The following is an 83,984-nucleotide window of genomic DNA, read 5'->3' as shown; positions in this document are numbered from 1 at the left end:
AGGTGCCTCCCTATCCCGATTAAATTCAGGGAGGAGTCGCAAACATGGAGAAAGTTGTCACCGGCCTGTTTTTGGTGTATGCAGCGTTCCAGCCATCGCTGCAAACACTGGCAATCATCGCAGGCCTGGTCAGCGTTGTGTCCTTCATCGCTATTGCGTGGTCTGTCGGCGGGTACAATGAGTCTGTCCGTAAGGTTGTTATCGCAGACATTGTTGCCATCGTCGCGCTCATTGGTGCAGGGATTATCCGTGTCGTCAGCCGCAACTTAATTTAACCAGTCAATCAAGTTCGTTCCGGCCTGCTGCCTCCACCGGACGCCCCTGTCGGGCCGCTGAATATTGGTGTTATGAGTGATTTTCTATGAATGTGACAAGGAAGCCTGTTCATATATTTTTTATCGAGCACTTGCTGTATTCGGTGTATCTGTTCATTTGGCTGGTGTTGGCGGTTTTTGTCATACCAAAGTTGTTGGTCCGTTACGCCAGTGTCGTGCCGCCAGAGGTCGCAATTTGGGTTTTGCCAGCGTTCACGATGATCCCAATAGTTGCAGTTCTATATTTTTGGTTTCCTTATAGTGCGGTTCGGCTTTGGGTCGCTGCTGGTAATCACAATGATGGGATCGGGCAGTATGCGTGGCGTGTGTATGCTGCTGCTATCTTCGTAGTGTTCGGTTTTCTCGGGGTGATGACGGTGTTTTCTGCCGGCGATTTTTTTGAGCTCTTCCAGGCGCCCCACACGGGCTAAGCAGTGGGCATTCAATCATACAAGCCGCTCAATGGTGACGCTGCAGGCGGCGAACATTAGCGGAGCGTTATGTGCGCAAGATGGAACTGGCAAGGCCCCACTTCAGTAGACACCTTCTATAAATAGGGTAGCCCCTGACACGAAGGTGCTCGATGAACCACGGAGGTATTGTATGGAAATCAAGTGCATTTCAGGTTTTGCGTCCATAACCAAAGACCCTGCGGCAAGTGCGTCTCTGTATGAGGATGCGCTGGGCCTGCCGCTGGAGAAGATGGACGACTACCGTTTCATGGATAAATTCCCCGGAGCGAATCATTTCGGAATATGGCCCCTTTCTATGGCAGCTAACTCCTGTTTTGGCCAGGAGGAATGGCCCGACCATATTCCTGAGCCTACGGCTACCATTGAATTTGAGTTGGCGGATGCAGCGGCTGTAGAGGCGGCAGTGCAAGAGATGAAGGAATGGGGACAGGAATTCGTTCATGAAACCCGCACTGAACCCTGGGGGCAGACAGTGGCACGGTTTATGAGCCCCGAGGGTGTGTTGGTTGGCCTGAGTTATGCGCCATGGCTTCATGAATAAGCGCCAGACTGTAGCGTCCACGCGGAAGGCTATTCCGCTGATGCTCCAACGCCAACCGGTTACGCCGGATAATTTAAATGGTAGGGAAACTCGCATGATCAATAAGGCAGTTCTAATTCTTTTATTTCTACTATCAGGATCAGCTCTCGCTGAAGGAAAACCACCTGAGCTTTGGTCATGGTTTAAAGATCTGAACAAATCCAAAGAGGCTTGTGAGATACAAAGCTCGTATGCCCTGCAAGTCCTGGGTCTGGAGAATCAGGTTGAGAATGAATATGGAATATACGGGAACGTAAAGTCGAACCGTGTTGTGGTTAAATGTATAGAAATATCGCCTAATCAAAGCAAGCTCATGGTTGCGGTTGCCGGCTACAACAGGGATTCGGTTGAGCTTGTGAGAAATAAAATTATTGATTCAATTCAGTAGGATATAGCCTTTTCAGGGCTAGACATCGCGACGCCTGTGGCATTGAGGCTTCGCCTTCAGTTCTAAAGACAGGGATCAGTCCATGAACCAGGAAGCTTTGATAAAAGTACGAGAAAACTGGTACTCAGCGTTTTTCTCGGGTGACGTTGAGCACCTTGCTCGGGTCCAGGCAGACGGTTTCACCGTCACTACCGAGCGAGGTGTCCAGTCCAAGAAATCCCAGATCGACGCGATCTCCTCAGCCAAGCGCAATGGAAACTGGTTTCCCCAAGGCGGACAAAAACACGATACGGAGTTAACCATCCAGGACTCTGATGGCGGCGCCATAGTCACTGGTCAGGGGTACACAACTTCTGGTCAATCCCAAGGGCCGGTAGTCGCGTTCTCCGAGACCTGGGAGTGGGATGGTGCTGCTTGGCGGGTTGTCAGTCTGAGCTACAGCGCAGCCAGGAACTAAAATCAACAAGGCAGGCCGCAGCGGCCCTTACTCTTCGGGCCTATGGCTGCGCACTCAGCATCGGCCCCGATTGAACGTTCTGGCCTTCCGTTGCCAGATCGACAACGCGGTTACGTCCCTGTTTTTTGGCGGCGTACAGCGCGTTGTCCGCACGGTGCAGCACGGCACTCCACTCGCGGTCACTGGAATCGTAGTGAGCCACTCCGAAACTGGCCGAGAGCGTTAAACAGACATCATCACCAATCGTGATCTGAGTGTCTGCCGTTTTGGCTCTGAGTTTCTCCGCCACCTCTAACCCCTGCTCGGTGTCTTTACCAGGCAACAACAGAACAAATTCTTCGCCCCCGAAACGCGCCACCACGTCATGCTTTCGTATGTGCTCTTTGAGCGTATTGGCAAAGCGCCTCAATACCTCATCGCCTACATGATGGCCGTACTGATCATTCACTCTCTTAAAGTGATCCAGGTCGCACATGATAATGGCGAAAGGTGCACCTGAACGCTGCGCTCGGCTGAACTCAATGTCACAACATTCGTCGAATGCCCGCCTGTTGTAGAGCCCCGTTAAAGGATCAATTCTGGCGATTTCGGAGAGTTCATCCTGCAATTCACCGGAAGCCATCCATATCGTGCAGAAGGACGATAAAATAACCAAAAACTCTCCCGCAACAATCGCCAATGCACTAAGCCACCCGGCGTTCATGAAATCTTCAGGCGGTACTTCGTAAAACGACCGAAAAAACCGGAAAATAAAGAATGCGCTCACCAGCAAAAACATGGCGATGAGCATTTTGCCGGCCATACGGTTATGGCTTTCGCGATGTCGTAAAAATCCGGTGGCACCAATCAGGCAGGCAGCTGCAAAAACAATAGAGAAGGCCTGAATGCGCAGGTTCACATCTGGAATATGAAAGGTATAAACGTACATTAAAGCCGCCAGCACCAGCACCAGTGCGGTGCTCAGCCAGCGTTCATGGCGCAGAGAGATACCGCGAAAACGAAACAGCCCTCTGTATATCAACACTACTCCTATAATGATTGCGGTATTGGCAAGCACTATGGAAGCAAAATCGTAAATAAAATGGCGCAGGCCAAGCAGCACACAGCCGCCGCCGATCAGAAAATATCCTGCGCCCATGGTTCGGATTCCGGAGAACTTGGTATGTTCTCTGGAATAAGCAAACATACCAAGACCGAACACCAGGCTGAACAGCATTAATGTCAGGCTCAGGGTGCGAAAATCAAGCTGAATAGCCATGGGCTTTCCTGTAAAAAATGGCAGCGGCGCCTGCGCTCCACTGAGGCCCATTGTAGCGGTTAAGCCTGCGCCATGCAGCCAGTTGGTGGTGCCTTTGCCGAAGCTTTGCATGCACGCGAACACCGGTTGTTACCTCGAATACTGAAGGGAGGGAATGCGATGACGGATTATGTTGGCTCTTGCCTGTGTGGCGCCGTGAAGTTCGAGGTGCACGGAGACTTCGACAGCTTTTACCTGTGTCATTGCCGGTATTGCCAGAAGGACACCGGGTCTGCCCATGCGGCAAACCTGTTCTCCCAGTCGGCCCGGCTGGTCTGGCTGGCGGGTGAGGAGGCGGTGGCCTCCTATACGCTCCCGGGCACCCGGCACCAGAAGTGCTTTTGCCGAACCTGTGGTTCGGCTGTGCCCAACACCCATATTCCAGGTTTTCTGGTAGTGCCCGCCGGGTGTCTGGACTCGGAGCTCTCCCGGGTGCCTACCGCGCATCTTTTCACGTCGAGCCGGGCAGCCTGGGATCACGCGCTGGGCGATGTGCCGGAGTTCTCCGGTTTGCCGAAGGCGACTTGACGTAGGCTATAGTGCTGAAGGACGGCGGATGATGATCACGGTTTTGCTGAAGGGGCTGGTGGTCTGGGGCGGTATTCTGGTGCTGGCCTGGCTGGTGCTCATTTCATCGAAGATCCGGACCAGTTCAGGATAAGCCGGAATACGTGCAGTCCAATTTCGTGCGCGGCTATACCCGTACGAATGTCCGGCTGGGCAAGCGGGATGCGGCTGGTTAATCCGACCAGCTCGCGTTGCGACTTTCTTCAGGCTGCCGTTGTTTTTCCAGCCAGTCGACGGTGTCTGTCAGCGATTGCGGGCGGCACAGGCAGAAGCCTTGCAACAGGTCCGCGCCCATGGCTTTCAGGCGGGCGGCGTCCTGGCCGCTCTCCACGCCTTCGGCCACTACCTGATAGCCCAGGGTGTGGCCCATGGTGATGGCGGTCTCGACAATCACCCGGGCGCTGTCACTGGCCTGGATGTCGTGTACCAGGGTACGGTCGAGCTTGAGTTCCGAGGCGGGGATTTGCTTCAGGTACGACAGTGAGGAATAGCCGGCTCCGAAATCGTCGATGGAGATGCGCAGGCCCAGGGCGGACAGTCTGCCCAGTGCCTCCAGCCCTTTCTCAGGGTCGTCCATGGCGGCCGTTTCGGTGAGTTCTACGGTGATATGGCCAGCGTCCAGACCATACCGGTTCAGACACTGGGCGAACTGTTCTTCCAGCCCGGCCGAGAGCAGATCCCGCGCCGACACATTGATGGCCATCCCCAGCCCGGGTTGAATCTGATGCAGTGCATGGAGATCGCTCAGGGCCTGGTCGATTACCCAGTGAGTCAGTTGGGTGATGACCCCGGTTTTCTCTGCCAGCGGAATGAAATCGATGGGCGGCACCCAGCCGCGCTCAGGGTGTTGCCAGCGGATAAGGGCTTCAAAGCCGATGATCTGACCGCTGCGGAGATCCATTTTGGGTTGATAGTGGAGTTCGGTGGTGCCGTTGGTCAGGGCTTCTTTTAGGTCCGACATCAGGGTAAGCCGGCGCTCATCGTAGATATCGTTGCTGCGTGAGTAAAAGCCGGTTTCAAAGGGGCCGTGGGGCGCCATTTCCATGCCGACATGGGCGTTGCGGATCAGTTCACTGGCTTTGTGGCCGTGCTCGGGATAACTGGCTGCGCCAAATCGTGGATGCGGCTCAATGGCCAGGTGGTCCAGCAGCACCGGTTCGGCCAGTTGTTTGAGTGCCTGGTCCAGGGGCTGGAAATCGTCGTCGGCCCGTTCCACATCTACCAGCACGCCAAAACTGTCGCCGGAGAGCTGGTATATGCGCTCTACGCGGCCCCGGCTATCCAGGCTGGTGTGTACCATCGGCAGTTCCTTGGCGAGCGTACACATTTGTTCGGCAATGGCTCTCAGCAGGCGCTCACTTCGTTCCAGGCCCAGGGTTCGGTTGATATCTTTCAGGCGGGTGATCCGGGCGACGCCCACCATGTAGCGGCGCTCCGGGTGGGCCCGAAGCTCTTCATCAATCATCCATTCAAAACGGTTACGGTTGGGCAGGCCGGTCACCGGGTCGTGGCTCATGACGTCGTTCAGGCGGTCCTGGGCTTCGCTGTGGGCTTTCTCCTGCCGCAGGCTGTCTGCCTGGGCCCGGATTTTCTGTTCCCGCTCCCGGTACAGTCGGTCGGCCAGGGCCAGCGTGAGAATGAACGCTTCCAGCCCGGAGCCAATCTGCATGGCGTATTCGGTAAAGAACGTTTCCGGAAACAGCCCCAGTGCGCGCCCGGAGGTGGCGAGCACCCCAATGGTTAATGGGGTCCAGGCAAGGGTAAAGAATATGCCGGCGCGTACGCCGGCGGCCCAGGCAATCGGGCCGGCGACCAGCAGCAGGGAAAAGAACACCAGCGCAGACACCGAAGCGAGCTGGATCCCGGTGTTGTAACTCATGAAAGGAACCGACACAAAATAGCTGATTTCAAACACCAGCATGGCAATGAGCGCATTCCGTAACCGGGGGCTGTGCTGTCGCACCTTCAGGAATTCCATGCAGAACAGAATGGAAAACATGGCCAGGAATGGCATGGACAACATCAGTACATGGGCATGCAGGTCGGGCGCGTTGGGATAAAGGTGCTGGAATGAAAACCCGCGGATGGACGCAAAAAACGCCAGGTAGCCGAAAATGGCGAGCGCATAGAACAGGTAGAGTTTTTCCCGGAGCGTCAGGAAGACCGCCAGGTTGATCAGAATGATGACGGACAGGCAGCCGTAGTAGAAAAAATGCAGCTTCTGTTCATCAGCGACCGACTCGAAAAACTCGTGTTCGCGCCAGATGGTCAGGGGCAGCACCATGGTCCCCTGGGTGGCCACCCGAATCATCAGCGTGGCGGTCCCACCAGGCTCCAGCGCAAAGCGCAACAGGTTGTTGGGGTGGTTTACATCCCTGGGGTAAAAGGGCCGGGTATCGCCGGTTTCCAGTGTCCGTGTGACGGTGCGGCCATCCAGCAGATAAAACCGGACATCGTCCAGCTGGGAGTAGCCGAGTTCTGCCACCAGGTTGAGCCGGGTGTCGGCCGCATTTTCGACAGGGATTCGGAGCCAGTATGCGGAGGAGGTAATGCCCAGGGTGGCTTTGCCATCCGGCTGGCGGCTCCAGCGGGCGTCTGGCAGTGCCAGCACGTCCTGGAGGGAGGCGGACGCATCAGGATCTTCCCAGTACTGGAACTGGCTGTCAATGGGTTGTTCGGCGCTGATGACAACGGTTGGCGAATTGGCATAGGCGGCTTGGCTGCACAGAACGAGCAGTGTAACCAGGACCGTGCGACATGCGTGTTGCAGGTTCACCAAAAGCCGACCTCGCTAGCCAACTCTGACATTGTTTATTGTTATGTCTACCCCGTCAGTCTAGCAATGCTGGGCCGCGAGGGAAGCCCACGTGCGGTTTTAATGTAGCAAAATGTGTCATATTGCTAAGTAATTGATGCGTCTTGCGGTTTTACTACTTCTTCCGGCTAAGCGCCTCCAGCATGCGGTTCACGGCTTCCAGGTGCTCCGGCTCATTGTGGCTCATGCCCTGGAAGCAGGCGCAGATATCCAGGAAATCCCGCAGTTCCGTGCGTTGGGCCATTTTCATCAGGCGCTTGGTCAGCCGGGTGGCCTTGGCGGGCTGCTGGGCGATACTGCGGGCAAGTGTCATGGCCGCGTCCATTAGCTGATCGGCAGGCACCACGTCCATCACGATACCAAGCTGTTTGGCTTCGTTGGCGTCGATCACGCGGCCGGTAAGCGTCAGCTCAAACGCTTTCTGGTAGCCGATCAGGCGTTGAAGGAACCAGGCCCCGCCGTCACCGGGAATGATGCCCAGGTTCAGGAAGGTTTCGCCAAACTTCGCGTTGTCTGCGGCCAGGCGAAGATCCGCCATGTTGGCCAGATCAAATCCTGCGCCGATGGCCTGGCCGTTCACCGCCGCAATCACCGGCACTTCCACGGCGTCCAGTGCCAGGGGGATGCGCTGGATGCCCTTTCGGTAGCGCTCGGCGCATTCCGCCGGGTCGCCTGCGAAGTCCCCGCCCCGTTCCGCCATATCGCGAATATTACCCCCGGCACTGAAGGCCGAGCCTGCACCGGTGATCACCAGCACGGATACCTCCTCGCAGCTGTTCACCCACTCGGCGGTGGCAACAATATCGTCGATCAGATGGGAGCCGGTGAGCGCGTTGCGCAGGTCGTGGCGGTTCATGGTGAGCGTGGCCACTCGGTTTTCCAGAGTCAGCAGGGCATCGGTGAGTTGGGGCAGGGTACTCATAGTGGCTCCTTGTTGTTCGCGGTTGTCCCGATTGTGTCCTGACTGGCCGGCGGTTACCAGCAACCTTTGGTGGAAGACGCATCCAGTGTAATGAGGTGATGTGGTGGTTTTCTGATCAAATTTGAAATCCCTGTCACGTTTCTGTAGCCTTTAATTTAATTGAACGTTCAATTAATAAAGATTGGATGGAAAGCCCATGCCGAAAGTCGGAATGAAAGACACCCGCCGCCAGCAACTGATCGACGCCACCATGGAGTCCATCGCTGAACTGGGGATGCAGAACACCACGATCGTGAGCATCAGCAAGCGGGCGGGAATGTCGTCCGGCATCATCAGCCACTATTTCGGGGGCAAGCAGGGGCTGATTGAGGCCGCCTTGCGCTACCTGCTGGACCAGTTAGGCAAGGAGCTGCGGGAGCGCATGGCGAAAACTGATCGCTCCCCGGCTCAGCGGCTGGACTGCATCATCGAGTCCAACTTTTCCGAGTTCCAGCGTTCGGCGCTGGCGGCGAAAACCTGGCTCAGCTTCTGGGCCCGCTCGATGCACGAGCCAGGGCTGAAGCGTTTGCAGCAGATCAACAACGCCCGGCTGTACAGCAACCTGCGTTATTCCTTCGCGCAAGTGCTGCCGCAGGCCGAGGCGACAGCCGCGGCCCGGCAAACGGCGGCGATGATCGACGGGTTCTGGTTGCGCAGCGCCCTGAGCCTGGACCCGGCCGAGAGCTTTGAAGCCGGCGAGCGGCTGTGCAAGCAGTTTGTCCACGAGACACTGGCCCGGGCTGGCGTCTGAGCCAATTTGAATTCCATGGCCCACAAGGCCTGAAGACACCGAACAGAGGTTACCAACGCGCTATGTCTGCATCTCTTCCTGTGGTTCAGAATTTTGTCCACGGCCGGTTTCTGGCCAACAGCACCGGCGAGACCTTCCCGGTGGTGAATCCGGCCACGGGCCAGGTGATCTATGAAGTGGAAGTGGCGGATGAGTCTGTGCAACAGGCCGCCATCGAGAGCGCCCGCGCCGGTTTTGCCCAGTGGGCCGCCACACCGGCCATTGAGCGCAGCCGTATTCTGCTGAAAGCGGTGGCCTTGCTCCGCGAGCGCAACGACGAGCTGGCGGCAGTGGAAGTGCGTGACACCGGTAAACCTTGGCAGGAAGCGGAAGCTGTGGATGTGGTGACCGGCGCCGATGCCATTGAGTTCTTTGCCGGCCTGGCGCCGTCCATCGAAGGTAACCAGCAGGATCTGGGTGGCGATTTCTACTACACCCGCCGGGAGCCGCTGGGCATCTGCGCCGGTATCGGCGCCTGGAACTATCCGATCCAGATCGCCTGCTGGAAGTCGGCCCCGGCCCTGGCCTGCGGCAACGCCATGATCTTCAAGCCATCCGAAGAAACCCCCATGGGCGCAGTGAAGCTGGCGGAAATCTTTATCGAAGCCGGTGTGCCGGCGGGCGTGTTCAACGTGGTGCAGGGCGCTGCCGAAGTGGGCCAGTGGCTGACCCATCACCCGGAGATTGCCAAGGTGTCGTTCACCGGCGAGGTGGGCACCGGCAAGAAGGTGATGGCCGCCGCCGCGTCGTCGCTGAAAGACGTGACCATGGAACTGGGTGGCAAGTCGCCGCTGATCATTTTCGACGACGCGGACCTGGAGAACGCCATCTCCGCCGCCATGGTGGGTAATTTCTACACCCAAGGCGAGATCTGCACCAACGGTACCCGGGTGTTTGTGCACGAGGACCTCTACCCGCGCTTTATCGAGCGCCTGCTGGAGCGCACACGCAAGAACATCAAGGCCGGTGACCCGATGAACCCGGACACCAACTTCGGCGCGCTGATCTCCAAAAAGCATCAGGAACTGGTGTTGGGTTACATCAGCAAAGGGCTGGCCGAAGGCGCCACGCTCAGCCACGGCGGACGGGCCTTTGAGCCGGAGGATTCTCCGGGCGGCTATTTCGTGGAACCGACCATTTTCACCGACTGCACCGACGACATGACCATCGTGAAGGAAGAGATCTTCGGGCCGGTGATGTCTGTGCTCACCTTCCGCGACGAAGACGAGGTGATTGCCCGTGCCAACAATACCGATACCGGACTTGCCGCGGGTGTGTTCACCAATGATATCCGCCGGGCACACCGGGTGATTCACCAGATCCAGGCCGGCATCTGCTGGATCAACAGCTACGGTGCCTCCCCGGCGGAAATGCCGGTGGGTGGCTACAAACTCTCCGGTATCGGTCGTGAGAACGGGCGCGAGACCATTGCGCACTACACCCGGATCAAGTCGGTGTATGTGGGCATGGAAGACATCGACGCCCCGTTTTAACCCTGCAGGCCACAGAGGAGAACGCGTATGAAAGAAAACCAATACGACTACATCATTGTGGGTGCGGGCTCAGCCGGTTGTGTGCTGGCTAACCGTCTGACCGAGGACAGTGAAAACCGGGTGCTGCTGCTGGAAACCGGTGGCAGTGACAAGAGCATCTTCATCCAGATGCCCACCGCGCTATCCATTCCCATGAACACCAAAAAGTACGCCTGGCAGTTCGAGACCGAGCCGGAGCCGTATCTGGACAATCGCCGCATGCATTGCCCCCGGGGCAAGGTGCTGGGTGGTTCGTCATCCATCAATGGCATGGTGTATGTCCGTGGCCATGCCCGGGATTTCGACGAGTGGCAGTCTGAAGGTGCCGACGGCTGGAACTACCGTAACGTGCTGCCCTATTTCAAGAAGGCGGAAACCTGGGCCTTCGGCGGCGATGCCTACCGGGGGAATTCCGGCCCCCTGGGTGTGAACAACGGCAATAACATGCGCAACCCGCTGTATACAGCGTTCATCCGGGCCGGCGTCGATGCCGGTTATCTGGAGACCGATGATTACAACGGTGCCCGCCAGGAAGGTTTTGGCGCCATGCACATGACCGTGAAGAACGGTCGCCGCTGGTCCACCGCCAACGCCTACCTTCGCCCGGCCATGGCGCGGCCGAATCTGACGGTGGTCACCCATGCCCTGGTGCATAAGGTCCTTCTGGAGGGCAAAACCGCCACCGGCGTGCGCTATGAGCAGGGCGGCCAGGTGCATGAGGCCAAAGCCGCCAAGGAAGTGATTCTGTCGGCCGGTTCTATTGGCTCGCCACATTTGTTGCAGCTTTCGGGTATTGGCAAGCGCGAAGTGCTGGAGCAGGCCGGTATTGAGGTGAAGCATGAGCTGCCGGGCGTGGGTGAGAACCTGCAGGATCACCTGGAGTTCTACTTCCAGTTCCGCTGCCAGAAGCCGGTCTCCCTGAATGGCAAACTGGACTGGTGGAACAAGCTCAAGATCGGGGTGCGCTGGATTCTGCGCAAGGATGGCCTGGGGGCCACCAACCATTTCGAGTCCTGTGGTTTTATCCGCTCCAAGGCCGGCGTTGAATGGCCGGACCTGCAATACCATTTCCTGCCGGCGGCCATGCGCTACGACGGCCGCGAAGCCTTTGATGGCGACGGTTTCCAGCTCCACATTGGTCATAACAAGCCGAAGAGCCGGGGTTTTGTGCATGTGCAGTCTGCCGACCCCAAACAGGCCCCGCGCATCCGTTTCAACTACCTGGAACACGAGGCCGACCGCGAAGGCTTCCGCGACTGCGTGCGCCTGACCCGGGAGATCATCAACCAGCCGGCCATGGACGAGTACCGCGGAGCAGAAATCCAGCCCGGTGTGGATGTGCAGAGCGATGAGCAGATCGATGCCTTCGTGCGCCAGGCGGTGGAGAGCGCTTATCACCCGTCCTGTTCCTGCAAGATGGGCACTGATGCGCTGGCGGTGGTAGACCCGGAAACCCGCGTGCGCGGTATCCAGAATCTGCGGGTGGTGGATTCGTCCATCTTCCCGACCATACCCAATGGCAACCTGAACGCGCCCACCATCATGGTGGCCGAGCGGGCAGCCGACCTTATCCGGGGCAGGGAGCCCCTGCAACCTTCGGACGCGCCGGTCTTCATGGATGACCAATGGCAGGCGCGCCAACGTCCGGGACAAGCGAAACGGTCGCTGGCCTAGCGACCGCAGTCCCGGCCCGGGTACGCAAGGTGCCCGGGTAGCAAGCCCTCAGGATTTCCCTATCAGCGCGACGGCATCCCGCCGTTTTCGGGCGACTGATAGGCAAGTCCTGGGTTTGTGTCCGATTCGAAAGAAGCAGCGCTTACAAAGTAGAGGAGGAACACCCATGCTGTGCACTACAATGACAAGGAACAACCGGAGGGAGATCGCATGACACTCTGGTTATCCACAGGCCTGATCTTTACCTTCGCCGCCATCGCCCTGATTCTGTATCGGTGGTGGAACATGCAGTGCATCGGCGTTACGCCGGTTCGCACGCTGACCTTCATTGCCATCCTGTTCACCTCCGGTCTGGATGTGGGGCTGATCATGTTCCCGCTTACCGAGTTCGGTGGTTACGGCAATGTCTCTGAAAACCCGGAATACGCCTTTGCCAACCCGCTGGCCATTGAGTTCGGGTTCTGGGCCTTCCTGATCTGGGGCTTCTATTTCCTGACCTGCTTCTACTTTGCCATCATTGAGCCGCGGGTGAAGTTCTTCGAGATTCCGATGGTGAAGCTGGTCAACAACGTGGTGATTATCGGCACCTGCGCGTTCACCGCTTACCTGCTGCTGGTGAATCTGCCCTGGTATCTGCCGCAACTGGGCGATGGTGAATCGGTGGTGCCGGCGTTCTACCTCATCGTGTTCCTGTCCATTGCGCTGGCTGTGTATTCCAGCTCCAAGGTCAAATACATCCGTATTCTGAGTGTTGGTTCCAGTGTGCTGTTCATTACCCTGATTGCGGGTATGTGGTTCCGGGCATTTGTTATGGGTAAAGGCTCGCCGGCAGATTTCTTTGGCACCGCCGGCATGCTCGGTGAGTACTTTGCCAACATCCATCACTTTGTCCTGCCCATCAACGACTACCACGAGTTTTATCTGTTCTGGTGGTTTGCCTGGAGCATCATGATTGGTCAGTTCACCGCGCGTTTCGTGAGTGGTATCAAAACCTGGCAGCTGCTGATTGCCATGCTGGTTGTGCCGTCCGTTGCCATTGGCGTGTGGTTCAGCGTGCTCTATTACTATCACGCGGAGGGGCTGAAGATTGCCGCCTTCACCAACATCGCCATGATCTCGGTGGGCGTGTTGATGGTCATCAACTCCCTGGATTCCCTGATCCGGCTCTACACCGATAACCTGAACCTCACGGCGCAACGCCTGGGGCGGGTGAATTATGTGCTCTTCAACCTGGTGGCCATGGTCGGGCTGACCATGTTGTTCAAGCTGGATTTCCTGCGGATTCAGTGGGTGGGTGCGCTGGTGATTGCACTCTACTTTGGTTGCTTTGGTTATATACTGCTCAGGAAACGTTCAGAGGTGGCTGCCATCCAAACGTCACCAAAAGAAAATATTCTGGACTTCCGCAAGATTGAACTTGCAGGTTAAGGCCCCATATCAATGGCAGGTGGCTGAAGGCCCGGAAGGCTTTTGGCCGCCATGTTTAGCCGAAGTTGATGGCTGTATATAGGCTATGCCTATGCTGAGATTGGAAATAATCAATTTTCACTCAGATGGTCAAACCCGTATCTTGTGCATCGTTTCCAAACCATCAGTTAAATGAACCGACAGGAGTTATTCTGAGATGGGTATCGTTAACAGCGAAATCAAACCGTTCAACGCCACCGCATTCAAGCAGGGCGAGTTCGTAGAAATTTCTGAAGCCGACGTTAAAGGCAAGTGGGCCATCTTCTTCTTCTACCCGGCCGACTTCACCTTCGTGTGTCCGACCGAGCTGGGCGACGTGGCTGACAAGTACGAAGAGCTGCAGAAGCTGGGCGTAGAAGTGTTCTCTGTATCTACTGATACTCACTTCACCCACAAAGCATGGCACGACACTTCCGAGACCATCGGCAAGATCAACTACTACATGGTTGGCGACCAGACTGGCACCATCACCAACAACTTCGGTGTTATGCGTGAAGGCCAGGGCCTGGCAGACCGCGCCACCTTCCTGATCGATCCGGACGGTATCATCCAGGCTGTTGAAATCACTGCCGAAGGCATCGGCCGTGACGCAGACGACCTGCTGCGCAAGGTTAAAGCTGCCCAGTACGTTCGCAACCATCCTGGCGAAGTTTGCCCGGCCAAGTGGAAAGAAGGCGAAGAAACTCTGGCTCCGTCTCTGGACCTGGTTGGCAAGATCTAAGTTTCCCCGATTCGGTGAAACTTACAGAAAGGCCCGCACTGCGGGCCTTTTTTGTATCTATCAATCGTTACGACTGAATTTTATAGGTATGGCCTATCAGAAGGTTTGGGTCAATCAATTTGAGCAACGAACCGTCTGGCCGTATCTTAATCATAACTTCAGATAACGATTCATTATTGAATTCAGAAACTTAGTTTCACGACATAAAGGGGAATACCAAACATGTTGGATGCCAATATCAAAGGACAGTTGAAGGCCTATATGGAAAAGCTGCAGCAGCCGATTGAGCTGGTGGCAGCCTATGACGACAGCAAGAAGTCCGAGGAGCTCAAGCAGCTGCTGGAAGAAATCGAGCCGATGTCCGAGAAGATCAGCCTGCGGACCGAGGAATCGACTGAGGTGCGTCGTCCGTCCTTCGCCATCAATCGTGTAGGCACCGACATTGGCGTTCGCTTTGCCGGTATTCCCATGGGCCACGAATTTACTTCGCTGGTGCTGGCCCTGCTGCAGGTGGGTGGCCATCCATCCAAGGCGTCTCAGGAAGTGATCCAGCAGGTTCAGGAGCTGGAAGGTGAGTTCGAGTTTGAAACCTACTTCTCGCTGTCCTGCCAGAACTGCCCGGACGTGGTTCAGGCGCTGAACCTGATGAGCGTGCTGAACCCGAACATCAAGCACACCTCCATTGACGGTGCCCTGTTCCAAGACGAAGTTGAGCAGCGTGAAGTGATGGCGGTACCCAGTGTTTACCTGAATGGCCAGCCCTGGGGCCAGGGCCGGATGACGCTGGAAGAGATTGCGGCCAGGCTGGACACCAACTCGGCTGAAAAAGAAGCTCGTAAGATCAACCAGAAAGATGCGTTTGACGTTCTGGTGATCGGTGGCGGCCCGGCAGGTTCTGCTGCTGCTATCTATGCCGCACGAAAGGGCATTTCGACCGGTATCGCGGCTGAGCGTTTTGGTGGCCAGGTGGCCGACACCATGGGCATCGAAAACCTGATTTCCGTGCCTTATACCGAAGGCCCGAAACTGGTGGCGGCCATGGAGCAGCACGTCAACGAATACGAAGTCGACATCATGAACATGCAGCGTGCCGAGAAGCTGATTCCGGCCGAGCAGACCGGAGGCCTGCACGAGGTACGCCTGGCCAACGGCGGCTCTCTGAAAGCTCGCACGGTGATTCTGTCCACCGGCGCCCGCTGGCGCCAGATGGGTGTGCCGGGTGAGGAAGAGTATCGCAACAAGGGCGTGGCCTACTGCCCGCACTGCGACGGCCCGCTGTTCAAAGGCAAGCGCGTGGCGGTGATTGGCGGTGGTAACTCCGGCGTGGAAGCGGCCATCGACCTGGCAGGTATTGTCGGCCACGTGACGCTGATCGAGTTTGGCGAGCAGATGCGTGCCGATGAAGTGCTGCAGAAGAAACTGCGTAGCCTGAACAACGTGAAGATCATTACTTCTGGCCAGACCACCGAAGTGGTAGGTACCGATGGGAAGGTCAGCGGCCTGAACTACACCGACCGTACCACCGGTGAGTCGCATCACGTTGAGCTGGAAGGTGTGTTTGTTCAGATCGGCCTGGTGCCGAACACCGAGTGGCTGAAAGGCGACATCGAACTGAGCCAGCACGGCGAGATCATCGTAAATGACCGTAACGAGACTTCGATCCCGGGTGTGTTCGCGGCAGGCGATGCCACCACCGTGCCCTACAAGCAGATCGTGATCTCTATGGGTGAAGGTTCCAAGGCTGCCCTGAGCGCCTTCGACTTCCTGATCCGTAACTCTGCTGAGTAAGTTGTTCACACAAGCCTGAATTCAGGCTGACCCCTGAAACCGGCGCCCACGGGAAGTGGGCTGCCGGTTTTTTTTATGGCTTCAGGAACGGTCCGAGATGTCCTGTTCCAGGCTGCCCGTCTTGGTTTGGGGCTGGCCATCCGCTTCAAACAGGTGGCCATAGGCCCGGCGAACGCCGTCAACGATGAAATCGAAGGGCACATCGTCGAACACGCCGTGATCGTTGATGTATTCCATATGCGCCTGGCCGTCTTCCGTGAATTCCTGGAAGACCGAGTCGTTCACCCCATCAAACGGCAGGGGCTCTACCTTCATCAGCTCGCATAACTGTCGGTTGAAGGCCGGTGTGGCTTTCACCCATCGACCATTGAGATACAGCTCGATAAAGCCGTGCATGCGGAAAATGTCGGAACGCAGCCATTCAATCAGCTTCGGGCTGGACAGGTGGTTACGTACATCCGCCAGGCCCAGCCGGCTGGGAATGCCGATGGAGCGGGCGGCGGCACCCAGCAGCACGGCTTTTGGGATGCAGTAGGTTTCGCCCGATTCCAGCGCGTAACTGGCCGAGAGCGTGTATGGCTCGGTTCTGAACACGTAGGGGTTGTACTGGATGCTGTCGCGCACCGCCAGATACAGCGCCTTGATCTGTGCCACCGGCTCGTCCGATACGCCGGCCAGGTGCTGCTGGACCCAGGCCTCGACGGCGGGATGGTCGAAGTCGAAGAAGGGGGTGGCTCTCAGGTAGTTTTCCATTCCGGGCATCCAGAGTTTGCGCATGGTTGGCTGATGATCTCCCGATTAGCAAGCTACAGGCAATGACATTTTCCACCAATCCGGGTGACCAGAGGCACCGGGTTCGATCATCTGGGCAGAGGTCGATGCGGATACCGTATTGTTCGTTATACTGACCGGCAAGATTTGCCGACGGCTAAGGAGCTGCATGGTTTTACGTGTTGTACTGATGATCAGCCTGTTTCTGGGCACCGTTGGTCGGGTGGCGCATGCGGATACGCTCCCAAACCCGAGTGCGTCGGACACGCTCCCGAATGTCGTGTTCCTGTCACCGGATACCTCCCGTTTCTGGCACATGGTTGCAGGATTCATGGAGCAGGTGGCTGCGGACCTGGAGGTTGAGTTTGACGTCCTGTTCGATGAGGAGCGGCATCGGCTCAGTTATCTGAAGCTGGTCCAGCAAGTTCTCAGTCGGGAGGAGAAACCCGATTACCTGATCATCATGTGGAAGGAGCAGGTAACTGCTCAGATCCTGGATTATGCGCGCCGGCAAAGCGTTAAGGTGTTCTCGTTTAACACTGCGGTGCCAGAGGCCGCGCGAGAGAAGGTGGGTTCCGCGCCCAGAGAAAAACTGGAGAACTGGATTGGCCATCTGGGGGTCGATAATGTCTCCGGTGGTCAACTACTGGCCAGGATGCTCGACCAGCGAGCACGGGTGCTCAACCTGGTCAGTTCTGATGAGCCGGTACCTGTGGTTGCACTGACTGGCACCCTGGATTCCTCTGCGGCTCGTGATCGCAGTCTCGGGCTGCTTGAGGCGACGGATGGGGCAGGCTCGGAACTGTTGCAGTCTGTTCGTGCCGACTGGAGCGAGCTGGAGGCGAGAGACAAGACATCGGTGCTGTTGCGGCGGTATCCGAATACGGCTGCAATCTGGAGCGCCAGCGATGGCATGGCGCTTGGCGCCATGGATGCTGCCAGGCGCGCGGGCTTACGTCCCGGCAATGACTTGGTAGTGGGTGGCATTGACTGGGAGCCGGAAGCGCTTGCGGCGATTCGCGCGGGCGATCTGTATGTCAGTCTTGGCCAGCATTTCATGGGTGGAGGGCTGGCGTTGTTGCTGGTGCACGACTATCACCGGGGATACGATTTTGCAGATAGCGGACAATCGGCCTCGATGCACTACCAGTTTCAGGCTGCGACTGCCGACAACGTGGACGACATCGCTCACATGCTTGCGCCGGAAAACTGGAAAGCTGTCGATTTCCGGGCTTTCAGTCGGGTGTTCAATTCACAGCTCCGCGAGGTGCCTGTAAGTGCCGAGCGATTAATGGACGGCTTTTCGGCGGCGTTGATGAAACAGGGCGGCAGATAGCGCACCGGAGGAAGGGGCTCCCTCCGGTCGGCCAGTATTACTCAGGGTTTTCCCTCAAAGCCCTGCATGACATTGACCGCATTTACGCCAATGGCGTCCACATCGTAGCCGCCTTCCATGGTAAACACGGTGGGCAAACCCAGCTGCGCCAGGCGCTGCCCCAGGCTGAGGTAGTCTTCCGACGCCAGCTTGAAGAACGAGATGGGGTCGTGCTCGAAGGTGTCCACGCCCAGCGCCACCACCAGGGCATCGGGCTTGAACACTTCAATGCGTTCGCAAGCGGTTTCCAGGCCCTGGCTCCAGGTGCTGTAGGGTGTGCCAGGCGGATAGACGATGTTCAGGTTGTAGCCTTCGCCGGTACCTTCTCCGAGCTCGTCTTCAAACCCGAGAAAGTGCGGGAACACCAGATCCGGGTCGCCGTGCAGGCTGATGGTGAGGACATCGGCCCGGTCATAGAAAATGGCCTGGGTGCCATTGCCGTGATGGAAATCCACATCCAGGATAGCAACCTTGCCGTAGCCCTGGTCCCGGAACGCCTGAGCCACGATAGCTGCGTTGTTGAAGAAGCAGTAGCCGCCGAACAGGTCGGCGTGGGCGTGGTGCCCGGGTGGTCGGCACAGGGCAAAGGCAGCGCGCTCACCATCGGCCACCAGTTTCTGGGCGGTCAGGGCCACGTTGGCGGAAGCGCGGGCGGCTTCCCAGGTGCCCTCCGAGATCGAGGTTTCGGCGGCAAAGCTGTAATAGCCCAGGCGGCCATCAATGTCCTTGGGAATCCGGTGGCGCATGCCCCGGCCTGCCCACACCGCGGGAATGGCTTCGCCGGGCTTGCCCGCAGCCAGCCAGTCCTGCCAGCAGGTCTCCAGAAAGGCCACGTAATCCGGTGTGTGCACGCGCTGGATCGGCGCCAGCCCGAATTCTTCCGGCTCCAGAATCTCGCCCAGGGCCTGGTCTTTCACCCGGGCCAGGATGGTCTCGGCCCTTGAAGGTTTTTCATGGGGTTCGATCAGCAGGCCGCCATCCAGTTCGGTGCGCACATGGCGCCGGCTGTGCAACGGGGAGAAGACGGTTTTCATAGGGCGCGAATCCTTGATATCAATGTGGGAGCACTCTGGCACAGGTTTGTGCATGGCTCAAACCCGGTAAGTGTGGCAGGCTGGGGTGCAGCATCGGGAGAGGGGATTACCGCTATGACAGAACTGGTTGCCGGGCTTACGCTCAGCCAGGGGCTGGGGCAGCTGTGTGGGTTGGTGGCCCTGGGGTTCTGTATTGCCGGTTTTGCCAACAAGAACGACGACCGCCTGCTGGTCCTGCTGATTTCGGCCAATGTGGCCTTCGCCCTGATGTTCGCGTTCTTTCAGAGCTGGACGGCGGCGGCCCTGACGGTACTGGTGATCCTGCGCATCGCCCTGGCGCGCCGGTACCAGGGCAACGGGTTGATCATGGCGGCTATGCTGGTGGTCAATCTGCTGGTGGCCTGGGCAACCTGGACGTCTGCTACCGATGTGTTTCCCCTCACCGCCGCCGTTCTCGGCACTGTGGGCATGTTCATGCTCCGGGGTATTCCCCTGCGTATTGTTCTGGGTCTGGCGGCGCTGGCCTGGATGCTCAATAACCTGGTGATCGGATCCGTCGGCGGTACCCTGGCTGAGGGTATGGTGCTGGTTACCAACATCATTACCATCATCCGCCTGTACCGGCTGCAGAAACAATATCCCGGGCTTGATCTGCAGGCGCCAAGGTCGGGAGAAGAGCGCGGGTAAGTTTGTCGTCGTCGCTGGCTTTGGCTATGGTCTAAGGGTGCCAACGGGCACCTCGTAACCGCCAATCAGGAGTGATGCATGGCAAACGACAGTTATCATGAGCCGGTAGGTGAACTGACAGACGACACCCGTGATATGCACCGGGCCGTCAGTTCGCTGATGGAAGAGTTTGAAGCCGTTGACTGGTACAACCAGCGGGTGGATGCCTGCAAGGATCCGGAACTCAAAGCGATTCTTGAACACAATCGCGACGAGGAGAAAGAACACGCGGCCATGGTGCTTGAGTGGATTCGGCGGAAGGACCCGACCATGGACAAGTACCTTCGGGAATTCCTGTTCAAAGAGGGGCCAATCGGTCACCACGACTGACTCAAACAGCCATATCCTGAGCGCAGATTGGCCAATTCCCGGAGCTGTCGGCCTGCGCTATCGTGATTCTCTACACGTGATTACAAGAAACGGATCGGATTCCGAGAGGGCAGGATATGGCTAAACAGCATTATGATGTATTGATCATTGGCGCCGGAGTATCCGGCATTGGCATGGCCTGTCACCTGAAACGGGAATGCCCCGGCAAGCGTTTCGCCATACTGGAGCGCCGCCAGTCCCTTGGTGGCACCTGGGATCTGTTCCGTTACCCGGGTATCCGCTCGGATTCCGACATGTTCACCTTTGGTTATAACTTCCGGCCCTGGACCGGCGGCAAGGTGCTGGCCGATGGCGCGTCGATCAAAAACTACGTGGCGGAAACCGCGAAAGAGAACGATGTCGAGCGCCACATTCGTTACGGCGTGGCCGTGAAGACTGCGGACTGGTCCAGCACCGACAAATGCTGGACTCTGACCGCTGAGAACGAGCAGACCGGCGATCAGGAAACCTACACCGCCAGCTTTTTGGTGGGCTGCACCGGTTACTACAATTATGACCAGGGCTACAAACCGGATTTCCCGGGCGAAGCGGACTTCAAAGGGCAGATCGTCCATCCCCAGCACTGGCCGGAGAATCTGGATTACTCGGGCAAGAAGGTGGTGGTGATTGGCAGCGGTGCCACGGCAATTACCCTGGTGCCCACTATGGCAGAGAAGGCCGCACACGTTACCATGCTGCAGCGTTCGCCTACCTATCTGATGCCGTTGCCGTCAACCGATAAAGTCACCCTGGCGCTGCAGAAAGTGCTGCCGGAAAAGACGGCCTACCGGTTAACCCGCGCCCGCAACATTTCGATTTCCCGGCTGCTCTATGAGCGTTCGCGCAAGAGCCCGAAAGCCATGCGCCGGCTCTTTCTGTCGGTGATCAAACGGCAGCTCAAAGGCAAGGCCGACATGCGTCACTTCAGCCCGGACTACAACCCCTGGGACCAGCGCCTGTGCGTGGTGAAAGATGGCGACCTGTTTGAGGCCATTAAAGCCGGCACCGCCTCCATCAAGACCGATCATATCGAACGCTTCACCAAAACCGGCATTCGCCTGAAGTCCGGTGAAGAGCTGGAAGCCGACATCATCATTCCGGCTACCGGCCTGGACATCCAGATGCTGGGCGGCATCACGCCCCGGGTGGATGGCCAGGAGGTGGCGCTCAAGGACAAGGTGATCTACAAGAATGTGATGGTGGAAGGCGTACCCAACGCGGGCATGATCTTTGGCTACACCAACATTTCCTGGACCCTGAAAGCCGATATTGCCAGTGAGTACCTGTGCCGGCTGATCAATCACATGGATCGTAACGGCCATCAGGTGGCCGTGGCACGAGATACCGAGAACAGTAAAGGAGACGATACCATTCTCGGTTCCCTCGACGCGGGTTACATCAAGCGGGCAGAAGACCGGTTGCCGCGTCAGGGCACCCACGGCCCGTGGAAAGCCTCCCAGAACTATCTGCAGGATGTGAAGATCCTGCGTTTCGATCCCATTGAAGACGGCTATCTTGAGTTTGATGGCCAACCCAGTCGCGCGAGCGAAGGCCGTTCATCTGGTTTCCTTCGCCCGCTTCGCTCGGCGCTTTTCGGGGCCTGACTCAGGCCCCGATCGTTACCGCTCCTCCGCCGACACCGAGACGTTGGCAGTAGTGTCGGCAGCTTGCTTCCAGGTACTCAGCGAACGGCGGTAATTGCACGTTCTGCTGCGCCAGAAACTGCTCTGTGCGGGAGGTGTCGAAACGGCAGGTCTGAATAAACGCCAGGGACTCCGGGGCCACCTTCAGCAGCCCGGGCAAGCCAGGTATGGCCAGCAGAGCTTTCATCACGCCGATAGGAAGATGCCTGCGGGGGCCCGGCTTGCCCAGGAGTTGCGCCGCAGCCTGTAACAGCCCCGCCAGGTTGGGCGTGTTCTGGTCCAGCGCCAACAGCGTATCGGGTACGTGAGTGGCCGTGCAGGCCGCTGCAATTAGTTGCGCCAGGCTATCCACCGGAATCAATGGCAACCAGTGCTCTTGCGACCCCGGAATCATGGCCAGTCGCCCGTGGTAGAGGTTGTCGAGCAAGCTGTACAGCGGTTGGGCCGGGTCCAGGTCCCCCGTTGATCCGTGGCCCGCCACCGTCGCTGGCTGTACTTCGACCGCATTCAGCCCGTGCCTTGCCACGAATTCCCGCAAGCGGAATGCGGATTCCAGTTTGCTGGCCTCATAGCCACCGGCTTGCCGGTACACCTGGCTCCAGTCGGTCTGCTCCGGGTGACTCAGTTGAATGCCCTGGCGTGACAGGTGTGCCTCGTTGGCGAGCATGAACCCTGTGATAAACACCAGCCGGCAGTCCAGGTGGCGGGCCAGTTCCGCCACCCGAAGACTGCCGGTAACGTTGGTGTGACGGGCCTCGTGCTCGGGCAGGTTCCAGGCGAACCGGGCGGCCAGATGCACGATGCATTCGATGCGGTCCGGTAAGGTGACCAGTCCCAGATCCGGCTTTTCCAGATCGCCTTCCAGTGCGGAAAACCGCTCCATGGCGACGCCCTGCTGTTCGAGAAAGCCGGTGAGCTGGGTCAGGCTGGACTTGGAGCGGGTCAGTGCCTTCACGTCATGCCCCTGCTGCAAAAGGGTGAGGCAAAGATATTTACCAATAAAACCGGTGGCGCCGGTGATCAGGATGGTCATGGTGCGTTCCTTGTTCATTGAGTCGAACGCAGCCTAAAGTATGGAGTATGCTCGAAGGTCAACAGGGAGAGTGCTTGGCATGAGGATATCGGAACTGGAACGGCGCACCGGGATAACCCGGGATACCCTGCGCTACTACGAAAAACAGGGTCTGATCCGGGAGGTGGGCCGCAGCGGAAACAACTATCGGGACTACCCGGAGCAGGCCGTCGCGCGTGTTGCGATGGTGCGGCAACTCAAGAGCCTGGGTTTTTCGCTGAACGAAATCCGTGAGTTGCTGGATGCGGTTCGCTCGGACCGGATTGATTGCCTGCAGGGTGCGGCGGTGATGGCCCGTAAGAGGACCCTGGTGGATGCCCGGATTCGTGAGCTGAAGGCCGTCAGTAAGTTGTTGAAGCAGGAGCAGGCCCGCCTGGAAGCCAGTGCCAGGGAGCACGGGCTGGTTTGATGGCCATCCTCATAATTGCTGATGGCGCGGTAAAAGTAGCTTCCTTAACATAGACGATCTATTCGGGTTCCTTTGATCTTTCCGGGAAACGGTCTTGCTGCCACTTCGCTCCGCGTTAGCCTACGTTGCCTTACTCTCTGCCATTCTGGCGAGCCTGCCGGGTATGACCTATCTGGGGGCTGCCGCCGCGGGTGCGACCGTCTTGCTGGGCTGGCAGGACATGCGCAACGTGCCCCGGGTGGTGTTTGTCGTGGCGCTGGTTATGCTGGTTTTTGCCCTGGGCTATGACCCGGAGCTGATTGAGACCGCATCCGGCAACATGACCCGGCTGGCCGGCCTGATGCTGGCGGTGATGTTGCTGTCGAATGTGCTGGCCCGCACCGAGGACCTGCAACAGATTTCCGTCAGTCTGTTTGGTGGTAAGCCGCTGGCCCGATACCTCAGCCTCGCGTTCGGCACTTCGCTGGTGTCTGTTCCCCTGAACTTTGGTTCGGTGGCGGTGGTGGGCAGCCTGGTGGGCGAGCGTATTCGTCGCAATGGCGATTCCGAATCTACCCGCAATGCCACCCGGGCTGTTTTGCGAGGGTTTGGTGTCGCCCCCATGTTTTCGCCCCTGTCCATTTCGGTGGTGCTGACCCTGACGCTGTTGCCGCAGGTGAGTCTGCTTTCGCTGTTGTTACTGGCGGTACCGTTTTCCGTGCTGATGGTGCTGGCGGGGCTGCACTGGCGAGAACCGGAACCGTTGCAAAGCACAGAACGGAGCGTTAACCGTGCCGGCGCGGGTAGTTGGTTGCGGTTTGGTGGGTTGATTCTGGCGATCTGCGTGGGGGTACTCTGGCTCAGCCACCGGTTCGGGTTGAGTTATGCCCATGCGGTGGCCTTGAGCTGTCTGGCAGCCGTGCTCTTGTACCGGATTCTGGGTTGGTTAAAGCGGGAAAATCCGCCCCTGGCCAGCATGGCCAATGTAAGCAATGAGCTGGCCATTGTTGGTGGTTCGGCGTTTATCGGGGCGGTGCTCAGTGGCGTGGTACTGGGCCAGATCAGCGGTCAGCCGGAATTACCGGTGTGGCTCTGGGCGCTGCTGGCGGCCGGTGTACCCTGGGTGTTTTTTTCTGCCGGACTGGCGGGTATGAACCCGATTATTATTGCTACCCTCATTGGCGGTATTCTGGGTTCGCTGTGGCCGGGCGCAGCTCAGCTCGGCCTGGCCATCGCCATGGTTACTGGCTGGGGTATTACCGCCTTCGGCACGCCCTTTGCGGCCAATGCTTTAATTATGGAACGGCTGACCGGATACCGGACAAGGGATGCCTCGTTTCGCTGGAGCCTGGCGTTGTCGCTGTCGGGTCTTTGCGCAGCCAGTCTTCTGAGCTTCAGTCTGACCCTGTGGCTGGCCTGAAGTAAGCCGGGTCGAAGCGCTCGAGGCTTCGGGCCAGGCTGGCGCGGGACAGTTCGCCCATATGGGTATCCACCAGGTGGCCCTCGGCGTTGTAGAACAGGGTGGTGGGCAAGCCGTGGCTGCCAACTACCCGGCCAAACCGGTTCTGCCTGTCGCTCAGTACGTGGCTCAGGTTCAGGTTCTGTGCCATCAGGAACTTGCGGATGGTTTCCGGATGTTCGCCCTGATTGGCGAACACAAAGTTCACGTTCGGGTAGCGTTGCTGGGCTTCTTCCAGCACCGGCATCTCGCGGATACATGGTGGGCACCAGGTGGCCCAGAGATTGACCACCGTGGGCTTGTCACCGGCCAGGCTGGCCAGGTCTACCGGGCGTTCGTTCAGATCGGTCAGGGCCACTTCCGGCAGGCCCTGGGTTTGCTGGTTGATCAGCGCAATAATGCCAGACATACCGCCCCAGATGATGAGGCCAGCCGCGACCGCTGAGCCCAGCGCCCGGCGTATGGCCGCCCGTTTCCACATCAGGTAACCGGTGAAGGCCAACGCAGCAATCAGGCCGGTCACCAGGTCGAACCCGCCGTCGCGGATGTCGATCATGCCCAGCCAGTCGCCCTGATACTCGCTGAAGTAGCGCACCACAAAACCGATGCGGGCACTGACCATGGCCACCAGAAAGATATCGGCCAGGGTACCGGCCACCGGCGTTTTCTCTTTCCGGCCGATCAGGGCGCCAACCACCAGGGCAACCACGAAGGCCAGAACGAGAAGCAGGTGTCCGATGGACAGGCTGAGGGGGCCGATGCCTACGCTGAGCATGGAATCTCCGGAAATCGGTGAGTTTTTAGTAGCATACGGCGGCTAATGACCGCCGGGCCCTGTCAGAGTTCCATTTATCACCCTGAAAATGAAGGCCGGCCAATAAAACCACCTATAGCTATTTGCCGGGTGCTCTGTTACCGTGCCTGCATCCTGCCTCTAGGGATTCCGCAGTTTCCGGCTTAAAGCCGCCTTGCGAACCATTTCATACGACCTGTCAGAGGACGTCACCCCGAACCCGGCGCGTGACCGTAGTCGTCTTTTATTCCATGACTTTCATGGCATCTGCCCGCATTCGCCGACGACGGTGTTCGTGGAGGCAGAATCAATCAAGAGTACATCGTATATGAGTTTTTCTTCTCTCGGTTTGTCCGAGCAGCTGGTCCGTGCCACCGCCGATCAGGGTTATGAAACCCCGTCTCCCATCCAGCAGCAGGCGATTCCCGCGGTGCTGTCTGGCAAAGACGTAATGGCCGCGGCCCAGACCGGCACGGGTAAAACCGCTGGTTTTACCCTGCCTTTGTTGCAGCGCCTGGCGGAAAACCCCCGCACTGGCAAAGGCCCCCGCGCCCTGATTCTCACTCCCACCCGTGAGCTGGCCGCCCAGGTACACGATAGCGTGAACCTTTACAGCAAATACGTACCCACCAAGGCCGCTGTGGTTTTTGGTGGTGTAAAGATCAACCCGCAGATGATGAAGCTGCGCAAGGGTCTGGACGTACTGGTGGCCACACCGGGCCGTTTGATGGACCTGTACCAGCAGAACGCGGTGCCCTTCAACGAAGTGGAAATTCTGGTGTTGGACGAAGCCGACCGCATGCTCGACATGGGCTTTATCCGCGACATTCGCAAGATCCTGGCGTTGCTGCCGGCCAAGCGCCAGAACCTGCTGTTCTCCGCCACCTTCTCCAACGAAATCCGCACCCTGGCCCAGGGCCTGCTGGATAACCCGGTGCAGGTGGAAGTGGCGGCCCGTAACACCACCGCCGAGAAAGTGAAGCAGTCCGTCTACCCGGTTGACCAGAGCCAGAAGACAGCCTTGCTGAGCAAGCTGGTGCGTGACAACGACTGGGATCAGGTACTGGTTTTCACCCGTACCAAGCACGGCGCCAACCGCCTGACCCAGAAGCTGGAGAAAGACGGTATCACGGCTGCCGCCATTCACGGCAATAAGTCCCAGGGTGCCCGTACCCGTGCCCTGGCGGATTTCAAAGCCGGTGAAGTGCGCGTACTGGTCGCCACCGACATTGCTGCCCGTGGCCTGGATATCAAACAGCTGCCGCAAGTGGTGAACTTTGAACTGCCGAACGTGCCGGAAGATTACGTGCACCGCATTGGTCGTACCGGCCGTGCCGGTGAAAGTGGCCATGCCCTGTCACTGGTCAGTGCTGACGAAGGCAAGCTGCTGGCGGGTATCGAGAAGCTGATCAAGAAGCAGCTTCCGCGCAAGGAAGTGGAAGGCTTCGAGCCGAAAAACAACCTGCCGCTGAAGCCCAAGGCCAAAGCAGACCCGAGCAAGGCGCGGAATCGTCGCCCTCAGGGTGGCAATGGTAAGAGCTTTGGCCCGAAGCCGACTGGTCGTAGCGGCGGTCGTGGCCGTGGTGGTCAGGGCGAAGGACAGGGCCGTGGCCAGGGGCAGGGTAGAAGTGGTCGCCCGGCTCAACGCCAGAGCGCCTGAAAACCGTTTCTCCTGACATAAAAAAGGCGGGGCCGAAGCCCCGCGCAGGAGAACGCACCATCCGGTAGCCGACAGACCGTGGGAGCTACCGGGAGTGCGGATCAGAACTTGTAGGTGAAACCTACCATGTAGACCATGGGGTCAATTTCGACTTCAGTTTCTACTTCAGCTGCTTTCACATCACCAGCGTAGGCGGTAATGGTTGCGTCGGTGTTGATGTCAGCCCACCAGATCGCGGCGTTCAGACCGAAGTTCTCGCTCAGCATATAGTCCATGCCCAGCTCCACAGCGACGCCAACACTGTCGTCGAGTTCGAGCTCAGAGCTGGACACCGCGCCCGCCAGAGCACCGCCAGACAGACTGCCCGCCACGGAGTTCAGAACCGTGTCCAGAGTGTCGTTGGTTTTTTCTTCGAAGAAAGTGGTGTAGTTCACACCCACGCCCGCGTACGGCTGGAACTTGGAGCTGCTGTGCATTGGGAAGTACTGCAGTGTCAGTGTTGGCGGCAGGTGCTTGGTTTCACCCAGCTTGCCGAAGCCAGACAGATCGCCTTTACCTTCAATGTTGTGCTTGAACGGGGTGGCACCCAGAACGCCAATACCCAGGTTGCTGGTGACCATGTAGGTCGCCCTAATGCCCAGCTGGGAGTTACCATCAACACCTACTTCTGTGCCATCCAGAGTGACGTTGGCACCGTCGATCGGGCCGACAAAACCAGTTACGTTCAGGGCATCGCTGGAATCATCCGGCGCGACATGAACCGCACCCGCACGCAGAACAAAATCACCCGCTTCAAAAGCCTGAGCTGCAGGAGCCACTGCCATTACGGCCGCAGCCAGAACACTGAGTTTAAAACCACGAGACATAGCCATCTCCTTATCCATGAAAGATCGATGGCTTAAATGTAATGACATCCGGACAGGCAATCTTGATTTAGCGCAAGAAATGGCGGAAGGCAGCGCGACTGGCCAATAAGTCTTGATTCAACTCAAGAAAAGGTGGGAATGCGGCTATTGCGGATGGTCAGCCCTGGGCTTCGTCGAGGGGCTTGTCTTCATCGCTGGGCACAAATACGTCCCGAATGGACAGGGGCTGACCCTGGGTATTCTGCACGGTGACCGGCTGTATTGGCTGGCCGCTATCGCGGTCCCTGAGGTCCAGGGGCTGGCCGTCCGGAGACGGGTTCCACTTGTCGCCCCACTGGCGCAGAGCCACCACCACCGGGAACAGATCCCGGCCTTTCTCGGTGAGCCGGTACTCAAATCGTGAGCCGTGCTCACCCACATCCACTTTGCGCAAGACTTCGTTGTCCACGAGCTTGGCCAGGCGGTCACACAGAATGTTCTTGGCAATCCCCAGTTGCTGCTGAAAATCCACAAACCGGCGGGTGCCGTACATGGCGTGCAGCACAATCAGCAGCGACCACCAGTCCCCCACTTCATTAAGGGCACGGGCGACGGAGCAGTTGGAATCATCAAAACGTTTTCTGGCCATGTAGGGGAGTGTACCGAATAGGGTTGCATTTTGAAACCGGATTGAATAGGGTTGCTTTACGAAACCAAATTGATGAGGTTGCACATCACATGAGTATGAATCTTGGTCCTTTGTTTGAGCCGTTTGAACTTCACAACCTCAAGCTGCGCAACCGCGTAGCCATGGCGCCGATGACCCGCAATTTCTCGCCTAAGGGTGTACCCGGTCAGGATGTGGTGGACTACTATCGCCGCCGCGCCGAGGCCGGTGTTGGCCTGATCATTACCGAAGGCACTGTCGTGAACCACGCGGCTGCCAACGGTTACCCGAACGTACCGGCCTTCTATGGCGACGAAGCCCTGGCGGGCTGGAAGAAAGTGGTGGATGCCGTGCACGAAGCCGGCGGCGCCATTTTCCCGCAACTGTGGCACGTGGGCGCGGTACGCAAGGAAGGTATCGAGCCGGATCCCTCTGTTCCCGGTTACAGCCCTTCAGGCCTGTTTGCGCCTGGCAAGCCCAACGGCAAGGCCATGACCAGAGAAGACATCCAGGACGTGATCAAAGCTTTCGGTGATGCCGCCCAGGATGCCAAGGCTCTGGGCTTCGACGGTGTGGAAATCCACGGCGCCCACGGCTATCTGCTGGATCAATTCCTGTGGGAAGGCACCAACCAGCGCGACGATGAGTACGGCGGCAGCCTGGAAAACCGCCTGCGCTTTGTGGTGGAAATCGTCGAGGAAGTGCGCCACCGCGTGGGCCCGGATTACCCGATCATGCTGCGCTTCTCTCAGTGGAAGCAGCAGGACTACGAAGCAAAACTGGTGAATAGCCCCGAGGAACTGGAGCGCTTCCTGAAGCCTCTGGCGGAGGCCGGTGTCGACATCTTCCACGCTTCCACCCGCCGCTTCTGGGAACCGGAGTTCGAAGGTTCCAATCTGAACCTGGCCGGCTGGACCCAGAAGATCACCGGTAAACCGACCATGTCGGTTGGCAGTGTGGGCCTGACCGAAGACTTCATCAGCGGCACCTTCGCCAGCAAGAAAGAGTCAGTCGAGCAGTCTGGCATCGATGAGCTGGTTGAGCGCATGAACAACGGTGAATTCGATCTGATCGCGGTTGGCCGTGCCCTGCTGCAAGACCCAGAGTGGCTGGTGAAAGTGAAAGAAGGCCGCCTGAACGAAGTGGAAGCCTTCGCCAGGAAGTCTCTGGCAAAACTCTACTGATCGATCCTACCCCTTTGATCGTGCCTGCCGCGCGCCCTCGGGCCCGCGGCTTTTTTGTGTCTGAAATCTGTCCGGTTCGTAATCGCAGCAATCGCCAGAAACGCTATGCTGTAGTCAGATTGTTGTTATTCACCAGACAAGGAGTTGGATATGGCTTTGATGCGGCATCTTAAACTGGCTGGGCTGGCTGCGGTATTGATCACCCTGGTGGGTTGCGCCAGCGTAGGCCGGGATTTTGCGACTCATAATGTCGACCAGATAACGATCGGTGAGACGACCCGCGCCGAGATACAGGAGATGTTCGGTGAGCCCTGGCGCACCGGTATTGAAGACGGCAAGCGCACCTGGACTTACGGCAAGTATCGCTGGTCCGCCTTTGGTGACGATGAAACCACGGATCTTGTGGTCCGTTTCAATAACGACGGCACGGTATCCTCTTACGTATACAACACCACCGAATAAAAGCGCCCGGGCGCCGGCATGACCTCAGTCAGCGGCCGGCGCCTGTTTCAGCGCCAGAATCTGCCCGGAATCCAGTTCCTCGATTAATGCCCCCCGGAACTGCCGGTTGATGAATCGCTCCGTTTCCACCTGAATCCGCTCCCGCTGCCCGGGCTTCTCGATATAGTCCATGGCCCGGAACAGGATGTAGCGGATGGTCATGTTGGAAATCTCCTGTACCACCACCTCATCGACACCGGGCACCAGCCCGCGTTCCAGAATATCCTCGGCCATTTCCCGGGCGCTGGCGTCCAGCTGTGCTTCGAGAGCCCGGCGTAACACGGGCGACGGGCCATGAAGTTCCCTGACCGCCACCGTGGTTGCCGCGGGGTTGGCCAGAAAGTAGTGGTACACAAAAGTGACGGTGTCGTGGGAGGCCTGTTCCGAGGAATCCGCCATCTGCCGCAACTGCCGCACGCCGGCTTTCATGTCCTCGGCGATATACCCCAGCACCTGCAAACCGAATTCGTCCAGATTGCGGAAGTGCCGGTAAAAGGTGTTCGGATTTAACCCCGCCTCCCGGGCCAGTTCCCGCAGGCCCAGGGAGGTCAGGCTGCGGCTTTGGGTAATCAGCCGTAGAGCAGCCTGGACCAGTTTCAGTTTTCCGCCGGCAAGTCGTTGCATCGAATCGTGTTTCCTTTGGGCGTTGGGCCAACAACCTGTCACTCAGGGCCATTCCTGTGCGAGTGGGTATACAGGTGTCTACTTTGACCGGTATACATGTGTCTACCGGTCATGATGACCACACCGACAACAACAGGCAAGGCCCTTCAGGCCACACAGGAGTGCAGCAATGAAACAAACCGCCAAGATCGCCATTATCGGCACCGGATTTTCCGGCCTGGGCATGGCCATCAAGTTGAAAGAGGCCGGTTTTGACGACTTTGTGATTCTGGAGCAGAGCGACAATGTCGGGGGCACCTGGCACGATAACCACTACCCGGGTTGCGCCTGCGATGTTCAATCTGCGCTGTATTCCTTCTCTTTTGAGCAGAATCCGAACTGGACCCGCATGTTTGCTCCCCAGCCGGAGATTCAGGCGTACCTGCGGCATTGCGCCGAGAAATACGGCCTGATGGATCACATTCGTTTCAATACCCACGTGGCTGGTGCCCGTTGGGATGGGGCCACCTCGGGCTGGGTTGTGGAAACCTGCAACAGTGCAAAACTCTGGGACTACATGGAAAAGAAAGGTTTGAAGCCCGGGGATGAACTGGATCGCAGCGACAAGGCCCTGCCGCCAATCCGCAAGCTGCGAAGCGAGATCCTGGTGTCCGGCATGGGCGGCCTGAGCACCCCCGCGTATCCGGAGATCAAGGGCATAGACACGTTCACGGGGACCAGTTTTCACTCCCAGAACTGGGACCATGACTACGATTTTCGTGGCAAGCGGGTCGCGGTTATCGGCACTGGTGCCTCAGCCATCCAGTTCGTGCCGGAAATTGCCAAAGAGGCCGCCCATCTGGACCTTTACCAGCGCACGCCGCCCTGGATCCTGCCCAAGCCTGACCGGGAAATCCGGCCACTGGAGCGGGCCATGTTCCGCAGGTTCCCGCAAACTCTGAATGCGTTCCGCCAGAGCATTTACTGGATGCTGGAAGCCCGGGTGCTAGGCTTCGTGGGTAACCCGCGCATTCTGAAAGTCGGTGAGTTGCAGGCCCGTCGACACATCCGCAACCAGATCAAGGACAAGGAACTGCGCAAGAAAGTGACGCCGGATTTCCACTTCGGCTGCAAGCGGGTGCTGATCTCCAACAACTACTACCCGGCCCTGGACCAGGAACACGTGGACGTACTGACAGACGGCGTTCGCGAAGTGAAAGGTAACACCATCATCGACAACAATGGCACCGAGCGCCCGGTGGATTGCATTGTCTATGGCACCGGCTTCAAGGCCCAGGAACCCATCCCCCGGGGCATGATCTTCGGCCGTGGTGGCCAGGATCTGCTCGACGCCTGGCGTGAGGGTGCGGAAGCCTACAAAGGCACCACCGTGGCCGGTTTTCCAAACTTCTTCATGCTGATGGGGCCCAACACCGGCCTGGGCCACAGCTCCATGGTGTACATGATCGAGTCCCAGGTGCAGTACGTGCTGGACGCCATCAAGAAGATGGACCACCGAGGCTGGAAGAGCGTGGAAGTGAAAGAGGATGCCTACAGCCAATACAACGCCTCTATACACGCCAAACTGGGCGACTCCGTGTGGCAGACCGGTTGCAAGAGCTGGTATGTGAACGAGAACGGCAAGAACACCACCTTGTGGCCGGGCTTCACCTGGCAGTTCCGACAGCAGACCCGGCGGTTTGATGCCGAGCAGTATGTGTGTGAATCGGCGGAGGTGATGGAGCAGGGTGGGGAGCCGGCATTGGCTGGTTAAAACGGTAGATAATTATAGCGCCCGAGTCAGGATGCTTCGGGCGCTATGAGGTTGATGTAAGCCACACCACCCCAACGAGTGGTTGGTAGTTTTCGCGTTCCTGAAATACCATAAGCACCCCGATCCACTGGAACACGGATCATGAACTGGCGCCCTTGGTTATTCGGCGCTTGTTGCTAAGCCTGAAATTTCAGCAGGGAACGCATGAACACGGAACAGGATACCGATTACCAGTACCGCGAGCGGGTGGTAGTGCCCCGCCCGGAAAAAGAACTTCGCTTTCGGAATGGACGAATCCCCGGGTATTTTTCGATATTTCTCGGTGGCTTGAGCCTGGCGGCGGTGCTCGCCTACCTGTTCCCTTCCTATCTGACCACCACTGATCTTCGTGCCGCGTATGATGCCGAGGCGCTTCAGGATGTCCTGAAGTACGGTATGTGGTTCTCCCTGTTTTTCGGCATTACCACCTTCATTCTTGATCGGCGCAAACGGCTTGGCGCTGCAGGTATTGCCATGACGCTGATCGCGTTTGCCCTGGGTGGCTACAACGTCCCGGTCGGGCCGGTGGAGCCGAAACCATTGTCGCTCGGCGTGGACTGGCTGATTCTGGCCTTTCTGGGTTCCACCATTGTCTTTACCAGCCTGGAGAAGCTCTTTCCGAAGTATCGGGAGCAGGTCATCTTGCGGGATCAGTGGGGGCTGGATTTCTTTTACTTCTGCCTGAATCACCTGCTGATCTCAGCGGTTCTGCTGTTTGGCAACTTCCTGGTAACGCGCTTTGAATGGGTGGCCAGCGACAGTCTTCAGGCGGCTATCCAGAGCACGCCGCTATGGCTGCAGGTGGTTTTGCTGATTCTGGTGGCCGACTTCGTGCTGTATTGGGAGCATCGGGTATTCCATGAAGTCCGGCGGCTGTGGCTGTTCCATGCCGTCCACCATTCGGTGGAAACCATGGACTGGCTGGCCGGTTCCCGTGCGCATGTGGTTCAGATATTTATTGAGCGTGGGTTGGTTATGCTGGCCCTGTATCTGCTCGGGGCCAGCAAGGAAGCGCTGGATATCTACGTCACGTTTGCCGCGTTGCAGGCCATCATCATTCACAGCAATCTCAATGTGCCCTGGGGGCCGCTCAAGTACCTGTTGGTAACGCCGCAGTTCCACCACTGGCACCACAGCTCAGAGAAGCCTGCCATCGATACCAATTATTCAGCACACACGGTGCTCTTTGACCGGCTGTTCGGCACCTATCATTTCCCGAAAGCGCACTGGCCAGCGGAGTATGGCACAACCCAGAAACTGCCGGGTTCCTATCTGCGGCAGCTGTTCTACCCGTTCCGCAGGCGGTGACCGGCAGTTGCCGTCACGGTGATGCAATGGGATGATGCGCGGGTTGCGTGCTGCCCGGCTCGCATTCACCCATCATCTGAAACCGGCAGGATGTCATGGTCAACCGAACCTCAACCCGACTGAACAAATACATCAGCGAGAGCGGTATGTGCTCCCGTCGGGATGCCGACCGGTTCATCGAGCAGGGCAACGTGCACATCAACGGCCGCCGGGCCCAGGTGGGCGATCAGGTGTTGCCCGGAGATGTGGTGAAGGTCAACGGCCAGGTAGTGGAGCCGAGAGACGAAGAAGATCTGGTGTTCATTGCCCTGAACAAACCGGTGGGTATTGTCAGCACCACCGACAGCGCGGAGAAAGACAACATCCAGCGTTTTGTCGGCCACAGTGAACGGATTTTCCCCATTGGCCGGCTCGACAAGGATTCCCAGGGGCTGATTTTCCTGACCAGCAATGGCGACCTGGTGAACAAGATCCTGCGCGCCGGCAATAATCACGAGAAGGAATACCTGGTCACGGTCGACAAGCCGGTCACCCGGGAATTCGTAGAGGGAATGAGTAACGGTGTGCCGATTCTGGGGACCATGACCAAGCGCTGCAAGGTCGAAAAGGTGTCCCGGTTTGTGTTCCGCATTACCCTGGTTCAGGGCCTGAATCGCCAGATTCGCCGTATGGCGGAGTACTTTGGCTACGAGGTGGCCAGGCTGGAGCGGGTGCGCATCATGAACGTCAGTCTGCAGGGGTTGCCGGTGGGTGCCTGGCGGGATCTGACGGAGAAGGAACTGGCGGTACTGTTCGATGCCATCCGGGATTCCTCGTCCGAGGCCACGGAGCCTGCTGGCAGCAAGCCCCGGAAGAAGCTGGCGGGTGCGAGGGGCGCTCGCCCGGGGCCCGGAGGCAAACCGGCGCGGGCTGGCGCAAAAGCTGGCGGGAAGTCACCGGCTGCTAAAGGGCGAAAAGGCCCCGGTTCCGGGCCCGGTAAACGGCCCTCTGGTAAACCCGGTGGCGGCCCAAAGCCGGGTGGTCGTGATCCGGGGTCCAAGGGTAAGCCATCGAAACCGGGCAAGCCCCGCAAGCCGTCCATCAAGAAACGTTGAGTACCCATAGGTTCTCTTCCTTACGGCAAAAAAGCCTTTCGGGCGCTATGCTTACCGGCTTTAACCCTGTGCCGGATTTGCCCGAATGTTTGAAACGTTTTTCTCTACCTATCTCAGCAGCACCATCCGATTCCTGTTCCTGCTGGCGCCATTTTTCGTGGTCACCATGTTCCTGGCCCTCACTCGGGGGCTCTCGATGGCGGAGAAAACCTCCATCATTCGTCGGGCCTGTGTCTCGGCCTTTATTCTGGGTGTGATCCTGTTCTTCGCCGGCCCGCTGTTGTTCAACGCCATTGGCATCACCCTGAACTCCTTCCGCATCGGTGCCGGCAGCCTGCTGTTCCTCACCGCCATCAGTCTGGTGAACAGTGGCACCCGTAACCACGCCACCGGGTTGCCCGAAGAGGATCGGGATGACATCGCGGTGGTACCCCTGGCCATTCCTGTCATGATTGGCCCGGCGACCATTGGTGCCATCATGGTTTACGGCGCCGAGCTTAAAGCGGTGCCAGAAGTGGCCGGTGGTCTGCTGGGCCTGGTGTCGGGCTTGCTGATTCTGGCGGGATTGCTTCGCTTGTCCGGTTATCTGGAGAAAGCGTTGGGCAAGACCGGCCTGAACATTATGTCGAAGATCAGCGGCCTGATTCTTTCCGCGATGGCGGCAGAAATCGTGCTGACCGGTATTGCCGGCTTCATTGCCAGTACCTCGGGCGCCTGAGACAATCCGGTCGTTATTTCTGGATGGGATGAGTCATGCCCGCGAACACCATTGAGCATAATCGCAGCCGGTTCAATTTTGATGGCATCGAGGCCATCTGGCTCTTCGGCTATGGCTCGCTGATCTACAAAGTGGATTTCCAGTTCCTGGAGCAGCGCCCGGCAGCCATTCGCGGTTGGGCTCGTCGGTTCTGGCAGGGTTCTCATGATCACCGTGGCACCCCCGAAGCGCCCGGGCGGGTGGTCACGCTGATTGAGCAGCCCGATGCCGTATGCAAGGGCGTAGCCTATCGGGTGTCACCCAACGTCTTCGAGTATCTGGATGTGCGGGAAAAGAACGGCTATCTGCGCTTCAGTACCACCATGACCTTTGACGATGGCAGTCATGCCGAGGGGCTGGTGTACATCGCTACGGAAGACAATGAGGCCTTTCTGGGCGAGGCACCGGAAGCGGACATTGCGCGGCAGATTGCCCTCGCCACGGGGCCTAGCGGCCCCAATTCGGAGTATTTGCTCAGGCTGGCCGATTCGCTGCGTCAGCTGGGCGATGATTGCTCACACACCTTTGCCATCGAGGCCTGTCTCCGGGCTGACGAATCGCCAGCCCCTTGAGTCGTTTCCTGCTCGGTCGGGTTGAATCCCCGGGCGGGTGACCGCTTCCGGTGCCGCAGGCCAATCAGTACCAGCGGCACCACAATCATCAGGCTGCCCGCCAGGAACCACAGGTCTGGCACCTCACCAAACCAGATCCAGCCAATGGCGACCGCCCAGATCAGCCCGGTGTATTCGGCGCTGGTGACCTGGTTGGCATCTACCTGCCGGTAGGCCAGCAACACGGTGATGTTGTAGCCCAGGATGAACAGGGCGGAACCGGCGGCGCTGATCAGGATTTGCGGGTTCCAGGCCGCGCCTTCCCAGAGTGCCAGGGCGGCGGCCGCCGGGACGATCAGCAGGTAGTTCAGAAACAGTTTGTGGACGGTGGTTTGTTCCTTGGGCAACTGGCGCACCATGACGGCGTTGATGGCCAGGGCGAAGGCAGAGCCGAGGGCGGCGATGACGGCCCAGTTGAAGTCCACCGGTCGCAGGATGACGATGATGCCGGCAAAGCCGCTGAACACAGCAGTCACACTGAGCGGAGTCAGTTTTTCGCTGAAGAATACGGCGGACAGTACCATCACCAGGATGGGCGCGGCGTAGAACAGGGCGTTGGCGGTGGCCAGTGGCAGGTTGGTCAGTGCCACCACCATGCAGACGATACCGACCAGATGGATGTGGGCGCGGATGGCGTGGATTTTCAGGCCGCCGAAGAGGTTGTTGCGGTCGAGTTTGCGGGCGAGCGGGAGCAGGAACGCCAGGGTGAGGACGCAGCGCAGGAAGGCGAACTGGAAGACGGGGGCACCGGGGTCCAGGAGCTTGATGAAGACGTCTGAGAGTATGGCCATGGCGTTGCCGATGACCAGCAGCAGAATGGCGCTGTTTACGGTTTTGCCTGACACTGTGGTGCTCCTTTTCCTGAAATCCGCTAACTTGAGTGCACGGGTATGTCGGCGGACTTGCTTCCGAAAACCGCTGCTAGTACATCCCTGTACGCTTGTCTCCGCCATCCATGGCTACGAACATTTTCGGAAGCAAGTCCGCCGACACACCCCCTGACCTTGGATGTGGATTCTAGGCGTGCTTAACTATCCGATAAAATGATCAATATTCCCCATTCATTAGAAAATTAGATAACAAGCAGCGATGAGACTCCCACCTCTAAAAGCTCTCCCAGTATTTGAAGCCGCCGCCCGGCTGAACAGTTTTTCAGCGGCCTCGGAAGAACTGGCCATCACCCAGAGCGCGGTCAGCCACCAGATCAAACAGCTGGAAACCTATCTGGGCGAGCGGTTGTTCTGGCGCTCCGGTCGTCGCGTGACGTTGACCGATGAGGGGCGGCAGTATTTCGATGCCATTGGTTCGGCTCTGCTTCAGATTGAGCGGGCCAGTGAGCAGTTGCTGGGGCATGAGGAGAGTCGGTTGCGGTTGTCGGTGTTCAGTTCGTTCGCCGTGCGCTGGCTGGTGCCCCGGTTGCCGGATTTGCAGCGGCTGCATCCGCAGATTGATCTGGCGCTGGAGATGAGTAGCGAGAACCCGGTGTTGTCGGATCGGGTGGCGGATTGTTTCATCACCATTCACCGGGATTCCCGGGCCTACAGTTACGATTTGCTGTATGAGGAGCGACTGTTTCCGGTCTGTAGTCAGGATTACTGGCAGCGTATGCGCCGGGAGCTGGGCCGGGATGCGGAGCCGGAGCGGCGGGATGAGCAACCGGTGTCGCCGGGTGAGATGGCGGGGTTTCCGCTGCTATCAACTCACAGCATTTTCGACCGACCGGCCGGAGACTGGGAGGCCTGGTACAGCGCGGTAAGTGAATTGATGCCCACGGGCACTCGCGTTCAGCACTTCAGCCATATGCTGTTGGCACTTGAGGCGGCGCGGTTTCATCAGGGCATTGCCCTGACCAATGACTACATGCTGAGTACCCGGAAGGATTCTGAAGATTTCGTGCGGCTACCGACGCATTCGGTGGTAACCGGCGACAAATTTTACTTTGCCTGGAAGACCAGCCGCCGGCGGGAACGCGGGATTCAGACGCTGCGCCGGTGGTTGGTGGATGAGGCGATTCGGGGTGGCTTGAGGGGCGAGTGACCGCCCCTCAATGAGAAGGTAGCTAAGCTCAGCCTTTGGACGGCCGCTCCACCACCTTGCGCTTGCCTTTGGCGCTTTTGGCGAGGGATTTCAATCCGTCGGCATCAAAGGCGTCTACGCGGATGACGTCATAGAGTGCCGTCAGGGCTTCTTCCAGTTTCGGGCACTCATCCGCTTTGACAATGCCCTGGGCACAGGCCCAGTCCACCAGTTCCTTGCGTTGGTGGCCCATCAGCAGGGCGATGCCATCCACTTCGTCTTCGTCCCGGCTGCGGATCGCCTCGTGCAGTTTGTGACGGGATTCCTCGGTTTCGTTCGCCAGTCGATAGGCGTTGAGTACACGTCCGAGCGGGTCGCTGGGATCGGCATTGATGAAGGTTCCCCGGCTGATGCGCTGGCGCACAGGCGTGTCTTTCACGATGGTAGCCGCCACTTTGGCACCGAGCTTGTCATCCGGGCCGTTCAGGCCGGTGGCGCCGAGCGGGAAGACCATCAGCCGCAGCGGCCAGCGCAGGGCGGGTACCGGGAAGTTGATGATGGCTTCACGCATGGAGTCCTGCAGGTCGTGCAGGCAGGTTTGCAGGCACCATTCCACCAGATCCCGTTGGTCGTCCGGATAGCCTTCCTCATGCCATTGCTTGATCACGGCGGTGGCGTAGTAAAGCTGTACGAGACAGTCGGCCATGCGGCCAGACAGCCGCTGGCGGGCTTTCAGGCCGCCACCGACGGTGAGCAGGGTCACGTCGGTCATCAGGGCAAAGGCCGCCGAGAAACGGCCCAGCTGGCGGTAGTATTTCTGGATGTCACCCTGGCGGGGTGCGCTTTCCAGCCAGCCTTTACTCAGGCCCAGAACGAATGCACGCAGGGCATTGCGGGTGGTGTGGGCCAGGTGGCGGTAGAAGATGCCGTCGAACTTCTTCGCGGCTTGATCCTGGTTTTCCATGCCCGCCGCTTCGATTTCCTCAACAATGAAGGGGTGGCAGCGGATGGCGCCCTGGCCGAAGACCATCAGGCTGCGGGTCAGGATGTTGGCGCCTTCCACGGTAATGCCGATAGGCACGGCCTGGTAGGCCCGTGCCAGGAAGTTGCGGGGGCCGGTGATAACGCCCCGGCCGGCGACCACGTCCATGGCGTGGTTGATCACTTCCCGCATCAGGTCTGTGTTGCGGTATTTCAGCACCGCTGAAGGTACCGACGGGCGAACGCCCCGGTCCAGCATACCGGCGGTCAGCAGGCGGGCTGCGTCCATCATGTAGGTGTAGCCGGCAATGGGTTCCAGGGCTTCCTGTACGCCTTCAAACTGGCTGATGGAGCGGCCGAACTGCTCCCGGGTGTAGGCGTAGGAACCGGTCGCCAGGCTGGCCAGTTTGCCGGCGCCGGTGCCCAGAGCGGGCAGGGAGATGGAGCGGCCGATGGACAGGCATTCCAGCAACATTTTCCAGCCCTTGCCGAGCATGTCCTGGCCGCCAATTACCTGTTCCATGGGGATGAAGACTTCAGTGCCCCAGGTGGGGCCGTTCATGAAGACCGTGTTCATGGGCAGGTGGCGGGCACCGGCATTCACGCCGTCGGTATCCCGCGGCACCATCACACAGGTGACACCGATCTCGTCCTGCTCGCCAAGCAGGTGCTCGGGGTCGTAAACCTTGATGGCGAGGCCGATCAGCGTAGCGACCGGCGCCAGGGTGATGTAGCGCTTGTTCCAGGTCACTTTCAGGCCCAGCACTTCCTTGCCGTTCCATTCGCCCTTGCAGACGATGCCTTTGTCCGGAATCGCGCCAGCATCGGAGCCGGCGACCGGAGAGGTCAGTGCAAAGCAGGGGATTTCTTCACCCCCGGCCAGGCGAGGCAGGTAGTGCTGTTTCTGCTCGTCGGTACCATAGTGCATCAGCAGCTCGCCGGGACCGAGGGAGTTGGGCACCATCACGGTCACCGCCGCAGACACGCTGCGGGTGGAGATCTTCATGACGATTTCGGAATGGGCGGTGTTGGAAAAACCCAGGCCGCCGTCTTCTTTGGGAATCACCAGACCAAAGAAGCCCTTGCTACGAATGAACTTCCACACTTTGTCCGGCAGATCGTAGTGTTCGTGGGTGATCTGCCAGTCGTCCAGCATCTTGCACAGTTCTTCCACCGGGCCATCAAGAAACGCCTGTTCTTCACTGGTCAGGTGAGCGGGCGCGGCATCCAGCAGCTTGTTCCACTCAGGTTGGCCGGAAAACAGTTCGCCGTCCCAGTCAACGGAGCCGGAGTTGAGGGCTTCCTGTTCGGTGGGAGACAGTTTTGGTAAGCGACTGCGAACCCAGCCCAGCAGTGGCCGGCTGAGTTTATCCAGGCGCAGGTCGCCAGGGAGGGTTACGAGCAGTGCCAAAGCCAGCAGGATGCCGCCGATCAGAAAACTCAGAATGTGCCAGTCGTCCTGGGCGACACCAATCAGGGTAGCGACGGACATGATGAGGGCGGCAGTTTTGCCACCGATACTGAAGTAAATCAGTACCAGGGCACTGAGAACGAGGAGCAGAACGCTCATGGGCAGACCTCCATATCATGAATGAAATCAGACAGATTTGATTCTTACCATCGGTCAAAGTTCAGTCAGTTGCAAGCGGTTAGCGTGGTTAAGGCCAGAGCGAGCACGGTTTGTGGATCTGGTCGGGTTGCGGAAAACAGGGAACGGAGATTGTTAATTTACAAAATCTTTCAATTCCTTCTGAGCTATTCCTAACACCTATCGTAAATCACTCCACGTTTTCTTTCACTCTGGAGTGTTTTATGACTGGCCAACTTACCGTTGCCAAACGCCTGGCCCTGGGATTCGGGCTGATCGTGTCTCTGATGATTGCGATCACGGTGATCGGCAACCAGCGGGTCGGGTTCATGGACAAGACCCTCACCTCGGTTAACGAAGGCGCGGCGTTGAAGCAGCGCTATGCCATCAATTTTCGGGGCAGCGTACATGATCGGGCGATTGCCATCCGCGATGCGGTGCTGGTAAACCGGGATTCCGAGTTGCAGCGGCATCTGCAGGACATCGACCGGCTGGCCGCGATGTATCGTGAGAACGCCAGTGATATGGCCCGGATGTTCCGGGAGCAGGGCGCCCAGGCACAGGAACGGGAGCTGCTGGATGCGATCGAAAACATCGAGACAACCACCCTTGCCCTGACGGCCAGAGTGATTGAGCTTCGCAGCAATGGTCAGAACGAAGCGGCCCGGCAACTGCTGCTGCAGGAAGCCTCGCCGGCGTACAGCGAGTGGCTCGACCGGGTTAACGCCTTTATTGATTACCAGGAAGATGAAATTGCAGGAGATGTGAGTGCCGTGCGTCAGGCGGCCAGTGGCTTCAATCTGCTGATCATTTCGGTAACAGCGGTCGCGGTGTTGCTGAGTGTCGTCATTGCGACGGTGATCATTCGTGGACTGAAGCGGATTCTGGGGGCCGAGCCGGAAACCGTCGCAGAGGCCATTCGGCAATTGGCTGACGGCAATCTGAACCAGCAACTCGACACGCGATACCCCAACAGTGTGATGGGGGCGCTGGTGGATACCATCGAACGCCTGACCGGGATTATTCAGGACGTGCGTTCGGCAGCGGATGAGTTGTCCAACTCCTCCAGGGAGCTTGAAGGGACGTCTGATAATAACAGTCGCCAGATCCGAATGCAGGCGACGGAGGCGGAACAGATGGCCACCGCCGTGAACCAGATGGCCGCCACGGTCAATGAAGTGGCCGGCTTTGCGGCCAGTGCCGCCAGCGCTACCCAGAAAGCCGACACCGAAGTGGAAACAGGCAATCAGGTGGTACAGGAAACCGCTGCCGCCATTACCGGTCTGGCCGACAAGCTGGAGCAGGCGGCGGCTTCGGTGAACCGGGTGTCCGAAGACAGCGGTAACATCGAACAGATTATTGAAGTGATCAACGCCATCGCCGAACAGACAAATCTGCTGGCCTTGAACGCCGCGATCGAGGCGGCCCGTGCCGGTGAGCATGGTCGTGGCTTTGCTGTGGTGGCGGATGAAGTCCGTTCCCTGGCGTCCCGCACCCAGGAATCTACCCGTGAGATTCAGGACATGATTGGCCGGCTACAGACCGGAGCCGGCCAGGCAGCGGGCGAAATGGAAGAGAGTCGGAAGCTGGCGGGCGTTACCGTCGAAAAAACGACGGAAGCCGAGCGTTCTCTGGCGCGAATCCGGGAAGAAATGGCTTCAATCAATGATATGAATGCCCAGATCGCCAGCGCGGCGGAAGAACAGAGCTCGGTGGCCGAGGAAGTGAACCGGAACATCGCCCGGATTCACGATGCCACCATCGAAACCTCCGCAGGTTCAGATCAGGTGGCGGGTGCCAGCCGCGACCTGGCCGTGCTGGCGGGGCAGCTGCAGTCCCGGGTCAGCCGGTTCAGGCTCAAAGGCTGAGCCCGGTTACCAGCAGCGCCAGTGTGGACAGCAGTACCGCCACGTTGGCGCCCAGCACCCGGTTGAGCTGATCTGGCGTCGCCAGTACCCGAGGTAGTCGAAGACTGATCCAGATTGCTGCCGGTAGCGGTGCCAGGGTGATAAGGCTGGTCATTGCCAGATAGCCACTGACCACACTGGCAACGATGACACCATAGCTGGCAAGCAACAGGCCAGCCACCAGATGGGCGGCTTTTTCGGGGCCAAGGGTAATCACCAGATGGCGCCGGCCAATCGCTCGATCGGCCTCTGCATCCGGTATCTGGTTGATCAGCAACAGCTCACTGACCATCAAGAGCGCCACCAGAGACGCCAGCAGGGCGGAGGTATCGATGCTTGCCCCAAGCGCGATAACGGTGCCCAGCACCATGATGGGACCAAACCCCATGCCCGGTGCCAGCAGGCACAGCAGTGGGGAGCGGGTAATCCAGCGGGTATAGGTGAGCACCAGCACCACACCGGCCGCTCCGAGCACCAGCAGAGGCAGACCCCGCAGCCAGAGAAAATACAGACCGATGGTAACCACCACCGCGAGTGTGCCCAGACCTGCCCAGAGCACGCGCCGGGCTGCAGACGGCACCTCGGGCAGGGCGCCGCTGCCACCGGAGAACGGGGTGCGCTCGGTGATCATGTCGAGGCCGGAGCGAAAATCGTCGTATTCGTTCAGCAGATTCACCGCCGCATGGGCAAGTACGGCGCCAAGGAAAACCAGAAAGGTGTGTAAAAGTTCGGGCGCCTGGCCCTGTTGCCAGGCGACGGCCAGGCCCAGGCCGGCACACAATGGGGCGAGCAGTAAAAAGTTCGGGCGGGACGCGCGGACCACCGCAAGGGTTTCTGACATTGATCAACTCTCCGGATTGCGGAGAAGCTTACACGTAGCCCGCCGCAAATACCAAGCCCAGCACAATGGGCATCACCACCAGACTGCCCAGGTTGCTCAGCAGCACCAGGGAGGCCACAGCGTGGGGTTCCTGCTGATACTGTTCGGCCACCATGTAATTCAGTACGGCCGGTGGCAGGGCGGCAAAGACCCAAAGGCTGGCGACCTGCAGCCCCGGCAGATCCAGCAGTGCAATCATTGGCCAGGCCAGAATGAGTCCGGAGAGCGGGCAGGCGATGGCGCCGATCAGCCCCAGTTTCCAGTCACTGAAATCGACATCCAGCATGCGGACGCCCAGGGCAAACAGCATCAGTGGAATGCACACGCCGCCAAGCATGTTCAGGGTTTCCAGCAGCCAACCCGGCAGCGGGATACCACTGAGATTCACCGCCAGGCCGGCGATGCTGGCGAATACGATGGGCAACCGTAGCCGGCGGATAATGGAGGTGTGGGGGTCCAGCATGTACAGGCCTACCGAGAAGTGCAGCAGCATTTCCACGATGAACAGCACAATGGCCGCAGGCAGCGCCGCATCCCCGAATGCCAGCACCAGAATCGGAATCCCCATGTTGCCGGAGTTGTTGAACATCATCGGTGGCAGGAAGGTTTTCAGGTTCAGCTTCAGCAGCCTGGCCACCGGATACAGAATCACACCGGACCCCAGAACCACCACCGTGGCGGCCAGCGCCAGCCAACCGTATTCCTGCAAGGGCGCCTGCTGGTCTGCCAGTACCGCAAACACCAGCATGGGCACGAACAGTTCCATGTTGAGCACATTCAGGCCCTGAATATCCGGTGTCCGGTAACGCCCGTACAAGGCGCCGCAGCCGGCAATCAGGAATACCGGCAGCATGGTGGAAAGAATCTGGCCAATCATGGAAGGGCTCCGATTATTGTTTTTGGTCAACGCAGGTGACTAATCCGTTAGGTTCGCAAGCATCGGGTGGATTGGGCAAGCGAAATTCATGGCTCTTCGACCAAAGCCGGAGCCAAAGCGTCGGTTGCGACGGCGGCACCGGGCCACCACAATAGCGTTTTCACGGAGACAGCAAGCGGAGCCCCCATGAATGGCAGCGTTTTCGATCAGCCCATCGCCAGAGAGCACACCTGTTCGGTAAAGTTTGATGCCCGCAAGGCGGTATTCGGCCGTGACGATGTGATACCGGCGTGGGTCGCCGATATGGACTTCCCGGCCCCGGAAGCGGTCACCCGTGCGCTGACCGAGCGGGCGCAGCATCCGGTATATGGCTATACCCTGTTCCCGGACAGCCTTTATGAGGCCATGATCCAGTGGTTTGAAAGCCGTCATGGCTGGAGCATCCAGCGAGACTGGATTGTCATGGCGCCCGGGGTGGTGCCGTCCCTCAACGCGGCCTGCCTGGCCTTTGCCCAACCCGGAGAGGGCGTGATTATCCAGCCGCCGGTGTACCCGCCGTTTTTCAGCTCGGTCAGGGATACCGGCCGGACCGTGATCGAAAACCCTTTGATGGCAGACGAAACCGGTGACTACCGCATGGATCTGGAGCATTTGGAGCAATGCGCCGCCCGGCCGGATGCCAAGGTATTGCTGCTGTGTTCACCCCATAATCCGGTGGGACGGGTCTGGCGCGAGGCGGAACTGGTTCAGGTGCTGGACATCGCGCGCCGTCATGGCCTGGTGGTGCTGTCGGACGAGATTCACTGCGATCTTACCTATCCAGACAAGCCCGCTCATAGGGTGTTGGCAACCCTGGCCGAAGGGGATGATGCGCTGATAACCGCGGTTGCGCCGAGCAAGACCTTCAATATGCCGGGGCTGGGCCTGTCGGCCCTGGTGATTCCGGATCCGGAGCGCCGCAAGGCCATGAAAACGGTGTTCGAACGGCTGCACCTGCCGCAGTGTAACCCGTTCAGCATCGCCGGGTTCGAGGCAGGCTATCGCCATGGTGGTTCCTGGCGGGATGATCTGATGGCCTATCTGAAGGGCAATCGCGATTTCGTGGTGCAGGAGGTTGACCGCCGACTCACCGGTATCCGCACCTCGGCGCCGGAAGGCACCTACCTGATCTGGCTCGATTGCCGGGGCCTGAAGCTGGACGACACCGCCCTGAAACGCTTTTTCGTGCAACAGGCGGGGATTGGCCTCAATCCGGGGCTCAGTTTCGGCAGCCAAGGCAGCGGTTTCATGCGGCTGAACATCGGCTGCCCGAGAGCGGTACTGGCGAAGATTCTCGACCGTATTGAGGTCGCCCTTCAGGGCAGCTGATTTTCCAGGGAGCAGTGATCTTCAACCAGCTGCCAGTGCGGCGGCGTATTCATCCCGGGCATATCGCCGCTGGTCGGGCGGATCGCCTTCCAGATCTTGCCGCCATGGCTGGCTTCGCTGCCCACGGTGTAGCTCTCCGAGAACAGCCACTGGTCGGGCTGCTCGCACAGTTCGTTGTCACTGGACGATTCCGAGGCTGGTGAATCCGGGCTTCCGGTGACCGTGCCTGTCTGCGCAGTTCGCCCGGTTTCTACATCGGACTTGTCGATCGGGGCCGGGGGCGCTGCCTCGCCGGAGCATTCGGGTGCAGAATCCAGCTGTTTCCAGTCAAAGGTAATGCCTGGCTCCAGGCCCTGGTGTAGCTCCCGGGACTGGTACCACTCGCCGTCATGGTGAACCACCGCTCCGGCCGGGTAATAGCGGGAGGGCACCCAGTTGGACTCGTCCGGGTCGCAGGGGGCAGCCGCGACGTTCAGGGAAAGAGCGGCCAGCATCAGGGCAATGATGGCCGGCCAGGAATGTGCAGAGGTGGTCTGCCTAGTCATTCGGCTCTCCTTTATCCAGTGCAGTGACAGGCTGGCGGTGCAGGCGCCGGCCGGTTCGGGTGGCCAGTATCAGGCCTCCGAGTATCAGCAGTCCACCCAGCAGATGGAACAGGCTGAGGTTTTCCCTGAGGAAAACAACCGCCAGTACAGAGGCATAAACCGGCGTAAGGTACATGAAAATGGCAGCCCGGGCAGGGCCAATGCTGTGTACGCCATGATTCCAGAAGGCGTAGGCGAGAATGCCGGGAAAAATCGCGAAATAGATCAGAGGCAGGGCAGTACCTTTTGACAGGGTAAAGCCGCCGCTGAAGAACAGAAAGTCCAGCAGGTAGACCGGCGCGAGAATCAGGGTACCCAGCAGGATCTGCGTGGTGAGGAAGGTCAGTGCTGGCAGTGGCACGGCCTGCCGGCGCAGCAGTACTGAGAACAGTCCCCAGCTAAATACCGCGGCCACCATCACCAGGTCTCCGGGCTGGGCCTGCAGACCGGTCAGCACCGACACATCTCCCCGGGCAATCACACACAGAATGCCGGCCAGGGCCATGGCAATGCCCAGTATCTGAATCGGGCGGGTCCGGTCGCCCAACAACAGCCAGGCCAGCAGCGCGACAAAAATCGGGATGGTGGCGTTGATCAGCGCGATGTTGGTGGCTGTCGTGGTCATGGCCGCGACATAGAGCAGGGAATTGAAAGCGGCAACGCTGAAGGTGGCCAGTGCAATCATGGACCCGAGGCGCTGACGAATGACCTGCCGGTGGCGCCAGATACCGGGCAAGCCGAACGGCAGGATAATGGCCAGAGCCAGTACCCAGCGCCAGAACGACATGGACAAGGGCGGAATATGCTCGACCGTGCCCCGGGCCACCACGGCGTTGCCGGCCCAGAACAACGGTGTCAGCACCAGACCGATGTAAGCCAGGGTTTGCCCGGAGTTTTGCGTTGTGGCGTTCAGGTCAGACACACCGTCTCCTGCTGGTTCCGTGCCCATGGAAAACGCCTAGCATACTACTCTCCGGGTACTTGTGCCTCCGTACCTATGTGGTAGGCGGCAAACCCTGCCATCACCACCTGATCCACCGCCATGCCGATGACCCGGCCGTCCGAGGAGGCGCGAATCGGATGCTGTTCGTTGGTGATTGGATCGGCGACATAACCCAGTACCTCGCCCTCGGATACCGTCGCTCCAAGCTTGATTTCGCTGAACAGGATGCCGCCATGCTGGGCCCGGATCCAGGTAGAGTCGTAATACACCGGCTCCGGATCGCCCCAGACAAACATGCGGGAAATCATGCCGTGTTTTTCCATCAGGCTGTTGAGACTGTTCACGCCTGCTTCGATCTGGTGCTCCTGGATGCGCAGGGATTCACCCGCCTCCAGGGTGACGCTGCGGATTCCGGCGTTGGTGGCTGCGGTGCGTAGCATGCCGGGTGAGCCGGAACTGTGGACCACGGCCATCCGGTCAAAGCCCCGGGTGAATTCCGCGACATCGGGATTGTTCATGTCGGCCCGTAGTTGCGGCAGGTTGGTGCGTTTGAGCGACCCGGTATGGATATCCACCAGCATGTCGCAGTGCCGGATAACGTTGTTAAACAGGGAATAGGCAACGCGGTCTGCCAGTGTGCCGTCCGGGCTGCCCGGAAAATGCCGGTTCAGGTCGCGACGATCTGGCAGATAGCGGCTGCCCTGCTGAAAACCGGTGAGGTTAACGATGGGCACGCCGATAACCCGGCCACTGAGTTTTTCCGGGTTCAGGTCGTACATGCTGCGACGGACAATCTCAATGCCATTGAGCTCGTCACCATGAATGGCGCCGGTCAGGCACAGGGTGGGACCCTGGTTGACGCCATTAACCACCAGCACCGGGGTAATCTGGGACAACCCGGCAATCTGAATGCCTGGCGACCAGGCCAGTCGTGTCGCAGTGCCGGGTAGAATTTCCTTGCCCAGCAGGGTGAAACTCTCTGCGGGCACGGGTGCTGCTGGTTCCGGCTCTTTTTCGGCAATATCGTCCGGGGACGCCGGGGTGTTGCTCCCGGCCGCGTCGGCTGTCCCGGATTGTATTTCGGCCTGAGGTTCCGGCTGCACGGCAGAATCCCCGGAATCGCTTGCCTCGGGCTCGGGCTCCGGCTCCGGCAGCGGGGCCACTTCTTTCAGGTCGATATTAGGTGCGATTTCACGGGGCTTGTTGGCTGCCTCCGGTGCCTCCACCGGGGGTGCCTGCGGGCTGCTCTGTTCGCTGGTTGTCTCAGCCTGGGCGCGTGCCTGCGCAGAGCCCCGGCGGGGTTCCGAGTGCTCAACATCCTCAACGTTTTCATCTTCCGCCAGATCGGCCACCAACAGGGCGGTGGCGTCTGCCTTGGAACTGACTGCCTCGGCCAGCACGGCGGGCGTCGCCAAAACCAGGAGTGATGATGTGAGTGCGCTAGTGATGGAATATCTGAGCCTTGCTCTCAGCATAAGTCCTCAATTACCTGACGATGTGGCCCCAAGGATAGGGATGAGCCTCAATCATGAATACGGCTGTGACAGAGGTTTAATGCCACTTTCATGAAACCGGGCCGAATTTACCCGGTTCAATATGGTGAAATGTCATACCACTGCTATCTTGCAGTGATATGACTGTTTTACGCCCGTCAAGGAGAGAACTGAATGGATCTTTTGCGAATTCTGGTAGCAATTCTGTTACCGCCGTTAGGCGTCTTTTTACAGGTTGGTATCGGCAAGCATTTCTGGATCAACATCCTGCTGACCATCCTGGGTTACATTCCGGGCATCGTGCACGCGGTATGGGTGATCGCCAAGAAGTAGGCTCAGTCTGGCGCGACCACGTGCCAGAGCCCGTCGTCGGCGAACGCCCTGTGTTCGGCTTCCAGCTTCAGCAGGTGCGCCAGCGCTGAGCGGGCGGCCAGGCCGTGAATGGCGGCCGGGACATCGTCATAGGCCCTGGCGGTCAGGTCTTTCAGACTGACCGGTGCCAGCGCCTCCAGCGCCCGCCACACTTTGTGTTCCCGGGACAGCCGGTGGGTGATCAGGTAATCCATCACCGCCGCAGGCTGGCCCATCAGAAAACCATGGGCCGGTGCGATAAAGCGCACAGGCTCGGCCAGCAGATCGTACATGGAATCAATGTAGGCCTTCATATCGCCGTCCGGCGGGTTAATCACCACCGTGGACCCCTGCATGATGTGATCCCCGGAAAACAGTAATTCCTGATCCAGCAACAGATAACACAGGTGGTTCGAGGCGTGGCCCGGGGTATGCAAAACCTTCAGGATGCCCGCTTCGGTCACAATCAGATCGCCGTGCCCGGGTTGATCATCCGGTGCGAAACTCGAATCCTGCCCCGCGCCCTCAGGCGCTGGCCAGCCAAATACCCGGCAACCGGTGCGGGCCTTGAGTTGGACCACGGCCGGGGAGTGGTCCATGTGGGTGTGGGTAACCACCACCTGATCCACCACACCACCGGTAAGCTCCAGAATCCGCTCGATATGCGCCTCGCTCGCCGGGCCCGGATCCAGCACCGTAAAGCGCTCATGGCCGAGAATATAGGTGTTGGTGCCCGGGCCGGTCATCATCCCGGGGTTCGGCGCGGTCAGCCGTACCACCCCGGCGGCAACCTCCACCGGCTCCCCGGGAACAATCTCCGCACGGGTTGATCCTTCACCTTCCGGATCCAGCTTGACTGCCTCGTCATAGGCTGGAGCGTTGGGTTCCAGCATCACCGGTTTGCCCTTGCGCACCGCCGGCCAGGGCTGATCCGGAAACGCCTCCGGGGGATTGGCGTGGGCATAACGCATCAGCTCGCCGGTCGTGCCGAACTCACTCAGTACCCGCAAGGTCCGGATCGTCGGTAACCCCAGCAACCGGGCACCGGCCCGATGTTCCTCAAGCGCCTGAGCCGGCGCAATCCAGACGTGATCAATGGTTTCCGTACCATCATGGCTCGCCACCTGGCCCTCCGGCGCCACGGCCACAAAAAACCGGGTATCAAACCGGCGCGGCGGCCCCGGTGGCGTCACCCAGTGGCTCAGATACGCCAACCGGTCCAGCGGCACCGTCAAACCATGCTTCGCGCACAACTGCGCCAGCGAAATCTCCTCCTGAAACAACGCCATTCGCTCACTGTGAACCCCGTGATCGGCGCCAATCAACTGACCGGACGCATCCTGAGCCAGCAGAATCCCCGCCTCTTCAAAACACTCCCGAACCGCCGCCAGCATGTAATCCGCCCCGCCTTCATCCAGACTCATGGTCTGACTGATGTCGGCATCCTCCACACCCACCACATGAGCCCGCCCCTCCGGCTCCTGCGCATTCACCGCACCCCCCGGGAACACGTAATAACCCGGCAGAAACACCGCCTCCCAGGTGCGTTGCAGAAGCAGGACTTCAATACCGTTATCGGTATCACGGGTCAGAACCAGGGTGGCGGCGGGGCGGATGTTCATAAGCTTCTCAGAGTCTTGTTAGTGTTTTTGGTGCGCGCAGAACGTCAGCGTGGGGATTGGGGATGAGCTTTCCAAAAATTTGCGGAGCCAGGGATGGCGGAGCAGAAGCGTCACATGGATGTGCCGAAGGAGCGGTTTTTGGAAAGCTCATCCCCAAGCGCCACAAACGCCAGCTTAAGTGCGCATAGTTGTTTGCAAGATACCCGAACAACCCACAGGATGAGAAGCGACAAAGGTCGGAGTATGATGCACCCCCATTACTCAATCGCACCAAGCGCACCCCAGGGGACCCCCAAGTGGCCAGAATCAAACTCGACTTTCCCGACACCGCCTTCACCTTCGAAACCCGCCTGCCGGTGCGCATCACCGACATCAACGGCGCCAACCACCTGGGCAACGACGCGCTGATCTCCATGCTGTCTGAAGCGCGCGCCCAATTCCTGGTGGAGCACGGCATTGAAGAGGCGGGCCACGATGGTGTGGGCATCATCGTCACGGATCTCGCGACCATGTACCAGGGTGAGTCCTTCTATCCGGACCTGCTGCGCTTTGAAGTGGGGCTGATGGATTTCAACAAATACGGCGGTGATTTCGTGTTCCGGGTGACCAAGGCCGACAGCGGGCAACCAGTGGCGCTGGCCAAGTACGGTTTCGTGTTCTTTAACTACCAGAGCCGGGAAGTAACCCCCATGCCCGAGAGCTTCCGCGCCCGGTTTGCCTGAGTATTACCCCTGCTGGCGCAACCGGCTCATACCCTGGCGATACAGGCTATAGGCCATGGTGCCGGCCAGCAGGTTGCCCACCAGAGCGCCGGACATCAGCCCGGTCAGCCCGGCCAGTTGCCCGCCAATCCAGAGCAGGGGCAGATAGCAGGCGAATAGCCGCAGGGTGGAAATCAACAGTGCGCGCATGGGCATGCCCAGCGCGTTGTTGACTGACACCATCAGAATACACACGCCAAGCCCGCTGTAGCTCAGTGGCACTCGCAGCAGATAGCTCACCAGAATGTCCTGTACCCCGGCATCGCGGCTGAACAGGCCAGAGACGAAGCCGGAGGCGGCCAGCCAGATCAGCCCGATGGCCAGCTGCCAGATCACGATAAAGCGCACCGCAATGCGAACCAGCTTGCGGATCTTCTCGACTTCTCCTGCCCCCAGCATGCGGCCGATCATCGGCGGCATGGACATGGTCAGGGCCAGCACTACCACAATGGAGAAGAACTCCAGGCGGGTGCCCAGGCCCCAGGCGGCCACCGCGGCAGAGCCGAACCCTGCCACCAGTGCCGTGGCCAGCATAGCTGAGATAGGTGGCATCAGCTGGCTGACCATGGCCGGCGCCATGATGCCGCCAAGCTGGCGTACAGCCTGAGCCAGTTGCAGTTGGAGCAGGTCGAATCTTAGCCACTGGCGTTTGAGCAGGGTCGGGTAGACGATCAGCGCGCCAATGCCGAAGGCGGTGATGGTGGCCCAGGCGGCGCCGGGCAGACCCCAGCCGAACACGAAGATGTACAGCGGGTCCAGGGCGATGTTGAGCAGGCTGGTGATGATCATCATGTAGCCCGGCAGGCGGGTGTCGCCATTGGCGCGGCACACAGCGTAGCTGAAGTAGACCATGGCGCCGGTCCAGGCGGAGAGTAGCCAGGGTGCCCAGTATTCCCTGATGACTGGCCGCAGGGCCTGTTCGGCGCCGAGCAGGTCCAGGATCAGGTTTTGCAGGAGCCAGACCGACAGGCATAGAAGGAAAGCCAGGCCGGCCCCAATGGCGACCACCAGGCCGCCCAGGCGTTGGGCGCGCATGTCGTCGCCCTGGCCCAGTGTGCGGGAGATGATGGCGGTGGTGGCGATGCCCAGCCCTACGTACATGCCGCTGACCAGTTGTTGCATGGGCACGGTAAAGCCCAGCGCTGCCAGCGGGTCGCGGCCGAGTTGGCCGACGAAGGCGCTGTCGGTGAGCTGGAAGGTCATCAGCGAGAGCACGCCGAAGAGCATGGGCCAGGTCATGTGGTAGAGCTGGCGGCCCAGGGAGGCGTTTTGCAGGTGGTTTTGCACGTTAGCTTGAGGGCCTTGGTATTGAGTGTGGCGGGGATTCTAGCAGTTCTTGTGTCGGGTGCATGCACTCGGCTCAGATGCAAGCGACCGAGCGGGGTGGGCTTTCCAAAAAACGCTCCTTCGGCACATCCATGTGGCGCTTCTGCTCCGCCATCCCTGGCTCCGCAAATTTTTGGAAAGCCCACCCCACCCGGTCACCCGGACGGCGGTGCAATACCCTGTACTCTATCGATCAACAGGGGTTTGGAGGTTCAATGAATATCAGAGCACACTCAAAGCCGCATCGTAATCCGGCTCGTTCTTGATCTCGTTGACCAGTTCGCTGTGGATTACCTTGTTGTTCTCGTCCAGCACCACCACCGCGCGGGCGCAGAGGCCGGCGAGGGGGCCGTTCTGGATGGCCACGCCGTAGTCCTGCTGGAAGCTGTAGTTGCGGAAAGTGGACAGGGTTTCCACGTTTTTCAGGCCTTCGGCGCCACAGAAACGCGAAGCGGCGAAGGGCAGGTCGGCGGAGATGACCAGTACTACGGTGTTGTCGAGGCTGCCGGCCTTTTCGTTGAATTTGCGGGTGCTGGCGGCGCATACACCGGTGTCGATGCTGGGGATGATGTTGAGGATTTTGCGTTTACCGGCCCAGTTGTCGAGTTTGACTTCTTCCAGCCCGCTGCTGGTCAGAGTGAAGGGCGGTACGTTGTCGCCCGGCTGGGGAAATTTCCCGCTCAGTTCAATGGGGTTGCCGTCGAGGGTGACGTTGCTCATATGCTGCTCCTGAGTTTGTTGAGAGTTCCTTGGCTTTATGTTCTGCAACTTACTCTGTGTAGCTTACTTTGGATGACTTTTCATCCCCGACTTTAGCTGGATCATGCTCGTGCGAGCCTCTCAGGCGCTGGCTTTTCCGGTTTCAAAGGCTTTCGCCGGGTAGCGTTGTACCAGCAGCAGGTAGCCGATCATGGCCAGGCCGGCGCAGGTGGCGATGACGGTGGCCATCACCAGAGGGGTGCCATTGTGCAGGGCTCCGACGATGGCGCCGGCGATGGCGGCGGCGGTCATCTGGATAAAACCAAAAAGCGCGGAGGCGGAGCCGGCCATGGTGGGGAAGTTGGCCAGGGCGCCGGCCATGCACTGGGGCAGTACCAGGCCGGTACCGGCCATGAAGATGGCCTGGGGAATCATCACCGCCCACGGGCTGTAAACCTGTTGGTAGGCCAGGAGCGCCATGATGGCGCCGCCGGCCAGAGCGGTGATCAGACCGTAGAACAGGATCTGATCCGGCCCCAGGTAACGCGCCAGTCGGATGGAGCCCAGATTACCAGCGATGTAGCCCACGACGATGGCGGCGAAGTAGAAGCCGAAGTGCTCCGGCTGAACCCCCAGTACGTCAATCAGCACGAAGGACGCGCCAGACAGGAAGGCAAACAGCCCGCCGTAGATGGCGGCGTTGGTCAGGGTGTAGCCAATGAAGCTGGCGTCGGTGCTGATGCGCCGGTAGTTGGCGAACAGGTGGCACAGGCGCAGGGGCTGGCGATACTCCGGTTTCAGTGGCTCGGGGATGCCAAAAGCGGTGACCGCCGCCATGACCAGGGCGTAGCCGCCCATAGCGATGAAGATCCAGTGCCAGCTGAGACCGCCGACCATCAAGCCGCCCAGGGTAGGGGCCACCGCCGGTGCCAGGGCCATGATGCTGGCCAGCAGGGCGAGGATTTTGGCGGCTTCCCGGGGGGTATAGATGTCGCGGATGATGGCGCGACCCAACACAGGGCCAGCGGAGCCGCCCAGGGCTTGCAGGAACCGGAACAGCTGCAGGGTTTCGATATTGTTGGCCAGGGCGCAGCCGATGCTCGCAACAGTAAATAGCAGGAAGCCACCGATCATGATGGGTTTGCGGCCGAAGCGGTCGGCCAGCGGCCCGCAGATGAGTTGTGCTATGGCGAAGCCGGCCAGGTAGACGCTCAGAGTCAGCTGGACCTGATCGGTGCCGGCATCGAAGTCGGCGCCGATCTGGGGCAATGCTGGCAGGTACATGTCCACGGCCAGTGGCCCGAGGGCGACGGCGGCGGCCAGCAGTATGGTTGTCCAGATGCTTGTGAGTGCTAACACTATTAGTCCTGACTTTAGAGTTGCGCTAGGTCGACGATTGACGTGAAGTCTAGGCTTTATGGTGCGTTTAGATAACGGCTGGTAGCCTCATGCAATACATGAACAAAACTGATTGATTAATCGTTCAGCCCGTTCATGGTCGCTGCAACCGAATTTACCTGGTTGCGCACCCAGCGGTGGGCCGGGTCATTCTGGTGTCGCCGGTGCCATAGCATCAGCAGGGTAAAGGGCTTGTAGTCGAAGGGAAGCGGAACCCAGGCGAAGTCCCGCATCAGTTGTGCGCTCATGCGTTCCGGGGCGGTGGCCAGCATGTCGGTGCCGCGGAGGAATTCGGGCAGGCCGGAGAAGTTGGAGACGGTGACCACGTTGCGGCGGTCCAGGCCCTTGGCGTGCAGGGTGTTTTCAAAGCCGGGTCGTTCGCCGGTGGCGAACATCAGGGCGATGTGATCGGCTTTCAGGTATTCGGCCAGATCTGTCGGCGCGTTGCGTTGGTTTGGGTCATAGAACACTACCATGCGGTCCGCCATCAGGCCCCGTTGCATGATGTCCGTGGTTTCCGGTGCGTGCGGGCTGATGATCAGGTCGCAGGCTTCTTTGCGCAGCATGTCGGCGTTGGGGATGCCGGAGGGAATCACCTGTAGCCGGATGCCCGGGGCCTGCTGCCGCAGGATTCGGAGCAGCCCGGGCAGAAGCAGATCCCGCTGGTAATCGTTGGCGGCAATGGTGAAGGTGAATTCCGCCGACGCCGGTTCGAAGGGCGGCCCGGAGGGCAGGGTGCGCAGATCATCCAGCAACTGGCGGATGTGGGGGCCGGTGCGCAGGGCGTAGTCGGTGGGCACAATGCCGCGCCCGGATTTCACAAACAGGGGGTCGCCGAAGGCCTGTCTCAGGCGCTCGAGGGTGTGGCTCACGGCCGATTGGGTAACGCCCAGGCGAACCGCCGCCCGGGACACGCTGCCCTCATCCAGAACCGCCACAAACGTTGCCAGAGATCGCAGATCCAGGCTCAACATATCAACAGGTTTCATGGGTGGCAGTTTAAAGCAGGGAAGACGGAAAGTCAGCGGTGGAAAGCCCTCCCTGCCACCTGCCGCTTGTGAAAGCAGTATCAGTCAGACCTTGCAGCCAACCAGTCGGCCAGCTCAAGCCAGGACGCACGGGGCGCTTTGCTTCCGGCCAGTATCCCCATGTGCCCGCCGGGGGCCACCCGGAAGGTCTTATCCGTGGAGCTGACGTGGTCCATCACTCGCTTGGCGGCGCCGGGTGTAGCCAGGGTGTCCTCCTGGCCGGCGATAGCCAGTAAGTTGGCGTTTACGTTTTCCAGTCGCGCGAAGTCGTCGCCAATCTGGATCTGGCCTTTGGCCAACTGGTTATCAATCCAGACCCGGACCACGGTGTCCTGGATGACGCCGCCGGGGTAGGCTACCATCCGGTCCAGAAAGGCCGAGGTGGTGGCATGGTTGGTGACGAATTCGCGGTCGCCCAGGCGCACGATCAACTCCCAGTAACCCATCACACTGCCAACCGGGTTGGTCAACTTGAAGCCGATGGTGTTGGCCCAGCCCGGGGTGTGGAACCAGTGCGGTTTCATGTCGTGGAGCCGGAAGCCGGTGCGCTTGCGAACCAGTTCGGCGACATCGGCAATCCGTTGATACATCCAGCCAATCAGGCCGGAAGCATGGCTGTCGATGGGCAGGCCCAGGACGATGGCGTTGCGGATGTGCTGGTCCTTGCTGAGGGCAGAGTAGAACAGCGTGAACATGCCGCCCATGCTCCAGCCATGCAGTGACAGTTCCTGTTCCCCACTGTGTTCCCGGACCCGATTCAGATACTCCGGCAGGAATTCGGCAACATAGGTATGCATGTTGTAGTGGGTATGTTCCCGGCCCGGCATACCCCAGTCGATCAGATAGACCTCAAATCCTCTGGCTCGAAGGAAACGCACCAGACTTCGCTGGGGAAACAGATCATAGATCAGCATATTTACGGCCAGAGGAGGAATGATGACGATCGGCGTGCGGTGGGTCTTGCGTTCTACCGGGATCACCATGCCATCCAGTTCAATGAAATCCTCCTCCAGCGGCGGATAGTATCGCAGGCTCACCAGCCCATTGCTGTGCAGGGTTTCGAACGGGGTCTGGCCTGCCTGTACCAGGCTGGCCGCCCGGAAAATCCGGTCGAAGGCATTGCCAGCGTAGAGTGCGCTCTGGCGGGCGAGGCCGGAGGAGGTCTTGATAGCGGATTTCAGGGGGTTGCGCATAGGGTGTCCGGTGTAGCTGCGGTGCGTGTGGAGTCAGATAATAGAGTGGATTCATTCCCCCAGCCATGGCAAGACTGTCACATCCGGTCGGCGTTTTGGTCACTTCGGGCCACTGCCCAAGCGGCTGCCAGGTTGCTATGATTGCGGGCTTCGGAAACAACAACCACAACAGGATGCCCATGCTCAGTTTCCTGCCTGCCCCCGTTATTGGCGTGCTTAATTCCCTGCTACTCGGCCTGAACACCGTGTTCTGGTGCCTGCTGCTCTATATCCCCGCGGTGTTCAAGCTGGTGATTCCGCACAAGGGTTTCCGGGTGTTGTGCACCCGCGTGATCATCTGGATTTCGGAGTCGTGGGTGGCCTGCAATACAGGCTGGATGAAGCTCACCCACAATACCCGCTGGCACGTGGAAGGCGCCGACAAGCTCAAGCGCGAGAGCTGGTATCTGGTGCTCAGCAATCATCAGAGCTGGGTGGATATCCTCGCCATGCAGCGGGTGTTCAATCGCCAGGCGCCGTTTCTGAAGTTCTTCCTGAAACAGCAGCTGATCTGGGTGCCGGTGATCGGCCTGGCCTGGTGGGGGCTGGATTTCCCGTTTATGAAACGCTACACCCGGGAATACCTGATCAAGCACCCGGAAAAACGGGGCGATGATCTGAAGGCGACCCGCAAGGCTTGTGAGAAATTCCGCTACACGCCGGTGAGCGTGATGAACTTTGTGGAAGGCACCCGTTTTACCCCGGCCAAGCACGACCGGCAGAAGTCACCGTACCAGCATTTGCTGGTGCCCAAGGCCGGTGGAGTGGCCTTTGTGCTGGATGCCATGGGTGATTCCATTGATACCCTGGTAGATGTCACGATTGCCTATCCCGATGGCGCTCCAACGTTCTGGGACTTCATTTGTGGGCGGGTGCCGGAGATCCGGATGACCATTGATACCCAGGCCATTCCGGAACACCTCAAGGGCAGGGATTACTCTGAGGACGCCGAGCACCGCCGCAACGTCAAGGACTGGTTGGGCGATCTGTGGCGTGCCAAAGACGAGCGGCTAGGGCGAATGCTGGCCCGGCAGGACCAGAACCCTAGCTGATGCCGTCCCGGGTCAGTCGTCGTCTTCGACCTGATCCGGGTGTTCCTTCTTGAACCTTTCCCACTCTTCCCAGTCATGGGGAGTGCCGGCATGGGGGCGTTTCAAATGCCTGGCATGCTCCATGGCATTGTGGCGCAGGCTGTGGTCGGGCTCTTCTTCTTCCTTGTCGAAGCCGTACTTTCGCAGAAATTCCTGAGGACTGATGGGCATAACACACCTCCTGAAAACAGAAGACCTCTGAACAGATACGGTGTGTCTGCCCGGCTGGTTTTCAACCCTTGTCGTCGGTTCCGGGATTAATGTCCTCGGCCTCGAGCAGTTTGAAGTTGATCTGCCGACGCTCTTCGTCCACACCGGAAAAACTCACGGTTACCCGCTGGTCCAGCTGGAAGATCCGTCCGTTCTTGTTGTGAACCAGGCGCAGCGTAACCGGATCAAAGCTGAACTTGCCCTCCAGATCCTTGCAACTGACAAAGCCTTCCAGGCCGTTGCAATCCAGGCGGACGAAAAACCCCGACGGCATGGTGCGGGTAATGGTGCCTTCCATCGGATCTGCCGGCAGGCCTTTGGCGTAATCGCTCTTGAGCCAGGCCTCCAGGGTGTTGGCAGCCATGCGGGCGCGGAACTGGGTGGTTTGAAGACTCTCCAGCTGCTGCGGGTTCAGGGCCTTGATGGGTTGATCCCAGAGTGCGGCCTTGATCAGACGGTGCACGTAGAAGTCCGAGAACTTGCGCAGCGGTGAAGTAAAGGTGGTGTAGGCCGCCAGTCCCATACCCTGATGCGGAGCAGGCTCGAAGCCCAGTTCGGCCCGGGCCAGTTGGCGCGAGAGAATGGACTTGACCGGCACATCGGCCTGCAGGCCATCGGTGTGTTTCATCAACGCCTTGAAGCCTTCGGCACTGGTGGCATCCAGTTCGGCCAGATGTGGGGCGTAACCTTCCAGCAGTTTACGGATATTGTCGGCGCGGTCGTCCCGCAGCCCCGGATGCTGGATGAACAGGCCTTGCCCCTGCTTTTGCAGGAAATCGGCCGCACAACGATTGGCCGCAACCATGCATTCTTCCACCAGCCGGTGGGCTTCGTTCTGCACTGCCGGTTCAATCACCCGGATCCGCTTGTTTTCGTCCAGACGCAACCGGAATTCGGGGCGATCATTGCTCAGTAACGCGTGCTCTGAGCGCCATTTGCGCAGGGCAGTGGCGGCCTGATGCAGCTGGTCCAGGCTGTTGGCGACGGCTTCGGGCAAGGCCTTGATGTCATCGTCTTCCCGACCTTCAATCAGGTGTGACACCAGCTCATAGCTCAGCTTGCCCTGGGAGCGGATGACGGCCTGGCGAAAGCTGTAGTCGCCCAGGCTGCCATCGTTGTTCACCTGCAGGTCGCACACCAGGGCCAACCGGGGTACCTCTGGCATCAGCGAGCACAGGCGGGTGCTGATGGCGTCCGGTAACATCGGCAGTGGCTCACCCGGGAAATAGATGGCGGTGGCGCGGTTAAAGGCTTCTTCTTCGGCCGGGCTGCCCGGGTCGATCATTGCGGTCGGGTCGGCGATGGCGATGGACAGGGTCCAGCCAGTGGCATTCGGGGTTGCCATCAGGGCATCGTCCATATCCTGGGTGCCCGGACTGTCGATGGTCACGTAGGGCTGCTCGGTACGGTCTTCCCGGCCCTCTCGGTGTGAGGCAACGGATTCCTCAGTAAGGGTGTCGGCCTGCTTCTGCACTTCTTCCGGCCAGGCATCGGCCAAATCGAAGTTGGCCAGGGTGAAAGCCCGTTCGATGCCCGGCTCACCGGCCTTGCCGATCACCCGCAGCACCTTCGCCTGGCCCTTGCCGTCCTTGATCGGATGGCGGTGAATCTGGCAGTAGATGAAGTCATCGGGCTGGGCGCCCTTGCGCTCTTTCGGCGGAATAAAAATCCAGCGGTTGATGCCCGGGGTTTCCGGTGCCACAAAGTGGCCTTTGCCCTTGATCAGATAGCGGCCCACGAAGGTGGCCAGGTGCGATTCCAGCAGCTCGTCGACAACGCCCTGGGTTTTGCCTTTTTCCACTTCGTGTTCGGTGACATTGACCCGATCACCGGGCAGGACTTTCTGCATTTCCTCGGGAGGCAGAAACACATCCCGCCCTTCATCCAGGGCCACAAAGCCGAAACGACCGTTGGTGGACTTGACGGTACCGGGGAAGACCACCTTGTTCTGTTTGATGTCGGTTTTCAGCTGGCGCAACTGATTGAGAGCGTCGGCGTTGAGCATGAAGAGATAACCTGAATAAAAAAGTGTGTTGCAGCGGAGTATAACGGTTCTGCCAGTGCGAGTCAGATCTGTCAGGCCGGATGAATGGCCTCGCCGGCACCCGTGCGGATGCAGACCCGATTCCGGCCGTTTCGCTTGGCCTCATACAGAGCCTGGTCGGCGTTGCGTAGCAGGACATCGAGATCTTCACCGGGCTGGCAAAAATAGCCGCCAACACTGATGGTTACAGCTGTTCCAGTGCGCTGGCTTTCCTGCTCGACACTGGCGCGAATACGACAGGCAATCTGCTCCAGCGTGGCGGCATCGCAGGGTGAGAGCAGGACTACAAACTCGTCGCCACCCCAGCGACCGGGGTAGTCGTAGGGCCGAACCGCCGCTTTCAGCCAGAGCGCAACCCGGCACAGAATCTCGTCGCCGGCCTGATGGCCCTGGCTGTCGTTGATGGCTTTGAAGTGGTCTATGTCCAGCCACAGAAGCCCGAAGCCGTTCTGCTCCCTTTCCGCGCGCTGAATTTCCTCATTCATCACCTCGTCCAGGCCCCGCCGGTTCTTCAGACCGGTCAGGGCATCGACCCGGGCAAGGCGCTGCAGTTCTTCGGTGCGGTGGGCCACCTTCTGTTCCAGCTCGCGGGTGGTATCTTGCAGGGAGTGGGACATTTTTTCGAAATGATCCACCAGGCGGCCGATCTCGTTGTCCGGTTTGGGCAGGTAGGGAAGATCAAAGCGACCGTCCCGTAACCGGTGCACGGCTTCCTCGAGGCTGATGACCGGGCGCAGAATGCGGGACTGTATGATCTGGTGGAACAGCACCAGGGTGACCAGCAGGCTGACCAGAAACACCGCTACCAGAGGCCAGAGATAGCTCCGGGGGATCAGTGTGTTCAGGTCCAGCAGGGTAATCTCAAACCAGCCAATGGCGGGCAGAAAGGCCACGCCGGCCAGATGCTTGCGGCCATCCACCGACACAAACCCGCTTTCCACCGCGCCATCTTCGCCATTACGCTGTTTGAGCATCTGCAGCATGCCCAGAATCTGCTGTTTGTCCTGGGGATCGTCGAACAGCAGATCCACGGTGTTTTTCTGGCCTTCGGGTTTGATGATGGTGGCAAAATCGATGTAGTTGCGATCGCGGTACAGTTGGATGGCGCCGTTATAGTCCACGAACAGGGTGGTAATGCCGTCCTGGCCGATGTCGACAATGTCCTGCAGAAAGTCGTCCAGATTCAGGCCGGTACCCACCATCCCGACAATGTTGTTGTCGGCATCGCGCATGAGCACGTCTATCCACAGCTTGGTAACGCCAAGTTCGGTATCGGGATTGACGTTCAGGTGAAAATCGCGGCCTTCCTCAATGAGTTGAAAGAACCAGGCATCGTCGGGTTTGTCCGGGCTCAGCACATAGCGGAACTGGTCGCCAGCGTAATCGTTGGAGACGTTGTTGTAGTAGTAATGACCATTGGAGCGGAGGGCCACAAAATAGCTGTTATCCCGGAAGTTGCTGCGGAAACTCTCCATCTGGCGGATGGCCTGGTTTTCCAGCGCGGGGTCTTCCGGTGACTGAGCCCACTGAATCAGTGTGGAGGAGCGGGCCATTTGCCGGGCCAGCCCGATTTCCCGCTCCAGGGACTGCAACAGCCGGGCGCTGTCATAGCGTACCTGGATCTCGGCGACCTGCTGGCCCCAGCGTTCAATAATATCTTCCGATAATGCCCGATAGGCCAGCCAGGAAGCGGTTCCTGCCGCTATGATCAACAGCGCGGCCAGCCCGAGAATGCGGGTTTTGAGGCTCAAAATGTGTCCTTGCCAATCGTGTTCTGAATCTATACTCCATCATAGAACAGAGCGGGGCTATCGTGTAGAAAAAATAGGCAGAACCATCAGTTGTGTTGGTTGAACACCCGCGTCTGTCCCTGGTCGTTGAACAGAATAACCTTGTAGTGATCTTTCCGGTCGCCCATCTCCATACCCGGAGAGCCCGCCGGCATACCCGGTACGCTCAGGCCGGTGGCCTTGGGGGCTTCCGCCAGCAGGCGCTTGATGTCGTCTGCCGGCACATGGCCTTCAATCACATAACCGTCGACAAAGGCGGTATGGCAACTGCCCAGACCCGGAATCAGCCCGGCTTCGGCTTTGATCCTGCCCATGTCGTCGCTGTTGGTGGCGGTGACATCAAAACCATTTTCTTCCAGATGGTCGATCCAGTCGCCGCAGCAGCCGCACGTGGGGGATTTGTACACATGAATGCTTTGGGCCGCACCGCCGGCAAGGGCGGTGGTGCTGAATCCCAGGGCAGCCATCAGGCCGAGGGTAAGGGTGTGTCTTCTCATGGTGATTACCTCAGTGATGTTGATCGGAGTTGTCCGAGTTAGAGCCGGAGAGCCAGAACCACCAGACAATGGCAGCCATCAGGGCGAGACCACCGGCATTGACCAGAAATGTTGTCATCAGTTCCGCTCCTCTGCAGATACCTGGGGTTGGCTGGTCTTGAACAGCCGCAGCCGGTTGGCGTTGGAAACCACCGTCACTGAAGACAGCGACATGGCGGCGCCGGCCAGGATCGGACTCATCAGGATGCCCCACACAGGGTAGAGCAGGCCGGCGGCCACCGGAATACCCAGGGAGTTATAGATAAAGGCTCCGAACAGGTTCTGGTGAATGTTCTTCACGGTCGCCCGGGAGATCTCGATGGCGTCCGGCACCCCGTGCAGGGAACCTCGCATCAGGGTGATGGACGCACTTTCAATGGCCACGTCGGTGCCGGTACCGATGGCAAAGCCCACGTCCGCAGCCGCCAGCGCCGGGGCATCGTTGATGCCATCCCCCACCATGGCCACCGTGTGGCCTTTACCTCGCATTTCGCTGACCACTTCGGCTTTGTCCTCCGGCAACACCTCGGCCCGGTAGTCATCGATGCCGGCCTTGGCCGCAATGGCCTTGGCGGTGGCATCGACATCGCCGGTGACCATCATCACCTTGATGCCAGCGTCGTGCAGGCGCCGGATGGCAGCCTCGGAATCCGGTTTGATCGCATCTGCCACGCCGATGACACCCAGCACTTGCTGGCCCACCGCCAGGAACAGCGGCGTGCCGGCCTCCCGGGTAATGGTTGCGGCGGCATCATCCAGAGCCTCGACAGACAGCCCTTCGGCTTCCAGCCAGCGCCGATTGCCCAGGCGTACCGGTTCGCTATCAAGCTTGCCTTGCACACCTTTGCCATTGAGCGCTTCGAAGCCGGAGACCGGTTCTGGCTCAATATCGTTCTCGCGGGCCCTGTCCAGAATGGCTTCTGCCAGCGGATGCTCGGAATGCTGCTCCAGCCCGGCGGCTAATGCCAGCAGGCGCGTCTCATCGCCGTTTGCCGCGTGCACCCGGGTTACCGCGGGATGGCCCTCGGTAATGGTGCCGGTTTTATCCAGAATCACCAGATCGATTTTTCCGGCAGTCTGCAAGGCATCGCCCTGGCGAATCAGCGCACCGTACTCTGCTGCCTTGCCGACGCCCACCATCACCGACATGGGCGTGGCCAGCCCCAACGCGCAGGGGCAGGCAATGATCAGTACCGTGGTGGCGGCCACCATCATGTGCACCACCGCCGGCTCCGGCCCGACGTTGTACCACACCAGCGCCGACACCACGGCAATCAGCATCACCGTGGGCACGAACACCGAAGAGATCTTGTCTGCCAGCCGGCCAATGGCGGGTTTCGAGCCCTGGGCCTTCTTCACCAGCTTGATGATCTGGGCCAGCGCGGTCTCGCTGCCCACCCGGGTAGCTTCATAGATAATCGAGCCGTGGGTGTTCAGAGTACCGGCCGAGACCTCATCGCCTTCGCCCTTGCCCACAGGCATTGGCTCACCGGTCAGCATGCTTTCATCGATGCGGGTGGTGCCTTCGGCAATCACCCCGTCCACCGGCAGCTTCTCGCCCGGGCGCACCCGGATGCGGTCGCCTTTCTGAACCTCTTCAACGGGAATATCCTGTTCCTGGCCATCGCGGATCACCCGGGCCGTTTTCGCCCGCAAATCCAGCAGCCGGCGCACCGCTTCCGAGGTCTTGCCTTTGGCCCGCAACTCCAGGGCCTGGCCCAGATTGATCAGGCCAATGATCATCGCCGAGGCCTCGAAATACACATGGCGCGCCATCTCCGGCAGCGCCTCCGGCGCACTGGCCACCACGATCGAATATAGCCAGGCGGTGCCGGTACCCAGAGCAATCAGCGTGTCCATATTGGCGTTATGATGTTTGAACGCCTTCCAGGCCCCGGTGTAGAAATGCCCGCCGGTGGCAATCATCACCCCCAGAGTGAGAATGCCCAGATTGATCCAGGTAAGCTGATTGGCCTCGGTCACCATCATCGACCCGAAGCCCATGCCCCAGATCATCAACCCAAGGCCCAGCCCCAGACTGATGGCCATCTTCACCAGCAGTACCTTGTACTGCTTCTTGTCCTCTTCCTGCTTGCGGTCGTCGGCGGCATCCGCGTCTTCAATCACCCGGGCACCATAACCCGCACTCTCCACCGCCTGCACCAGCGCCTGCGGATCGGCATCACCGCTGGCGGTCGCGGTGCTGTCCGCCAGATTCATATGGGCGTGAGTGACACCGGGGACCGACATCAACGCCTTCTCAATGGTATTCACACAGGATGCACAGGTGGCCCCGCTGACCGCCAGCGCGATCTGCCCGTCGCCGGCATCCGATGGCTCGACGTCGGTCGAGGCGGCCGGTGTATCCGGGTCCGGCGCCTTATCAGCGGCGGACTTGCCTTTTTTGGATGCGCAGCAACTGCCGGAGGGTTCGTTATGAACCAAAGGCTCCGCCGGGTAGCCAGCCTCTGTCACAATCCGTGCCGCCTCGGCGCTATCCACGTCCTCGGGCAGGGCCACGGTCTGCTCGTCGAGATTCACCTCCACCCGCTCGGTGCTACCGGTCAGCGGCTCCAGAGCATGACGAATCTTCTTCGCACAACCCTGACAAGAGGCGCCGGAAATACTCAGCGCAGTTTTCAGAACCGATGCTTCACTCATCACTCAAGACTCCTCACAGCAGGATGATGACGAAGGATCATCCCAATGTTCGATTAACCGACAAATCGTATGTCCATCCGGCGTTCCATCGGGCATCTCCTGCCAGGTGGACAAGGCCGACACCATCCGCGCCCGCAACTTCTGCAACTCCGAAATTTCCCTCTCGACTTCCGCTAACCGCTGCTGGAACACATCCCGAACCATCGGGCAGGGCGAATGATGATCGTCCGCCTGCTCCAGAATCTGCCGTATCTCCGGCAGAGAAAACCCCAGCTGCCGTGCCTTGCGGGCAAACCGCAACCGTCGCAGATCCTCGGCATCGTACTGCTGATAGTTGTTGTCCGGATTCCGGGTAGGGCGCAACAAACCCTCCCGGGTGTAAAACCGGACGGTATCCGGGTTAACCCCGGCGGCGGTGGCGATTTCTTTGACTTTCATGGTGCCGAATCCCCCAACGAGCATGTGGGTGGATGGGAGACTTGTTCAGATGTTTCGGAGTGTTGGTGTGGGTGGCGCTTCCGAAAATGTTCGTAGCCATGGATGGCGTACAGGGAAGTACTTGCAGCGGTTTTCGGAAGCGCCACCCACACCGACACGGCATTCTCCCAAATCCACAGAACAAGACTAAAACCTGTGACCAACTCACAGGTCAAAGGTTTTCGGAGAGAAACTCAGGAAGAAGCGTTTTTCGAACGCAGAAACACACCACAGGACTTGCACTGATCCGGAGCCATCAGCTTCGCCTGCCAGCCAATTTTCACGCCACAGGCAGGGCACCTCAGCCGCAACTGCAGAACCACAATCGGCGCCACCAGCAACGCCAGCAACACCCCCAGCGACCCCCAGTCATCGCCGGACGACAGCCCCAACTGACTGCTGAACACCAGCACCACAATCAGCGCCACAAACGCAAACACAAAATAATTCCGGTTCCACCGCTCCCAGCGGCGAAGCTGTGCATCCTGCTCCAAAGTCAGATATCTGGCCGACATAATGCTCTCGTGACAAACCGTTGAAAGTGAAGTGTGGAGCTCTGGCCCGGTAATTACAAACCGGAATCCACGGGCAGGCCCGGGATCAGAATACCCTCGGCCAGTGCGCGCTCAAGATCGGCCGCCGGAATCGGCCGGCTGATCAGGTAGCCCTGGGCCAGATTGCATCGGTGCGCTTTCAGGAAGTTCAGTTGCTCCTCCGTCTCGACGCCTTCAGCCACTACCTGAATGCCCAGGTTGTGGGCCAGATTGATCACCGCCCGGGTAATCACTGCATCATCGTGGCGCTCAGTGACATCGGTAATGAACGACCGGTCAATCTTCAGCAGGTCGACCGGGAAATCCCTCAGATAACCCAGCGACGAGTAACCAACCCCGAAGTCATCAATCGCCAGATGCACACCCAACTGGTGCAGCTGGGATAACTGATTGAGGTTGTGCTCGATGTTCTGGATAAAGATTTCCTCAGTCAGTTCCACCTCCAGCCGGGACGGATCCAACGCCTCCGATGCCAGGGTTGAACGGATATGGTCAATCAGGGAATCATCATCCAGTTCGCGGCCGGACAGATTCACCGCGACTCTCAGGTGCTCACAGGGCGTGCCTTTCCAGCGCGCCAGTTGACGGCAGGCGGCCAGTACCACCCAGCGGCCAATCTCGGTAATCCGGCCGCTTTCCTCAGCCAGCGGAATAAACTCCACCGGAGGCAGGAGCCCGCGAACCGGGTGTTGCCAGCGAATCAGCGCCTCGACACTGTTGATCTGGCCGGTGTCGAGATTGAGCTGGGGCTGGAAATAAAGCACAAATTCATCGTTGGCCAGCGCCTGGCTCAGGTCACGGTCCAGCTCAAGACGCAGCACTTCGCGGTCCTGCATGCCCTCGGTATAGAACTGGTACGTATTACGGCCCTGCTCCTTGGCCCGGTACAGGGCAATATCGGCATTGCGTAACAGCGTATCCGCGTCCAGACCACTCTGGGGGTAAACCGCCACACCCATTGTCGCGGTAATACTGTGAGCCTCGCCCTGCACCTCGAACGGCGCGGCGAAACACTGCTTGATCTGGCCCAGCAGGTGAATCACATCGTCAATGTCATCGACCTGCTGCTGACACACCATAAACTCGTCACCACCGGAGTAGGCGACCAGTACCCGCTCATTGCTCAACCCGTTCAGGCGTTCAGACACCTTGATCAGAAGCTCATCCCCGAACTGATGCCCGAGGGAATCGTTAAGCATCTGGAAGCGGTCAAGATCCAGCATCACCAGGGCGATCTGGCGCAGCTGTCGATCGGCAATGTTGATGGTATGCGCAAGGTCTTCCATGAAGAAGCGGCGATTGGCCAGACCCGTGAGGGTGTCGGTCGACTCCAGCCGTTCCAGGTCCACCTGCATGGCTACTCGCTGATCGATTTCCTGTTCCAGCTCTTTCCGGGTTTTGAGCAGAGCCTGGTTGCGTTTCAGGATGAGTTGCACCAGCAGGGTAGTAAGGCTGGTGAGCAGGCCCATCAGCAGCAGGCTGGTAAAGGTCATGGTAGGCCAGCTGCTGCGCTGGCCTTCGACCCATTGTCTCGAAGGCGTGAGTGTGAGTGACCAGTCCAGCGAAGGCAGGTTGATCGGTACGGTGTGGTTCAGCGAGTTATCAAGGTCCGACGAGGTGTTCAGCAGATAACTGGTCTGGTCACTCTGGGTGATGGTGACCTGGAACTGTTCAAGGACCCGCCGGGTCAACATTTGCTCTGCCAGCGTATTCATTCTGAAAACGCCAGCCATGAAACCGTTATTGGCATCACCCCGCCCGACAGGATGATAGATCACCAGACCCTCTCCGCCCTGTCGAAGGTCAATGATGCCGGAAATATCGTACTGTCCGGAGGCTGCAGCCCGCGATAGCGCCGCTCGCCGCTGTTCATTGAAGGCGACATTGAAACCGATGACATCGTTGTTGCCGCTCAGGGGTTCCAGCCAGCGGATGATGTAGTTGCGGTCAATCCATTCAATGGCCTGGTAAACCCCGAAGTCTCTCAGATAATTGCGCGCATCCTCACGCCAGAGCGCCTCGGTCTGGGATGGATTGGCCTGCATGCGCATGGCCATACGCCCGATGGCATCGAGGTGCACCATGAATTCTCGCTCAAGGTTGTTGGCGAGTGCTCTGGCTTCATTGCTGAGATTGGTCTGGATCTGGTGGGTATTCTGCTGGATCAGGCCAACCCGGAGCCCGGAGGCAATACCCAGAAACACCAGGAAGATCAGAACCGGGAAAACCGGGCTCATCAGCGCACGAACGACCAGTCTGATGGATGTCTCGGGTTTCTCCACATCATGCTCCGGAGTGAGTGGGTTCTGGATACCTGGGTTAACGGCAGGCTCGCGCTGATTATGAATGATTTGCAACGCTCTTTGCCATTAGCTGTTTGATTCGGCCCTCTAGAGCGAGACCGAAAGCCCCATCCGGCAACGCCGCTTTGATTTCTCTGGTGGGGCTGTCCGCGGTGGTCTGGCTGCCCAGGTCCATAATCCGCGGTGTAACCGGATGTTTGTTATCATCCAGCAGGATTTCCACTTTTGGTTTTAACTTGCGTCCTGGGTGGGTGCTGACCACCAGAGCCACTTCACCGGTATTCAGTTCCACCAGACTGCCGGGGGGATAAATCCCGATCATCCGGATAAAGGCCTCCACCATGTCGGCATCAAACTGCTGAGCACGATTTTTATACAGGATGCGAACGGCGTCGGCCGGTGACATGCCGTCACGGTAACAGCGGTCGCTGGTCATGGCATCGTAGGCGTCGACAATGGAAATCAGGCGAGCAAACCGGCTGATCTGCCATTCGGGCAATTGCTGCGGATAACCCCGGCCGTCGATACGTTCATGGTGATGCAGGGTCACATCGCTGATGATCGGGTCCAGGCTTGGGTCCTGTTTCAGGAGTTCATGGCCAAGAGTGGTGTGTTTCCTCATCACCTCATATTCCTGGGGGGACAGCGGCCCGGGTTTGTTGAGGATTTCGTCCGGTACCCGCAATTTGCCGATATCGTGTAAGAGCCCGCACATGCCGGCCACTTCCAGATCATCTTCAGGCAGGCCCAGAAATCGGGCAAAGGCCACAGTAAAAATGGCGACGCGCAGACAGTGTTCGGCGGTGTAGGCGTCGCGGTTCTTGATTCGGGCCATCCAGAACATGGCACTGGCGTTGGCTTTGACACTGTCTACGCAGGAACGAATCAGGGGGCGGGCGGAGGCCAGCTCCAGATCGTTATGCTGCTCGATGTCCCGGATCACCTTTTCCACAAATTGCTGGGTCCGGCTCCAGGCGTCGGCAGCCCGGGGCAGTTCCTGTTCGAGCGTGCGGGTTTCCTGCAGGGGTTCGGTGGTACGTTGTTTCAGGTGGGGAATCTGATCCAGAATCGGGGCCAGCTTTTCAGCCTCATCTTCGACCACGACCCAGGCGCAATACTGGCGCAGTACCCGGGCTTCGGCCTCTGTCTGCAGGGTGAAACCCTGGAACAGAACCGGCACTTCGGTCCAGGGGCGGTCAAGCTTGACCACTTTCATGCCGGACTGAAGCAGGTCCACGGGCAGACGCACCCGTTCCAGTACAACGTCTGCAGACGCCTTGGGAGTGCTCTGAACATCGCGGCCTTTAGCGGCGGCTCTGGACTTGCCTGGTTTACTTCGGAACCACATGGTCCTGCCAGTCTTCGAATTATTGTTCAGAGAGTATGTCAGACTGTCGCAATTGGTAACAGTTACGATCTGAAACTGTGATCTGGCTCTTGATCCAGCTCAGCTTCGGCAGCCGGTTTTCATGCCGGCTACCGATATCAGTCATGCACCAGGGACAGTAAGACAGGTCAGCGTTTGGCCGGGGTGCGTAGGCCGTGCCGCGGTATTTCCTGCTTGGGGCAGCGATCCATCACCACCGTCAGGCCGGCGGCTTCGGCACGCTGGGCGCCGGTTTCATTGATCACACCAATCTGCAGCCAGAGCACCGGAACCTTCTGCTCAATGGCCTGATCGATCACGGCATCGGTACGCTCAGGAGCCAGGAAAAGTTCCACCATATCCACTGGCTCTGGAAGTGTGGCGAGGTCTGCATAGACGGTTTCGCCCAGAACCTGCTGACCGGCCAGGCGCGGGTTAACCGGAATCACCCGATAGCCCTGGTGCTGCAGGTATTCCATCACTTCATGGGAAGGCCGGTTGGTCTTCTCGCTGGCACCCACCAGGGCGATGGTATTAACCGATTCCAGAATCTCCCGGATCTGTTCGGGGCTGTTGCTGGGCATAATGCAGATTCTCCTAGTCGCGACTGGCTTCCAGAGTCACGGAAACCGATTCTGCATAACGTAGCGCATGGGGCTTGTCGATTTCTACCTCGGCCCAACGCACGGCGCCATGTTCCATGACGATGGTCAATACTTCGTGGGTCAGGCGCTCCAGCAAGGCGAACCGCTGGCCGTCCACATGGGCGATAATCTGCTTGGTAATGGTCCGGTAGTTGAGCGCAGCAGAGATTTCATTGCGCTCGATAGCCTCGGAGGCATCGTAGGTCAGGCAAACGTTAATCACCACATCCTGCTGGTTGTTGATCTCTTCTTCCTTGATGCCGATATAGGCACGCAGCAGAAGATTCTTGATCTGGACACGGGCCAGTGGTTTCTGGGCGTTTGCCATAACAACTCCCTGGGGTCAGTCGGATGTTAGCGGTTGCTTGAAATCAGATTCAGGAACTCGGTCCGGGTTGCCTGGGATTTGCGGAACTGCCCGAGCATCATGGAGGTTTTCATGCGCGAATTCTGCTTCTCGACGCCGCGCATCATCATGCACATGTGCTGGGCTTCAATGACCACCGCAACACCCTTGGCCTGGGTAACGCTCTCGATGGCCTCGGCGATCTGCCGGGTCAGGTTTTCCTGAATCTGTAACCGGCGGGCATACATGTCGACAATGCGGGCAAACTTGGACAGGCCCAGCACCTTGCCCTGGGGCAAATAGGCGATGTGGCACTTGCCGATGAAGGGCAGCATATGGTGTTCGCACATGCTGTACAGCTCGATGTCCTGAATCACCACCATTTCGTCCATGGCGGATTCAAATACGGCGTTGTTGACCAGCTCTTCGAGGTCCTGCTGGTAGCCGCGGGTGAGGAACTGCATGGCCTTGGCTGCACGCATGGGCGTGTTCTGGAGGCCTTCTCGATCCGGGTCTTCGCCCAGGCCCTGGATAATGGTGCGGTAGTGATCGGCCAGATCATCAAGGGGTAGAGACATAATTGATTCCGGTTTGGGGTGTCTGAAAAAGGCCAAAGCTTAAGGCAATTCGCCGGGTATCTCCATGGTTTACGTCTGTGGCTCTGAAAAGGACCACCGCACAGGCCGCCAAAGGCGATATGGTCGTGGCCGCAGCTTTGCACTAAAGTGTGAGGGTTTCGGGTACGGTCATGGATTGCACATGGAACAGGTGATACCGGGTTCAGAAGTGGCGGCCTCTGGTCGCCAGGACACATTTACGCTGGAAGCCTGGCAGCAGGCTGGCAAATGGTTCAGTTACGAGGGCCACGCCATCTTCAGCCGCATGGGCGGGCAGGGGGAGCCGCTGGTTCTGCTGCACGGCTTTCCGACCGCGAGCTGGGACTGGAGCCGGATCTGGCCCATGCTGGTGCGCGAGCATAACCTGCTGACTTTGGACATGCTCGGTTTCGGCTTTTCCGATAAACCTTTGCATTATTCCTACAGCATCGAAGATCAGGCGGATTTGATTCAGGGCTGGATTGAGGGGCTGGGTCTGGAGCGGGTCCACCTGTTCGGCCATGACTACGGCACCACCGTCGTCCAGGAACTGCTGGCCCGCGAGCAGGAGGGCGAGCTGTCGTTTGCCGTCAGCAGTGTCTGCCTGCTAAACGGTGGTCTGTTTCCGGAAGTTCACCATCCCCTGTTTATCCAGAAGATTCTGCGCAGCCCCCTGGGTGGCCTCATTGGCCGGGGCCTCAGCCGATCGCTCTTCGAACGCAACTTTCGACGTCTGTTCGGGGCGCGTAATCCGCCGGGCAGGCAGGACATGGACGACTTCTGGCATTTGCTGAACTACAACAACGGCCGGGGCGTGTTGCACCGCCTGATCCAGTTCATGGAGGAGCGTCGTTGTCACCGCAACCGCTGGGTCGGAGCGTTGCAAAAGGCGGAGCAGCCCATGCGACTGATTTCCGGCGGTGCCGACCCGGTGTCCGGCGCCGCCATGGCCCGGCGCTATCGGGAGCTGATCCCTCAGGCCGATGTGGTGATGTTGCGCAATGTCGGGCATTACCCCCACTTTGAGCAACCCTGGGATGTCTACAGCGCCTACAGGGAGTTTCGCAAGGCGCAGTAGCCAGCTCAGGCCGGTGTGGTGCCGCCGGTGGCCGGGTCTGCCATTGGCGCCCGATCCAGGATGTCCTCCTGGCTGGCGAGCCTGGGAGCGTTCACCACCTGATTCCGGCCACGGGATTTCGCTTCGTACAGAGCCTGGTCTGCCCGGTTGAGCCATACTGACCAGGTCTCGCCCTGGGTGACTTCCGCCACGCTGGCACTCGCGGTAACCCGGATGTCATCCAGAAACGGCCGGGCGCTGATGCTGGTCAGCAACTGATGCGCCAGGGTGTCGGCGTCTTTCTGCCGGGTTTCCGGGAGCACGACCATGAATTCTTCGCCGCCGATACGGAACAGCTGATCGCTCTCCCGCAACCGCTTGCGTACCCGCAGCGCCATTTCCTTGAGCACCTTGTCTCCGGCCAGGTGGCCCCAGCGGTCATTGATGGTCTTGAAATAATCCAGATCAATCAGTACCAGGCTGGACACCCGTTCATAGCGTTCCCGCATCTGAATCTGGCTGTTCAGGATGTCGGCCAGCTGGGAGCGATTCAGGCAGCCGGTCAGTGGATCGGTTGTCGCCAGGCGGGTAAGCTCGGCCTGCAGGCGCCCCACCAGCCAGGCAAAGATCATGGCAAACAGGCAACTGAGACCGAGTGAAAAGGTAATGCGCCAGAAGTCTGCCTCTGGAAACTTGAGGAAAGACACCACCGCCATGACCGAGACAAACACGACATTGCAGAAAATGGCTTCACGCAGGGGAAGCAGAAAAAACAGGGCAATGGCCGCAGGATACGCCCAGTAGAGCCCGGCGTGGCCATTGATGAGAGTGGAATAGGCGGCGCACACCACGGCCAGAATGGGGAACAGGCGGCCTTTGAAGAAATAGGTGCTTCGAAAACGCAGGAATGCGATCACCAGGGCCGCGTTGGCGCAGAACAGAATCAACAGGGATGACAGCAGCACGTTGCCATGCTGCCACTGCACCATGACCAGGGGGGCGACCGCAATAAAGGCCCAGATGTGCAGATGGTAGACCAGCTGCCGCTTGAACCCGAGAACAGCCAGGGTCGGGTTGGTTGCCAGGGTATTTGGCGAGGCAAAAAGATTCACAGCCTACTCCCGCTGTTCATAACCGGCATGTTTCCGTTTGTAATCGATGGCTCCAGTCTAGCACGGAGTGTGATGGGCGAAAGCAAAAACCACGGATCGACGTAATTCGTAAAAACTATGCCGGAGGCACCTGTTATTCAGAATATACATAGCCGTCATGAATTCTGTTCAGTTGGCCGTCTCCAGCCGGTCGGATACACTCGCCGGACACTTCAGGGGAGAAAGGAATGACTGCCATTCACAGCCGGATGCCGGCACTGACCATCCGAGCGGGACGCCGGGCTTTGCAGCGCCTGCAGCAAAAACCGCTGGGGCCCGAAGATGTTCACGTGATTCCGGGGGCAGCCGGTGGCCCGAAGGCGCTGGGAATCAGTGGCCTGGACAAGGCCATTTTTGGTGACTGGTTGCCGCAGGCTCCCCAGGAAAGGGCCCTGATCGGATCTTCCATCGGCAGCTGGCGGTTTGCCGCCATTGCCTCTTCAGATGATCCCAAGGCCCAGTTGGCCCGCCTGGCCGAGCTGTACACCAGTCAGCGATTTGCCAAAGGCGTCAGCGCTGCGGAAATCTCCCGCAAAAGCATACTGTTTCTGGAGGAGCTGCTGGGGGGCCGGGAAGACTTTCTGCTCAGCCATCCCTGGTACCGGTTGAGCATTGTAGTAGTGCGCAGTCTTGGCCTGTTGCAACACGATACCCGGGGCAGGCTGAGCCTCGGGTTGATGCGGGCTATCAGCGCCAACATGGTCAGCCGCCGGCACCTGGGTCGTTTTATGGAACGTGGCATTGTGCACGATGCCCGGGGCCGCGCGCCGGTCTCAAGCCTGGTGGATTTCCCCAGTCATGAAGTGCCCCTGAGCCGGGATAACCTGTTGCCGGCCCTGCTGGCGTCCGCTTCCATTCCTCTGGTGATGTCCGGAGTCCGCAATATTCCGGGCGCGCCAGAGGGTGTATACCGGGATGGCGGACTGCTCGATTATCACCTCGACCTGCCTTACCAGCAGCCTGGCATTATCCTCTATCCGCATTTTACGGATCGTGTGGTTCCCGGCTGGTTCGATAAAACCTTGCCCTGGCGTCGGGGCGATGCCAGTCGACTGCAGGATGTCGTGCTGGTATCGCCGTCACCGGATTACCTGGCAACCCTGCCGGATCGCAAACTGCCGGATCGAAAGGACTTCGAGAAGTACGTCGGCGATGATGCCGGTCGCGAACGAGCCTGGCGTCGAGCGATCTTGGAGAGTGACAGGTTGGGTGATGAGTTTCTTGAGCTGGTTGAGAGTGGGCGGCTGCTGGACCGGATTCAGCCCTTGTGAGTCGCTGGTAGATCGCGCTGGCCGTCTATGCGGGCCCTAGTCCGGGGTAGCACTGAGCCGAAAGCCGGTAATGCCGTGGACGGGATCCTTGATGGTTTTCAGGCGCAGACAGACCCGCACTGGCCGGGCGTCCTCGGCCCCGATCAATGCCAGGTCGGTTCGGGTCAGGTCTTCCTCGCTGCGGGCGCTGTCCAGGCTCTCCCGGAACCGGCTGCGGTCTTGTTCGGATACCAGTTGTTCAAATGGCTGATCGGTCAGGTCGGAGGGCGCGCGACCGAGCATGTCGGCAATCTGGGCGGACACAAACCCGATGCGCCCCTGATGATCCAGTTCGGCGATTACCGCTCCGCCCAGCCGAACCAGATCCCGGCTTCTTGCTTCGCTGTCGTTCAGCGCATGCCGGAGCACAGACTTCTCCACCCGCAGATTGGTAATCTGTTGTTGATCGCGATCGAGTTGTGCCTGTTGCTGCCGGATTCTGGCATTGCGGATGGCCAGTCGACGGCAGGCAACCAGCATCAGTAAGGCTGCGAGTACCGAGATACCGGCACCTGCAGTAAGAATCTGCCAGCGCGCCTGGTTCGAGGCCCGGTCTATCCACCCTGCGCTGGGCGTGGTGGTGACCATCCAGTGCCTGCCGGGCAGTGTCAGCTCGGTACGCAGGGCCTCGGAATCCCGGGGCTCGTCTACGTTGCCGAGCTCCAGCACAGCCTGTTTGGTGTGTCTGGCGAGAGTATCGATTCGAAGCTGCAGGCCCTCGGGCAGATCTGTCGCCAAAGCTGAGGTCAGCGATGCAGGCAATTGCTGCCCCGGCGTGTGTTGTAGTCGGGCTGCGATCGTCGCAACCAGAGCCTGATGCCTGGCATGGTAGGCCTCAAGACCAAGGTCAGCGATAGTTCGCGCCAGGGTGTTGGCCAGTGCCACTGACACCAGTATGCCGATACCCAGGATAACCCCGGGCATCCAGAGACCCGGCCAGAGCCGGAATCGGGTGCCGGGTGTGTTACGAAGGTCGCTGTCCATGCTGGTGTGCTCCCGCGAGGCCTTTGCTGCTCGGATACCGCCTAACTTTAGACCAGCAATACCGGCCCGGCAATTCGGGCGCCGCCCTGTGCTGACTGGTGGCGCGGACGGTCAGTGCCGGCTCTGGCGGGCACCTGCATACACCATCAGGAACACCAGAAATGCAGTGACCACCACCGATGGTCCGGCCGGCGTGTCCAGGTACCAGGACAGGGTCAGTCCGCCGGACACCGCCATCACCCCGAAGACCACTGCCAGGGCGGTCATGTGTTCGGGATTGTGGGCCAGTCGGCGTGCGGTTGCGGCCGGAATAATCAGCAGGGCGGTAATCAGCAGGACGCCGACAATCTTCATGGCCACCGCAATCACCAGCGAAAACATCAGCATCAACGCCAGCCGCAGGCGTTCCACCGGAATCCCTTCTACCCGTGCCAGTTCCTCATGAATGGTGCTCATCAGCAGGCCGCGCCAGAGCAGCGCCAGCAGAGACAGGATAAAGGCGGCGCCACCGTAGATCCAGACCAGATCCTGTCGGGTCATGGCCAGCAGATCGCCAAACAGCAGGCCGGTCAGGTCCACCCTGACATCCGGCATGAAGCTCAGTGTTACCAGGCCAATGGCCAGCGCGCTGTGCGCCAGGATGCCGAGCAGGGTATCGGTAGCCAGGGTGCGGGTCCGGGACAGCAGCACCAGGGCCAGCGCAATGAGCACACAGGTAATCACCACACCCAGATTCAAAGGCACGCTGATCAGAAAACTAAGCGCGATGCCCAGCAGGGCCGAATGGGCCAGCGTATCTCCAAAATAGGCCATGCGACGCCAGACTACGAAGCAGCCGAGGGGACCGGCCACCAAAGCCACGCCCAGGCCGCCGAGCAGCGCCCGCCAGAAGAAGTCGCCCAGCACCGCATCAATGATGGTCATGGCTGCAACCTTCGTGGGCGTCCGCGGTAGAGACGACATCGCCATGGAGGTTATGGCGATGGTTGTGATGGTGGTGATAGACCGCCAGAGACTCGGCAACCTGATGACCGAAGGTTTCCACAAAAGCCGGGTCCTGGGAAATATCCTCCGGATATCCGCTGCAACATACGTGCTGATTAAGGCAGATAACCCGGTCTGTGGCCGCCATCACCAGATGCAGATCATGGGAGATCATGATGATACCGCAGTGCAGCTCATCCCGAAGCTGGCGAATCAGATCGTAGAGTGTGGCCTGGCCATTGATATCGACCCCCTGGGCGGGTTCGTCCAGCACCAGCAGATCGGGTTTCCGGGCCAGTGCCCGGGCGAGCAGCAGTCGTTGTTTTTCGCCGCCGGACAGGTGGTGGACGGACGCATCCAGTAGATGCGCGACCCCGGTCCTTTCCAGAGCTGCCTTGCAGTCTGACAGTGCACGTCCGCTGAGCAGCATGAAGCGCCGGACACTCAGTGGCAGAGTGGGCTCCAGAGTCAGGTGTTGGGGTACGTAACCGATCACCAGGCCGGGCGCCACCGATAATTGACCGCTGGTCGCCCGCTGAATCCCCAGAACGGTTTTGATCAGCGTGGTTTTGCCGGCACCGTTCGGGCCGATGATGGTGACGATATCGCCCCGGCTCACGGTCAGGTTGACCCGATCAACCACCGGCCGGTCGTCAAATGCCACCGTAACCTGTTCTAGCCGGACCAGAGGGTCAGTCATTCGTTTGCTCCCCCTGACAGCGGGGGCAGAGGCCAGCCACTTCGAGGGTAACGTCGTCAGGAAGGAAGGCTTCCGCGCGCGCCGCGGATTCGATGGCCTGATTGAGTTCCGGCATGGCCAGTTCCAGCACCGTGCCGCACTGTCGGCAGATCAGAAAAGTACCGCGATGATGTTCACCTGCATGGGCACAGCCGACGAAGGCGTTGAGCGAGGCAATCCGGTGAACCAGTCCATGTTGAAGCAGAAAGTCCAAGGCCCGGTAGACCGTGGGGGGGGCGGCGTTATGTCCATCCGAGGACAGTTTGGCCAGAATATCGTAGGCGCCCAGCGGCTTGTGGGATTGCCAGATCAACTCCAGTACCCGTTCACGGATCGGAGTCAGGCGGGCGTTTTCATCGCGGCAGATGGCATGGGCATCGGACAACGCCTGGGCGACACAGGCCTGATGATTATGGGGACGGTAGGGAAGTGCGCGTTCCGGCATGGCGTGGATCCTGCAAAATTTGCAATATTATAACATTTGCAGGCGGCCACGCCATGCCGACCGGAGGCTCAGTGATGTGCGTCGACGGCCAGGGATTCCAGGTATTCCAGATTCGGGATCCAGGCTGGCTCGCCGTCTACTTCCACCTGCATCAGGTCCGCAGGGCCGGGGTCGCCGTCCAGTTGTCGGATCTGGTCTTCCATCAGGCGCGCCTGGCTGGGAATGCCCTGGGTGACCAGGGCCATGAACGGGGTGCTCTGGTGATTCGGGCCGATGGTATTGAGGATAATGATGCGGCCACGGTTGTCACCAGGGATGGTGAGCTTGTTGCCGTTGGCGGCATCGTAGGAAATGACCGGCAGTGTGAGCCCGCGCCAGTCCAGGAATCCGGCCAGCCAGTCCGGTGTATTGGCGCCGGCATCGTTGCTGGTGAAATCCACCACCTCGGCAATGGAGACGTTGGGCAGCAGGAGCTGGCGGTCCGAGACCGGTATCATGACGCAGGACAGGGATTGGCTGTTTTCACTCATTGCTTGTTACCTCAGGCGGAATCCCGTTTTTGCCGGCCCTTGAGCAGGCAGTTGTTCTCAATGACTTTTACCAGTTCCCTGGCCAGTTGCTCCGGAGTGCCACAGAAACTGGCGCAGCCGGTGGCGGCCACCGAATCGGGCATGGAGCTGTTACCACAACTGGTGCTTTCCTGAACCCAGATGCGGCTGCCATAGGCCTTCAGCATGGGTGCAGCGATAGCGCCGTCGTTGCCCATGCCGGAAAACAGGATGGCATGGCAGTGTTTGCCATAGTGATCCGCCACGTTCAGCAACACCTGATCTATCGATGGGCCATAAGGGCCCGGCCAGGGATGATTCTGTTCCGTCAGCTGGCCCTGGCGATCAAAGCACCACTCTCTTTCTACCGGCATCAGCACCACATCGCCATTGCGTACCCGATAGCCCTCCTCGGCCCGCTTCAGCGAATAGTGGGCGTGCCGGCCCAGAACCCGGGTGAGGACTTCGGTAAAATTGCCATCAATATGTTGTGCATAGATAAACCCGACCGGTAGCCTTGGCGGCAGGTGATCGAGAAAGGTCTTCACCGCTGCAGGACCGCCCAGCGAGGCTCCGAGAATCCAGACTTCCTCAGCCACCGAACCCGGCGCCGCCGGAGTTATCCAGTGTGGCAGCGTAGGCGCGTCCACCGCATCTGGCGTGGTCTCGGCCAGCTCTTCAATGTCGTTGGCGGTATCCAGCTGCTCCAGATGCCCGAGCTGTTTTTCCAGCTTGTCGAGCAGCCGGCGTTCCCAGCGGAAGTATTCCGTGGTGCCGGGCTTGGGAGCCTGGTCCAGGCCGAATAAGACCGGTGCTTCTGTATTTTCCAGCAGATGCTCGAACAGTGCCGGATGATCCGCTTCGTCTTCCAGGGTCACCAGCCAGAGCGCCGCGTCCGGAAACGCCGGGTAGTCCATCAGCCGTTCGGGATCTCCCGAGAAGCTGACGTCCAGGCCAAATTTTCCGGTCGCCGCCTGCAGCCGATGCCGTTGCAGCACCACATCGGACACAATCCCGACCCCAGGCCGGCCGTTAGGGCCGGCCATCACCGGTTCCCGGTCAGCCGCTTGATGGTGTCAAGCAGCTCGGTTTCCTGGAACGGCTTGCCAAGGTACTCGTTGACCCCGATGGCCAGAGCACGTTCCCGGTGCTTCTCGCCCGTCCGCGAGGTGATCATGCAGATCGGCGTATCTTTCAGGTTGTCGTCGTGGCGCACAAAGCTGGCCACTTCGAAACCATCCATACGGGGCATTTCGATATCGAGCAGGATGATGTCCGGCCGGTGGTCCTGAAGCTGGGCAACGGCGTCGAGACCATCTTTGGCGGTCACCACTTCCATGCCATTGCGCTCCAGCAGACGGGAGGTCACCTTGCGCACCGTAACGGAGTCGTCCACCACCATAACCGTCGTGGCCTTTTCCTCGTAGCGGGCGCTGTCCCGTGCCTTTTCCAGATTCGCCAGGCGCTGGCGTTCGGACAGGATGTCGGAGCGGATCATCGCCGGCAAGTCGAGGATTACAACCACGTTGCCGTCACCGAGAATGGTGGCACCGGAAACGCCCCGGACGGAACTGAACTGCGGCCCGAGGGATTTAACCACGATTTCCCGGCTGCCCATCAGCTGGTCCACCTGCAGAGCCATGGGCTGCTCCGCGCCGCGCACCAGAATGACCGGCAGTGGCAGAGCCTGGCCCTGAAGCTTGGGCTGGTGGTCGCTGTTGAGCAGGCTGCCCAGGTACTGCAGGCGATACTGCTGGCCGGCATACTCGTACATGGGGGCGTCTGGCTTGTAGTACTCTTCCAGCTCGTAGGTGCTGACCCGGACAATACCTTCGATGGTGTTGAGCGGGATGGCGTAGAAATCTTCCCCGGTGGACACCATCAATGCCCGGTTGACCGACACGGTGAACGGCAGGCGTACGGTGAAGGTGGTGCCACGGCCCAGGGCGGAATCGATGTCGAGGCTGCCGCCGAGCTGTTTGATTTCGCTGGCAACCACGTCCATGCCCACGCCACGACCGGAAATCTGGGTAACCTGCTGGGCGGTGGAGAAGCCCGGCTGCAGAATGAACTGCAGGATTTCCCTTTTCGAGAGGTCTTCGTCGGCGCGCATCAGGCCCTGGCGAACGGCCTTGTCGCGGATAACGTCGGACGGAATGCCTTTACCGTCGTCCATCATCCTCAACACCACATCACCGCCTTCCCGGGTCAGGGACAGAACCACTTCACCTGTGGCCGGTTTGCCTGCCTTGGTGCGGTCTTCCGGCGTTTCGATGCCGTGGTCCAGCGCGTTGCGGAGCATGTGCTCAAGCGGCGCGACCATCCGCTCCAGAATGTTCCGGTCCATTTCCCCTTCAGCATTGCGTACGTCGAAATCGACTTTCTTGCCGAGTTCGCCACTGATCTGGCGCACGATGCGGCGCAGACGGGGCACCATGGAGGAGAACGGAATCATCCGGGTCTTCATCAGACCTTCCTGGAGTTCCGTATTGATTCGTGATTGCTGAACCAGCAGGGTTTCGGTGTCCCGAACTCGCTCGGACAGGGTTTCACGCAAATCAGCAAGGTCCGAAGTGGATTCGCTCAGGGCCCGTGACAGCTGCTGGATGGAGGAGTAGCGGTCCATTTCCAGCGGATCGAAATCGTCGCCGTAGTCTGGCCCGTGCTCCTGCTCGGCCCGGAACAGGATCTGCGCTTCGGTTTCGATATCCATGCGCCGCAGCTGTTCCCGCAGACGTTCGATGGTGGCGGCCATTTCGTCCAGGGTGTAACTGAAATCACTGCTCTGTTGCTCCAGGCGACCCCGGGTAATACTGGTTTCACCGGCCAGGTTAACCAGCTCATCCAGCAGCGGTGCCGATACCCGAATGGTTTCCTGGGCGGCTCTTTGTGCATCGGCGGCTTTCTTGCGCGCCTGGGCCGCGGATTTCTCCGGTTTCGCAGGTGCCGGAACCGGTTTGGTCGGGGCTGGCTCCGCAGTGGAGGCCTTTGGCACCGGCGCGGGTTCTTCTCGAACCGGTTCGGGTGCTTTCTCCGGCTGCGGGGCAGGTGCCGGTGCGCCGGATTCAAAGCGTTTGCGGATATCCGCGACCAGCGCGATGATGGCATCGTGATCGCCGGTGATGGCCTGCCATTGCTCCTCGGTTGGCGCGTTACCGCCCAGATCGATCAGGCGGGTCTCGAAAGCATGAGCCTTGTCGCCAAGCTCGGAGAGCTGGGACAGACGGGCGCCGCCTTTGAGGGTATGCAATGCCCGTTGTGCTTCCCGGTTGAAGTGCTCATTGGCCGGCTCACGACGCCAGTCATCCAGTAGCTGCTCCAGCTGGTCCATGATTTCGCCAGCTTCTTCCAGGAGGATCTCGAGCACTTCAGGGTCTACGGAGTCCGCTTCCGCCGTTTCAGCCTGCTGTGATTCGGTTCCGGACGTAACTTCTGCTGGCGCGGCAGTACGCAACGCGTTGATCAGGGCCGCGTCGGCGTCGGGCTTGCGACTGTCTTCCAGCGCATCAAGCATGGATTTCAGGCTGGCCGCGGCGCGGTCACTCAGGCCAAGCATGGCCGACTGGTCCCGGTCGCCGGCAATCAGCTGGTCCAGGGCGTCGGCCCAGGCTTCGGCCAGATCCGCAATCGGGTCGACATCCGACAGTCGCGCGCCGCCCTTCAGGGTGTGCAGTTCCTGTTGCAGGCGGGTAATGCCAGCCAGCTCCTCCGGCTCCTCGCGCCACTGGTCGAGGCATTCGGTAATGGCCTCGTGGATTTCCAGGCCTTCGTCCAGGAAGATGCCAACCAGATCGTCGTCGGTGGCGTCCTCCAGGCTCTCGCTGAGGCTGGACGCGGATTCTTCGGATTCCGCCGCCGGCTGTTCACTGATTTCCAGTTCTTCCAGTTCACTAACGTCGGGCTCACCCGGCTCTGACTGCGGCGGTGCCTCCGAAGGCAGGGATTCGCCGCGCAGAATGGCCTGAACCTGATGCACCAGTTCTTCGGCTGGCGGGCACGGCTTCTGGGTCGCCACCTGCTCTACCATCTGGGCCAGGCGGTCGTGGCAGGCAAACAGCAAGTCGGTCATCTGACCGCTGGCTTCAAGCTGGCCTTCGGCCACTTTTTCGAACAGATCCTCAAGCACGTGAGTGAGATCGCCGATGGCCTCGACTCCGGCCATGCGGGCGCCACCCTTGAGGGTATGCACATCACGCTGCAGTTCGGCGGCAACCTCCCGGTTCGAGGGGTCTTCGCTCCAGGTATGCAGGGCACTGCCGGTGGAGTTGATAAGGTCGTAGGCTTCTTCCAGGAAAATGCCCACCAGTTCCGGGTCCAGATGGGACAGATCGGTGGCCTGGAGCTCTTCCTCCTCTGCACCCGCAGTGTCTTCGGTGCTTTCCTCGAGCTCCGGCTCCGGCAGGGTCAGCTCTTCGTCTTCCGGCTCTGCCGAGTCATCGGTGTGTACATCGGTTACCGGGCGAGTGCCACGGGCGCCATCGATGTAGGCATGAATCTCGGTGATCAGATCCGGCGCGGGCCTCGGCGGCTCACTGGCTTCAAGTGCCTCGACCATGCCGGCAAGCCGGTCATGGCAGCGGAACAACAGGTCAGACAG

General features: G+C 59.4%; 77 protein-coding genes (1 of these 77 only partly in view). 34 read left to right on the top strand and 43 right to left on the bottom strand.

The annotated features are described in order from the left end of the window. Positions 1 to 44: 44 nt before the first annotated feature. From Q669_RS04365 to Q669_RS04345, 5 genes are all read left to right on the top strand, one after another. Complete coding sequence (locus Q669_RS04365) at positions 45 to 275, top strand: hypothetical protein (RefSeq protein ID WP_022991391.1); 231 nt, start codon at positions 45 to 47, stop codon at positions 273 to 275. Positions 276 to 361: 86 nt separating this feature from the next. Then, positions 362 to 745 (top strand): hypothetical protein, encoded by a 384-nt coding sequence (locus tag Q669_RS04360; protein WP_022991390.1) that lies wholly within the window; start codon positions 362 to 364, stop codon positions 743 to 745. Positions 746 to 917: 172 nt separating this feature from the next. Then, positions 918 to 1,328, top strand: coding sequence for a VOC family protein (locus Q669_RS04355; protein ID WP_022991389.1), 411 nt, complete (start codon positions 918 to 920; stop codon positions 1,326 to 1,328). A gap of 94 nt (positions 1,329 to 1,422) precedes the next feature. Further along, a complete protein-coding gene (locus Q669_RS04350) occupies positions 1,423 to 1,755 on the top strand; it encodes a hypothetical protein (protein ID WP_011787250.1) in 333 nt (110 codons plus the stop codon). Between the two features lie 82 nt (positions 1,756 to 1,837). Further along, positions 1,838 to 2,212: a nuclear transport factor 2 family protein gene (locus tag Q669_RS04345; RefSeq protein ID WP_022991387.1), complete on the top strand. Its 375-nt coding sequence runs from the start codon at positions 1,838 to 1,840 to the stop codon at positions 2,210 to 2,212. Positions 2,213 to 2,252: 40 nt separating this feature from the next. Here the strand turns inward: Q669_RS04345 and Q669_RS04340 are convergent, their stop codons facing one another. Next, positions 2,253 to 3,581: a GGDEF domain-containing protein gene (locus Q669_RS04340; protein ID WP_022991386.1), complete on the bottom strand. Its 1,329-nt coding sequence runs from the start codon at positions 3,579 to 3,581 to the stop codon at positions 2,253 to 2,255. Between the two features lie 48 nt (positions 3,582 to 3,629). Here Q669_RS04340 and Q669_RS04335 point away from each other — a divergent pair, with 48 nt between their 5' ends. Next, positions 3,630 to 4,037 carry a GFA family protein gene (locus Q669_RS04335; protein ID WP_022991385.1) on the top strand — a complete coding sequence of 136 codons (408 nt, stop codon included), beginning with the start codon at positions 3,630 to 3,632 and terminating at the stop codon, positions 4,035 to 4,037. Between the two features lie 211 nt (positions 4,038 to 4,248). Here the strand turns inward: Q669_RS04335 and Q669_RS04330 are convergent, their stop codons facing one another. Both Q669_RS04330 and Q669_RS04325 read right to left on the bottom strand, forming a co-directional pair. Further along, complete coding sequence (locus Q669_RS04330; RefSeq protein ID WP_036148793.1) at positions 4,249 to 6,852, bottom strand: EAL domain-containing protein; 2,604 nt, start codon at positions 6,850 to 6,852, stop codon at positions 4,249 to 4,251. 154 nt (positions 6,853 to 7,006) lie between these two features. Next, positions 7,007 to 7,813, bottom strand: a complete 807-nt coding sequence (locus Q669_RS04325; RefSeq protein WP_022991382.1) for an enoyl-CoA hydratase-related protein — start codon at positions 7,811 to 7,813, stop codon at positions 7,007 to 7,009. Between the two features lie 196 nt (positions 7,814 to 8,009). Between Q669_RS04325 and betI the strand changes: the two genes are divergently transcribed. The 6 genes from betI (at position 8,010) to ahpF (ending at position 15,824) form a co-directional block, all read left to right on the top strand. Beyond that, positions 8,010 to 8,603 (top strand): transcriptional regulator BetI, encoded by a 594-nt coding sequence (gene betI, locus Q669_RS04320; protein WP_011787244.1) that lies wholly within the window; start codon positions 8,010 to 8,012, stop codon positions 8,601 to 8,603. Between the two features lie 62 nt (positions 8,604 to 8,665). Continuing rightward, positions 8,666 to 10,135, top strand: coding sequence for a betaine-aldehyde dehydrogenase (betB, locus tag Q669_RS04315; RefSeq protein WP_022991381.1), 1,470 nt, complete (start codon positions 8,666 to 8,668; stop codon positions 10,133 to 10,135). A 27-nt stretch (positions 10,136 to 10,162) separates the two neighbouring features. Continuing rightward, on the top strand, positions 10,163 to 11,848 hold the full coding sequence (gene betA / locus Q669_RS04310) for a choline dehydrogenase (protein ID WP_011787242.1): 1,686 nt from the start codon (positions 10,163 to 10,165) through the stop codon (positions 11,846 to 11,848). A gap of 171 nt (positions 11,849 to 12,019) precedes the next feature. Further along, positions 12,020 to 13,276: a BCCT family transporter gene (locus Q669_RS04305; protein WP_227499557.1), complete on the top strand. Its 1,257-nt coding sequence runs from the start codon at positions 12,020 to 12,022 to the stop codon at positions 13,274 to 13,276. Between the two features lie 196 nt (positions 13,277 to 13,472). Further along, entirely contained in the window at positions 13,473 to 14,036 is a 564-nt protein-coding gene (ahpC, locus tag Q669_RS04300) for an alkyl hydroperoxide reductase subunit C (RefSeq protein WP_011787240.1), read from the top strand. 222 nt (positions 14,037 to 14,258) lie between these two features. Then, positions 14,259 to 15,824: an alkyl hydroperoxide reductase subunit F gene (gene ahpF / locus Q669_RS04295; protein ID WP_022991379.1), complete on the top strand. Its 1,566-nt coding sequence runs from the start codon at positions 14,259 to 14,261 to the stop codon at positions 15,822 to 15,824. Positions 15,825 to 15,905: 81 nt separating this feature from the next. Here the strand turns inward: ahpF and Q669_RS04290 are convergent, their stop codons facing one another. Beyond that, positions 15,906 to 16,577, bottom strand: a complete 672-nt coding sequence (locus tag Q669_RS04290; RefSeq protein ID WP_022991378.1) for a transglutaminase-like domain-containing protein — start codon at positions 16,575 to 16,577, stop codon at positions 15,906 to 15,908. Between the two features lie 187 nt (positions 16,578 to 16,764). Between Q669_RS04290 and Q669_RS04285 the strand changes: the two genes are divergently transcribed. Then, positions 16,765 to 17,931, top strand: coding sequence for an ABC transporter substrate-binding protein (locus Q669_RS04285; RefSeq protein WP_022991377.1), 1,167 nt, complete (start codon positions 16,765 to 16,767; stop codon positions 17,929 to 17,931). Between the two features lie 41 nt (positions 17,932 to 17,972). Here the strand turns inward: Q669_RS04285 and Q669_RS04280 are convergent, their stop codons facing one another. Then, entirely contained in the window at positions 17,973 to 19,004 is a 1,032-nt protein-coding gene (locus Q669_RS04280) for a histone deacetylase family protein (protein WP_022991376.1), read from the bottom strand. A gap of 114 nt (positions 19,005 to 19,118) precedes the next feature. On the opposite strand from Q669_RS04280, the gene Q669_RS04275 reads away from it, so the two are divergent. The 3 genes from Q669_RS04275 to Q669_RS04265 all read left to right on the top strand — a co-directional run bounded on the left by Q669_RS04275 (position 19,119) and on the right by Q669_RS04265 (position 21,703). Continuing rightward, positions 19,119 to 19,691 carry a YgjV family protein gene (locus Q669_RS04275; protein ID WP_022991375.1) on the top strand — a complete coding sequence of 191 codons (573 nt, stop codon included), beginning with the start codon at positions 19,119 to 19,121 and terminating at the stop codon, positions 19,689 to 19,691. A gap of 78 nt (positions 19,692 to 19,769) precedes the next feature. Beyond that, the gene (locus Q669_RS04270) at positions 19,770 to 20,060 is read left to right on the top strand and encodes an encapsulin-associated ferritin-like protein (RefSeq protein WP_011787234.1); all 291 of its coding nucleotides are present in this window, start codon (positions 19,770 to 19,772) and stop codon (positions 20,058 to 20,060) included. A 116-nt stretch (positions 20,061 to 20,176) separates the two neighbouring features. Beyond that, on the top strand, positions 20,177 to 21,703 hold the full coding sequence (locus tag Q669_RS04265) for a flavin-containing monooxygenase (RefSeq protein ID WP_022991374.1): 1,527 nt from the start codon (positions 20,177 to 20,179) through the stop codon (positions 21,701 to 21,703). 1 nt (position 21,704) lies between these two features. Here Q669_RS04265 and Q669_RS04260 read toward each other — a convergent pair whose 3' ends face one another. Then, complete coding sequence (locus Q669_RS04260; RefSeq protein ID WP_022991373.1) at positions 21,705 to 22,775, bottom strand: SDR family oxidoreductase; 1,071 nt, start codon at positions 22,773 to 22,775, stop codon at positions 21,705 to 21,707. Between the two features lie 79 nt (positions 22,776 to 22,854). On the opposite strand from Q669_RS04260, the gene Q669_RS04255 reads away from it, so the two are divergent. Both Q669_RS04255 and Q669_RS04250 read left to right on the top strand, forming a co-directional pair. After that, complete coding sequence (locus Q669_RS04255) at positions 22,855 to 23,223, top strand: MerR family transcriptional regulator (protein ID WP_014423070.1); 369 nt, start codon at positions 22,855 to 22,857, stop codon at positions 23,221 to 23,223. A 94-nt stretch (positions 23,224 to 23,317) separates the two neighbouring features. Next, positions 23,318 to 24,622: a hypothetical protein gene (locus Q669_RS04250; protein ID WP_022991372.1), complete on the top strand. Its 1,305-nt coding sequence runs from the start codon at positions 23,318 to 23,320 to the stop codon at positions 24,620 to 24,622. Here the strand turns inward: Q669_RS04250 and Q669_RS04245 are convergent. Beyond that, complete coding sequence (locus tag Q669_RS04245; protein ID WP_022991371.1) at positions 24,597 to 25,436, bottom strand: TlpA disulfide reductase family protein; 840 nt, start codon at positions 25,434 to 25,436, stop codon at positions 24,597 to 24,599. The genes Q669_RS04250 and Q669_RS04245 overlap by 26 nt on opposite strands. A 346-nt stretch (positions 25,437 to 25,782) precedes the next feature. Between Q669_RS04245 and Q669_RS04240 the strand changes: the two genes are divergently transcribed. Beyond that, positions 25,783 to 27,114 carry a DEAD/DEAH box helicase gene (locus Q669_RS04240; protein ID WP_022991370.1) on the top strand — a complete coding sequence of 444 codons (1,332 nt, stop codon included), beginning with the start codon at positions 25,783 to 25,785 and terminating at the stop codon, positions 27,112 to 27,114. Positions 27,115 to 27,215: 101 nt separating this feature from the next. Here the strand turns inward: Q669_RS04240 and Q669_RS04235 are convergent, their stop codons facing one another. Together Q669_RS04235 and Q669_RS04230 are read right to left on the bottom strand one after the other, a co-directional pair. Continuing rightward, entirely contained in the window at positions 27,216 to 27,980 is a 765-nt protein-coding gene (locus tag Q669_RS04235) for an OmpW/AlkL family protein (RefSeq protein WP_022991369.1), read from the bottom strand. A 157-nt stretch (positions 27,981 to 28,137) separates the two neighbouring features. Next, the gene (locus Q669_RS04230) at positions 28,138 to 28,608 is read right to left on the bottom strand and encodes a winged helix-turn-helix transcriptional regulator (protein WP_011787226.1); all 471 of its coding nucleotides are present in this window, start codon (positions 28,606 to 28,608) and stop codon (positions 28,138 to 28,140) included. Positions 28,609 to 28,697: 89 nt separating this feature from the next. Here Q669_RS04230 and Q669_RS04225 point away from each other — a divergent pair, with 89 nt between their 5' ends. After that, positions 28,698 to 29,810 carry an NADH:flavin oxidoreductase gene (locus tag Q669_RS04225; protein ID WP_036148773.1) on the top strand — a complete coding sequence of 371 codons (1,113 nt, stop codon included), beginning with the start codon at positions 28,698 to 28,700 and terminating at the stop codon, positions 29,808 to 29,810. Positions 29,811 to 29,960: 150 nt separating this feature from the next. Continuing rightward, entirely contained in the window at positions 29,961 to 30,272 is a 312-nt protein-coding gene (gene bamE, locus Q669_RS04220; RefSeq protein WP_022991367.1) for an outer membrane protein assembly factor BamE, read from the top strand. 24 nt (positions 30,273 to 30,296) lie between these two features. On the opposite strand, the gene Q669_RS04215 is transcribed toward bamE, so the two are convergent. Further along, on the bottom strand, positions 30,297 to 30,935 hold the full coding sequence (locus Q669_RS04215; protein ID WP_022991366.1) for a TetR family transcriptional regulator: 639 nt from the start codon (positions 30,933 to 30,935) through the stop codon (positions 30,297 to 30,299). Positions 30,936 to 31,104: 169 nt separating this feature from the next. Between Q669_RS04215 and Q669_RS04210 the strand changes: the two genes are divergently transcribed. The 5 genes from Q669_RS04210 (at position 31,105) to Q669_RS04190 (ending at position 36,458) form a co-directional block, all read left to right on the top strand. Beyond that, the gene (locus tag Q669_RS04210; protein ID WP_022991365.1) at positions 31,105 to 32,688 is read left to right on the top strand and encodes a flavin-containing monooxygenase; all 1,584 of its coding nucleotides are present in this window, start codon (positions 31,105 to 31,107) and stop codon (positions 32,686 to 32,688) included. A gap of 204 nt (positions 32,689 to 32,892) precedes the next feature. Next, positions 32,893 to 34,035: a sterol desaturase family protein gene (locus Q669_RS04205; RefSeq protein ID WP_022991364.1), complete on the top strand. Its 1,143-nt coding sequence runs from the start codon at positions 32,893 to 32,895 to the stop codon at positions 34,033 to 34,035. Between the two features lie 95 nt (positions 34,036 to 34,130). Further along, on the top strand, positions 34,131 to 35,129 hold the full coding sequence (rluF, locus tag Q669_RS04200) for a 23S rRNA pseudouridine(2604) synthase RluF (RefSeq protein WP_022991363.1): 999 nt from the start codon (positions 34,131 to 34,133) through the stop codon (positions 35,127 to 35,129). An 85-nt stretch (positions 35,130 to 35,214) separates the two neighbouring features. Further along, a complete protein-coding gene (locus tag Q669_RS04195) occupies positions 35,215 to 35,847 on the top strand; it encodes a MarC family protein (protein WP_022991362.1) in 633 nt (210 codons plus the stop codon). 35 nt (positions 35,848 to 35,882) lie between these two features. Then, entirely contained in the window at positions 35,883 to 36,458 is a 576-nt protein-coding gene (locus Q669_RS04190; RefSeq protein WP_022991361.1) for a gamma-glutamylcyclotransferase, read from the top strand. Here Q669_RS04190 and Q669_RS04185 read toward each other — a convergent pair. After that, entirely contained in the window at positions 36,383 to 37,342 is a 960-nt protein-coding gene (locus tag Q669_RS04185) for a DMT family transporter (RefSeq protein ID WP_022991360.1), read from the bottom strand. The two genes, Q669_RS04190 and Q669_RS04185, sit on opposite strands and share 76 nt — an antisense overlap. Before the next feature lie 244 nt (positions 37,343 to 37,586). On the opposite strand from Q669_RS04185, the gene Q669_RS04180 reads away from it, so the two are divergent. Then, positions 37,587 to 38,534 (top strand): LysR family transcriptional regulator, encoded by a 948-nt coding sequence (locus Q669_RS04180; protein WP_022991359.1) that lies wholly within the window; start codon positions 37,587 to 37,589, stop codon positions 38,532 to 38,534. Positions 38,535 to 38,562: 28 nt separating this feature from the next. On the opposite strand, the gene Q669_RS04175 is transcribed toward Q669_RS04180, so the two are convergent. Continuing rightward, positions 38,563 to 41,064: an acyl-CoA dehydrogenase gene (locus tag Q669_RS04175; protein ID WP_022991358.1), complete on the bottom strand. Its 2,502-nt coding sequence runs from the start codon at positions 41,062 to 41,064 to the stop codon at positions 38,563 to 38,565. A 242-nt stretch (positions 41,065 to 41,306) separates the two neighbouring features. On the opposite strand from Q669_RS04175, the gene Q669_RS04170 reads away from it, so the two are divergent. After that, a complete protein-coding gene (locus Q669_RS04170; RefSeq protein WP_022991357.1) occupies positions 41,307 to 42,950 on the top strand; it encodes a methyl-accepting chemotaxis protein in 1,644 nt (547 codons plus the stop codon). Here Q669_RS04170 and Q669_RS04165 read toward each other — a convergent pair. Then, positions 42,940 to 43,830 carry a prenyltransferase gene (locus Q669_RS04165; protein ID WP_022991356.1) on the bottom strand — a complete coding sequence of 297 codons (891 nt, stop codon included), beginning with the start codon at positions 43,828 to 43,830 and terminating at the stop codon, positions 42,940 to 42,942. The two genes, Q669_RS04170 and Q669_RS04165, sit on opposite strands and share 11 nt — an antisense overlap. Positions 43,831 to 43,858: 28 nt before the next feature. Continuing rightward, entirely contained in the window at positions 43,859 to 44,746 is an 888-nt protein-coding gene (locus tag Q669_RS04160) for an AEC family transporter (RefSeq protein ID WP_011787210.1), read from the bottom strand. Positions 44,747 to 44,932: 186 nt separating this feature from the next. Here Q669_RS04160 and Q669_RS04155 point away from each other — a divergent pair, with 186 nt between their 5' ends. Further along, entirely contained in the window at positions 44,933 to 46,114 is a 1,182-nt protein-coding gene (locus tag Q669_RS04155) for a MalY/PatB family protein (protein WP_014423052.1), read from the top strand. On the opposite strand, the gene Q669_RS04150 is transcribed toward Q669_RS04155, so the two are convergent. Genes Q669_RS04150 through Q669_RS04140 form a run of 3 tightly spaced genes read right to left on the bottom strand, consistent with a single transcriptional unit; the run spans position 46,102 to position 49,116 of the window. Next, positions 46,102 to 46,659, bottom strand: a complete 558-nt coding sequence (locus Q669_RS04150) for a hypothetical protein (RefSeq protein WP_022991355.1) — start codon at positions 46,657 to 46,659, stop codon at positions 46,102 to 46,104. The two genes, Q669_RS04155 and Q669_RS04150, sit on opposite strands and share 13 nt — an antisense overlap. Next, on the bottom strand, positions 46,652 to 47,647 hold the full coding sequence (locus Q669_RS04145) for a DMT family transporter (RefSeq protein ID WP_022991354.1): 996 nt from the start codon (positions 47,645 to 47,647) through the stop codon (positions 46,652 to 46,654). The genes Q669_RS04150 and Q669_RS04145 overlap by 8 nt, the downstream gene beginning before the upstream one ends. A gap of 17 nt (positions 47,648 to 47,664) precedes the next feature. Beyond that, the gene (locus Q669_RS04140; RefSeq protein ID WP_036148763.1) at positions 47,665 to 49,116 is read right to left on the bottom strand and encodes a succinylglutamate desuccinylase/aspartoacylase family protein; all 1,452 of its coding nucleotides are present in this window, start codon (positions 49,114 to 49,116) and stop codon (positions 47,665 to 47,667) included. A gap of 192 nt (positions 49,117 to 49,308) precedes the next feature. On the opposite strand from Q669_RS04140, the gene Q669_RS19230 reads away from it, so the two are divergent. Beyond that, positions 49,309 to 49,467 (top strand): YqaE/Pmp3 family membrane protein, encoded by a 159-nt coding sequence (locus Q669_RS19230; RefSeq protein ID WP_014423048.1) that lies wholly within the window; start codon positions 49,309 to 49,311, stop codon positions 49,465 to 49,467. Between the two features lie 2 nt (positions 49,468 to 49,469). Here the strand turns inward: Q669_RS19230 and Q669_RS04130 are convergent, their stop codons facing one another. Next, the gene (locus tag Q669_RS04130) at positions 49,470 to 51,107 is read right to left on the bottom strand and encodes an MBL fold metallo-hydrolase (protein ID WP_022991352.1); all 1,638 of its coding nucleotides are present in this window, start codon (positions 51,105 to 51,107) and stop codon (positions 49,470 to 49,472) included. Between the two features lie 296 nt (positions 51,108 to 51,403). Here Q669_RS04130 and Q669_RS04125 point away from each other — a divergent pair, with 296 nt between their 5' ends. Further along, the gene (locus Q669_RS04125) at positions 51,404 to 51,829 is read left to right on the top strand and encodes a thioesterase family protein (protein ID WP_014423046.1); all 426 of its coding nucleotides are present in this window, start codon (positions 51,404 to 51,406) and stop codon (positions 51,827 to 51,829) included. A gap of 3 nt (positions 51,830 to 51,832) precedes the next feature. Here Q669_RS04125 and Q669_RS04120 read toward each other — a convergent pair whose 3' ends face one another. The 5 genes from Q669_RS04120 to Q669_RS04100 form a co-directional block, all read right to left on the bottom strand. Further along, positions 51,833 to 53,155 (bottom strand): MATE family efflux transporter, encoded by a 1,323-nt coding sequence (locus Q669_RS04120; protein WP_022991351.1) that lies wholly within the window; start codon positions 53,153 to 53,155, stop codon positions 51,833 to 51,835. 261 nt (positions 53,156 to 53,416) lie between these two features. Next, entirely contained in the window at positions 53,417 to 53,914 is a 498-nt protein-coding gene (gene tpx / locus Q669_RS04115) for a thiol peroxidase (RefSeq protein WP_011787201.1), read from the bottom strand. A 120-nt stretch (positions 53,915 to 54,034) separates the two neighbouring features. Continuing rightward, entirely contained in the window at positions 54,035 to 55,252 is a 1,218-nt protein-coding gene (locus Q669_RS04110) for a Bcr/CflA family multidrug efflux MFS transporter (RefSeq protein WP_022991350.1), read from the bottom strand. A gap of 116 nt (positions 55,253 to 55,368) precedes the next feature. After that, positions 55,369 to 56,280, bottom strand: a complete 912-nt coding sequence (locus Q669_RS04105; protein WP_031210070.1) for a LysR family transcriptional regulator — start codon at positions 56,278 to 56,280, stop codon at positions 55,369 to 55,371. A gap of 80 nt (positions 56,281 to 56,360) precedes the next feature. Further along, the gene (locus tag Q669_RS04100) at positions 56,361 to 57,512 is read right to left on the bottom strand and encodes an alpha/beta fold hydrolase (protein WP_011787198.1); all 1,152 of its coding nucleotides are present in this window, start codon (positions 57,510 to 57,512) and stop codon (positions 56,361 to 56,363) included. Between the two features lie 179 nt (positions 57,513 to 57,691). On the opposite strand from Q669_RS04100, the gene Q669_RS04095 reads away from it, so the two are divergent. Further along, positions 57,692 to 58,603, top strand: a complete 912-nt coding sequence (locus tag Q669_RS04095) for an acyltransferase (RefSeq protein WP_036148786.1) — start codon at positions 57,692 to 57,694, stop codon at positions 58,601 to 58,603. A gap of 12 nt (positions 58,604 to 58,615) precedes the next feature. On the opposite strand, the gene Q669_RS04090 is transcribed toward Q669_RS04095, so the two are convergent. The 12 genes from Q669_RS04090 to folE form a co-directional block, all read right to left on the bottom strand. Next, positions 58,616 to 58,813, bottom strand: a complete 198-nt coding sequence (locus Q669_RS04090; protein WP_011787196.1) for a hypothetical protein — start codon at positions 58,811 to 58,813, stop codon at positions 58,616 to 58,618. 61 nt (positions 58,814 to 58,874) lie between these two features. Then, positions 58,875 to 60,857 carry a ribonuclease R family protein gene (locus tag Q669_RS04085; protein WP_022991347.1) on the bottom strand — a complete coding sequence of 661 codons (1,983 nt, stop codon included), beginning with the start codon at positions 60,855 to 60,857 and terminating at the stop codon, positions 58,875 to 58,877. 71 nt (positions 60,858 to 60,928) lie between these two features. Continuing rightward, positions 60,929 to 62,647: a GGDEF domain-containing protein gene (locus Q669_RS04080; RefSeq protein ID WP_022991346.1), complete on the bottom strand. Its 1,719-nt coding sequence runs from the start codon at positions 62,645 to 62,647 to the stop codon at positions 60,929 to 60,931. Positions 62,648 to 62,733: 86 nt separating this feature from the next. Continuing rightward, positions 62,734 to 63,183 (bottom strand): DUF411 domain-containing protein, encoded by a 450-nt coding sequence (locus tag Q669_RS04075; protein ID WP_022991345.1) that lies wholly within the window; start codon positions 63,181 to 63,183, stop codon positions 62,734 to 62,736. A 117-nt stretch (positions 63,184 to 63,300) separates the two neighbouring features. Further along, complete coding sequence (locus Q669_RS04070) at positions 63,301 to 65,883, bottom strand: heavy metal translocating P-type ATPase (protein ID WP_022991343.1); 2,583 nt, start codon at positions 65,881 to 65,883, stop codon at positions 63,301 to 63,303. 3 nt (positions 65,884 to 65,886) lie between these two features. Then, entirely contained in the window at positions 65,887 to 66,321 is a 435-nt protein-coding gene (locus Q669_RS04065; RefSeq protein ID WP_011787191.1) for a MerR family transcriptional regulator, read from the bottom strand. Positions 66,322 to 66,554: 233 nt separating this feature from the next. Further along, positions 66,555 to 66,875, bottom strand: coding sequence for a hypothetical protein (locus tag Q669_RS04060; RefSeq protein WP_022991342.1), 321 nt, complete (start codon positions 66,873 to 66,875; stop codon positions 66,555 to 66,557). Between the two features lie 53 nt (positions 66,876 to 66,928). Next, on the bottom strand, positions 66,929 to 69,196 hold the full coding sequence (locus Q669_RS04055; RefSeq protein ID WP_022991341.1) for a putative bifunctional diguanylate cyclase/phosphodiesterase: 2,268 nt from the start codon (positions 69,194 to 69,196) through the stop codon (positions 66,929 to 66,931). 58 nt (positions 69,197 to 69,254) lie between these two features. Continuing rightward, on the bottom strand, positions 69,255 to 70,565 hold the full coding sequence (locus Q669_RS04050) for an HD-GYP domain-containing protein (RefSeq protein ID WP_022991340.1): 1,311 nt from the start codon (positions 70,563 to 70,565) through the stop codon (positions 69,255 to 69,257). A gap of 167 nt (positions 70,566 to 70,732) precedes the next feature. Then, positions 70,733 to 71,167, bottom strand: coding sequence for a CoA-binding protein (locus Q669_RS04045; protein WP_014423007.1), 435 nt, complete (start codon positions 71,165 to 71,167; stop codon positions 70,733 to 70,735). A gap of 13 nt (positions 71,168 to 71,180) precedes the next feature. Next, positions 71,181 to 71,555, bottom strand: coding sequence for a dihydroneopterin triphosphate 2'-epimerase (folX, locus tag Q669_RS04040; RefSeq protein WP_014423006.1), 375 nt, complete (start codon positions 71,553 to 71,555; stop codon positions 71,181 to 71,183). Between the two features lie 26 nt (positions 71,556 to 71,581). Continuing rightward, a complete protein-coding gene (gene folE / locus Q669_RS04035; protein WP_011787185.1) occupies positions 71,582 to 72,151 on the bottom strand; it encodes a GTP cyclohydrolase I FolE in 570 nt (189 codons plus the stop codon). 181 nt (positions 72,152 to 72,332) lie between these two features. Between folE and Q669_RS04030 the strand changes: the two genes are divergently transcribed. Further along, a complete protein-coding gene (locus Q669_RS04030) occupies positions 72,333 to 73,247 on the top strand; it encodes an alpha/beta fold hydrolase (RefSeq protein WP_022991339.1) in 915 nt (304 codons plus the stop codon). Positions 73,248 to 73,252: 5 nt separating this feature from the next. Here the strand turns inward: Q669_RS04030 and Q669_RS04025 are convergent, their stop codons facing one another. Next, complete coding sequence (locus tag Q669_RS04025) at positions 73,253 to 74,338, bottom strand: sensor domain-containing diguanylate cyclase (RefSeq protein ID WP_014423004.1); 1,086 nt, start codon at positions 74,336 to 74,338, stop codon at positions 73,253 to 73,255. Between the two features lie 227 nt (positions 74,339 to 74,565). Here Q669_RS04025 and Q669_RS04020 point away from each other — a divergent pair, with 227 nt between their 5' ends. Then, positions 74,566 to 75,648, top strand: coding sequence for a patatin-like phospholipase family protein (locus Q669_RS04020; RefSeq protein ID WP_022991338.1), 1,083 nt, complete (start codon positions 74,566 to 74,568; stop codon positions 75,646 to 75,648). 36 nt (positions 75,649 to 75,684) lie between these two features. On the opposite strand, the gene Q669_RS04015 is transcribed toward Q669_RS04020, so the two are convergent. The 7 genes from Q669_RS04015 to Q669_RS03985 all read right to left on the bottom strand — a co-directional run. Further along, positions 75,685 to 76,671 carry a PAS domain-containing protein gene (locus Q669_RS04015; protein WP_022991337.1) on the bottom strand — a complete coding sequence of 329 codons (987 nt, stop codon included), beginning with the start codon at positions 76,669 to 76,671 and terminating at the stop codon, positions 75,685 to 75,687. 111 nt (positions 76,672 to 76,782) lie between these two features. Continuing rightward, a complete protein-coding gene (gene znuB, locus Q669_RS04010) occupies positions 76,783 to 77,595 on the bottom strand; it encodes a zinc ABC transporter permease subunit ZnuB (RefSeq protein WP_022991336.1) in 813 nt (270 codons plus the stop codon). Next, positions 77,582 to 78,355: a zinc ABC transporter ATP-binding protein ZnuC gene (gene znuC / locus Q669_RS04005; protein WP_022991335.1), complete on the bottom strand. Its 774-nt coding sequence runs from the start codon at positions 78,353 to 78,355 to the stop codon at positions 77,582 to 77,584. Before znuC ends, znuB begins: the two co-directional genes overlap by 14 nt. Next, entirely contained in the window at positions 78,348 to 78,839 is a 492-nt protein-coding gene (locus Q669_RS04000) for a Fur family transcriptional regulator (protein ID WP_011787178.1), read from the bottom strand. The genes znuC and Q669_RS04000 overlap by 8 nt, the downstream gene beginning before the upstream one ends. Before the next feature lie 68 nt (positions 78,840 to 78,907). Next, the gene (locus tag Q669_RS03995) at positions 78,908 to 79,369 is read right to left on the bottom strand and encodes a chemotaxis protein CheW (RefSeq protein ID WP_011787177.1); all 462 of its coding nucleotides are present in this window, start codon (positions 79,367 to 79,369) and stop codon (positions 78,908 to 78,910) included. An 11-nt stretch (positions 79,370 to 79,380) separates the two neighbouring features. Beyond that, positions 79,381 to 80,433 (bottom strand): chemotaxis protein CheB, encoded by a 1,053-nt coding sequence (locus Q669_RS03990; RefSeq protein ID WP_022991334.1) that lies wholly within the window; start codon positions 80,431 to 80,433, stop codon positions 79,381 to 79,383. Further along, positions 80,433 to 83,984, bottom strand: partial view of an Hpt domain-containing protein gene (locus Q669_RS03985; protein ID WP_022991333.1) — the 3' end only. Its footprint extends 4,068 nt past the window's final position; 3,552 of the gene's 7,620 nt are visible here — the last part of the coding sequence; its start codon lies beyond the right edge, outside the window — the gene reads right to left on this strand; the stop codon is at positions 80,433 to 80,435. The genes Q669_RS03990 and Q669_RS03985 overlap by 1 nt, the downstream gene beginning before the upstream one ends.

Source organism: Marinobacter sp. C1S70 (genome assembly GCF_000475355.1).
In the GTDB taxonomy this organism is placed as follows: Bacteria; Pseudomonadota; Gammaproteobacteria; order Pseudomonadales; family Oleiphilaceae; genus Marinobacter; species Marinobacter nauticus.
The sequence above is the reverse complement of the archived record's forward strand: the minus strand, read 5'-3'. Positions and strand labels throughout refer to the sequence as shown.

Bases quoted from the DNA above. Each gene is read 5' to 3' on its own strand.
- Q669_RS04365 (WP_022991391.1), top strand. From the start codon at position 45: ATGGAGAAAGTTGTCACCGGCCTGTTTTTGGTGTATGCAGCGTTCCAG.
- Q669_RS04360 (WP_022991390.1), top strand. From the start codon at position 362: ATGAATGTGACAAGGAAGCCTGTTCATATATTTTTTATCGAGCACTTG.
- Q669_RS04355 (WP_022991389.1), top strand. From the start codon at position 918: ATGGAAATCAAGTGCATTTCAGGTTTTGCGTCCATAACCAAAGACCCT.
- Q669_RS04350 (WP_011787250.1), top strand. From the start codon at position 1,423: ATGATCAATAAGGCAGTTCTAATTCTTTTATTTCTACTATCAGGATCA.
- Q669_RS04345 (WP_022991387.1), top strand. From the start codon at position 1,838: ATGAACCAGGAAGCTTTGATAAAAGTACGAGAAAACTGGTACTCAGCG.
- Q669_RS04340 (WP_022991386.1), bottom strand. From the start codon at position 3,581: ATGCAAAGCTTCGGCAAAGGCACCACCAACTGGCTGCATGGCGCAGGC.
- Q669_RS04335 (WP_022991385.1), top strand. From the start codon at position 3,630: ATGACGGATTATGTTGGCTCTTGCCTGTGTGGCGCCGTGAAGTTCGAG.
- Q669_RS04325 (WP_022991382.1), bottom strand. From the start codon at position 7,813: ATGAGTACCCTGCCCCAACTCACCGATGCCCTGCTGACTCTGGAAAAC.
- betI (WP_011787244.1), top strand. From the start codon at position 8,010: ATGCCGAAAGTCGGAATGAAAGACACCCGCCGCCAGCAACTGATCGAC.
- betB (WP_022991381.1), top strand. From the start codon at position 8,666: ATGTCTGCATCTCTTCCTGTGGTTCAGAATTTTGTCCACGGCCGGTTT.
- betA (WP_011787242.1), top strand. From the start codon at position 10,163: ATGAAAGAAAACCAATACGACTACATCATTGTGGGTGCGGGCTCAGCC.
- ahpC (WP_011787240.1), top strand. From the start codon at position 13,473: ATGGGTATCGTTAACAGCGAAATCAAACCGTTCAACGCCACCGCATTC.
- ahpF (WP_022991379.1), top strand. From the start codon at position 14,259: ATGTTGGATGCCAATATCAAAGGACAGTTGAAGGCCTATATGGAAAAG.
- Q669_RS04290 (WP_022991378.1), bottom strand. From the start codon at position 16,577: ATGGAAAACTACCTGAGAGCCACCCCCTTCTTCGACTTCGACCATCCC.
- Q669_RS04285 (WP_022991377.1), top strand. From the start codon at position 16,765: ATGGTTTTACGTGTTGTACTGATGATCAGCCTGTTTCTGGGCACCGTT.
- Q669_RS04280 (WP_022991376.1), bottom strand. From the start codon at position 19,004: ATGAAAACCGTCTTCTCCCCGTTGCACAGCCGGCGCCATGTGCGCACC.
- Q669_RS04275 (WP_022991375.1), top strand. From the start codon at position 19,119: ATGACAGAACTGGTTGCCGGGCTTACGCTCAGCCAGGGGCTGGGGCAG.
- Q669_RS04270 (WP_011787234.1), top strand. From the start codon at position 19,770: ATGGCAAACGACAGTTATCATGAGCCGGTAGGTGAACTGACAGACGAC.
- Q669_RS04265 (WP_022991374.1), top strand. From the start codon at position 20,177: ATGGCTAAACAGCATTATGATGTATTGATCATTGGCGCCGGAGTATCC.
- Q669_RS04260 (WP_022991373.1), bottom strand. From the start codon at position 22,775: ATGACCATCCTGATCACCGGCGCCACCGGTTTTATTGGTAAATATCTT.
- Q669_RS04255 (WP_014423070.1), top strand. From the start codon at position 22,855: ATGAGGATATCGGAACTGGAACGGCGCACCGGGATAACCCGGGATACC.
- Q669_RS04245 (WP_022991371.1), bottom strand. From the start codon at position 25,436: ATGCTCAGCGTAGGCATCGGCCCCCTCAGCCTGTCCATCGGACACCTG.
- Q669_RS04240 (WP_022991370.1), top strand. From the start codon at position 25,783: ATGAGTTTTTCTTCTCTCGGTTTGTCCGAGCAGCTGGTCCGTGCCACC.
- Q669_RS04235 (WP_022991369.1), bottom strand. From the start codon at position 27,980: ATGTCTCGTGGTTTTAAACTCAGTGTTCTGGCTGCGGCCGTAATGGCA.
- Q669_RS04230 (WP_011787226.1), bottom strand. From the start codon at position 28,608: ATGGCCAGAAAACGTTTTGATGATTCCAACTGCTCCGTCGCCCGTGCC.
- Q669_RS04225 (WP_036148773.1), top strand. From the start codon at position 28,698: ATGAGTATGAATCTTGGTCCTTTGTTTGAGCCGTTTGAACTTCACAAC.
- bamE (WP_022991367.1), top strand. From the start codon at position 29,961: ATGGCTTTGATGCGGCATCTTAAACTGGCTGGGCTGGCTGCGGTATTG.
- Q669_RS04215 (WP_022991366.1), bottom strand. From the start codon at position 30,935: ATGCAACGACTTGCCGGCGGAAAACTGAAACTGGTCCAGGCTGCTCTA.
- Q669_RS04210 (WP_022991365.1), top strand. From the start codon at position 31,105: ATGAAACAAACCGCCAAGATCGCCATTATCGGCACCGGATTTTCCGGC.
- Q669_RS04205 (WP_022991364.1), top strand. From the start codon at position 32,893: ATGAACACGGAACAGGATACCGATTACCAGTACCGCGAGCGGGTGGTA.
- rluF (WP_022991363.1), top strand. From the start codon at position 34,131: ATGGTCAACCGAACCTCAACCCGACTGAACAAATACATCAGCGAGAGC.
- Q669_RS04195 (WP_022991362.1), top strand. From the start codon at position 35,215: ATGTTTGAAACGTTTTTCTCTACCTATCTCAGCAGCACCATCCGATTC.
- Q669_RS04190 (WP_022991361.1), top strand. From the start codon at position 35,883: ATGCCCGCGAACACCATTGAGCATAATCGCAGCCGGTTCAATTTTGAT.
- Q669_RS04180 (WP_022991359.1), top strand. From the start codon at position 37,587: ATGAGACTCCCACCTCTAAAAGCTCTCCCAGTATTTGAAGCCGCCGCC.
- Q669_RS04175 (WP_022991358.1), bottom strand. From the start codon at position 41,064: ATGAGCGTTCTGCTCCTCGTTCTCAGTGCCCTGGTACTGATTTACTTC.
- Q669_RS04170 (WP_022991357.1), top strand. From the start codon at position 41,307: ATGACTGGCCAACTTACCGTTGCCAAACGCCTGGCCCTGGGATTCGGG.
- Q669_RS04165 (WP_022991356.1), bottom strand. From the start codon at position 43,830: ATGTCAGAAACCCTTGCGGTGGTCCGCGCGTCCCGCCCGAACTTTTTA.
- Q669_RS04160 (WP_011787210.1), bottom strand. From the start codon at position 44,746: ATGATTGGCCAGATTCTTTCCACCATGCTGCCGGTATTCCTGATTGCC.
- Q669_RS04155 (WP_014423052.1), top strand. From the start codon at position 44,933: ATGAATGGCAGCGTTTTCGATCAGCCCATCGCCAGAGAGCACACCTGT.
- Q669_RS04150 (WP_022991355.1), bottom strand. From the start codon at position 46,659: ATGACTAGGCAGACCACCTCTGCACATTCCTGGCCGGCCATCATTGCC.
- Q669_RS04145 (WP_022991354.1), bottom strand. From the start codon at position 47,647: ATGGGCACGGAACCAGCAGGAGACGGTGTGTCTGACCTGAACGCCACA.
- Q669_RS04140 (WP_036148763.1), bottom strand. From the start codon at position 49,116: ATGCTGAGAGCAAGGCTCAGATATTCCATCACTAGCGCACTCACATCA.
- Q669_RS19230 (WP_014423048.1), top strand. From the start codon at position 49,309: ATGGATCTTTTGCGAATTCTGGTAGCAATTCTGTTACCGCCGTTAGGC.
- Q669_RS04130 (WP_022991352.1), bottom strand. From the start codon at position 51,107: ATGAACATCCGCCCCGCCGCCACCCTGGTTCTGACCCGTGATACCGAT.
- tpx (WP_011787201.1), bottom strand. From the start codon at position 53,914: ATGAGCAACGTCACCCTCGACGGCAACCCCATTGAACTGAGCGGGAAA.
- Q669_RS04105 (WP_031210070.1), bottom strand. From the start codon at position 56,280: ATGAAACCTGTTGATATGTTGAGCCTGGATCTGCGATCTCTGGCAACG.
- Q669_RS04100 (WP_011787198.1), bottom strand. From the start codon at position 57,512: ATGCGCAACCCCCTGAAATCCGCTATCAAGACCTCCTCCGGCCTCGCC.
- Q669_RS04095 (WP_036148786.1), top strand. From the start codon at position 57,692: ATGCTCAGTTTCCTGCCTGCCCCCGTTATTGGCGTGCTTAATTCCCTG.
- Q669_RS04090 (WP_011787196.1), bottom strand. From the start codon at position 58,813: ATGCCCATCAGTCCTCAGGAATTTCTGCGAAAGTACGGCTTCGACAAG.
- Q669_RS04085 (WP_022991347.1), bottom strand. From the start codon at position 60,857: ATGCTCAACGCCGACGCTCTCAATCAGTTGCGCCAGCTGAAAACCGAC.
- Q669_RS04075 (WP_022991345.1), bottom strand. From the start codon at position 63,183: ATGAGAAGACACACCCTTACCCTCGGCCTGATGGCTGCCCTGGGATTC.
- Q669_RS04070 (WP_022991343.1), bottom strand. From the start codon at position 65,883: ATGAGTGAAGCATCGGTTCTGAAAACTGCGCTGAGTATTTCCGGCGCC.
- Q669_RS04065 (WP_011787191.1), bottom strand. From the start codon at position 66,321: ATGAAAGTCAAAGAAATCGCCACCGCCGCCGGGGTTAACCCGGATACC.
- Q669_RS04060 (WP_022991342.1), bottom strand. From the start codon at position 66,875: ATGTCGGCCAGATATCTGACTTTGGAGCAGGATGCACAGCTTCGCCGC.
- Q669_RS04050 (WP_022991340.1), bottom strand. From the start codon at position 70,565: ATGTGGTTCCGAAGTAAACCAGGCAAGTCCAGAGCCGCCGCTAAAGGC.
- Q669_RS04045 (WP_014423007.1), bottom strand. From the start codon at position 71,167: ATGCCCAGCAACAGCCCCGAACAGATCCGGGAGATTCTGGAATCGGTT.
- folX (WP_014423006.1), bottom strand. From the start codon at position 71,555: ATGGCAAACGCCCAGAAACCACTGGCCCGTGTCCAGATCAAGAATCTT.
- folE (WP_011787185.1), bottom strand. From the start codon at position 72,151: ATGTCTCTACCCCTTGATGATCTGGCCGATCACTACCGCACCATTATC.
- Q669_RS04030 (WP_022991339.1), top strand. From the start codon at position 72,333: ATGGAACAGGTGATACCGGGTTCAGAAGTGGCGGCCTCTGGTCGCCAG.
- Q669_RS04020 (WP_022991338.1), top strand. From the start codon at position 74,566: ATGACTGCCATTCACAGCCGGATGCCGGCACTGACCATCCGAGCGGGA.
- Q669_RS04015 (WP_022991337.1), bottom strand. From the start codon at position 76,671: ATGGACAGCGACCTTCGTAACACACCCGGCACCCGATTCCGGCTCTGG.
- znuB (WP_022991336.1), bottom strand. From the start codon at position 77,595: ATGACCATCATTGATGCGGTGCTGGGCGACTTCTTCTGGCGGGCGCTG.
- znuC (WP_022991335.1), bottom strand. From the start codon at position 78,355: ATGACTGACCCTCTGGTCCGGCTAGAACAGGTTACGGTGGCATTTGAC.
- Q669_RS04000 (WP_011787178.1), bottom strand. From the start codon at position 78,839: ATGCCGGAACGCGCACTTCCCTACCGTCCCCATAATCATCAGGCCTGT.
- Q669_RS03995 (WP_011787177.1), bottom strand. From the start codon at position 79,369: ATGAGTGAAAACAGCCAATCCCTGTCCTGCGTCATGATACCGGTCTCG.
- Q669_RS03990 (WP_022991334.1), bottom strand. From the start codon at position 80,433: ATGGCCGGCCCTAACGGCCGGCCTGGGGTCGGGATTGTGTCCGATGTG.